Below are 115,343 nucleotides of genomic sequence, written 5' to 3' on the forward strand. Positions count from 1 at the left end.
TAATTGCTTTACCAGAACATAATGGTGCAATTAATGGGTTAACTCACATAAAGGCCAGTCGGCTTGCAACAATGAAGTTGCAGGGATTATCTGCTGCAGATATTCAAACTCAATCTGCTGAGCTTGATGGTTATCTAGCATTTCTTTACGGACAGCAGCTTAATTCTTTATATCAATTAAGTGTCGCGCAATCTATTTCAGAACGCGTAATAACTGTTGAGTTATTACATGCATATTTACAACAAGTTATTGCTGGCCAAGTAGATTCAATTCTGGTTATTGAACTACTACTTGCGAATATCTATGATCAATTTGAAATACTTATTGATACTTTAAATTTAACTCCGCAACAGTTTGTGCAAGCTAACCCACTTGATGCTCGTTTCATCATTAATGATGAGCTGATTCTGCTTGGATTAATTCAGCAACCCATAGACAGCCAAATAGTTTCATTTGAGGAATGGGAAGCTGTTATGGAAAACCTAAAAGACATGACCAATGTCTTTACTTTGAATTCTATAGGTGACTTTCATATTTTTTCTATGTCTAAAAGCCAACCAAAATCAACACTGGTAGGGATTATGGATGCTGGCCAGTTTTTTGGGTTTATTCGAGAAGACTCTCCTAATGAAAACGAAAGACAGCAAGAATGTTGGAACAGCCAAGAGTCAATTTGGGTTAAGCCAAACAGCAATCCGACACTTCCGATTGCACCTGATATCCAAGGTAATACCCTGCACTTAGTCTATGAGGGAACCAATGTACCAATCACAATTACCATAGAAAAATATCAAACGGCTTCCGAAGTTTGGCAATCATTTTTGTCTGCGTCGCCTTCATTTTTAAAGTTAGCCGATATTGAATGGCCTAGCACAATTTACCGCCTATACTTTTCACAGGCGGATGATGTGATGTGTAGAGAAGCAGATTCCTACCAGGTATATGAATATGCGGATACTTTTAATCCCGCCACCTTTAATACGCTAGGCGTTATTGATACTTTCTACTCTTATATATTACCTGGTGATGTATTGATTAATGATCAAGAAAACACCTATACATTTGTTGATTCTGGGGAAACTTATGGATGGAAATTATTGACCAGCCCAAACATGTTGCCTTTAATTGAAGTAAAACAACAATTACCAGAAAACAAACAACTAAATGTGCTTCCAAGTTATTATTTATATACTGATGGAGTATTTATTGAAGTTGAATTAAACGAAAAATTCAATTATGCAAATACACCCTCTTACCTGCAATTAAGCTTTGGTGATAATTATGCGTTTGGTGATAACCTTTTCCAAACTTTACACAGCTTATTAATCAACTAGATCACAAATAGAAATCAAGCCATCTACTGAAGAAGATGGCTTTTAATTACTCCATATAATAAAGACGTCCTGCATTACTTAGGTCTGCGAACAATATAAACCAGTTTAGTTAACCCGTTTAATCATCAGTAGATTATAGATATTTTCCGTATATATTGGGCCTTCGCCGAACTTTCCATCAATATTAAAAATAATAATTGAAAGTAAAATATAAACTACATTTTTCAATAGAAAAAAATACAACATTTGTAACCTACTAATAAATATGATTTAACAAGGTCAAATTAGTAGACAGGCTTAAAGTCCCAAGCTATCTTAGCTAAAGTAAAGCCAAGGTAACAATGTATTTATGCAGCGTTAAAAGGATGGCGCGCACATTATTGCGTGTTAAATGAAGCGCATATCAATCAGGAAGATGAATCGATTCAGAAAATATCTGCAACGCTCCTTCCTTATCAGATTACCTATACAAAACAATCAGTTATAGATATCTATTTTCGATCACAGGTTACTCATGAAAAAATCATTATTATCTTTAGCCATGATTGTTATTTTTTCAGTGGTGGGCATTCAACTTTTCATCATTCCGCTGTTTGAAAGTCATATCAGACATCCAACAGAAAAATGGGCTTTAGAGTTTTTAACTTCAGGTTTTACCAACATACTTGCACAGCAATTACAGCCGTTACCCAAACAAGAAAGAGCGCTCTACTTACAAACCATACAGGCTAATTTTGGCGTTGAACTTTCTTTACAAGAATTCAAAAAAAATGACTTTTCCATCGAACAACAACAATGGCTTGAGCAAGATAAAGTGTTGGGGGATCCTTTAACTGATCTGGTATACCGAAAAATAGACAGTGAACAGATGTTAGTCGTGATTAATCCGAATACTGTACCTAAATATTTAATTAATGATGCACAGCGTTGGAGTATGGGCTCATTCTATCTTATTCATAAAAGGTTAGCAGGACAGCCAGAAAAGAACTGGCCATCACTTATGGGTTCTATTAGCGATAATTTTGAACATCCCGTTTCACTGCAAACCATGAGTGAATTAAATTATAGCAAAGCACAAATGAGTGACTTAAATGAAGGACGTATTATTGCTATATCCACTGCCGACTCTGATTTCATTGGCTATCCAGCGGATATTGTTATTCAGCGTATTGCTAACAGTGACAAGGTCATTGTATTAGGACCATTCAGTCCCGAACTAAAAAGTAAAGTACAGTACATGTTAAGTATCTTTTATTTGATATTTAGCTTATCGCTGCTGGTGCCTATTGTTGTGTGGCTAATACCTGCGTGGCGCTCTATGCTCAGTCTTGATAAAGTTGCGATATTACTCGGCCAAGGTAAATTCGACACTCGTGCCAAACTGATCCGCTTTAGTCATTTGAATCATTTATCAAAAACATTTAATCATATGGCGGAGAAAATACAGCGTTTAATTTCTTCACATAAAAACCTTATTAATGCGGTTTCCCATGAGCTGCGTACGCCTATTGCACGGATTGAATTTAATCTCGAGCTACTCAGAAACAGCACTAAAAATGACTATCAACTGAAGCAATTAGACCGTATTGAGTTTTCATTAAATGAGTTAAATTCATTGGTTTCAGAAATGCTTGCACATGCACGATTTGATAGAGAAATGCCCGTACTGACATTTGAGTCTGTTGAACTTAAGCACTGGTTGAAACAAGAGCTCATCACCTGGCAAGAAGCTAATCCAAACATGACAATTATTTTACTTGAAAAGGGTAACTGTAATGCCATGATTGACCGGTTTTATATGAGCCGCGCTATCTGCAATTTAATTAGGAATGCAATAGCATACGGACAAAATCAAATCCAAATAAGCTACCAAAAGTCGCGTGTTGGGTGGATGCTATTCATCGAAGATGATGGCACTGGTATCCCCTTAGCTTCAAGAGATAAAGTGTTTGAGCCATTTTATCGCGAAGATGAAAGCCGTAATCTACAAAAGGGTGGCACAGGATTAGGTCTGGCAATTGTAAAGCAAATTTTAAATTGGCATGGAGGAACCGCTAGCGTTAGCACTTCCGCTTTAGGAGGTGCACGCTTTGTCCTCGATTGGCCAGAAAAAACATCATGACTCATTGCGAGTTGAATATGGAACAAGTGATGAAGACAAAAATTTTAGTGGTAGAAGATGACTTACCCTTAGCGGAATCTATTCAGGAATACCTCACATATGAAGGTTATCAGGTAGAGATCGTCTCTAGCGGAGTGCAAGCCGTATCACACATACTGGAATGGCAACCTGCACTAGTTATGCTCGATATCATGCTACCAGGAAAAGATGGTTTGACCGTATGCCGTGAGGTTAGGCCAAAATATAACGGCTATATTTTAATGTTTACTGCCAGAGAAGAAGAAATAGATCAAATTGTAGGGCTTGAAATCGGCGCAGATGATTATTTACTAAAACCCGTCAAGCCTCGTTTATTATTGGCTAAAATAAAAGCCTTTCTAAGGCGGGAGTTATCAACTGAAGCACCCAATGAGCATCAGCAGCCCAATGTGTGTATGAATTTCGGGCAACTAACGATTGATACCCAAAAGCGAAGTGTCATCTTAAGTGATGAGCCTATCCCACTCACAGATGGTGAATATGATCTGTTAGTCACTTTAGCTAGACATGCAGACAATATATTGTCCCGCAATGACCTAGTAGAACAAGTAAAAGGTCATTACTACGATGGTATTGAGCGTGGCGTCGATAATCATATCAGCCAACTTAGAAAAAAACTGGGGGATAACGCCCGTAATCCATTTAAAATTAAAACGATTCGCACAAAAGGTTATTTGTTTGTTTCTAGCGGCTGGTGAAATTAAGCCTGCCATCATAGTAAACACCATCATTCAAAAAATCTAAACTATTAATATAAAACAAATACGACTTTATAAATTGAAATTAAAATTGCCCTCCCCTCTGAACCTAAAGACAATTCGTGACAATATCTGACAGCAGCTGACAACTGCTGAGAGTTGTTCTTGTCGGCGTGTGTTAGCATTTTGTTTATAAATTTAGCCCGTCTGCAATGCCGTGCTTAATGACTAAATAGTCAAAAGTATTAAAACGCAAAGCAATGACTAACTGAATTTTAACCACAACAATATTGAGACACTATGGAGATTCTATGAACAGAGGTAATAAAGGGATTATTGTTGCATTAATAGTAAGTGTTTCCGCAGTACTGAGTGGCTGCAGTGGAAACTCTGATGAGTTGGATGAAAAATTAACTCATACTGTAAAGATGTCTTTCATAAATTCACTGGCTTATATGGCTGATTTTCATGTTAGTAAAAGAAATATAAGCACAGGATATACTGGCCTATTTGATAGCAAGAATATCGCTTCAAGCGATGTTAAAGCCAATGATATAAGTAGTGTCTACAACTATAGTTACGATGCCATTAATAATATGGTTAATTTAGGCGTTAAAGACAGTATCAATGCTAATCAAGAAAAACGTATAACGACCAATTTAAGTAATGGTAATCATCTTTGGGTCATCGCATGGGAATCGTCAGGTAGCAGCACATTGTCAGCGATAAACAAAAAGCAACACAATACTCCTGATGTATTCAACGTACGTTTATTTGCAAATGGTAATTACGATGTCTCTGTTGACGACACAGCCATATTGACTACGGAAAAAGGTATTGTGACTGATTATCTAGCAGTTAGTAACTGCGCTAACAGTTTGAAAGTGGCAGGTAATACCATTGATTTATGTACGGGTAACATTAGCAGTTCTTACTTACTCGTAGTAGATGGTAATGGTAAACGAGTTATGACAGAAGAATGATTTTTATATTTAAAAAACAATAACTTACTCATTTGCAGGCGGCTTTAAAAGCTGCCTACAAATGAGGTGGCAATATTTTTAGTACATCATATTATTTCACTTTCCAATTCACTTGTTGGCCGGCAAAAAACGGCACAATAGGGTTACCGTTAGGCAAAATAATTTCTTCTGGCACGGTCCAGGTTTCTTTTACCAAGGTTACGGTGCCAGTATTACGCGGTAAGCCATAAAAATCAGCACCGTGTAAGCTAGCAAAGCCTTCTAACTTATCTAATGCGCCTAAGTTATCAAATACTTGGGCATATAACTCTAATGCGCTCCAGGCGCTGTAACAGCCAGCACAACCACAAGCCGATTCTTTACGGTGCTTTTCATGCGGCGCGGAGTCTGTCCCTAAGAAAAACTTACTTGAGCCCGTTGCCACAGCAGCTTGCAACGCTTGTTGATGAATATTGCGTTTTAAGACCGGTAAGCAAAAGTTATGCGGACGAACACCACCGACTAATAAATCGTTACGGTTTAATAATAAATGCTGTGGGGTAATGGTTGCTGCAACATTAGATGAAGCAGCAACAAACTCAGCGGCTTCTTTGGTGGTGATATGTTCAAACACCACTTTAAGTTGTGGCAAGGTTTCGACAATACGAGCAAGGTAGCGATCGATAAAGACTTTCTCGCGATCAAAAATATCAATGTGTGATTCAGTCACTTCCCCATGAATAAGCAACAACATTCCTTGCTCAGCCATCACTTCAAAAATTGGAAACAATGCATCTAATGCTTTCACTGCGGCATCAGAGTTCGTTGTGGCGCCTGCTGGATATAATTTTGCGGCCACAACACCAACGGCTTTTGCATCAATGATGTCTTGCGCTGTCGTGCTGTTAGTTAAAAATAAAGTCATTAGGGGCTCAAAGCTGCTCCCTTGAGGACGTGCTGCAAGAATACGCTCACGGTAATCAACGGCCATCTGGGCTGTAGTGACTGGTGGCATAAGGTTTGGCATGACAATCGCACGTTGAAATAGGCGTGCTGTAGCTGGCACGGTTTCTTGTAACATGTCGCCATCACGAAAATGTAAATGCCAGTCATCAGGGGTTGTGAGAGTAATTTGCGTCATAATGAGTCCTAGGTTGTGCCACTCCATTTACGTCAAGCCATAAAAGCGGGCTAATTAAATGAGCGTGAAAGATGCGAGCCAAATTTTGCCGCTATTGTGCCTGAAAACCGCTTTGCTTAATAGATGCGGAATTTGAACGCTGACTTTGCAATTACAAATAGTATGACGTTATTTGATGCTAAAAAAAGCCGGACATCGTTAAACGACATCCGGCTTACTCAATATATTATGCAAATAGCCTATTTAAAAGTGACCAATACTTATCGTGCAGTAATGTGGCCACTGCGGACTAAAATGCTAGCTCAACACCCGCAAATACACCGGAAAATTGCATATCCTGGCTACTACCAGAAAAACCATTTACATCAAAACTGAAATCACGGTACCCAACACGCACCAGCGTATCTAAGGCAATGCCATCAAACTGCCACCCCAAACCTGCACTGTAATCGTGTACGCCTGTTTCATTAAGACCTACCATGATGTCAGCAAAAGCAAAAAGCCCTAATCCAGGTACTCCAACGTGTGCATTGCCATATCCCATAACGACACCGCTGTCGATATCGCGCTGTGTGGCTATGCGTGTTAACTCTTCACCAGCGAAACCGTCAACACGAAGTGAACCGTTCATTTTCTTATAAGCCGCGCCTAAGTCTAATGACACAATATCGTTATCTAAAATCTCATAATACAAAACAAAATCAGTGTTACTCAGATCGTTATAAACCTGTGATGCACCTTCAAAGTTCACTCCGTTATAATAAAAACCACTGCTATCTTTTGAAGCGGAGCCTTCTAGACGATTTTCACGAATTTTAAGATTCGGCACGATTGGAATTGGATGCTCAATCGCTAACCACACACTGCCCTGGGTTTCTGAATCATAGTCGTAGGTTTGGGCAGGACCCGTCGCATTGCCAACATTACTGTCGGCATTAAACGTACCTGTTGCGTCAGTTTGCCATAAATCGCCACCGACTTTAAAGCCGACTACGGTTGCTGCTTGTGCAGAAAAAACACTTAACAAACCGAAAATGGCTGTTGCTACAAGAGTCTTATTCATTGTTATCCCTGAGAAAGTAAATTAGTTAAATCAATTACCGCTGCATTGGCACGCGATATATAGTTTGCCATCACTAATGAATGGTTAGCCACCAAACCAAAGCCATTACCATTTAACACCATCGGGCTCCACACCGTTAGCTGAGTGGCTTCCAACTCGCGAATTATTTGACGTAAGCTGACTTCGGCATTTTTCTTTTCTAATACATCGGCAAAATCAACTTCAATAGCGCGCATAAAGTTTAATAATGCCCATGCCGAACCGCGGCTTTCATAAAACACATCATCAATTTTCCACCAGCTGGTTTTAATCTCTGCACTCATTGCTGAAGGAGTCGATTGACGAGCTGCGGTATCACCGGCTAAATCGGTATTCAATCTATCTTGACCAACACTCGCTGATAAGCGCTGAGAAATACTGCCTAAACGCTTTTGTACTTCTTTAAGCCATTCGTTTAAGTTATCTGCTCGGGCATAAAATTGCGCGTTAGTATTGCCTGAATCACTTATTCTGGCTTGGTATAGCTTAAGTAATTTAATCGCATCACGGTATTCACTTTCAGCACTGGGTACCAACCAACTCGTGTGCTCAATATTTAGTTTGGAATGTGCTGATGATAAATCCGTATCGGCGGTAGATTGAGATTGCGAGCGACTAAACTCTTTACGCATAACCAATGCTAAGTCACGTGACTGTTCCAGTGCACCAAACTCAAATGCCGGCATATTATCCATAAATATCGACGGCGGCATCATATCGTTGGCTAACCAGCCACCAGGTTTATCCAGTAAGGTTTCCATTGTGGCAATCAAGGAGTTTGTTGTCGCATATCCTGTAATCAACTTTCCTTGATCTGTTTGCATAGCAACGGGTTCAATAGGGTCTGGCTCTATACTCCACCAAACGCTAACAAAATAGCCTATTAAACCGACTAAAGCGCCGGCGGCAAAAACTTTATTCCTTGTAAATAGCATCAATAGTACTCCTTAATGATGGTGATGATGTTCGCTATTATCTTGATGTTCAGAACCAGCTTGTTTTAATACAGGCAATTCAACCTGCAATTGCTGTTCAGTATCAAATATCAATGTTAATACTACCTTATCATTTTCCGCTAATGGCTTATTCAAGCCTAATATCATAATGTGATCGCCAGACGGTTTTAAACTGAGCGCCCCATGAGAAGCAATAACTAAGCCCTCGACTTGACGCATTTTGACCATGCCATTTTCTTCAATAATAGTGTGCAGTTGTGCTTCTTTGGCAATAGCTGTTTTTACTGCTACTAAATTAACCGCTTTATCACCATGGTTTTCTAATGTTAAATATGCGGCTGTATTTGGCACAGATGCTGGCATTGCGCGCACGTGCCCATCTACTAGAATAACATTTGCTACTGCAGTAAATGATAAAGACGTTAGCGCTAAAAAATTAAACAGATGTTTGAATATTGGTTTCAATGTCTTAAACTCCATGTAATCCCTGCTCGTGTTTACAAAGGAAACAACGAATGAGTCTTATAAAAATGCGTGATGAACAAGGTGTACGTATCATCAGCTTCAATCGCCCAGAAAAACGTAATGCATTTAATCTAGCAATGTATCAACAACTCACAGAATACCTTATCGAGGGCGATAGCAACAATGAGATTCGTGCCTTTCTGTTACATGGTGAAGGAAACTGCTTTACCGCTGGCAATGATATTGCCGATTTTTTGCAAAGTGGCGACCTCAATAGTGATCACCCAACCGTAAAATTTTTAATGTGCTTACTGGAATTAAAAAAACCGCTAGTAGCGGCAGTATCAGGCGCTGCGGTTGGCATTGGCACAACCTTATTACTGCATTGTGATTTAGTGTATGCTGACAATAGCGCAAAATTTCAAATGCCTTTTGTAAGTCTAGCATTAGTGCCAGAAGCTGCATCAAGCCTATTATTACCATTAATCGTCGGTCAACAAAAAGCTGCTGAACTTATTTTAATTGGCGATGCATTTAATGCGGAAACGGCTGCTAAATTAAATATTATCAATCAAGTAATTGAAACTGATGTGATTGATTTTGCATTAACTAAGGCTAAAAAGTTGGCGAGTCAGCCGCCTGAGTCCTTGCAAGCATCACGACAATTGTTGCGATATAACCAGCAACAGGTGAAACAACAAATGCAGCTTGAATTAACTCACTTTGGACAACGATTAAAAAGTGATGAAGCTAAGCAAATGTTTCAAGCATTTCTAAATAGATAATCATAATAAGAGGGATAAAGCTGTAAAATATGGCTTGTTTGAAACCATCATTTTATAGATGCACTCTCTAATTCAGTGGTTATGATGCCTCAATAGCCGGTCGCTCTGTTGCTTGTTCGGCAGAGCTTTTTAAAAGAAGCACTGAACTAGAGAGTCTTTAATAGTGAGTTGATTTTTTATCCACCATTATAGCTAACACAATATAGGCTAATAGACACACTATTGGATTAGCAAACAATACTAATACACTCACGACTCTTGTCCACATAACCGACCAACCAAATTGTTTTGCCAGGTAATAACACACTCCACAAATAATCTTTGATTTATCAGCTAGTTTTGCAATTATTCTATCCATAATACTCCTTAACATCTTAATAATTATAGCCAAATAGCTCTAACTAACAGCCACTTAAACTAAGCTTGATTTTGCAACTTGGTCAGCAAGTGAGCGATAACTGCACAACAAATAAAACTCACAAAGGGCAGTAACACTATGGCTAATAAGGGCATAACCAAGCCTAGTTGCTCAGCAAACATCATTACTTCTTATTCGCAGCAGTAGTGACTGAACGCTCCGTTACTTCACTCGCGATGGCTTTATCTTCTGGATAAAAACTGCTGTTAAATATTTGTTCAGCTATTTGAGTTTTTAATGACAACACAAACTCTTGCTTGGCTGATAAAATTAAATCCTGGCTAGCTTTTGAAATATTTTGCTCTAGCATTGTGAAGGTATCTTGAACCATTAGGTCATCTGCTTGCGCTGTAAAACTGCTAACCGATATAACTAATGCGACTGCTGTGGCGCCAACGATACGACTTAAACGACTTGTTGAATTTGAAATAAACATGATGTCTTCCTTTTCTGTTTAGTTTGCAGTGAAACCTGTTTTTCGCTGCTGACAGACTTAGTATTACAAACACCGTGCCAACTTTTAAAAAACACACTAACCAACTGAAAAATAATATATAAATAAATATAAAAGTTAATATTTCGCCTATTTCAAACTACGTTTGAGAATAAAAAACAAACAATTAGTAAAATTAACCACATGGTTAGTCAATTTTACTAATTCATGTTAAATCACATTAAAAGAACGCGCTTACATGAAAATATATGATTTAAAAATACTTAAAAACTCATGTTCAGCGCGGAATTCAGCGACAAAAAAAGCGCTCTTATGAGCGCTTAATTTAGGGGGGATTAGTTAGGCTATCGGTTCAGGAGCATTTTCATCCATCAAGGCTATCGCCCCTCGCACCACCTCAATTCCAGCGCCCGCTATATGGGCATTTTCACTTAAGTAACGGCGCCAACTTCTTGAGCCAGGCAACCCTTGGAACAAACCAATCATGTGGCGAGTAATGTGATTTAATCGTCCACCTTGCTGAATATGACGTTCAATATAAGGCAGCATTAACTCAACCACTTCTTCACGACTTAATTGCGCCGCATTACTGTTAAAAAGCTGTTGTTCAACTTGGGCTAAGATATACGGGTTTTGATATGCTTCACGGCCAACCATCACGCCATCAACATGCTGAAGATGTATTTTAGCTTGGTCTAAGCTGGTAATCCCGCCATTAATACCGATATTAAGTGCTGGGAAATCACGCTTCAATTGATACACACGATCATAATCCAGTGGTGGGATCTCACGATTTTCTTTTGGGCTTAAACCTTGTAACCAAGCTTTACGAGCATGAATCGTAAAATCGGTACAGCCTTTCGCACTGACAGTTTCAACAAATCGCGTTAAAAACTCATAACTGTCTTGATCATCAATACCAATACGGGTTTTAACGGTAACAGGAATATCCGCTACTTGCTTCATAGCATCAACACATTCAGCGACTAATTCAGGTTCACCCATTAAACAGGCACCAAAACGACCATTTTGGACTCGATCAGACGGGCAGCCTACATTGATGTTAACCTCATCATAACCGCGCTCAGCTGCAAGCTTGGCACAATGAGCCAAGTCTTTTGGGTTTGAGCCACCCAATTGCAACGCCAGAGGATGCTCTTCTTCATTGTAAGCTAAATAGTCACCTTTACCATATATGATGGCACCCGTAGTAACCATCTCTGTGTACAACAAAGTATTAGCAGACATTAAGCGAGCAAAATAACGATAGTGGCGATCTGTCCAATCCAGCATAGGCGCTATGCTAAACGTCCTATCTAGCGTAACCCTTGGTGTATATGGCTTTGCATCAGTATTCTGTAAATTCATACTTCTCACATTTTGAGTTATTTTAATACATTTTTGCACATTTTAAAGTGGTCGGGTATCCTGTGAGGTATCCAAATAAATAGGACTGGGTACCCCAAATGGCTTTTTATGTAATAGACCCGAGAACTCGTGCTGATGGCACTATTCGATACAAGTGCTCTGTCAGAGTGAAAAAAAAGGCAAGATAGTTTACAGTGATCACCGTACTTTTACAAAGCAAGCGCAAGCGGAAGCCTGGGGAAAAAAAGAAACCTTTAATCTCGAGTCGAATGGCATACCTGATCCTTTAAAATCAGTTTTATTGTATGAGCTGATTGGTAAGTATATTGAAGACCCCAACGTACATATTGGGCGCACCAAACTTTATGTGCTGAATATGTTGGCCGATAGCGACATTGGTAAAATGAACGCGTTCGATATTAAGTCGCATCATATTGTTGAACACTGTAAAAATAGAATCAACTCAGGGACTGGGCCGTCTACCGTGTCGCACGATGTTAGCTATTTGAAGTGGTGCTTAAAAATGGCTAAGGCGAGTTATGGTTACGCGCTGTCAGAATTACCCATAATTGAAGCGTATGATTTGCTGCACAGCCAAAACTTAATTGGCAAATCAGCAAGACGTTCTAGGCGTCCAACTGAAAACGAAATAGATAAGCTAAAGGTGGGTTTACAGGAACGGTCAAACCAGAGGATGGCGCACATTCCATATGTAGACCTATTAGACTTCTCTATTTTAAGCTGTATGCGGATTGGCGAGGTTTGCCGAATTACGTGGGATGATGTTGATGAACAGCAAAAAGCGGTAACCGTTAGAAATCGTAAAGACCCGCGAAAAAAAGCAGGTAATCACATGCTAGTGCCGTTATTGGGTGGGGCGTGGGAAATACTACAAAAGCAACCACGCAACGATGCGCGGATATTCCCGTATAATGAAAAGTCTGTTGCTGCAGGTTTTCAGCGGGTTAGAAATGAGTTGGGTATTGAGGATTTACGCTACCATGATTTACGGCGTGAAGGTGCTAGCCGGTTATTTGAAAAAGGTTACACTATTGATGAAGTGGCACAAGTAACAGGCCACCGCAATATTAATACGCTATGGCAGGTATACACTGAGTTATACCCTAAGCGTTTGCATGATAAAGACTCGAAAGAATAATCTAAACTTATTTGCTCTCTTTTTAACCAAAAACGTTAGGTGTATAATGGAAAGTATTACTCAAAAGGAAATCAAATGAACAATCTATCGACTGAAGATCAAAAGGCTGTAAAAATTACGGTTCGTGAATTTAAAAAGGAATTTAAAAAGATTGAAGAAGGGTCATTAGATTTATTTGCACTAATCATATTTATTAATAGTGCTTTCGAAACCAAGCAGTTTCCATCTTTGAAGTTCAGTGCTCTTGTACATTACCAAAAAGCCAGAGCAGCTGGTTGGCCACTCGATCGCCTATTGAGTTCTAATGGTTTATCTGCTTTCAACAATGCAATATTGGAAGTTCGTAACATCTTAATAAATTCTCAAAAGTTTCATGAGGATTTATGTTCAATAAATTAAACAACTAAACCTCTATCTCTACAAACACCAAGTCGGGTGCTGTCCCTAGCACCCTGCCGTCTTGAACATAGATATGATCGCCGATACTGCCAGAGCCGATGACCCGTTGGGTGTGGCCGCTGGCAGTGGTGGCGGTTACCGTTCCATCGGTATTCGCCACGTTAATCGTCATAATTAAACGCGGGGCGCTTAGGCTTTGTGTTAACTGCTTTAACATTACGATTCCTTATGCTGATTTTGATACAACAGCTTATGCAACGTGGCGAACGACGGTGATGGTTTGCTCTACATCAATGTCGCCAGTGTCGCTAACCGATGCGCTAATCGTAACTGAATCACAGGTACCTTTGAACACATTCACACCTTCACGAACGCCGATTAACATACCAGGTGTTGCGGGTGGTAAGTCGGCCAGAATCGGTAAACTCATATTGATATTAAGCTTATTGCCTGTATCGGCCAGTGCGTTAGTGCCGGCTGTTCTAGCGGCCTGATTATCAACAATCAGTTGGGCGCTAATGTCATCAGTTGCAATATTGCCTGCCGTGCCTGCACGTTTTACTTTTGCGCTAATGCCCTGCTGCTCACCCCGCAGCCAAACCACATTACACTCGGTACCGATTTCTTTTGATTCGCTGTAACTGGTGATCACTGCATCGTGCAAGGTTAAATCAGGTGTCGCAGCATCCATTAACCAAGGCACTGTTGGCCAACGTGGTACCACGGTTAATGTTTTGGTTTCATCATTAGATAGCAGCATACAACCTAATTGTGTCACCGCTTCTTGCACTGCATCGATGGGCGATTTATTGCCAACGCTAAACGCGCCTGCAGGTACGTTAAAATCAACGATGCCGTTAAGCTCAATAGTCCAACCGGTAAACTGCAGCATGTCAGAAAGTAAACCGGCAAAACTGCGTGATGTTGAATTGGTATAACTGATCGGCAATACATATGGCGTAGTCAGTTCGGCACTGCGGCTGCGGCCTGTTCCGCGATAAGTCGCGTTACCAAACACTTTGCTTACACTGGTTTGCTCAAGCAAAACATAAAACTCATAGCCGTTTATACCCACTTTAAGCAGTTGATTTTCAGCGCGGCTGGCATCTATACGGCTTGAAAAATCGATACTCACCGAGCTGGCCCACTGGCCACGGCTGCGGCTAATACTGATATTACTGATCACAATCGGCACGTTGTCTGACACGCGCACACACGTAATGGTTGGCTGCATTAAATAATACCTGCGCAATTGGGGTTCAATGGGGGTTTTAAAATCAAGATTGGGTAACACTGGGTTTGAGTCAATTAACCCACCACCGTCGTCAAAGTAACAATACTCTGGTGACGGTGTGAACCGGATAATAATCGGATTGACTGCAGAGCTGGTTAAAGGGGTAAATGGATCATTAAAACGAATACTCGCTACACCCACTGGTGGACGATATTTAGTCGAGCATATCCAGCGTGATGCATGCGGGCCCCATTTTAAAAGGTGTTCAGTACCGCAACGTATTCCTTTATAACGTAATGTATGCTGAATATGTTTTGCTGCGCCATCATGCCATATCACGCTTATAGACAAGCACTCAGCTGCAACATCTAACCAACGCATTTCGGTATCAGTTTGATGACTTATTGTTGTTTTCCACAAAATATCAACTGAGGTTTGATGGCTTTTGGGTAGCGCCCAACTAACAGCAAAGTCATTGCGGGTTTGCGGTAATGCTTTCCAGCTGAAGCCGTAGCTTATACCGACTGACGGTATAGTCATCCACGCTGACATAATCGTTTGTTCGGTTCCATTGTTTAACGTCCAAGGCGCATCAAATTCGATACCTAAATGACTTGCCGCCTCAGCTAATACCGTTTGTTTTTCAATAGCGATAGGTTTGCGCCACACCATACCGCATTCAATACCCAACGATTTGTCAACAATTACTGGTGGTTCACCGTCATCGCCAAACCTAATTACAATGGGTGACAATCTAGACGCGTAAGGTCTGCTGAACCTTATAATTACCATATGTCTAACTCACCGAGTACCGCAGGTTCTAGTTTAATTGCGTCAATTGTTTGAAGCGCATAAACACCATTCATATCAATAATGCCGACAATAATTTTATTAGTTAATGCGTACTCGTAATTAAACACAGTTTGAAAAGTCTTTGACGGTGGTACTTCCATGTATCTCATAACCAAGCCAGTAGTTCGGTCAATTATCATCAAACGACTCGCTGCAACGTCAATATCAACGGTCAGTAACCCAACGTTTAAATGATCAGCACCCTTTGTTAGTTTGAGTATTAAACTATTCATACCAAGTGTCCAAATCGATACATACGTTACATGAACCAACGTGACCTTGCCTGATAATCCAATAACTACGACCCTGTTGAGTATGAATTTGCGGCCACGGTTGGTCACTATATCCACCTTGTGCAAATTCATACAGCCCAGCTATAGCGCCACGAATCACAGGTCTACTCTCGCTGAACCGTATGAGTGTATCAAAAGCGTCCTGGGTGCCTGAGTTAAGCGTTTTTAATTTCACCAATACAGGGGCAAGAAATAGGTTTGTAACGGGTACACCTTGCGAGTTAGAAGCTGACGTTTGAGAATAAAGTTTTGCACCATCCATCGGTAAGTACAATTGGTACTCCGCTGAATATATGTCGTTGTTGGCGTCACCAAGTACGACTTGCCCTGAACCGTTAGCCAAATAATCTAGTGATAAATTCCAACCAGTACCACCTGTATTATTTGTTGATGCATAAAATGCCATCATTGTTGATTGGTCATAAGGTAGCGATGGGTCTAAATCACCAAACCACCAAGTACCAGACCCAGACGTACCTGACGCCATAGGTTTAGAGGTGTTATTAACTATTAAATAAAACGATCTCGACGTACCGATTATCACCCACTGTGTGTTATTTACAGTTTGTGCAAAGATGGAATTATAAACGTGAAGCGGTAGCACTTCATCTACACTATTTGCAATTTTACCATGAGTGTAAATTACCGTACCACCCACCCTATCATCCGTATTGAAATCCGCAAATCGCAATACACCACCACTACCATCAGTGGGTGAGTTTCTAAAAACAATCTTTCTATTCTGAACATCTTCAAATGGTGCAGTCCACCCTAATGGTGATTTAGTTCCATAACCCTCAACCAAGCATTTTTTTAATATCGTTATAAATTCAGATGGTCGTCTTTCAACAAGTTGCGGTGCACCCGCATCATCCCAGCGATAAACCGTTACTGGCAATCCCATTTTAATACCCCTTCTTATAATCTATTAATATCAAGCATTAAGACTCATTACCACGGAATGACAACACCGCACGGTCTTCTGTAATTTGTGTGTGGCCACTTTGTACCGTTCGCAACAACATGGCAGGTTTTGAACTGGCGTAGCTTCTAAAACGAATAGCTTCGCCAGCTTGCCAACCTCCACCAAATGCGGCCTGGCGAATAATAAAATACGGGGCAAGTGTCAGCGGGTTTATTGGAGCGAAATAATTGACGGTATCGCCAGTTGCAATTTGACCTAAACGTTTACCCACACAGCGAAATGATGTTGGGCTAGTCATAATTAACACCCAGTCTTCATTAATCGCGGTGTCGTTACGCACCTCAATCGGGTAATCAACCACATTCAAGCTAGCTGTGGTATTGGTTCCATCTTGGTCCCAATTATTCGACCAAGCGGTCATATCGCGAACAGCACCGACTCGTGCTTGTAAATCACCTAAATCTTGAACGCTAGACACCACAGAACCAATGGGGTACGACTGACTTAATGGCGCGGCTAATACCAACTTATTGGGCTGCACCTCTACAACCAAGGCCAACTCGCCTATGCTATCTGTCAGTAAAAATGGCGCTTCAAAACCACTAAAATTACTGTGCAGTGTCACAACACCCGTTTCTTTAACCACGCTGTAATGCGTGTTATTTAGTGTCCATAAACTGGCACCATTGGCATCAGTAATATCGACAAATCGGGCATTCACTCGTACAGATAAAGTTTGGTCAGCTGCTGGGCTAACAACAACTTGAGTTTGACTATGTTGCACATTGATGTTGGTCCAGGCTGTAAAACACGCCACAACACCGCCGTTTTTAATCCGCAGTGGGTTTAGGCCATAAAGCTCAGGAGGGGGTGAAAGCGTCACCGTTTCGGTTACGTCATAACGTAGGGTGCTTAATATCACTCGTTGCGTAAACTCAAGCGATACCGCGCCATTAACAATACTGCCTGTAACACCCGTACCGCTGATAATGCCGTTGGCATCGGCGCTAGCACTAAGCAAGGTTTCAGCAGTGGTCGAAACCGTGACATAAAAGCTATCCAGTACAGGTTCAGGGCTGGTAAGAACAAATGTCACACTTAAATCACCAGGTGGCACATCACCACCACTTGCAGGTTCTGTTTTAGCTAACAAACAGCCATAGGTTAAGGTGAAATTACCCCGAAAATCCACCTCCTTAGTCACTGCACCTGTGCGGGCATTAATCCGGGCTATTACGGTCTGATTTAATTCAATTATAGGGATTGCGTCGATGTCATCGGCACTAAAGTTACCTAAGCTCACACTACTGTTGCTGTAGCTCGAATTATCAAAATCAACTTCACCAGAGAAAAAATCCTTCGTCAGAATGCTATTAACAGGAAACGTATTGCTGCTGGCATAAATCTGGTACTTGCTTGCTTGATAATACGACACCGCAATGCTGTTATTTCCCGTCATGTTGATGCCCGTAAAAATAACAGTAACCGTGGTACCAGTAATGAGGATGTTGGCATACTGACCAAACGACCCGCTATAAGTTACCGCTTGTTTATTGTTTTCAGCAAACCAAGGGGAATTAACTAAATCAGGTATCTCAAAAATATAGGTGTTTTGATTTTTCACACTGGGTAAGACTAAGGTTTTACGCGCTGGAGCATACACGCCCGCATTATCAACCGTAACGCTGCCGCCTTGCGAATCGACTATGCCCGCTAATGCATTACCTGCGCTCAAAGAATTAGTACGCACCTTGGGTAACATCTCTGTTACCGTTGCGCCAACATCCAGTATTTCACTCGTTGCTGCGGCGGTCAGCTCACTCACACCATGGTATTTAATGCCATCATTTGCGCTAACATAACGCAATTTAGTACAGCCCGTTTCACCGTTAATTGTGACGTCAAAGTTAGGTGTATTAAACGGAATAGCCGGCTTAAAATACACTTGCCCACCTTGGCCACCTGTAACGGTTTCTTGCACTTCACAAAAGTGTTCAAAGCGTGGATACTGCGCATTTTCATTACCCGCATACTCAACAGAAATAACAATCACCTGGCCTTGGCTTAACCGAATAGTTTCGTAATAGTCTCTACCGTTAAATTGATAAATAGACTGCAAATACGAGCGAGGAAACGAGTCTTGCCCCGCCAGCAAACCAATTAAACGGTTACGCACCAGCTGCCCAGCTTTAACGGATGACTCTAAAATCTCCACCATGTCAGTCATGCGATCAGCATCTTCAAACTCATTTGACTCAGCTAACAACATGCTCACCAAAGGGTCTGTTGGTTTTTGACTGAAAAAAACATGTCCATTAAGCAACAGCTCAGTGCCAGTGGTATCCAGCGCGGGGTAACATTTGACAATATCAACCGCAGATTGCGAATGGTCGATATCTGAAATCGCTCTAAATAGCTCATTAAGCTCACCAGACTTCACCACTAACTTAGTGCGCTGGCCGCCTGCGTCATCACTAGAACCCAGTGACTCAGGCTTGAATATTTTTAAATCTGCTCGGGTAATGGTCATGTGCCACCTGTGTTAATCATGCTAAAGCGTTAAAAATCGTAAAACCACGTTGGTTAACAATGGGTACTCGCCAAACTCATCATCCAAATCATCACCGGTGATCACGTTAGCTTGGGTGTTATCCCACACCACATTAATGTTGTTGCCATCGTGATTAATGGTAAATGCAGTTAATGTGCTAGCGGCGTGGGCTTGCAGCGCATTAAAATCTAGGCGGTGCATCCAGCCACTTTTGGTACCCAGCTCTAATGCAATACCTGCAGGAATAGCGGTTTGCTGAATATGCGGCGCACCGTTAAGTGCCCGTTTCATATTTGCTGCCACGCGTTGGGTGTTATTGCGGTTAAGCCAATGCAATGGCTCTTCCAAATCAATACTGTCAATAATGGTGCTAAACATAGGACCTCTTTTTGAAGTGATACAGCAACCTAGCGACTAACCGCCAACCGACTGCAGGCGTTTAATTTCTGCATAGAGTTCATTCACAATGCTGCGCTTGGTTTGCGCATCAAAGGTGCGGTTACCCACTTGCAGTTGCAACACAACCGTGTCACTGCTACTTGGGGCAACAGTGGTTTGGCTAGATGATGTTTGGGGAGCTGGGGTGTGTATCGTTTTTTGGGGTGTGGTTTGTTGTTTAAGGTTTTGCGTATCAGTAATAGCGCGTTGTTTGTCAGATTCTTGCTGAGCTTTAATTTCAGCGGTGCGAAACGCATAAACCTTGCTTAAGGTTTTTTCAGCTTCACGTAACTGGTTAATTAACGCCTGATCACCCGTTCGCTCAGCTTTAGCCAGTTGCGCTTTAATTTCTGTTAGCTCTTGCTGATAACGACGCTTTTCAATTTCATCCTGACGGCCAAGGTAACCGTCTAATTCATCTTGCAGCGTATCAAGGGTTGACTGAGCACTATCACGCAGTGAATCCATGCTAGATTTAGCAGAATCAATGGCCGATTTCAGCACACCCAAGTCTTGATCATTCATCAAGTTCATTGAGTTAGCCGCACGTTCTGCGCTTCTAATTAAGCCAATGTTGCCACCTTCGGCCGCATTAAGTGCATCAACCATTTTAAGCAGTTCGATGCGCTGGCCATAATAGGCCGCTTGCGCTTGCTTACCGGCTATTTCAGCTTTACGGGCAAAAGTGCTAATGCCAGTGAAGTCGATAGCAATGGCTAGCTGGTTTTGTAGCTCATTAATCTCACCCGTTAAGCTTCGGTAAGTTTCAATGGTTTTATCTAACTCACTACTTGAGTCAATTAACAGGGTTTGACCGTAAAGAATCGACTTAAAGTAAGCAACAGCACCTTTACTTAGCTCGGCTACTTCGGCGGTAACACCTCGTAAAAAGTCAGTAAAAAACTCAGCAACACCCGCCAATGAAGCCCCTGCTTGCTCGGCACTTTTAACCACAACCCCCAGGGTGTTTTCCATGGTGGTGCCAATGCCTTTATTAGCATTAGCCACTCTCACTTCATTTTCTTCAGCATCATTGCCGACGTTATTTTGCACCTCTTTTAAACGATAATGCTGCTGAATAAGCTGCTCAATATTATCGCTTAAGCCTAAGTTAGCGGCTTGCTGACGAATACTGGCATCAACTTGTTGGTCACCAGCTGCGGCTGCTTTAATGGCTGCATCGGCGTATTTTATAAACGCCTGGTTAAGCTCGTTTGTCGATGCAACGCCATCAGCTGCACCTTGTTTTACTTGTTCATAAGTCGCTTTAGCCGCTGCCGCCTGCTCGCGTAATATCGATATTGTGGTAATACCGGCTTTAGACATCGCCAGCTCAAATGCTTTTGTTTTGGCGGTTTGTTCATCGGTTGCATCAGCTTGCTCTTTTTGGGCTGTGCTAACCTTATTAGCTGCATCAGCTTGTACTTTAGCGCTTTTAGTTGCAGCATCACCTGCGGCTTTATAAGCACTTGAAGCTGATTGCTCAATCTCACCCGTTATCTGTTTCCATGCAGCGGCAGCATCTTTTCCATCTTGCTCAACTTGATCAAAATAGGCTTTAGATACAGCTTTAATCGCGGCAGCTTGATTTTCAAAAGCTTTAGATAAATCATCACCCCCCAGGAAACCAATAACCTTAGCCCAGCCCTCAAGTAAAAATGCAAATAACCCAGTAAATGCACCTCCAACAGTGGCAACCATTGAAGTAAATGTATTAGCAAGCAAACGAATAGATCCACTAATGACATTTAGCGCCCGAGCAAAAGCGCTAATGTTTTCAAGGGTGGCGGTAATGCTTGAACCACCATCGCGGATCATGGTGGTGAAAAAGTCGCTAATGTCTTGCGCAGCTTGTTTGATTTGACCGCTTTTATTGAGTTCATCAAACTTGGCGTTTAACGACTGAATAAAATCAACAGCTACCTGGTACGCGCCCGAGTCGGCAATAATGGTTTTAAACTCGGTCCACTTGTTAGACATCAAGTTAACTTGACCGCTTAATCTATCCAAAGATTTAGACGCTTGGCCGTTAGCTTGCTTGCCCATTTCATCAAACAACTGCTGCATCACATCGCGGCCAAGCTGACCGGCTTCACTCATTTTTTGCAGTTGGACCGCATTTTTACCTGTCACTTTTTCAAGCAAATCCCAAACAGGCACGCCGCGTTCAACTAGCTGTAATATCTCCTCACCTTGAAATTTTTGCTTAGCCCAGGCTTGGCCAACGCCTAAAATAATCCCTTCCAGCTTTTCTTGGCTACCCCCTAACTTAGCGTTGTAATCCACCATGGCCTGCAAGCTGCCATTCATCGGGTCTATGCCAAATGTTTTTAATGAAGCAAACGCTTGTTTAGCCGAATCTAAACGGGTACCGGTATTATTAGCAAAGTCTTTAATCCATTGGGTTGCTTGCTCACCGCTGGCAATGCTGCCCATCATGGCGGTCATTTGCACACCAAAGGCTTTGGCTTCGTCGCCTGCGGTCAGTATCGACTTTAAACTTTCCCAAAGTCTGTCAACACCAATGTAAGCGCCCGCCATAGCCACCAATGACGCTGTGGCACTTTTAACGCTGCCACCAAAGTCACCCGCTTGCTTTTGTGACTCATTTAATAGCTTGTTGTGGCGTTCAAGCCGAGTGTTAACCCCTTTTAACGCTGCTTCACCGGCTATTTGCTGCTGCTTTAAATCAGCACTGGCATCGGCCAGTTTATCCATGCTTATGCCAGCTTTATTTAAGCTGGCGGTGTTTTGATCTAACTCGGTTTTATTTTTATTAAGGCTACGTTCAAGCTGATTTAGCTCAGTTCTAGCGGTTTTTACTTGTAGCGTGTAATCGGCTTTATTACGGCTAGCCGCATCTGTTGCTGTGCTCACCTCAAGCAGTTCGCGGCGCTGTGTATCTAATGCGGTTGCCAGTTCAGTGGCGGCATTTTTAGCGCTGGTTTGTTCAGTCGTTAATTGCTGTAAATCGGTTTTAGCTTTGGTTAATGCTGCGGCTTGCTCTTTGCTAGCAGTGGCACTTTGTTGTTGTTCGGTGCTGAGTTTTTCAACTTCAACCCGGGCTTGCTGTAACTCGGTTTCATACTTAACTAATGCCGCTTGTGCCTGGTTGTATTCTTGCTCAAGTTGATTAGTTGAATCCTCGGCCGCCTTTTGCGCCGCTTCAAGTTTCTTTAACTCTTTGGCAGCCACTTTTTGCTGAACGACTAACTTATCAAGCGCGACTGAATTATCTTTATAGGCTTTCTCACCTTTGCTAATTGAAGCCGTTAAGCCATCAATAGAATTAGCCGCGGCCTGTAAATCTTCTAACTCTTTTAAACGGGCATTAAGTATTTCGCTTTCTGATGCTAATTCAGCTAAAGCCTTTTCCGACTTTTTAGCTTCGCTGGAAAATAAATCTTTGCCCTGAATAATCAGGTTAATAACTTGGTCTTTAAAGCTCATAACATTTCCTTTGGGCAGCAAAAAGCCGTGTGACCGAAAGTTCTCGATTACACATTCATAGGTTTATAAAATGGGTTAATTGTTATCACTGGCTCAGTTAAGTGATAACGAATTGACAAATGTGCCTAAGTGGGGCGATACTGTTTAGGCATTGGCAAAATCCAATGCCGGGATTCGAACCCCGCTATATACCAAGGCGCAATAGTCGCCAGCCTTTAGAGCTGGTTTTTTATTGCGTGATTCAGCGCACCACTTCTATGGTGGGCTGGGTGAGGCAGCCATTTGGCTGGCCGCTCCTTGGTGCGGTAGTTCGAACCTTGCTCAGCTCATCACCCAATGATTCGAACCGTTTGGTGATGATTACTCTCGAACCAAGGAGTGTCACCCATGAACTTACAACAATCTAAAAACTACCCTGCACAACTCGTTTTTATTAACGGCCAACAAACCATTACCAATTCACTGATCGTCGCTGATTATTTTGGCAAACTTCACAAGAATGTATTACGAAAAATTGATGAAATACTTGCTGATGCCCCAAGTGAATTTACGTCAGCTCATTTTAGAGCTAACGTGCAAAATCAACAGGTTGGCACCAGTCAGCGTGATTTAAAGTGCTACCACCTAACCAAAGACGGCTTTATGTTTTTAGTGATGGGCTTTACCGGTGCCAAAGCTGCCGAACTTAAAATCAACTTTATTAATGCCTTTAATGAAGCCCAAAAGCGACTTAGCCGCACAACACACCCGTTTGAGCGTCAGCGCATGTTGTTTACTTGGGAAGCTGGCAAAATAGTCAGCTCGCAACCCATCGATGATAATCAGTTTGTGACTAGCCGTGAAAAATTAGTGCAGTACATACGTGAACCGCGCTTTTTATCAGTAGATCAGTTGTTAGAAATTAGTGAAGCTGCAAACCAGCAGATTGCCACATTAGCCAGAATGGCAGACAAACAAGCTAGATTGCGTTAATTAGTCTTAGATTAAAAAGCCCACTCACTATTTAGTGGGCTTTTTGTTTATGCCCTTTGGTTAATGCAACTACGCTGCACTACGCACAAAGAACTTAGACTTACCTACGGCAACAATGCTGCTGTCGGCTAGTACCCCGCCCTCGATGTCGAACGAACCGAAGTCATCGCCAATTAAGTCTAACCCTGAGGTTGGGCTTGGCTTCCAGCGATAAAACTTAAGCACGTTCGGCTTACCTGTGGCATCGTTAACACCGTCAATCACCACTTTGACTTCTTCGCCTGATTCAACCAGTGCTTGCAGGGCATTACCCGCTTTACTGGTGTAGCTGACTTTTAAGTCTTGGCCTGCAGTAATCGAACCTGTGCTTAATGCACGAATACCGCCTGCGCTGACCACATAGTCAACATCAACATCATAAGTGGGTGTGCCTGAGTCGTGGGTAACCACTGGGGGCACTGTGGTATCAATCATTTTTGCGGTGTCGGCCAGACCATCTAATACAGCAACAATGGCCTCATCAGTAACGGCTCCAGCGGTTAATACGTCCACTTTACCGCGCAGCGCTAACGCTAAGTTGGCGTTGCTGAAGTCGTTTAAGGTCATCGACAATTTAACCGATTTCACTTTGGTGATTTCAGCCGCGTTACCGCCACCACCACGGTAGTTAGGTTGGGCTTTACTTTCTTGCTCGATGTCGATTTTAACGCCACTGGCGTTGCCCACATCGCGGCCATTGACATACACAATGCCTGAGCCGATGTAACTTTCGGTTACGGTTTCGCTCATAATCTTTCTCCAAATTGAACGGTATGAACTAGGGTTAAAGTAATGACCGCTAGCGCATGTTTTTCATGGCTTTCGGGCATAATGTATTTACAGGGTTCGGCCTCTTTAAACGTAATAGCTTTGGGTAGCCATGACGGTTTTTCGGTATTACGTTCGTCTTTAAAGAATGCGCAGCGAATGTCGCGAACTAAATTGATTAGTTCGGCGGTGGGGTTGGTTGATTTGCTTAAGTTAATACCCGCAACCACTTGTAATGTTAAGTCGTCACGGAATGCGTTTATGCCATTTTTGGCGCCGAACAAGTCGGTGTGCGGTTGTAAAAAGATAAACTGATTTTCTTTTGCTAACCCTTGCGCATAAAAACCTTCGCGCACTTCTGCACCGTCAACCAGCTGTAAGCGGTTTAAAATGGTTTGGATCATAGGTACCTCTTAACAGGGCGGTTGTTACTTAGCGTGATGTCCGTATCGTTCACGAAGATGCTTGATGATTGGTGGCTCTATATCGTCACGCATATACTTAAATGCCCCCCAAACTGACGGGCCATATAATGGCTTTTGGTCTTTCGTACCTGCCTTTTTGGCTTTTTGCTTCCCGATTTTTCTCCAAGAATTATCTTTGCGCTTACGCATAAACATTACTTGGTTACCGTTTTGACCAATAATAGTAAATGCCCCCTTAAACCAAACAGGCTGATTTTTATAAGCACTAACGTCATAACCATTTAATACACTTTGACCTTTTTTCCCTGTTCTGTAACGAGGCTTAGCCATTCTCGTCAAGCTTGTGGCTCTGAATCTTGCAGAAATATGTGCGGTTAAATCATTAGGGTGAATACTGACAAAAAAAGTATCTTCCACATATGATTTTGACTTATAACCAAATTTGTTAAATATTTTATCTACCGCAAGATTTTTTCCAAAAACGGCTGCATCATCTATAGCCTTAGTAATGGCTGGTACTTGTGCATCGCGCATCCGCTTTAGCTCTTTAGAAACCTCCTTAAACCCTTGGGTATCTATCCACATATTTAACCCCCATTAAAAACTTAATCCACTAAGTAAATAAACGTTACGGTAATTTCATCCCGCGTATGAAGTTGTGTTAAACGATGTTGCTTACCATTTAACTCAAACACATCATCAGCCATTACCGCGCCGTCTTGCTGTAAAAACTCAGCGAGGGCTATCGGTTCTTGTATGTATTCATTACTGCGATCTATTTCGGTTGGCGGCAGGTGAACACTTCGGCTATAAGCAGCTTGGCCAGCGCTAGGGATAAACTGGCACGGTTGTGCCAGTTTAGTGAACGCACGGGCAAGCTTGCTTGCTATGCGTTCGTTAACGCTAAGCATTAATTTTTACCCAGACTGTATCGCTGGGGTTACCTGCCGCAGCCCACGCTTTACCGGCTAAGGTATTGCCCGATGCGGTTGAGGTGATCATGCCGTCTGATTTAAGGTAAACCTGCGCACCTTGGCCAATGTCATCAGCGGTCACTTTAGGTAACTCGAACACACCTTCAGTTGCCCCCACACCCACTTCATCAATAGCAACATTGCCAAGTGACACAGCAACCACTTTGCCTAATAACACTGGTGCGCCACTGGCCACTGCCGCCGTGGCTGTAAAGTCGATGGTATTACCATCTGATACACAATTTTTCATAATTCATTCCTGATAAGAATTGTTGAAATTTAAGCGTAAAAAAGCCGCTAACGTTTTCGATAGCGGCCTGTTTAATGTTTACGTTATACGCCTGTTGATTTAACCAGGCCACGGTGATCAAGTGGTGATACCCCGGCATCAATACGCACTTTGGTTGCAACACCGTCAACAGTAAAGCCTTGTTGCTGCTCAATGTATGGCGTGTCGATACCGTCAAGGTATGCCACTTCAATCGTGTCTTCACCTTGTGCCGCTGATAAGTACCACTCTTTATCGCTTTTCGCTTTTAAGCGTGGCTCAGATAACACTTCAACAAAGTCGCGGATCGGGTTAGCAACACCTGAGTTTGCATCAGTGCCTTTAACCGACGTTGACTGAATAATTTGCAATACAGCACGCTTAAGGTTTGGTGGTACTAACGCAAATGCAGGCATGATGTTTAACGGTGACTCGCCAATCATCTGCGATTCCATTAATTCAGCAGCAATACTGAACGCTTCAACGCTTGGCGCACCTGATGTTAAGTTGCCATGGTCAGCATGGAACAAGGCTTTACCGTCGTTCATTTTGCCGTTTTTGGTTAGTACAGCCCAGAACAAGTCACCTATGGTACTCTTGGCCGCTTTACCCATTTTCATCGGGACGCCCATCAACATGCCCATGTCGTCATTAATAACCGTTTGGCGTGTTAATGTGAAAATACCGCCATAAGTCGCCAAGGCAATCTTTTCAGCGTGTTCGCCAATGGTGATGTACTTGTACTCAGCACCGTCTTTGACTTCTGGTAAGCTTTTAAACTCACCCATGCCAACACGATGTGCGACTTTAAAGTCACTTAACTGACCTTTTTTAGCGATACGTTCAAAGGTTTCAGCAGCTTCAGCCCAACCTTTTAATACTGACTTATTGGCCACATCTAACATGATGTTACCGAAATCAGATGAGGTATGAGTAAACGCTAACCCCACCATTTGCATCACGTTCATACCGGCACAACCAATACCGCGATCGGCTAACGATGCACGGGCAAGTTCACGTAAGTTATAGCTACCATAGCCATTGTCTTTTTGTGCCGCTTCATGACCAGCCCGCGCCATTAGTTGCGCACGAATTGAGTCACCCACAATGTTACCGTTGCTAGCATGAATAATGACACTTTTAGGCTGCACGGCGCATGGCGTAATACCTTCACCCAACTTAGCCAAAATCATGTCTTTGGCTTTGTCTGCGTCAATATCATCATTTGCAAGACAGCTGTTTTTAAGCTCAGTGAGTTGAGGGAACGTGGCAAATGCGGTGTTAATACCGTCGGTTCGCGCTTTGTTCATTGCTTTAGCCGCCGCTTGAATATCCGCTGCAGATGGTGCAACAGCTGCGGGTACCGATGGGGCTGGTACAAGAGTATTAGCGACTACTGGCGCAGGCGTATTGGTTGCACCAGGTACATTACCCTGTGGTGCAAACAGGTTTTTTAGAGCTTCAGGCATATTAGTAAAGTCCTTGAGTCTTTTTGAAGTAAGCGAAGCCGCCATTTGCAGCGGTTCAGTGAGGATGTTGGCAAAACCTTTTTCAACCGCTTCGCGGCCAGTTAGCCATGTTTCAGCTGCCAAAAGCGTGTGTAACTCGGCTTCTGGCAAACCTGTTTTTTGTTGATAAGCACCAACTAAGTTACCTTCAACCTTGTCGAGTAAGTCGGCATATTTGCGCATGTCGTCGGCGTCACCTAATGTGCCGCCCCATGGCTTATGCACCATCATCATGGCGTTTTCGGGCATAATGACTTCATCAAAGGCCATGGCAATCACACTGGCCATTGATGCTGCAAGGCCGTCAATATGACAAACCTTGTGCGCGGGGTGACCTTTGATCATGTTGTAAATCGCCATACCTTCAAACACATCACCACCAGGTGAATGAATGCGTGCCGTTAAGGTGCCGATTTTGCCTAATGCTTGTAAGTCGCTGGCGAACTGACGGGCACTAATGCCCCAGCCGCCAATTTCGTCATAAATCATTAATTCGGCATTACCGTTTTGCGCTTTTAAGCTGTACCAGCTTTTATCGGGCTTATTGGTCGGCGTCAGGGTCAGGCTTGCTTGTGGTGCGAACACCATTGCGGCGGCCATTGCTAGACTTAGATGAGTCTTTTTCACTTGGGGTTACTCCGTTTTGTGGCTCTGGGTCGTTAGGGGTCACCATGTCGTTTTCACGATTGTGTTTCACTTCGCGCTCACGCTGGCGTTTAACTTCGCTTGGGTTACGACCTCGGGCACGGGTCCAATCAGCCTCAGAGGCAACATTACCGGCTATCATCATTTCCCAGCCTTGGGCTTCTTTGCGGGGGTCAATCCATGGCATGGTGGGACCGTAATACACCGAATCAAACAAGGTGCGCATGTCTAGATCTGGCGGTAGCACTAATGGGTCTTGCTTGTTCATTAGTTCCATTTGCAACCAATTACGAAACGCAGGCCGCGCCCAACCGGCACAAAACCATTGCTGCATAATGCGGTTCGACTCATCTTGCTCAACCAGCTCCTGGCGCTGGCTTGAATAACTGCCTTTATAGTCACGGGCAATGCTTGAGTAACTGCCACGAGTACCCGCAGCACAAGCTTTTAGCTGACCATTACGAAAATCGACCAAATGCACGTTAGGGCGATTTGACTCAATCATGCCGACATCTTCACCCGGTGCGAGATCGTCGAACGTCATGCCGGGTGCAATGTTAATTTCGCGGTCAGTTTTGGCATCACCATCTGTGCCGAACATACTGGCATCGCCACGTTTAATGTAAAACGCTAACGCAGCAGCAATACGGGCGGCAACTCGTTCAGATTCTTCATAGTCTTTAATGTCGCCAAGGCGGGTTAAAATACCGTGAAAAATACTGATACCGCGCAGCTGGTGCAGGCGTTTAAATAAGCCCAAGTGCAGCATGTTGCTAGCAGGTACTATTTTGGTTTTATAACGAAAACCGATTTGGTCAGACGGGTGATCAAGCAACACATGGTAATTAACCACCTGCCCCCATCCGTTAACCTCAAACCCTTGACGCACCCGTTGCGACACATCGTTTAGTTCAAACGGAATGTAATCAGGTTCTAACGCTTCAATGCTGTATTGGGTGCCTTGCGGGTTTGGGTGACCAAACTTTGGCACTTTGCCACGCACTTGATGGCCGAATGCTTCACCGTCTCGCAATGCGGTACGTAGCACTAAACGCTCAAGCTCTGGCCGTGTGTAGCGCCCTGTTACGTCAGGTTTTAATGACCATGCAGCAAATCGGCGCTGAATATCATTGGCTAAATCATCCAGTATTTCACCGCTAAGGCTGCGGGGCTGTGGCTCAACCACAATACCTTGCGCACCAATTACCCGCTCTTCCATGCGGTCTAAAATACCAATACTCAGGTCGTGGTTTTCGTCTAACCAACGCGCCTGTTCACGAAGGCTTTTACCTGCGGCAAACACCGCTTGGTTTGCGCCGCGCCCCTCTTTATTGGCTTTGTGGGTTCGGCTTGGGCTGGCAGCTTCATAACCTTTAAGGTTGCGATAACTCATAGCAGCCGCCTGTCGCTTTAACGCCCAGCCAGGGGATAAATACGATAGTGCATCGTTAATAATGCTCATATTGTTTCCTAGTTAAATCGGGCGAGTGTGGTACCCCGTGGGCGGGTGTACATGCTTAAGGTGCGCTGCCATTCAATGCGGCCCTTACGAATTTGTTCCAGGTCTTCACTGGTCATCAACTTGCCGTTAACGCTAACGGTTTTACCCGCCAACACGTCTTTTTCAGCTTCGATATACAGCGCGACCATGTCTGTCGCGGTTTGCTTTGACATTACAGCCAGCCTCCTGATTTAGCCGATCCACCATTTAGCCAGTTATTAGCTGGGGCTTTTTTCGGTTTTTTGGGTTGTGGGGATTCATCGGTTAATGATGGGTTGTCGTGTTTATTTGTTATCGCTTTACTGAGCGATTCGAGATTAATGCCAAACCTATCAATGGCGATATACAGTGCAGCCATGGCATACACAAAACAGTCGAGCGCTTCGTTACGCCTGCCGCCTGCTTCCCAGCGATACACAATGCGACCATCACGGCGTGTCGGCAATTTTCGTTCAGAGGTTAACTGTTGCAGTTCGGTGTCATCACAAATGCTGTCGTTCAGTGGCAAATGAATGGCACCAGGTGTGCGGGTATCAACACTGGGTTGAGTGCGCATCATGGCCATGATCAACTCTTTGGCGTTGTCGGTACCCACTTCTGTTAGGTACACGCCTTTGTTGCTCCGCTTGCGGGGGAAATTAGCAATCGGCTTGCCGTACATGTTGGCGCCCCTAATAGGTACCACACGGAACAAACCGAGCTTTTTACTCATTGAGTAAACCGTATCGGAGTAGTGACCGCCAGAATCCCAACACGTTGTGCCAATGCTGAGCACTATGCCGTCGTTACGGGGGTAACTTTGGTTTAAGCGCAGGGCAACTTTATCAAGCAGCACTTGGCTTGCTGGGTCACCGTACAAAATAAACCTATCGATTAGGGCACATTCTTTACCTGCGCCCCAGCCCCAAACACGGCCTTCATAACGGTCGTCTTGGGTATCCACACCCGCCGTTAAGTACACTACCCAATCTGGCATGTTGCCGTTGGGGTACATTTCACGCCTGCGGCCTAGGTCTTCCCACTCGATGCGTTCGCCGTTGTCGTTGTCCCACGGTTGGCCCAGTTTGGTGTTAACAAAGGTTTGCAGCTTTTCTTTGTCGCCTTTGGCTTTGTAAAACTCGGTAACTAACTTGGCCCAGCTGTTAAGCGTGTTATAAGCCGACCAGATATAAATAGAGATATTTTCAGGGGTTAAAAAGTCGTTGCCGTCTTTGTCAAAAAACGAAATAAAGTCGGGGGTAGTCACGCCCGTTTTGTCGCATATCCACACAGCGCGGGGGTGTTCTTCCATATCATGCAGTTGATTATTTTCAATGCAGCAACCGCAGTGTTCACAAACGTAATACGCTGTTTTTGGGTCATTGCCTTGCCACTTAATGCCAAAGGGTTCAGTTTTGCCGCCCCACTTTAAATGCTGCAATTCATCACAATGTGGGCAAGGTAAGTTAAATCTAAATTGGTATTGGCTTTCGCTACAGGCCTTTTCAATTTGGCATGTACCGAGAATTTTGGGGGTGGATCCACGAATCGATTTAGGAAACATCGACAGTTCAACACGGGTATCACCTAACGATGTGGCGTTACCTTCGTGTTCGATTGACTCGTCAAAACCTGCAAGTTCATCGTAAATAACATCATCGGTTGAAATTTCACGGTAGTTAGCGGCTGCAGTACCACCGCGTACCATTAAGGTTTTACCGTTGGTAAATACCTTATCTTCTAAGGTACTGTCTTTATGTTTGCGGCCAATCCACGGCGCTAGGGCTTTCCAAATTGGCATGTCGCGTATTGCGGTTTCAACGTGTTTTTTCATGAACGTTTTGGCGGCACCGTCACGCGGCTGGTATATCAGCACGTTACGTTTTTTGTGTTCTATCTTGTAGCCAGCATTGGCCATCAGCATTTTGGTGTAACCCACACGAGCTGATTTCATAATGTTAAGCGTGGTAATTTGGTCATTACCCATGGCATTTAATATGCCGATTTGAAACGGTAAGCTTTCCCATTTACCTTCGGTGTAAGACGATTCCGACGACATATAAAAATGGCTGTCGGCGTATTCACTACAGGTTAAAACAGGTGGGCGGTAAAACGATTTAAGACCAGCAGATACAGCGGCTTTCAGATTGTTAATCTGTGCTGCTGATATATTCATCCAATAAATCCTCAATGCCGTTGGCCAGTTCAGCTGCGGTGTTTTGGCTTTTAATCACTTCGGCGCGAATAGCATCTATGGTGCGTTCTGGCATGTCGGGGAATTTACGTTTTACGCGTATGTGTATTTGGTCTAGCACGGGCGATATTTGCGCGGCTATGCGGCTAAGCACAAATGAGCAAAACGCCACCTCGACCACTTCTTTGCGGTCTTTTTCGTTTTTCAGCTCTTGGCCGTCGGCTTGCCCTTTGGTTAAGCGCCAACGTTCATAATCAATATTAGGTTTTTCGTCTTCATCATCTTGCGGTTTGCCCGATTTCCCGAGCAGGTGTTTTTTACGCTCATTAGCTACCCGATTACCCACCACGTCACTCATGGTATATAAACACTCACGACCACTTTTGCTGTGTATGGGCACGTCCCACTTGTCGAACGCTTGGGTACTAATGCCCAAACTTTTGCACAGGTCGGTTTTGTTCAGTAGCACTGGCTCGGCTTCGGGTGTTTGAATACGTGCCATAAAATGCCTATTGTTTTTTCGGGTTAGTAACCTTGAATAATTGCGGTGCTAGTGCCTGCGCTGGTTAGCGTAAACTTTTCAACGTTACCCAGTTCAATATTATGGCTACCGGCTTCAAGGTCTGCTTGAGTAAAGTCAGTACCGTTAATGGTGTAAGTGAGTGATATGTTAGCGCCACTGAAAATAAGCTGGTGCTGTTTGCACTGTTTCATAACACCTGGGCGCGTAACAGCCACGGCCAACGTAGTCACCGTTAAATTTTGGGTGTAAATCATGTGAATTCCTTGGGTGGGGTGCGGGTGTTATGGGGTGGTAGATTCTTCAACTGCAAACTGACTAGCAAACTGCATTGCTTCATCCCACGTTAATAGCATTGGAGCTATGGCATTAATGGGTAGTTTACAGCAAAACCTGTGACACCCTTTGGCCTATAATCCTCTGTGATTGAGCGTTATAATGCCACGTATCAAATAACACCAAGTCAGTAGCATCAACATAAGAACCATTAAGTATATTCTCAGAAAACGTCTTTAAGTCTGCATTTATTGTGGGAACAAACGCCATATTGGTCGATCCCTTTATAGACACTACCACCCATTTTGTCGCATCAGATATAAAGCCGCGACTAATCATGTTCAGTCTCATATCTGTTATATTTTGCAGGTAATTAACGTTACCGTCATCAGCATCATTCTCACCCTGGAGCCACACAACGGCATCTAGGCCACTAGAGAATGCAATCTTACCAGCAGAAATACTGGACATAGCAGCTTCATAAACAGCATTACCAGCATTCCAGTCGTTGTCGGAGAACCCTGTGCCACCCTTAGCGGCTGGTATTAGGTTTATGTTATCGCCTATGATTTCTTTGCACATTCTTAGCCACAAACCCATGCTTCCTGCTTGGTAATCTTGACTGTCTAACGGGTTTGTTGCAGCAACAATAGACTGGCTACCGAAACCGAACTGGCTAACTCTGCCGCTTATTCCTGTGTAATTATCATCAATATCTGCAACTAAAGCCGCTCTACCGACCATGTTTGATTGACCAAGAAGCGCAAACGTTAGAGGTGACGACATTGTTTTTGGCAAAGCATTAACCCAAGCACTTTCTGAGTAATTGCTTGCAACTAAGCTTCTTCCACCTAAAACGGATGACAATTGAGTGCCTCCTTGCGTTCGATTATTAGGTGTTACATCTGTATTTAAAACGCCTGTATTTCTATCTCCGCCAGTCCATAATCTAAATCTTTTTACGTAACCCTCGGAGGTGGGTGTAAACCTACTCTTACCTAGCATTGTTATTGAGTATTGAGCGCCCTGACTACCATCTAGCGTGTAGTTTGTCTCGCCTATTGATAGCGTTGTTAAGTTTCCAACCCGCTTCACTATAAATTCAACATCAGAGTTAAATGAATTAAAAGTCCCATTTGGTAAGCTAATCAAATCACCACTTGATGACCTCAACAATACAGCGCCTAATGGCGTTATCTTTAATGATGAGAAAAAGCCGCCACCATTACCGAAAATATACGTATCGCTTATGTTTGTTGTATTTACAATGATACTAATTTCAAAATTCTGAAATGCTGTAATTGTGATGGCCGAGCTTAAGCTGTAGAAAGATGACACACCGTTTAATTGATAAACATAACTTGTAACCCCCAGGACAGCAGCAACAGAAGTAATCGAAGTTCCTGCACTATCCGTAACATTAACCGTAATAGATGCATTCTTATCAGCAGCAGCGGCAGTAAACGACAACGCCGCGCTATTAGTCCCAACATTCACACCGTTCTTTTTCCACTGATACGAATAAGGCGCAACACCGCCTGTCACTTCACAGCTAAAAGTTGCTAGTGCGTACTCGTCAACCGTTTTGCTTTGGGGTTGTGATACGAAAGTGAGTGGCGTAACAACAGGAACCTGAACACCAAACACTGACGTTATAGCTGGCCGTATTGCTGGTCGAAATGCGGGTTTAAATGCGTTCATTTGGGTTCGGCCTCAATATCTTCAATCACATGGCTACAGCGTTCTTCTTCAATGTGTTGCAACTGCTTAAGTAATAACTGCTGATTTAGCCTGGCATTTTCTTCTAGTATTTTTGCTATCTTTTCATCACGTTCACTTTTGCGTGCAGCGCGTTCTTTTTTTCTGGCTTGATAAAACCAGTTAATCAATGCAGTAAAAATGGCACAGGCCACACCCACTAAAACGCCAATATCCATATTGTTCACATAGCTGCCAAGTGCAGTGAAAAGTGAGGCGATATAAGAAACAACCGACGTGGCCTTTGCACTAATGTCAGTCGTTATACTCATGTGATTGCCGCCATTGTTGTAGGCGCTGCATATTTGCATTACACATTGCTAGCGCATTAGTTTGAGTAAGTGAGTGTTTAAGTAAATCAATATTAGTGGTACCAACAAAATCAGGGGTGCTGCACAGCACTAACCAATCCGGCGGCGGTAACACATACACCGTTTTGGTTTGGGTCACCACTTTTACAATCGGTTGGCTTGAGCAGCTGCAAAGCATCAGCTGGCAGCAAAGCATTAGCCCAATCTTTTGTAGGTTCATCGGTTGAGTCCTTAATCAGATTGGCCTTAGCAATACGGCTTTCATGTGTTGCTTGTAAATCGATAACCTGTTTTCGATGCGTGGCATTGAGTTCGGTCATCACACGGTAATCACGTTCAAGCGTTTTGATACGTTCGGCTTGGTTGTCGTTACTGCTTATCAACGCTTCAACACTGACTTGCGATAACAGTAAGTCATAGCTTAACGTTTTATTAGTGGCTTTAAGTGAGTTCATACCCAAGGCACTAATGCCCAGTAAAGCCGATAAAAGCATTACAACAATGAACAGCACTGTGGTTTTAAAGTCGTTAAACATTACAAGTCCCTCAAACAATAACGCCGCTCATTTGAACGGCGTATGATTAAACCAGGTAACTTTTTCTTTTTGGCATAAACCCATCGAGACAACTCATTACATGCGCCAACGCGGTCACCCGCCAACAACTTTTTACGCAGCGTAGACGTCCTGAAAGCGTCTGCTCCTATGTTGTAAATAAAACTCAAATAGGCAATGTGCTCACCCTCACTTAATGGCGGGGTCAACTTTACAAGCTCACGATCAAAGGTTTTTAGGCTTGAAGACAGCATGTCTAAACACTGTTCGTTGGTGAACACCATGCCAAGCTTTATGTTATGGCCTGTTTGACCAAAGCAAGCTGTTTCAATACCAACAGGGTCAACATAGGAATGCAGCATTTCACCCTCACTGGTAGCAACTAACACACCGCCAGTAAGTAAAGCGCCAGATAATCCCAGCGCCATGAGTCGGGATTTAATATTCATCATCCCTCCTTAAAATATTCGTTAATAGCTATTGGTGCATTAACGGTGCGCGAACCCGAACTACGTCATGCCGTTATCACTTACATGAAAGCGCGGCCACTTTTCGCTGACTATGTTGCAAAGCGAACTGCTCAATCTGATTAAACGTGCGAGCATTCACGTTAACGACTAACCAAGTTGTTCAGCCGTTAAACCAATTAATGCTATTTCATGATCAATGCCCTCCTGGTAAACAATGTGTAAGCCAAGCTTTTGCGCTAATGCATGTTCAGCCTTTGCGCCGTGTGATTGCTCCCAGCCATCTAATAAGTAAATCATGTCAGCACACATCAACATGGCTAAACCAATCTGCATGTATTCAGGTTCAGTTAAACCCGCAGGCAAAGTGGCAGGGTTTAGCACAATATGCGTTAACGACTTTTGCACCTGTTCCGCCAAGTTAAAGGCGTGCCGATTACAATCAGGCAAACCAGACATTGGCCCTGCGATATAAACCTTTGTACGGATCATGTGTTCACCAAATAGCGAGCAAAAAAAATGGGCTTCAATAAAGAAGCCCAATGGCGGAGATCTAACGAGAGAGTTTGCAAAGCCTGTTACGTAGCTGTATCAAGCATATCTAAATATACCCCTTTTTTAGGGTCGCAAACAGGCCATATGTGGCCTTTAGGTTTTTATGTATTCGTGATATATGGCGCTAAATCTCTAGACAATTTAATAGAAAGTTATCGCTTAAGTGAGTTGCGTTTATAAAATAAGAATTTATAAAACACAGAAGTCACCATAAAAATAATCACGGTAACTAAAAATTATTCTTCGGATAAAATATAAAAGATCTAGACGATCAAAAGTTGTGGTTTAAGGTGATCAAAATACGTGCTGAAATTTAACAGTAAAAATATAAAGAAAATAAAAGTAAATTCATTAGCTTAGCAATACATATCGTTGCAGTTAAATTGATTAGTTTAAGCAGGGTTCATAAAACAACAACACAACCCCCTAAAAAAGTCATATGTAGTGAAGCATTGCGCCTCTCCGCCCCCGCAGTGCACCGAGCCAGAAGGACCCATTTATTTTTTAACCATAAATGATAATAGCTCGCATTTAGATAGGCTCAGGCCAACGTATTGATACATCACCACTTCACTCAAGGCATTAGACCTTTAATCAATTACTTAGCGAACAAACGACACGCATCACTGAACCGTTCGTAAGCTGTCTGACTATCACTACCCAGCACTTGCTTATACACTCGCAACTCTTCGATTGATTCACGTATATCAGCCAATGCCTCATGAGCGTAAAGCTTAGCCGATACAGCCTTTCGCTCTAACTCTGGATTGAACGCCCGAGCTGCTAAAGCTAATGCTGATACATCTAACTGACGATAGTGCATGTACTCGTGAAGTATTGGCATCTGGCACATGATGTATGAACGATCGAACATAATTGAGTTACCAGCAAACACCACACCCTGCTTAGTCTTGCCGTCATACTTAGACACGCCATGCCCTTTAAGCCATTTAATAACTATCTGTTCAGCATCTGCCAATGACAGCGTTGATGTTCGAACCTCATCAATCAACCCGCTTGCGGTGTGCGTATCCATTGCCCATTCATTGCATGTTGCGATCACCTCATCACTGTGATGAACAACCACACTTAACGGCAAACCTATTTGATTCAGGTCTTTATCTGTCAGGATAAATGCCAGCTCAAGGATTGGGTAATACTCCATACCCAACGCGCCATTATCTAAGCGACCATTAAGGCCACCCGTTTCGATATCACCAAATATAAAATAAGGACTCATATCTCACCTCAACGATTCAATTAAAAGCCGCAGGTCTGCGGCTATGCTTCAGGACCGAACGTTAACAAATAACGATACCGCCAACGTCGTCAACTACTACACCAGTAACCTGTTGATGCCCTTTAGCCCACTGACCATTCAACTCAACATACACTCGACCAAACTCTTCACAGTCTTGAATAGCCTGCCGCAATGACTCAACAGCTTTTTTCTTTAAATCGGCCGGTTCAACTTGGTAAGGTGCTACGCTATTGGCCATCACATTTAATATGGCATCACGCATTTTAATATTATGCTCACGACCATACTCTGGTACTGGTACCGACTTAATACACTCAACAAGAACATTAAGGTGATTAGTAATGATTGAGTGTTTATCTATACGCTCATGCACAATCTGCTCTTGCAGTTTTTTGATTATTGCTTGGTTATTGTCATAAGCACTAACAGCAACATCTATCGCTTGAAACTCACTAACTCCATCACAATTTAGTACTGATGCTTTATTTTGATCTATCTTCATCACTAGCTCGTTAGCTGGCAACTTAAAGAAATCCATCATTTTAACTTCACTCATATCTCACTCCACTATTTCAATTCTAACCAGTTCTTTAGCTCAGGCGTTCCACAAAGCAGGCACCGCTCGTGAACTGCAGCTACAACACTTTAAAAAACCGCATTCAGTTACAATCTCAATGTCGGTACTTCCGCAAGCGAAACACGGTTTGAATTCACTCATATCTTTTGCTTCAGACTGTTTAGATAGCTCTTCGGCTACTGCCTTTGAAAGCGTTGTTTTGCCATTATCTACGTGACCTATAGAGCCTATATTTACGCCAGTTTTTAATACAATACTCATACTCACTCCACTATTTCAATTTCTGCGCGTCTTAACCAATACACATAAGACTTCTGACTATCAAAACCCATCAATGCCCACTGCCCTTTGCAGATGTAGTGCGCTCTAATGGCCCGTATACATTGCGGTGTTAACCGCTCAATCATCTGGTCAAACTGTCTAACCTCACGCGGGGGCGTAACCTCACCAATACCAGCACTACCGTAAACAATCACCTCACCTAACTTATCGCACTGGCTTCGGCTTGCGAACCCTTGGCCTTGTTCTTGATGGGCCCAATAGTTACCCCAACGTTTCAAACCATGACGTAATGCCTTCATGTTTAACGTCACTTGTTGATGCTCCAGCTGCTGCACATTAACCTTCACCATTACTGTTCACCTTCAATCGTCGCCCTAATCTCATCAATCCCTAGTCGAAACACCTGGTCGCATATTGCCGAAACATCATCAAACGGCACTCTCACATCACCCAGTTCCCAACGTCGATAAGTCCGTTCACTTACCCCATAAATCTCGGCAACTTCGGTCTGGGTTAGGCCGCGTATTTCTCTGCCTGTCTTCAAAAAATCAAACCCGCGTAATGCCATTTCGCCCCCAAAAACCTCTAATTGCATATTCTCCTAATAATGATGCGGTGATCATCACAGCCACCCGCTTGCAGTCTTGATTTGACCGTTCTCACTTTCAATGGACGATCTAGGCAATATCTCGGGCGCAACAGAACAAAATCCACGATAAATTAAATACTGATGATATTGATCTAACGCTTGGCTCATGCCCTTATCCAGCGTTGATTTAACATACTTACGCAACAACACAGGCAAAGTATGATTCAGTAAACGCTCACCAATCATGGTATCAACACCCAAGTCAGCAACAATGGTCCTAAACAACCGACGTAAATCATGGCTAGTGAAATGCTTAAACCTAATCTGGGTATGCCAATCATGAGCAGAACGAATTGAAATAGCGCCAACACTGCCAGGGAACAAATATGCCCTTTTGCCCACATGCTTCAACTGCCACTTGCGATAGTGCTGAATTAACGCCTTAGCGGACTCGGTCATAGGCACACGATGCTCCTGATTATTCTTGGCATTACTCGCAGGTATCACCCAATAATCACCCGCAAAATGTTCCCATCGCGCTAATCGAGTTTCGTTAATGCGAGTGCCAAACATCATCATCAACACAAACAACATCTGAACAGGCATAACCACCTCACTTAAGCGAGTAAACAATTTAGCTAAATCAGACTCAAACAACCGAGTATCAACCACATCACCCACCTTAATTGAATATGTCACCCGATAACCGGCTAACGGATTAACGTTAATCAAACGAAGCTTAGACGCCGCAGCAAACACCGACTTAAGCTTATTCACCGCCTCACGAATGTATTTAGGCGAAAACCCTTCAACCAACATCGGCTTAACCAAAAAACCATCAACCGCAATAAAACTCACCTCAACCAACCGAACATCAGCCAACCTCGGCAACAACTGACACTTGATCATCGACTTAACATTGCTGCGCCAACTTTTGCTAAAAGTCGTGTTATTAGCAATATGCTCCTGGTACCACTCAAGCAAACACCCAATAGAATCAAACTGGCCAGTTACCATGCCGCCAATATTTCGCTTAGCCAACATCACAGGTAAATCAGCACACAATGTCTTAATGCACATACTTGGCCAAGTGCCCAGCTTCTGCCAAACCGTCCTACCATTTTCATTCAACACCAAATGAACACTCGCCCGCGTTCGGCCTGCAGCAGCACGTAAACGAATAGCCGGAAACTGAGGATCACGAAAATCACGACTCACACCATCACGTAACCAACGTTTTAACGCCGCATCGTTTAACTTACCCACCTCAACACCTTTCGCAGCCTTCACCATAACTAGGCAACCATCCTGTATTCCCAAGCAGCACACTTATCACGACGGCGCTTTTGCTTAACCGCACCAGGTAACTCGCGCCACCTTGCACTCAATGCCGTTTCGCTATCATGCACACCAAACTGGTCAAAACATTGTTGCTGAATCTCATACAGCGTTAAAAAACGGCCTTGACTCAACACACGACACAAACGCTCTTTTTGGGTTAACGGTTTCTTAATTGGGTTATTCATCGTTAGCACTCCTTAAGCCAAGTTGACGTCTAAACGTTGCAACAAAAGCCTTGCCTTCAGCGGGTTCAATGCGGCGGGTAGCACGAGTTGGCAACGCCTTTGGTAACTCAACATCAACCAACTCACCCTTAGCAAACTTACGGCATAAAATTTCATACTGGCGGGTGAACATAGTTAACACATCTTTTTCAAGCCCTGTCGCAAACAACCACGAGCCACATTCACGCACCGCCAACCTAACAACATCGTGGCTCCACTTGTGTTTCATCGGGCTGTGATAATGCTTTTTAGCCTCACGAAATGCCGAATCCACATCAGGCAAACCAAAGTCACAGGCCGTTGGCTGGCACCACAACGCAAACTGGCGTGGCGTTGGCCAAAACTGGCGGTCACCCTGCTCACGTCTAGCCCTGTTCAACCCCATTTGCACTTGTTCTTTGGTGCGAACCTCTTGCAATGCCAATGTTTTAAGCCATTCACTTTTGTGAGCGGCTTCATCCTCAACCTTTGGCGCGCCAACCGGAAACAACACCCGAAGTTTATTAAACACACTGTCAACAATCGCCATATCCATAGCCGATGGCTGCTTGTTCGCGCGGCCAGCGTTTGGCATTCCCACCTTAGTTGAATTAATCACTGACTGAATAGACTTCATATCAAAGGATCCTCATCGTCAAAAACAGCGTGTGACCAATCAGCCTTAACCGCCTGCCTAGCAACCAAGCCAGCGTTAACCAACCAATCAAACTCAAAACCAATCCAGCAGCGTGATACACACAACTCAAAAACGTCATCAACCGAACAACCCGCCTCAACCGCTTTCACCAAATGCGGTGCCAGGCGATTAATCGCAGTTTGGGTTAACTTGGCTTTTTTCTGCTGACGCACGGCTAACCAATCTTTAAAAACTTGTTTGCCTGGCAAAGCTGGCCATTTTGAAAAATCCAAAGCTGATTTTTTTGATGTGGTGACTAAATCTTTTAAAGATTCATTGACTGGTTCTAAAGTGACTGGTTCTGGGTGCAGGAGATTCACTAGGGGTAGTGCAGGAGATTCACTAGGTAGTGCAGGAGATTCACCACCTAGTGCGACAGATTCACTACCTAAACTTCTTTTTTCATCAAAATTAAGGTGAAAAACATTACTAGAATTGCCCTTAACACCCTTGCGATATTCACGACGCAAAAAGCCCGATGTTTCGAGTTCTTTAACATGGTCCATCACACTACGACGGCTCATTTCACACTGCTCAGCAATGTAACTATAACTAGGCCAACACTCGCCTTGGTCATTAGCATTATCAGCTAATTTCAATAACACCAACTTGCGCAGCGGATTACCCACCTTTGACTTCATGGCCTTAACCATTAATTCCATACTCATGGGCGCAATCCCCATAAAACCAACTCAGCTATTGCTAAATTGACGTAACTCAAATGCTTGCGTAACATGTAATAGCCTCTCTTCGTAGGTATTAACCCCGTGCTCAGGTCGCCAAACTTAAGCGGGGTTTCTTATTTTTGTACTAGCGCCAAATCCACGCGACAGCCAGCAGCAAACATCTTGGCAGCAATACCAGTGCTACTCATCGTCACACTTGTTCTAACAATCGCCGACATAGCATCAATCTGTTGCTGACGTTCTAAACGTTCAAAAGCTTCACGCTCTTCAGGTGTTTCAATCAAACTGTTATCACTTAACTGATTCATTATCCTTCGCCCCTTTAAACATCAAACAAAAACCACTGGCCAAAATCACCGCAAACAACAGCCAGCCAATTAAAAACCACATATCACCCTCGCTTACGCATTAATATTTTGCGTTGTTCACGTTCATAATCATCACGGCAATCAGCATCACAAAAACGCTCTGGTGATGGCTCATGGCAATAAAAGCAACTGCCCGTTAAAGGTGGCAAACTTACTTTAGGCTTAGCCAATTCAGCGGCTAAATGCAGTGCAGCCATATCATTAGCATCATCAACGTTATCCATAACTAACCAACCGACTTAAGTGATTTGTTCGACAAATAAGGGTAGCTACGCTCAAAAACATCCATAGCCGCCTGAGTAGTACCACGCGACTCACGTAATTCACGGTAAGCTTGCTCAACCTCATAGCGTGTAGGCTCCACACCCAAACGAATTACCGCTATTTGCGCCTCACAATTTTCCTTTGTTAACGTAGCAGCCAAATCATTAGTGCTAAGTGACAAACCATCACTCACGTGATCAACCACCACAGTGACCCCAACCATGTTATAAACATCGTTTAAATAACTAATGCGTAAATCAACCGGCATAGCCGCCAATAACGCCTGTTCAACAAAAAATAACCGCTCAGGTACCGCGTTTTGGTCAGCGTACTGCCCAAGCCAGCGGAAAATCTTTTGCGCATTCACCCGGGCATCGTTGTAAATATCATCCGAATGGGTAAACGTAATCCCCTCTTTAGCCAAAACCGTGGCCAGTTTTAAATCATCAACAGCCTGTGCAACAGCCGCTGCCAATACCGAACGGCTGACTTTTGGTAACTCAAGCCAAGCATTAATGGCTTTCATCAATAAATCTAAACGTGATTTCTGTTTCATGATTTTTCTCCCTGATTACGATTAAAATTAACTGGCTTGCTTGATCTGCGGGGTTTCAACTTTTAGTTTCCCGTTTGTGATCACTTGAATTTGATAAGCTCTAAGTAGTGGGACTGTCTCCCCCCACTTTGAAATTGCAGGCTGTGAAACATCAATAGCCTTAGCTAAACGGCCTTGGCCTCCAAAGTACGCAATAACATCAGATGTCTTCATAAGAACTCCAATAAATAACAAAGCCCATATTATAACTATAGTTAATTAATCGCAACAAATAAAATAACTTTAGTTAGTCGTCGTTTTATAACTTAAGTAATATAATTGTCTTATGAAAACACTTGCCCAAAACCTCCAAGAAAAACTAAAAGCTTCTGGCCTAACTCAGAAGGAATTAGCAGAACGCTCCCACATCTCTCAGGTGATGGTGCATAAACTTATTTCTGGCAAAGCAAAAGAGTCATCTAAATTAGTGGCTATAGCGAATGTGTTAGGAACAACTGCTGAAGAGTTAAGTACAGGAAAAATTAGGTCTAGAGTGGAAGCCAACGCCGAATGGGCCGGCCCGATGGAAACATGGGATAGCAATACCCCTTTGAGTGACGATGAAGTAGAGATACCGTTTTATATGGAAGTAGAGCTAGCCGCAGGACACGGTATTGCAGAAGCAATTGAGTTTCACGGACCTAAATTACGTTTTGCAAAGTCAACATTACGCAAATCAAGTGTCGATCCAACTCGGGCAGCATGTGTGCGAGTCAATGGTAACAGTATGGAGCCGGTATTACCCAATGGCTCAACGGTGGGTGTAGACACATCACAAACTAACGTGATCGACGGCAAAATGTACGCTATCAATCACGATGGCATGTTACGCATCAAAACATTATACAAGTTACCAGGTGGCGGCTTGCGCCTTCGCAGCTTCAATACAGACGAATGGCCAGACGAACGCTACGAAGGTGATGCTGCTATTAAGCAAATTAAAATTATCGGCAAAGTATTTTGGTATTCAGTGCTTCTATAAACTGGCAGGTTTATTAAATTTAATCTTGCCAGTTAACAACAACCCCATCTTTAATGTATGCAAACCGCATATAGCCCCCTTCACCGAAAACCCACTGTTCAGGTCCATAAGCAGAGCGGTTTATTCTTCTTGGATAACCCCAACTAAAATGCAAGGCTCTCACCGTCATCCCAACAGCAACTTTCTTATTCTCTATAAGGTTATTTTCCCAATCATTAAACTCGCCAGGGTCATAAGGTTCAGGCTCGTACTTTTGATACTTTTTTGAATTGTCATTTTGTATAATAACATCAACCGTTTCTTGGTTCGCCCCATTTGGACAGGGTATATCCTGCATCATAAGCTTCCCTTCTGTTTCGCACTTATAAATTTCAGCACTCACAGGTACAGATATAGCCAGAATAATCGAACTCAATATCAAATATTTACTCACCATAAACCCTCCTTAGTTCAATCCTTATTTATACCAGTATCAATCATTTGGATCATCTAAAAGAAAACAACAACAAAACAATTAACCAAAGTTATTGACCAGTTAATTAACTAAGGTTATATTTAAGCCGTACCCAATTAACCGAGGACGGCAAAATGATACTGACAAATACCCCAACAACAGACAAAGAACGCGCTGAACACTTCCACCTTGTCAGCATTCGTTTTGCCTGTTTACTCACCACCAAACAAGACCCAATGGAATGTGAACGTGTCATGGCACGAATAGCAAAGCTGGAACGGCAGCTAATGACATGCAACCCAAGCCAACTATTCATCAAGCAGTTTGAAAACCAAGCAGGCGAAATTGGTAGCGAATTGGCTATGCGTTACAACTACAACACCGGTCGCATCACGCTATGGCGCAACACGCCACTTCATCAAAGCGGCACAGTATTCCAGTTAAGGGCAAGTGTATGAGCGCAGCAATCGAATACTGCGACCGTGAAATAGCCAAGTGCAAAGACATGATCCGCACTTATCCACACGAAGCACCATGCCTTAAACGCCTAATCAAAGGCTGGAATCGCACTAAACAGCGCATCAACCAATATGCCAAGGACGCAAAATGAACACAGCATTTTTACTCATGGCCCAGTTCAACAAAGCGGTGATCCCCATCACAGACATCTGTGACGAGTATTTTGGGCTGTCAGCAGCAACCGCCAAAAACTACGCCAAAGCAGGCAAGTTGCCCGTACCCGCGTTTAAAACCGGAAGTAGCAACAAAGCCATTTGGATGGTCAACGTAACAGACCTGGCAGAACACTTAGACAACCTACGTGACCAAGCTAAAAAAGACCATATACACAGCCCGAAAGCGGCTTAACCATATTTTATAAGTTTGGGGGCCCTATGTTTTTTGTATTTGGAGTAAGTGAAACATTAGTTAAAAAAGCCGCTGACAAAAAATGCAGCAAGTTCACTGGTGCTTACCCAAACAGGCGAGAGCTAACTATTGATGAATATCAACAAAAGCTAGCGAAAACCCGTGATGAACTGTTTGCCAAAATGAAAGCACAAAAGCTAAGTCACAGCTTATCAACACCAAGTTTAGCCAGGCAATACGCAGAGCTAACCAAAGCACAAGAACAGTGTCGCGATATTGAAATTAGATACCGAAAACCAACAGGCACCATTAACCCAAAAACGAAGAAAGAAGTTTTGGAATGGTCAACTTACATAGGCTAACAATCGAAGAGAGCAGCGATTATGAATATTTTGTTTAACAACCAATATCTAGAAATGCTTTATGAATTTATGGGAAAAGCTGACATTCGTTATTTTTTAAATGGCTTTCATATTAAACCACACTCAGAACAAGGCGTGGTATTAACGGCAACAGATGGGCACCGCTTAGTCACTATTCATGATAAAGACGGCTTTAGTGATGGGGAATACATATTCCCAATTAGCAAAGGCTTATTGTCGGCATCAAAGAAAAAAGGCCGTGGCATTTTTTCATCAAAAAATATCATCATAATTAAAGGCAAAGCTTTAGTTAACGCTATTGAATACAGCGAATTCCCTTTAGATGAAAGTATCTTAGATGATGGTGAGTTTGTCAGTTACATCGAATTCATTAAGCCAATAGACGGCCAGTTCCCTGTGGCAAGCCGAATATTTAAAGGTTTGGGTGAACCAAAACCAACGAAAAATATCGGCCTTAACACTCATTATCTCACTGGCTTAAACAAGCTTACATCGATGCAAAAATATGGCGCTGTATCTGTTTATCTTTATAGCTCTAATGATGCAATTTTAGTAGTTGCAGGGCTAAGCCGTGAAGTAGTTGCGCTGATAATGCCAGCACGATTAGAAGAGGATTCACTTAGTGTACCTAAGTTTGTTTTAGAGTGCGGCCGTGACGCTGGGCAACTACCACAAGGGGTTGCAGCATGAACCAACTCACCCAAAAGCAAATAGCAGCGCGAGCCTACTACCAGGCGAACCGTGAGCGGATCCTCGAGCAAAAGCGCGGCACCTATCAGCCTAAACACAAAAATCCTGCCGTGTTGAAAGTCACTAACTCAAAACCTGCTGCGCAACAACCAACAGTGACCAAAGCAGACATTGAATGGGATGGCCAGTTAAAAAGTCGCAACGGCTTCAATGGCATCATCAACGACGACACTGAATACCGCGACCGCAAAGCAATCAATAAAGCCATTAGTGATCAAGCTAAAGCAAAAGCTGCAGCAAGACGCCGTTCTGAAGACATCAAACTAGCCCTAGAGTTAGGTATTAGCATCGAGGATTTAGCATGAGCCAACGTTACCGATATGCCGATTATGTTGATGAAGTCGGCGTTAAGTTACAGTTAGAAGTTTTTGATGAAGTAAAGCAAACCCCAAAAGGCGCTTGGGTTATTAGGTCGAAGTATTCAAAAAAACGCTTTGTATTGAACGGTGAAGGCAAGCGTCTTTGTCACCAAACTAAAAAAATGGCTTGGGATGCTTATCAGCAACGTAAGTTATCACAACGCAGACTAGCCGCTGATGCATTAGCAAAAGCCGAATACGCATTAGAACAAATAGCCATGATGGATTCACCACCAGAAGAAAGTAAAGTTTTAGGCAAACCAGAATACTGGTTTAACTACGCGTTCGATTAAGAGGGATTTTAAATGTCGATTCTAGTAAACAAAGTTAATGACAAACAATTCCCAATTGAGATTGTTCTAAATAATAAAAAGCAGATTTTTACACAAAAAGCAGCAATAGAGTTGTTAAGTAAATTGCAATCTGCTCTTGAAGATAAGAAAGGCGGTGCAGCATGAAAGTTAAATTAAGCAAAATAGACCGTTGGGTTATATCGCTTGTTGCAATGGACGTGAAAAAGTTGACTTGGTTATTTTTCGGTATATTCATTTCTGAGCAAATTTTAAGTTATTCACTTGAAGTAGCTATTGCAGGGAATGGCTTCTTTCACTGGTTTGATTTGATTTTTTCTTGGTTATTAATTGTTACTTACTTTCATTACTTATCAGTATTGGGTGACTTGTTATTAGGCATTCTTAGTGGTGATACACCTATTCATGTTTCTAAAATATTGGGTGATAAATAATGAAATACCTAATCCAAGGCGGAGAAAGTACCGAACGCCTGCAGCTGCTACTTCGATTCACCAAAATTAAATCACCCTCCATTATTTCGGCATTAACCGACCATTTTGTAGTAGGCCATCAAGATACTGTTGCAGCAATCAAAAACAAAGTGAAAGAAAGTAACTTATCACGGGCCATAAATACCCTTGAAAAAGTGGCACGCAATGCAGAAATGCTCAAAGAGCATGATTGGGTGAAATTTGGCTATAAATTTGAACCAAGCAAGGTGGCATAAATGAGTCAATATTCAGAAATACTGCAAGCCATGATATCAAAGCCGGTTCATTACCTAAAAGAAGTTGGCGATCAGTGGCAAACACCACCTGCACTATTTTGGGGTGTATTCGCAAAGTTCGGCCCATTTGTTTTAGACCTATTCACAGATGGCGAAAACAATAAATGCGCCAACTATTACACAGTGGAAGATAACGCATTAGTTCAAGACTGGGCAGAAGACTTAAAAGGTGGCAAAGCATTTGCAAACCCACCTTATTCACGTTCAAGTTACGAAGATGACCAAGCCATTACTGGTATGCGCAACATCATCGATAAAACACGCATTGAACGCGATAAAGGCGCCAAAGTAGTTTACTTAATAAAGTCTGCAACCAGTGAAGTATGGTGGCCAGAAGATGCCGATCATGTTTGCTTTATACGTGGACGTATCAGTTTTGACCTACCCGCTTGGTTCAGGCCAGCCAACAAAAAACAGGCTGCATCAAGCGCAGGTTTTGCCTGTGCCATAGCGATATTCGACAAAGAATGGCAAGGCGAGCGGATGGGTTATATCAATCGAGAAGACTTATTACGCGATGGCAAAGTGCTATTAGACATTATCAATGCAGCTGCATACCACACACCAACAGCATTACCCATTAAAGGAACAATTGAAACCCGCCCAGATGATTCAGAACAAGGTGAGCAAATCGACATCGAACACATGATTGCTCAGGATAAGCATAAAGAAGCAGCTAATAGTAAATGGCCAAGCGAAGTGCAGTATGTCGTTGAAGAAGCTTTTAAAGCCAACCCCAACAAGTTCAACGATTATCGACAATCTGTATTAAGTGAAATAGCTAACAAACTGTTACTTGAAAAGCAGCGGCCAAGCAAAGTTATCGCAGAATTGTGCACCATGCTTGAGCGAACTGAACCAATGAGGGCAACTGCATGAATAAGGTAACCAAAACGTTCAGCACCAAACAAGGGGTTGTCACTTTATCAACACCGTTCTTCACGCTAATGCACGAGCAGCAACAAGTTGAAGCAACTTATAAACCCAACAACTACAACGGCTGGGGCATGTGCAAAACATTCAACGCTATTGAAGTTAGCGACTTTACTCAAGCCGATGCAGAGCTGTTCGCCAGCACCGCCGATTCAAAACTTAGATTACAAGGGTACGCAGCATGAATGGATTAATCATTGATAACTTCGCTGGCGGTGGTGGTGCGAGTACTGGTATTGCTTGGGCAGTCGGTCGCAGTGTTGATATCGCTATAAACCATGATCCTGATGCTATTGCTATGCATAAAGCGAATCACCCAGACACATTACATTACTGTGAGTCAGTATTTGATATTGACCCAGTGCAAGCCACTGCAGGTAAGCCAGTTGATTTGGCATGGTTTAGCCCAGACTGTAAGCATTTTTCAAAAGCCAAAGGCAGTAAACCAGTAAACAAAGAAATTCGCGGGCTTGCATGGGTAACTATTCGCTGGGCAATGAAAGTGCGTCCAAAAGTAATCATGCTGGAAAACGTCGAAGAATTTAAAACGTGGGGGCCATTAATTGAATGCCCTAATACTGGTGACATGCGACCAAACCAAGAGCTGAAAGGCGAAACATTCGAAGCCTTTGTAAATATGTTAAGTACTGGCATTGATATAGCCCATCCAGCACTTAATGAGTGCGTTGATACACTTGGCCTTGTTGATACTGCTAAGTTAATAAAAGGGCTTGGTTATAAAGTTGAATGGCGTGAAATGCGGGCCTGTGATTATGGGGCACCAACAATACGTAAGCGTTTCTTTATGATTGCTCGCTGCGACAACCAGCCTATTGTATGGCCACACCCAACTCACGGTGCACCAAATAGTGAATTTGTAAAACTAGGTGAGTTAAAACCTTGGCGAACGGCGGCAGAATGTATCGATTGGTCGATACCCTGTAAATCAATATTTGGCCGCAAACGCCCACTAGCCGAAAACACAATGAAGCGAATAGCCAAAGGCATTCAAAAGTTTGTTATCGACTCAGCCAACCCATTTACTGCACCGGCACAAGCATCAATAACGCCATTCATAACGGAATGTGCTAACGCCAGTGCTCAACGCAACATGCCTGCTGATGAACCATTAAGAACCATTTGCGCCGAAGTTAAAGGTGGCCACTTTGCACTGGTGACTAGCCACATGGTCAAGATGCGTGGTACTAACATCGGTTTTGAAATGACTGAACCTGCTCATACCATCACAGCTGGCGGTTTACACCTTGGCGAAGTGAGAGCCTTCTTCATCAAATACTACGGTAACGAGCAAGACGGCGTTGCATGCAACGAACCATTGCACACCATTACCACCAATGACCGTTTTGGCCTAGTGATCATCAAAGGTGAACCGTATCAAATAGTCGATATTGGCTTGCGTATGCTTGAACCACATGAGCTATTTGCATGCCAAGGCTTTAATTCGGACTACGTCATTAGCGATTACAACGGAAAATCGACAAAGAAGCAGCAAGTCGCACGGGTTGGAAATAGCGTACCACCTCAATTATCAGAAGCGCTGGTAAGAGCAAACTTGCCAGAGCAATCCACACAAATTGCAAAAGCAGCATAAGGGGTTTACATGAAACAGTCAGAAGCAATCAAACAAGCATTACGCCAATGGTACGCCCTGCCTCGCGATCAGGTCGGTTCATGCCAGCAGTTTATGAAAGCGCTAGCAGAAAAACTGGCTAAGGAAGGTAAGTAATGAGCGCAGCAATGGCATTAATACTCAGCGACCTAATTGAAGACTACTACATAAATGAACACATGAGTGGTGATCAGGTTGCTGCAAAACTCGGTTTAAGCCAATACCAAGTAAAAAAATACCTACGTGAAAAAGGCATTGCGAGAAGCAGAGCTGAAGCAACTTCAAAAGCGGCTCACACATTAAGGCAGAAGGCATCCAACAGCGCATTGAGCGCATACGACATGCAAGAGCTACGCGAGTGTAGAGTATCAACCCTTGCATTATCGTTAATGCACAAGCCGATGCAGAGCTATTTGTCAGCACTGCCGATTCAAAACTACGCATACAGGGCAAGCAGCATGAAGAAGCTAGAGAGCGACTAAAAGAGGAGATAAATATTAAAACTTCTAAAATACTAAAATTATGCGGCTTTGGTTTTATCTTTTAGAAAAGGAACTTTAAAGGGGCTAGGATGCTCCAGACACACATCAAAAACAATATGCTCTGTCACCTGAGGATTTGAAAATTCATTCTGTTTTATATGTACAATCCCATCAGAAACTTTACCGCCATATTTAGGATCTTTACCATCTTTGTAGTAACGAAAACCAAAGTGATAGTGAAATAATTTTTCAGCCTTGGCTTGTTGGACAAATGCCTGCTGCATTTGAGTTTTTATGAACTCCATTTCCCAACTAGGCTTATATTTTCCTTCAAGCTCAGAAGGCGTAAGTCCATTCTTAATTGGCTGAACGAAATGCTTAAAAAGCTTTTTTTGAGCCTCTTCAGACAAAGATTGTAATTGTAATTTACATTCTTCTGTAAAATAGACGTTATGCTCCATGCATTGATACCTGCTATCCATTAATCCAATTAACGAAATCTTCTTCTGTATTGACATCGTGAGGCAACTCAAGGAGATTGCTTCTGATACCGGTTTTTTCAGACGAGTCCAAGATTTTTGCTAATTGAAAATCTTGTTCATTTGCTAATTCTAATGTAAAAAAATTAGTCATTTTAGCATCTGTAATATCCACATTCCCCGCATGAGCTGCATTATATGATGATATCCAAGGTGCTTCATTATGTGTTTTATTTCGTAAAGCCCAGGCGCCAAAAGCACCTAAACTATCAAGAATATAATCAATCATATTTTGGGTTTGTTCACTTAAACTTGTAAAAGAAACACCGGGAGTATGAGGAATTTGAAGACTACCAAAACCCTTATATTGATGATAAACCGATTCAACAACGGGACCATGCTGCCAAGCTTTGACATTCTCATCAAACATTCTTTCACCATAAGCTGCTAAAAAATAGCCTTGGCAATAGTACATCAATTTTTGAAGCTTCAATGGGGTTATGGATATAGACTTTTCTTGAGCACGATCTAAAATTGCTTTAGCAATTTCGCTACTAATAGCCATAACATCTCCCTTCTAACTTAGTAAATATCATCCTAAAATTGACGGCAAATTATACAGCAGCCAACTTAAAAGTAAAATTATTCCGACTAGCTTTATCACAAATATATCAAATTACTAATCTACACTACCAAGCAAAATCAATAATGTACATTACCCAAAAATATTAAAAGGAAAATAATATTTATTTTTTGAATAACTTTAATTTTTACGGGGAATTACAGGTATCCAAAACCATTAAAAAAATAATTGGGTGCCCAATAGGAACCCCAGAAAAATAAGCAGCATTAAAAATCAATAAGTTATAGAGTAATTCGTTCTATCCAGCATAGGAGCAATTGAAAAAGTGCGATCTATTTTTACATTAGCAGTCATAAAAACCAATATTTGTATCTGAAGCGGCCACCCTAGTTAATCTATAGTGATAACCACAGCATCATTAAAGAAGATATAACTAAGATAGAGACGGGCCTGCAATAAGCTGGCGATATGGGATAATTATATCATGTATATCTTAGGTTCAGATACCCAAATAATGAAGGGTGTTCTAGACTGTGAGTTAATGCTAGAGTAATTTATAGTCTAATTACCTTTCCCCTTAACTGCATTTACCTATAAGGATCAAATTTAATATGAACGTTGAATTTATTAACCCTTTTCTTGTCTCGTTAGTAAATGTGATATCGACAATGGCTACGATGGACCTTAAGCCAGGCAAACCACAATTGAAGAATCATGATCTTGCTAAAGGAGATGTCTCAGGTTTAATTGGTATGGTGGGGCCTAAAACTAAAGGGTCTCTGTCGATTACTTTCGAAGAGCCACTTATTCTAGAGATTATGAATAAGATGTTAGGTGAAAAGCCGAGCGGTATTAACGCAGATATTACTGATTTAGTGGGTGAAATTACCAATATGGTCACTGGCGGAGCTAAAAATTTACTCAGCAGTAAAGGTTATGATTTTGATATGGCGACCCCTGCGGTAGTATCAGGAAAGAATCACACTATTTCACATCAAGCCAAAGGCAAAAAAATTATGATGCCATTCTCTCATGAATACGGTATGGCTTTTATTGAAATATGCTTTGAAGAAGAATAAGACTCCTAGTGCAAGACTTGAACGCTAGATAGACTTAAGCGAGCATGCCATCACTTAAGGGCTCGCTCGCTAATCTGTAATCTGTAATCGAAAGTTGAAGCGGTCGATTTCCCTTAAGGCAACAATTCGACCACGACTCTTGGAGTCAATTTGGTCACAAGTTCATACGCTATTGTGCCGATATGTTCCGCAACCTCTTCCACCGCAAGCTCTTTTCCCCATAACTGCACGCTATCACCGACACTGTCAGTGGCATCTATGCCTAAATCGACTGTCAGCATGTCCATTGAGACTCGGCCCACTATCGGCACTCTGCGTCCATTAACCAATACCGGCGTTCCTTCAGGTGCATTACGGGGATAACCATCTCCGTATCCTATGGCGACAACACCTAGTAAAGTATCTTCTTTTGCTTGCCAAGTTGCCCCGTAACCGACACAGTCACCGGCTTTATGTTCTCGTACTGCAATTAAATTAGACACTAATTCCATTGCTGGAATGAGTTGATGATTAATGCCTTTATCACCCATTACTGGTGATACACCATAAAGCGCAATTCCGGGGCGTACCCAATCTGCTTGGCTTTGTGGCCAAAAAATAGTGGCGGCAGAGTTCGCTAAAGTTCGTTCACCATCAAGCCCAGCAATCAGGTCTTCAAATGCTTTCATTTGCTTTAATGTCAGTGGGTTGTCGGGTTCATCGGCACAGGCAAAGTGGGTCATTAAGTTAATCGGTTTAGCGACCGAATCGCAAGCGATTAAGCGCTGATAAATAGAAGAAAATTGCTCAAGACTGAATCCTAACCTGTGCATACCAGAATCAATTTTAAGCCACACTTTAACCGGTTTGGACAAACTCGTTTGTTCTAACATCAGCAGCTGTGATTCATGATGAACGGCGGTTTCAATATCATTTCCAACAATTAATGGCAGATCTGAGGCCCTAAAAAAGCCTTCAAGCAATAATAAGCGCCCTTGCACTCCGCCATTACGTAGTTCAAGTGCCTCTTCTAATCTTGCTAATCCAAATCCATCGGCTCCACCGTCATAATTGCTGACGCATTGGGCGACATTTAACAACCCATGGCCATAACCATTGGCTTTTACTACCGCCATAATTTGGCTATGGGGAGCTATCTCACGTAATCTGGCAAGATTATGTTTCAATGCGTGACGACTAATTTCAGCGCGGGGAAAAGGTTTCAAAAAATGGCCTTATAAAACAAATGATGGCCGCAAAGCTAAACCATCGTTAATTATGTTGTTAAATTAAACAGGTAATCGATGATATTAATCTTCTTCGAATTGCGGCCCTGAATAATTATCAAATCGTGAGAAATGCCCTTGGAAAGTTAACCTAACACGCCCAATTGGACCGTTACGTTGCTTACCAATAATAATTTCGGCTGTGCCCCTGTCTTCTGTATCGTCATTATAAACTTCATCACGATAGATAAACATAATAAGATCAGCATCCTGCTCAATTGCCCCTGATTCACGTAAGTCAGAGTTAATCGGGCGTTTATCAGCTCGTTGCTCCAAAGAACGGTTGAGCTGAGACAAGGCAACCACTGGAATTTCAAGCTCTTTAGCTAAGGCTTTTAATGAACGAGAGATTTCAGAAATCTCTAAGGTACGATTATCTTTGAGCGCTGGCACCTGCATTAGCTGCAAGTAATCGATCATGATCATCGATAAACCACCGTACTCACGTGCAATACGTCTTGCACGACTGCGCACATCTGTTGGGGTTAAGCCTGAACTATCATCAATATACATTTTGCCTTGCTCAAGCATAATACCCATAGTTGATGACACTCGAGCCCAATCTTCATCATCTAACTGACCTGTACGAATTTTGGTTTGGTCAACGCGGCCTAAAGAGGCCAGCATACGCATCATAATTTGTTCTGAGGGCATCTCTAGACTAAAAATAAGCACTGGCTTATCTTCGTTCATGGCGGCTTGCTCACACAAATTCATCGCAAACGTCGTTTTACCCATAGATGGACGCGCTGCAACAATGACCAGGTCTCCAGACTGAAAACCTGCGGTCATTTTGTCAAGATCAGCAAAACCACTAGAAACACCGGTTACACCATTATGGGGATTGTTATAAAGCTGCTCAATTTTATCGACGGTTTTTTCCAGAATGGATTTTATTCCTTCTGGGCCTTCACTTGAATTAGCCCGAGACTCTGCAATCTTAAATACTTTGCTTTCAGCCAAGTCTAATAAATCACTTGAATTTCTTCCTTCAGGATTATAACCCGCATCAGCTATTTCATGGGCAACACTAATCATGTCTCTCACCACTGCGCGTTCACGTACAATTTGCGCATAGGATAAGATGTTGCCAGCACTAGGGGTGTTTTTAGCAATTTCACCTAAATAAGAAAATCCGCCGGCATCATCTAATTGATCTTCAATTTCGAGTTGTTCAGATACCGTGATTAGATCTATCGGTTGAGCTCGCTCCATTAAACGTTGCATTGCATTGAAAATCATTCGGTGCGATCGAGAATAAAAGTCTTCCGCTACAACCGCTTCAGCTACGCGATCCCATGCTTCGGCATCGAGCATAAGTCCACCCAGCACAGACTGTTCTGCCTCTATTGAATGAGGAGGTAACTTTAAGGCATTTACTTCGACGTCTTTCTGCCTATTTCTTGCTCTAAATGCGGTTGATTGTTGCGACATTAACACTCCAAAATTCTAACGACTTGCAAAAAATATGGTATAACACCGTTGTCGAATTTAGCTGAGTGATATTAACCCAGCGGCGATTGTAAACATACGGAAAAATAAACTGCATAAGGAAAAAACATGCGTATTACATTGATAGCCGCTTTAGTGTTGTCATCGGCTTTAGCCTATGCAGATGAAGGCCAATGGCAACCCTACCAGATGCCTTCTATCGCCGATAAACTGATTGAACGCGGTATTGAAATTCCCGCAACACAACTTGCTGATCTAGGTCAATATCCAATGAATGCGGTTGTCAGTTTGGGCTATTGTACCGCCAGTTTCGTGTCTCCCCAAGGCCTAGTTGTCACAAATCATCATTGCGCCTATCGCGGCATTCAATATAACAGTAAAAAAGAACACAATTACCTTGCTGATGGCTTCTTAGCTAAAACAATGGCCGATGAGCCTTCTGCAGGTCCTAATGAACGTTTATACATTACTGAAAATGTAACAGATGTTACTCAGCTTGTTACTGCGGATTTAAGTGATGAGCCGTTAATTCGATATGAACAAATTCAAACTAACAGCAAAAGTTTAATTAAAATATGTGAAGCCGATAATAACTACCATTGTTCAGTAAATAGTTATCATAACGGTCTAGAATATTTCCTGATAAAACAGCTTATCATTCGCGATGTCCGCTTAGTCTATGCACCACCTGAAAGTATTGGTGGCTATGGCGGTGATATTGATAATTACGAATATCCTCGCCACTCGGGTGATTTCACCTTTTTGCGCGCTTATGTTGGCAAAAATGGTAAACCTGCAACTTATTCGGCAGACAATGTCCCTTTTCAACCTAAAAGCTATTTAAAAGTGAATACTGACGGTGTTAAGGCTGGCGATGGTGTATTTGCCGCCGGTTACCCGGGATCGACTAGTCGTTACAACCTCACTAGTGAACTTAAATTTGCCAGTGATTGGTTATACCCAACCCTTGCTGCCCGCTACCTGTTACAAATTGACACTATCACCCAAATGGGAAATATAGATAAAAACATCGCGATTAAATATGCCGGCACTATGGCTTCGATGTCAAATAGGATGAAGAAGCTTAATGGTCTATTAGATGGCTTTAAAGCGACCGATATTGTCGGCATAAAACAAAGTAGAGAAGACGGCTTTTTAGCATGGTTAAAAAAGGATGAATCTGCTAACCCACTATTAATTCAAGAGCTTGAAGTCTTACTTGCTGAACAACAGAAATATGATCAAATTAACTATTATTTTGAAAACGCGCAATCAAGTGCCTTACTGCTTGCTGCTAAAAGTTTGTACCGTTTAGCACAAGAAAAGCAAAAACCTGATGCTATGCGTGAATCAGGTTACCAAAAACGTGATATGAAAATGTTCCGTGCAGGCCTGAAGCGTATTGATAGCAGCTTTGATATTGAAGTGGATAAAACCTTATGGTTACAGGATTTAAACGCCTATATTGCACAACCCTTAAAAGTTAAAGTATTCGATGACGCACTAAACAATAGTTCTGACCACCAAGGATTTGTCGCCAAAATTCATGGCATATATGCGTCAACAGAGCTAACAGATCAAGCAACCCGATTAGCTTGGATAGATAAAACGGTTGAAGAATTTCAAACCAGCACAGACCCTTTCATCCGCTTAGCGGTTGAGTTACATGATACTAATATGGCACTGGAACAAGAAAGTAAGGTCATTGAGGGTAAATTATCTAAAGCTCGTCCCGAGTATATGGCTGCGATAATAGCTTACTATAAAGCCAATAACTGGCCTGTTTACCCTGATGCAAACCGTACTTTACGGATAACTTATGGCATGGTTGATGGTTATCAGTCTAAAGATGCTTTATACAAGCAGCCATTCACCCGTTTGCAAGGTATTGCTGCTAAACATACAGGAGCAGAGCCATATAATGCCCCGATTAAGTTATTAGCCGCTATCGCGACTAACGATTATGGTAAACATACTGTTCAGTCGATATATAACGATCCACGCTCTTGGCTGTGTAGACTTATATCGTGCATTGAGCCTAAAGATGATTTTAACTCGGTTCCGGTTAACTTTTTATCGAGTGTCGATACCACGGGCGGCAACTCAGGCTCACCGATATTCAATGGTAGAGGTGAGCTAGTGGGTTTAAACTTTGACTCTACATACGAAGCTATTACCAAAGACTGGTTCTTTAACCCAACTATCACTCGCGCTGTTCATGTCGATATTCGCTATATATTGTGGATGATGGATCAAGTTGATCATGCGGATAATTTGATTAAAGAATTAACCCTAGTACGTAACCCCGAGTTTCAACCTTTCATTCAACTAGAAGAAACTCAACTAGAAGAAACTCAACTAGATGAAATTCAACTAGAAGAAACTCAACTAGATGAAATTCAACTAGATGAAACTCAACTAGATGAAACTCAACTAGATGAAACTCAACTAGATGAAACTCAACTAGATGAAACTCAACTAGATGAAGCTCAACTAGAAGAAGTCAAACTAGATGAAGCCAAACTAGAAGAATCTCAACTCGGTAAATCGCAACTCGATAAAGCTCAACTCGAAGAAGCTCAACGAGAAGAAGCTCAACTAGAAGAAGCTCAACTAGAAGAAGCTCAACTAGAAGAAACTCAACTAGAAGAAACTCAACTAGAAGAAGCCAAACAAGCTAAAGTTAAGCAAGCTGAATTTGAACAAGCTAAAGTTAAGCAAGCTGAAGTTGAACTAACTGAAGTGGAACAAGCTGAAGTGGAACAAGCTGAAGTTGAACAAACTGACGTCAAACCAGCTGAAGTGAAACCAGCTGAAGTTGAACAAGCTGAAGTTAAACAAACTGACGTCAAACCAGCTGAAGTTGAACAAACTGACATCAAACCAGCTGAAGTGAAACCAGCTGAAGTTGAACTAACTGAAGTGAAACCAGCTGAAGTGAAACCAGCTGAAGTGAAACAAGCTGAAGTGAAACAAGCTGAAGTGAAACCAGCTGAAGTTGAACTAACTGAAGTGAAACCAGCTGAAGTGAAACAAGCTGAAGTGAAACAAGCTGAAGTGAAACAAGCTGAACTGAAGCTAAATAAAGCTCAACAAGATAAAATTGAACAATAGAAATTACTAACGGCAATACACGAAAATGGCGCTCACTTGAGCGCCATTTTTTTACACTATATCAACTCAGCTATCATTTAATCAGGGCTAATATTTATAACTTAAATTGTGAGGTTGCATTTTTAAGTTGCACTGCAAAATCATCTAATCCTTGAGAAATATTATGTACTTCACCTAAGATATTTAAGGTGTTCTCAAATGATTCATTCATTTCAATGACATTTCCGCCCACTTGTTCAGCCACAACTGATTGTTGTTCAGTCGCTGATGCAATATGGGTATTCATGCTATTTATGCTGACAATTTTGGATTGAATAGATTTAAGTACATCACCAGTATCTTTGGCATAACGCTCATTGTCTGATGATTTGGTAATTGCCGCATCCATAGTGGAAACAGATGACACTGCAGCAACTTTTAATCTGTCTAATACTTGACGAATTTCTTTGGTTGCGTCGGCCGTTTTAGATGCTAACGCGCGCACTTCATCAGCCACAACCGCAAAGCCTCTACCTTGTTCACCCGCTCGTGCTGCTTCAATTGCGGCATTCAGTGCTAACAAGTTAGTTTGCTCCGCAATCGAGGTGATCACGTTTAAAATAGAACCGACACTTTCAGTATCCTTGGCTAATTCATTAATAGAGTTAGAGGCTAGCTCTATACCTTTATTTAACTCTTGTGAAATATTAATTGTACGTTGAACCACAGCCAACCCGGATGTCGCTTCACGCTCTGCTTCTTGCGCAGCTTCTGCAGCTTGTTGCGCGCTAAGTGAAATATTATTGACAGAATGACGCATCTCTTCCATCGAAACTTGTACATTACGCGCATCTTGGCTTTGCTGCTGAGTTGCTTTGGTCGCTAAGGACATTCTTTCTTTCAAAGATTTAGCGCTGTCCAATAATGGATTGGTTACACTCACAACGCCTTGAATTGAGTCAGCTAACAAGCGTAAGAAACGATTAAAGTTACTGGATACCTGACCAAGCTCATCGGTACCAATCACTTTTAATTGATGACGTAAGTTACCTTTACCATCTGCTAACTCGCCTAACGAGCTTGCCACGTCACTGGCAGAGCTGCTGATTGAACGAGCAATAGATATGGTTGCAATAGCCATGATAATTAATAGGGCAATACCAATACCTAAGGTGAGATATAAGCTTTGTTCGGAACGATTACTGGCTTCAGCAAGGGTTGATGAAAACTCATCGACTTTATCGATTTTATATTGATTAATCCCCCGAGTCAGCGTGTCAAATATTTCTGATTTTTTGTGACTAATTTGACCTACTTGACTCATGTCTATGGTGCCATCGAGCATGCCACGAGCCAGCTTAGAGGTCATTTCATTATATTGTTCAAGTGAGCGAGATAATGATGATAACGCTTGTGACTGATTACCATCTATTGTACTGAGTTTGTTGAGATTTGAATCTAAGGACTTGAACACCTTAGTGGCATTAGCCAATAAATCTTCGTCAGCAAAAGAAACCGATTGTGTATATAACTCATCTAATCTCTGCACAAAGATAACGTTTTGATTGGCAAGTTCAACACGCTCGCTGACCTTACTCTGCATAAAGTTCATGGTGTCTTGGTTTTTATTTATTGCCACTATGCTAATTGCTAAGTTGACAGTAAATATGACCACAGACAATACGAATATTAATCCCACTTTTTTAAAAATGGACATGTTATTAAACCAATTCATACTTCGCCCCCAAGCGATTATCGACATATAGTGAATCTTATTAAAGATTTCACAGAGCTAAAATTTTTAACATATCTCGGTCCGTGAGAGGCTGTGGCACTTATTTTTGTTTTTACTTAACCTAAAAAAGATCGATATCTGTAATCATAGTCAACAGATGCCTTAATTGGTGTAAAAAATTATAACAAATCTATCTTTAGTCCTATTGATTATCATCATCTTTGTTTATCGGCTGTGCAAGCATAAACTAAACTAAATAATTGAAAGCTTTCATTATGTTAAAATGAGCTAATTTAATAGGCAAAATGATTTCGAGACGTGCGTTTTACTTGATAAAGTTTTTCATCAGCTAAATGGCATAATTCATCTGCAGACATACCGGGCAGTAGAACAGCAATACCCTGCGACACAGTGACCTTATCACTCACACTGGAGTCAGGGTGTAAAATAGCTAATTGCTCAAGTTGCTGTTTGACTTTTTCCGCCACGATAATCGCGCCAGCAAGATCTGTTTCAGCAAGCAATAATATAAATTCTTCCCCACCATATCTTGCACAAAGATCACGCGGACGATGAACGATATTTTTAAGCATATTAGCAAAGCTAATTAAACATTTATCACCTTGTTGATGCCCCAAACTATCATTAAGTTTTTTAAAAAAATCGATGTCAATTAAGATTATTGCCAGTGGCTGCTTAGTTCGTTCACTGTTGGCAATTTCTTTGTTAATGACATCATCAAAATGACGTCGATTAGCGATTTGGGTCAGTCCATCCTTAATAGCCAACTCTTCTAGCTCTTTGATTAATCTTTGGTTATCAATATCTTTTTGTATCGCCCGTTTAAACCATGTTTCTGTAACATGATGTCCGGCAAAAACTATCACCACAAAGCACAATAAGCGAATACCTGAAAACCACAGTTCTGAGGTCACATACAACACATTAATACTGAGGTGATAAGCTGATAAAATAGCAATTATGCTAAAGAACATTGCTCGATTAGGAAAAAGTGATATGCCAAATGCCAGCACCAACATATCAGTAATCGTGATAGCCGCGCCAATAAAGCTGGCAGAATAAATTAACAGTGAAGTGGTAAAAATAAGCCAACTGAGAAACAAGAATATAAATGAAAAATATGAAGAGTTAATTTTTTTAGGCAGTAATTTACTCGCTATAGTATCAGTAAGAAACAAGCTTAGCATTAAGGGCAGCATAGATAACAGCATGTTCGTTAGCGGTATTTCACCATAAATATACCAAGGCCGATTTATTAACACTAACAGCAATAAACCAAGCGAAAGTAGCTTTAGGCCAATAAAGCTTTTCTTTAAATAAAGCTGTGTTTCATTGTGCAGTTGCTGCTCAAAGGTCATTTTGATGCATGCTCTTATTATTTGGTTAAGGTAATTGTAATTGCTCAAGTCCAAATAGACAAAGTGAGTCCTCAAAATAAAAAGCCAGCAAAAAAGCTGGCTTGAATAAGATACTAAATTGGAAAACTCAAAAACACTCTGGCCAAGTCTAATCCAATAATCAAGTCGAGTTAATTATGCAGCTTGCTCTGCAGCATTATCAGAGTGACGGATCAAATAATCGAATGCACCTAACGAGGCGGTTGCACCGCTGCCCATAGCAATAATAATTTGCTTATAGGGAATATTAGTCACATCACCTGCGGCAAACACACCAGGTATCGATGTTTGACCACGTGCATCAACGATAATTTCACCGCGTGGCGTTAAATCTACAATGCCTTTTAACCACTCCGTATTAGGCACCAAACCAATCTGTACAAAAATACCCGCTAAAGTCACCTCATGGCTGTCACCTGTTTGACGGTTTGTATAGGTTAGTCCAGTAACACGACTGCCATCACCATTCACCTTGGTCGTTTGTGCTTGGGTAATAATAGTAATATTACCCATAGATTTTGCTTTACGTTGCAACACTTCATCTGCACGTAAAATACTATCAAACTCAAGCACAGTGACATGTTCAACAATGTTCGCTAAGTCAATGGCTGCTTCAATACCTGAGTTACCACCACCAATTACAGCTACACGTTTACCTTTAAATAATGGCCCGTCACAATGTGGACAATAAGCAACACCTTTACCACGGTATTCTTTCTCACCTGGTACATTCATTTCGCGCCATCTTGCGCCAGTTGCCAGTAACACTGTTTTGCTCTGTAATATAGCACCATTAGCCAGTTCAACATCGAATAAACCGTTTGATGCCAACTTAACTACCTTCTGGTTTTCCATCACATCGACATCATAATCCTTAACGTGATTTTCAAGGTTTGCGACCAGTTTTGGTCCTTCTGTTTTAGAAACTGAAATAAAGTTTTCAATACCGACAGTTTCCGCAACTTGGCCGCCAAATTTTTCAGCCACTATTCCAGTAACCAAGCCTTTACGGGCAGAATATATTGCTGCAGAAGCACCTGCTGGACCGCCGCCGACAACTAACATATCAAATGCTGACTTTTGGTTTAATTGCTCCGCTTTGCGGCTACCCGCATTTTTATCTAGCTTATTTAATACTTCTACAACGCTGATAGCGCCTACAGAAAATGACTCACCATTTAAGTAAACTGATGGAACCGACATGATATTACGCTGCTCAACTTCTTGTTGAAATAACGCGCCATCAATCATCACATTGGTAATATTTGGGTTAATTGCCGCCATCATATTCAGTGCTTGAATAACCTCAGGACATGTCTGGCAGCTTAATGACACATAAGTCTCAAAATGGTATTCACCTGGCAAAGAACGAATTTGCTCAATAGTGTCAGCGTCTAGCTTAATTGGGTGACCGCCGCTGTGTAATAAAGCTAATACCAGAGAAGTGAATTCGTGACCCATAGGTAAGCCTGCAAAGGTAATGCTGGTAGTTAATTCAGGGTTAATCACTGTCATGCTTGGACTGCGTATTCCTGTAGCTTCAATACTGCTAACCAGTGCAGAGCTATCGACTATGTCTTGTACTAGGCTTTTAAGCTCAGCTGATTTTTTTGAGTCATCAGTTGATACCACTAACTCAACTGGATGTTTAAGATTCTGAAGATAAGTTTTCAGTTGATTTTTTACGTTGGTATCTAACATAACAACTCCTAAGAATGATATTTGTCTAAGGGAAACAAAGATTGGAAAAAATAAAAGAGTGCAAGGCTGGAGATTGCCAGTTAATGCAGGGGCATTAACTGGCTGGATATACTATCTAACGAGTCATCTATTTCGCGTTAGCAGTTAGCCTTAAATCTTACCGACTAGGTCGATTGATGGCGCCAACGTTTCTTCACCTGGCTGCCATTTAGCTGGACATACTTCACCATCGTGACTAGCAACATACTGAGCAGCTTGAATTTTACGCAGTAATTCAGATGCACTACGGCCAATACCTAGGTCGTGTATTTCAGCTACTTTAACTTGGCCTTCTGGGTTAATAACGAAAGTACCACGCAGTGCTAAACCATCTTCTTCAATCATCACACCAAAGTTGCGAGTAATAGTACCCGTTGGGTCACCAATCATTGGATAGGTGATTTTACCTATAGTGTCTGAACTTGAGTGCCATGCTTTGTGAGTAAAGTGAGTGTCAGTTGATACTGAGTAAACCTCTACGCCCATTGATTGAAGCTTTTCATAATGGTCAGCCATATCACCTAATTCTGTAGGACATACGAAGGTGAAGTCAGCTGGGTAGAAAAACACTACAGACCACTTGCCTAATAAGTCTTGCTCTGTCACTTCAACGAATGCGCCGTTGTGAAATGCTGTGGCTTTGAATGGCTTGATAGTGCTGTTGATAATTGATTGTGTCATGATTAACTCCATTGTATTAATTAACTTAGTAAGGTTTTTTAATGTGGACTTAGTTTTAATTTAATCTTGCTTTAAAACTGCGCCCTGTTTCGATGGAGTTAGAATACGCTGACAGGTTAATTATGTATAACGGATAAAATCTATCATCCTAATCGGTTTTACAACTGAACCATAATCCGTTATCGATTTATTATATTGAATAGTAGAATGTTTAAAAATAGCGATTACTGCCAAGGCTCAAAACGGGTGAGCACCCTAGGTATATTAATATCTAACGATTGGGATAAAGTTTGCTGGTTGGCTTTATTACTCATTGCAGCAAGCCCCTGGCTTTGATTTGTAGCAAAAACAACCCAGTTGCCCCCGCCAGTTAAACACGCATGAATATGACTAAAGTGCATCTGTAAGTGGCTGAGTAATGTCGTGTTGTTACGGTGTTCTTTCCAGCAGTTAAGTACCAATATCCCGTCGGCTTTAAGCCCTAAGTAACATTGCTCGGTAAACTCAGCGGATAGTAGTGTTGGGTCAACTCCCTTTTCACTGTAAATATCGACAAACAACATATCGCATTTCTTAAAATCACCAGCCTTTAGAAAATGATTAGCGTTTTGATGAATAACAGTCAGCTTTTTACCTATGGGTAATTGAAAAAATCGTTTAGCGGCGTGAATAACCTGCTCCCTTAACTCTACGGCAGTGATTTTAATCGCCGCATCGTAATGACGTAAAGCATGCACTAACGCACCACCACCTAATCCTAAAATCACCACACTTTTAGGCTGCTTTGCCATTAATGCGCATAACATAGCTTGCACATAGGTATGCTGAGGGACAAAAGGCTCTGTTTTATCCATTTTACTTTGTTCATCATTATCACCAAATGATAAGACCCTAAAGTGGCCATCATCAAGCACAAATATGTCACCAAACTCATCGGCACTTGTGTGTAACACTTTATAATCAGACATATCATTCCATCTTTAAATTTAAAATAAATTAAATTAACTTTAAATTAATCAACAAGCCAAATTGCTTGAAAAGCCGTATTATAACTGATCACAACTGCATATTGAGATTGTATTATTTAGGACGTGTTATGTTGAATCAAACTATGATGGTGTTGCTGTATTTAGGGATGTTTATCATTGCCCAAAATCAGCTAAAGAAGTGGATTAAAATTCAAGCCATTAAAAAACAGGTTAGTGAAGTGCGTAGCCGATTGGTGACGAGACTGATTTCATATTTTATGTTTTTTGTTACCTTGTCCGTTATTGCCATTTCATTGGGTTTAGGCTACCAAGAAGTGTCATTATTCGTCTCATCAGCATTCGCTGTACTAGGTGTGGCCCTGTTTGCTCAATGGTCTATTTTGAGTAATATTACCGCAGGCGTATTGATCTTTTTCGTATTTCCGTACCGCATTGGCGATCGGATCAAAATTGTTGAAAAAGATGAAGATATGTCTGGGGTAATCGTAGAAATATCCTTATTTCATATTCTGCTTAAACGCGACTCAGGTGATGTAATGACTTACCCAAATAGTTTAATGCTCCAAAAAGGGGTGATTAAGCTAGCGAATGACGCGCCGACCAAACAAAAAGTCACCGCTAAACGGGTTATTCCCAAACGGTTATAATAAACTAACCTCAATTGTAAAACGTAAAAGGCGCCTGAAGCGCCTTTTTGTTGTCTATCATAGTGACAATTTCACGCTTTCGAGGATTTTTGATAATAACACCATTAAAACAGTGAAGTTTAATTCAAGGTTCGCTGAAAAAAAGCCACCGCTTGCAAATACATTTGCATAGCTAATGCGGGGTCGTAACGCTCGCCTTCATCGCGCATAAAGGCGTGTTGAGCATTCACTTCTAACCAACTAAAATTAGCGTTTACTTGCTCTAACTGATGATAAATAGCTTTACGCCCTTCACTTGAAACGTGTGGGTCTTGCTTGCCAAACACCATCACCAACTCACCTTTAATATCACTCGCACGGGTAAGCGAATCATTATCAGGCTTGCACGGTAACGTATTAGAATGAATATCGGTTGCATATAAACAAAATGCGCCCCTAATATCAGGATTCAATGCAGCACGAAACGCTAAGTGACCGCCAATACATACGCCCATTGCGCCAACTTTATCACTGCAATAGGTTTGCGAACGTGCAAAATCAATTAATGCCTGGGTATCACTGTCATGGTGCTCAAGCGGTTTGGCAAACTTATCTTGGTTGCCTTTATCTTTGCCTGCATCATCATAAGCCAATACTGTCCCTATAGGATTAAGTTCATGAAAGACTTCAGGCACCAACACGACAAAACCATGCCCCGCCATGATGGCTGCGGTACGCGCTATTGGCGCAGTTAACTGAAAAATTTCAGAATAAAAAATCACACTAGCAAACTGCCCTGCTTGATCAGGGCGAAATACCGTGGTGCGCATTGTGCCTGTAGGCGTGGTAATATCATGTACTTGGGTTGAAATAATCATAATGCCTCTTGCAAAAAATTGGCGCCATAAGACGCCAATCTATCAATAATGAGTCTCTGTTAACAGAGCTCGTTGCCAGATTTGTCACCTGCTAGCAGCGCTTTAACATTATTCAAAGTGGTTAAGGCTATCGCGTTTAAGGCTTCTTCGGTTAAAAAGGCTTGATGCCCAGTGAAGATAACATTGTGGCATGCTGATAGGCGCCGAAAAACATCATCTTGAATTATTTCACTGGATTTATCTTCAAAAAATAATCCTTTCTCATTTTCATAAACATCTAGCCCTAATGATCCAAGCTGACCTTCTTTTAAGGCTTCCATTGCATCTATCGCATTGAGTAAACCGCCACGGCTAGTATTAATTACCATCACCCCTTTTTTCATTTTATGAAAACTGCTTTGACACAATAAATGATGATTATCCGCAGTTAAAGGGCAATGTAGACTGATGATGTCGCATACCGGATAAATCTCATCCAAACTGACATATTCAACCCCTAACTTAGTAACCGCGGGGTTAGGATAGGGATCATATGCCAAAACTTTACAACCAAAACCTTGGAGTATTTTAATGGTCGCTAGACCAATTTTACCGGTACCAATAACACCAACAGTCTTACCAAACATGTTAAAACCAACTAACCCTGTTAGGGCAAAATTAGCATCACGTGTACGTTGATACGCTTTATGAATTTTACGATTAAGGGTTAGCATTAACGCAACACTGTGCTCAGCGACAGATTCAGGCGAGTAAGCAGGGACGTTAACAACCTGCATTCCCAAACGCTTTGCCGCAACCAAATCAACATTGTTAAAGCCTGCACAGCGCATCGCAATGACTTTTGTGCCCCCTTTGGCTAACTCAACTAATACTTCTTCACACAATGAGTCGTTAACAAAAGCACAAACAACTTGAAAGCCTTCTGCCAGTTTGGCATTTTGCATGCAAAGTCGATAATCAAAATATTCAATTTGTGCACCAAACTCTTTATTTGTGCGATTAAAGTGATGAATATCATATGTTTTAGCACTAAAAAAACCAATTCTCATAATATGTCCTACAGCTAAAGGCTTAACAATACTGCTGTATTTCTAGACTCACTCTTAGTTAAAAGCGCGTTAGGTCTACCAGCCAGTTTGTCAGCAAACTCAATTTTGTATCCAGTGTATGTGAATGACGCATTGATGTCGTTAATAAGTCGCTACAAAAATCGAAAATGTGAGTAGTTTCGCCCTATTTATGGCGGGCCATAACAACAAAAAAGCGAGCCTGATGAAGGGCTCGCTGAGAATGTAAATCGCCAATTGCAAAACAAATAACGGCTTATCTTAATGCTCTTTAGCGTATTTTGCTGCTTGCTCTCCGGCAATACGACCAAAAGTGACAATATCTGAAATCGCATTACCGCCGAGCCTGTTGGTACCATGCACCCCACCAGTAATTTCTCCAGCAGCAAACATCCCAGGAATATTTTTACCACTGACGCCTTTTACTTCGGTTTCAGTATCAATAACCACCCCACCCATGGTGTGGTGTACAGCTGGTGCCACTTCGATAGCATAATAAGGAGCAGATGCTAATTCTCGAGGTAAGTCTTGACGTTCAAATTGAGTATCTTTGCCCGCTTTAACTATTCCATTGTAATCAGCTAATGTTTTGGTTAACTCTGCGTCAGGCATGTTGAGTTTTTTAGCAAGCTCGTTTAAATCTTTGCCTTCATTAACTATATGTAAGTGAATATAACCTTCTATTTTACTCAAACTTTTACGCACTGAGTCATCAAATACTAAGTAAGCACTGGCGCCTTTTTGATTTAAAATAGCAGCCGATGCTTTGTCACGTGTGGTTAGCTCATTAACGAAACGTTTACCATCACGGTTAACTAAAATTGCACCATTACCACGGACTGCTTCAGTCACCATAACGCCACCCACAGGTGAGTAAGTTGGATGCGCTTGTACGTATTGAAGATCTTTGGTTGCAGCGCCTGCTAACTCAGCAACATCTAATCCATCGCCAGTAGCACCAGCATGGTTAGTAGATTTAAAGCCTTTTAAGCTAGGGTCATACTTAGCCACACGTTCATTATTTTTAGCAAAGCCACCTGTTGCAATAACAACCGAGTCTGCATTTATCACGTAATAACCTGTGTATGCACCTTTAACTAAGACACCGGTGACTTTGCCGGATGCATCTTCAATAATGCGCACAACACGACTATTAAGCCTGATATCAGTATCACGGCTTATTGCAGCATCCCAAAGTACTTGTGCCACATGTGCGCCAACGCCTGCACCACCAGTGGGACGATGACTACGATTAACACTCGCGCCTCCCATACGGCCAACATCGGTTAAATCTGCACCTAATGCTGTCAACCAATCAACGGAATCAGATGAATTATTCGCTAACACTTTTACCAATGCAGGATCATTAAGATTACCGCCCCCCTTCATGGTGTCATCGATCATAACTTGTTTTTTATCTTCAATTTTCAGTGTTGCTTGGGCTTTGGTTTCTGCCGCATTCATGCCCCCTGCGGCTAATTTTGTATTACCACCAGCCACTGGTTCTTTTTCTAATAAAATAACTTTAGCACCATGATTACGTGCAGAAACGGCCGCCGCTAAACCCGCACCACCTGAACCAATAATAACCACATCGGTCGTTTCTTTTGCACCTTTAGCAATCGCTTGATCTTGTGCTGTTTTGTCGGCATTAACTGGCACAAACTCACGCTGCCATTTCCCCGAAAATGGCATTTGATATTCAAAGCTATGGCAAGAATCACAGTAAGTGACTGACTTTTCATGCCCAGAGTGACAGCAGGTACAGCTAACATCGCCAATTAAATGTGATTGATGTGGTGAAACAATACCTTCTCGCTCTGTTTCGGCAACTTCCTTTAGAGTGCCGTGACAACTGGTACATTGGGCATTTTCATAGGTTAAGTTGTCGTCAGTTGGCCCTTTTTTATTAACGTGACAAGTATCACAACTACCCATTTCAGCATGAAAATCGGCTAAGTTTTCTGGTGCTGCATATGTAGCTGAACTTAACGCACCCGAAACCAGTAACGCTAATAGTGATTTTGTTGTGTGTGTTAGCATTATATCCCCCTGCCTTGCGGCATTAATCGTACAACTAACATACCACCCTCTAAAGAGGTACACTGGTAGCAAGGTCACACATCAATAAACCACATTAAATTTATGGATATATTTGCGTGTCAGCGCATTGTTTAACATAGTCAGATATTGATTTACCTCCCAAAAACTAAGCTGATTTCTGCTAATTAACTTTGGGGTTGTTAATATGATTAGACTCAACCGATGATAAGAAGCTTTAATGAGCATGCATGCAAAACAGCAACGGCTTTCCGAAACACGCTTTTGGTTTGAACGATTAACCAAAACGGGCCTTAGGGCGTTACATATTATTGGTGTTGTTGGGGCTGGTGGCGGCATATTACTGCACGTTGATAAAAGTTTATGGTTGCCTTACTGGATCATCACCCTGACAACAGGGATTTTGCTGATGACATGGGAAATTATCAGAGACTGGCACTGGCTGATTCAATTAAAAGGGGTGCTGACGCTTACCAAGGTTGGATTATTATTTTTGTTGATGCCACTAACTGATTGGCAGGTGGAAATTATTACTCTTTTAGTATTACTTTCGGTGCTGGTGTCACATGGTCCTGCTGGTCTGCGTCATTATTCAGTAGTGCATCGCAAGGTTATCCATGGTAAAAAAGAGATTAAAGGTTAGTCTCTCATCAAAGGACACAGGATGTTCCCCTATCCAGAACAATATCGCACTGCGACGCCCCCACTGACAACCACTTTTATGGTGTTTTGGGCTTTACTGAGTCACAGTGTTTTTGCCGATGCGAGTCCATTTGCACTTTACCCACTAATAATGTTGTTTCCATTTGTTATTTTATTTCATGGTTATTTAATTTGGCTAGCAAAGGGAATGAGTCGATTAGATCAATGTTTTTATGCGCTAGTACATATCCCATTGGCATTTGTGGTGTGGACATTTACCATTATGCTGGTCAATGGCGAAGCTTTTTCTTAAGTTAGCTTTTTTATGATCCACTTGCATCTTATAAGGTGGATCAGTATCTTTGCCATCCTTTTGTATCTTCTGTTATAGAGATCTATCATGGCTGACTTTATCTACCAACCAGCAACTGAACCTTGGCTGGATATTATTCACCAAGATAAAGATATTATTGTGGTCAATAAACCTTCTGGCTTGCTGTCGGTTCCAGGCAGAGAAGCGCAATACCATGACAGCGTTTATTATCGCGTATTACGTGACTATCCTAATGCACAAATCGTTCACCGCTTAGATATGGCAACATCAGGAATTATCGTCTTAGCCTTACGAAAAAATGCGGAGCGAGAATTAAAGCGTCAGTTTAGAGATAGAGAAACCCACAAAGTGTACTTTGCCCGTGTTGCAGGTCATATGAAACAGTCTGTGAACCGTGTATCGCTGCCATTAATTTGTGACTGGCCGAATCGTCCCAAACAAAAGGTCGACCATGTTGTGGGTAAACCCTCTGAAACCCTGATTGACATTATCAGCTACGCTAAGCGTTCAACCCTGGTAAAATTGACCCCTATTACTGGTCGCTCGCACCAACTCCGTGTGCATATGATGGCATTAGGCCATCCTATTCTTGGTGATGGTTTCTACGCAGACCCATTAGCAAAAAGTTTGGCACCACGCTTACTGCTACATGCCACCGAGTTATCTATAAAGCATCCTTACTCAGCGCAGCTAATGCACTTTAGTTCGTTACCCAATTTTATAGAGCCAATCACTGAACAGTAATTTTGATAGTAATTACATAACAAAAGACGTAAATTAATGCCTATTCAAATAGAAAATAGGCATTTTACTGTGGATAGCTCATTTCAGCGCGACCAACTTGACAACCAAATTTTATCCGCATTAATGGGAGATGCTCGCACACCATTTGCCGAACTGGCTAAACGATTTTCAGTGAGCGCTGGCACCATTCATGTCCGCGTTGAAAAAATGAAACAAGCAGGCATCATAACAGGGGCACAAATTACCGTTAACCCTAAAGCATTGGGTTACGATGTTTGCTGCTTTATTGGCATTAATTTGAAAAGTGCCGGTGATTATCCCGCCGCAATAGCAAAATTAAATGCATTAGATGAAGTGGTTGAGGCATATTATACTACGGGTAATTACTCCATTTTTGTAAAGGTAATGTGCCAATCTATAGATGGATTACAACATGTATTGATTAATCGTATACAGTCAATAGACGAAATTCAGTCCACAGAAACCTTAATTAGCCTACAAAACCCTATAGTAAGGGCGGTTAAGCCTTAGAACAATTAGCTATAAGCTAATATAAGCAACATACTATTCCGTATAATAAAAACAATAGTTTTTTCCTTTGACTCATTACATTTGTTGCCCAGTTGTGATAAAAATGTCTGCGGCGCATTACATGATGCAACATAAACATTATAAAAATATTACAATTACACCCCACGACCTATCTACGGATTGTTATTCAATTCTTAAGACACACATTGAGGGTGACTTGAAACAAGGAAGACGTTGTGAAGACTAAACTATCACTCGCTATTTCAGCGGCATTAATTTCAAGTGTTACTTATGCGAACACTGATTACACTGGTTTACAGTATTCTCCAGAATTACAATCCACTGACAATTATAAAAAATCTACTGTTAAAGCAAATGGTATAACAGCTCCTCAACGCTTTATTGTTGAGCTGTCTTCTCCAGCAGTAGCGCTCTATCAAGGTGGCATTAAAAACTTATCTGCCACAGCAATCAAATCTAAAGATGGTAAGATTGACATTCAATCGGCTCCAGTTAAAGACTACGCTTCACACCTAACTGCAGAGCAAAATAAATTTGCCAGCGCGTTAACTAAAATGGCGGGCAACGCCAAAGTAGAACGTAAGTTCAAAACACTATTTAACGGCGTATCTATTGCCGGCCAAGGTTTAACCATTGAAGCTTTAATGGCAATTCCTGGTGTTAAGGCGGTTTACCCTGAAACAATGTATGAAGCACAAATGGATGCTTCACATGAGATAATCAATAGCCAAGCAATGTGGAATGCAGTTAACGGCATGGAAAATGCTGGTAAAGGCGTTAAGGTTGCTATCATTGATGGTGGTATTCGCCCAGAAAACCCAATGTTTGCAGATGACGGCTTTGAAGCGCCAAAAGGTGCTCTTCCAACAGATGATTACTGTTCAACAGTTGATACCAGCTTTTGTAACAACAAACTCATTGTAGCTCGCTGGTCTGCTCCTACATTCCCAGTTTGTGCTGACGAATATATGAGCCCACTAGGTTATGGTGGTCATGGTACTCACGTTGCTGGTACTGCTGTAGGTAATAAAGTTGATGTAACTTATGAAGGCGTAGATGTCACCCTTTCAGGTGTTGCTCCAGCGGCTTACTTAATGGCCTATAAAGCGCTTTACAACAAAGAGGACTGTTCTGGCGGTAGTGGTTCTAACATTATGCTTATGGAAGCATTAGAACACGCTGTAAACGATGGCGCTGATGTAATTAACAACTCTTGGGGTGGTGGCGCTGGTGGCGACCCTGCTAACAGCCCATATAAAACAATGTTCGAAGCAGCTGAAGCTGCTGGTATCGTTGTTGTTACCGCAGCTGGTAATGATGGTAATGGCGCTAAAACTATTGGTTGTCCTGCTTGTATCGAATCAGGTATCACAGTAGCAAACAGCACTACCGGTCGTTTCTTTGCTAACGCATTTAATGCTGGCGGTGAAGACTTACTCGCTATTCCTGGATCTGATACTGTTTTTGAACTAGATATTACCGCACCAATTATTGCGGCTAAAAATATTGCTGCCGAAAACTTCACCGGTTGTGCGCCTTTTGCTGCAGATTCTTTCAAAGACGGCATAGCACTTATTTCTCGTGGTGCCTGTAATTTCAGCTTAAAAGCGACTAACGCAATGAATGCTGGCGCTAAAGCCGTTGTGGTTTACAACAGTGCACCAGGCGCTCCAATTACCATGTCTATGCCAGGGGTTACTTTCCCATCTGTTATGATTTCAAAAGCAGATGGTGACTCAATTATTGATTCATTAGGTGACACAGCTACAGCTGGTACTATTTCTGCTGAAATCAAGCGTATAGTATCCCAAGGCCTTGCTGATATGATCAACCAATCGAGCTCTCGCGGGCCTAACGGTAATGAAAATATCTTAAAACCAGACTTAGCTGCTCCTGGTACAAGTATTTTATCTGCATTCTCTCCTGATGATGGCGGAAAACCTTTCAATGCCATTACAGGTACAAGTATGGCAAGTCCTCACGTTGCAGGTGCAGCGGCCTTAATGGCGCAATTACACCCAGACTGGTCTGCCATTGATATTAAAACAGCACTGACTTCTACAGCCCAAATGGCTGACATTTTAGATGATGACGCTGTTACACCGGCATCACCATTTGCTATGGGCGCTGGCCGTATGGATTTAGACGCTGCAGCTAAAGCAGTGTTAACTTTCGATAAGCCTTCTATTGCTGCTGATTCATGTGTAGGTGTATGTACTTTCACACGTACAGTTAACAACAAAAGTGCTGAAGCAACATCATGGGCTTTAGCAGCTAAAGCTGACTCTGCTGGCATAATGGTTTCTCCAACAACATTAGAACTGGCTGCTGGAGAATCTGCAACCTTCACGGTTACTGTTGATTCTTCTTACAGTACTTATGGTGAGTGGATATTTGGTAACATCATGCTAACTAGCAATGATGGCAAACAAGGTGCACACCTACCTCTAGCTGTACTTGCTAGAGAAACAAGTGACTCTTCTTTAATCAACACCTTTACTACCGATGCTGATATTACCACTGCTGATGAATTTGAAATCAAGGCTGTTGTCAATAACACTATGTTTGACGGTAATACCACCATCACAGCTACAGCCCCTAAAGGCACAAAACTGACAAGCAAAGATGATGTTATGGTTAACATGGCAGATGCGACTCAGAATGGTATGAGCGTTGATGAAAAAACGGGTGTAATTACTTGGGTTGGTACTATGAAACAGCCTAAGATGGTTTCAGCTAAAGGAACTGGTTCTTATCCAAATATCGTTGACTTAGGGTTCGGATATACACCACCTTGTGCCGATGGTTGTGATGAAGTTAATTTTGTATTTGATGTTCCAGCTTATAAGTACAATGGTCAAACTTACACTAAGATAACTATGTCAGATAATGGTATTGTTATCCCAGGTAGCAGCACTACAGCTGGTACAGCAACCAACAAGCAGCTACCAGATGCGGGTACCCCTAACAATATCGTTGCACCTTTCTGGGCAGACTTTGATTTGACAGATGGTACAGGTGACTCAGGTGGCGGTACTGTATCAATTGACGTACTAACAGCGGGTGCCACCAAGTATATTGTTGTTGAGTGGAATGACGCACAAATCTATGCTGATTCTTCAGGTGATCAATATAGCTTCAGCGTATGGTTCAAGGCAGGTGATACAGAAGAAGTAACATTTAATTACTTCAAAGTACCTACTATTCCTGCTGCATTAACAATTGGTGCGGAAAATATCGGCGGCGCTATTGGTACAACTTACCACTTCAATGGTACTGGTGGAACGGTAGCAGCAAATGATTACGTAGAAATTTCTGCAGCAGCAGCAGGTAGTGTCGAGTTAGCTTATAAAGTAAAAACTACTGAGTTTAACTTTGGCCAAGCTGATGCACTAGAAATTGTTGAAGACAGTTCTGCATCAATGAATGTGCTTCTTAATGATACTAAAGCCGATCAAAAAGTGGCTCGAGTTCAAGTATCAGGTTCTGGTATGACAGCAAAAGCACAAAGTGTAATTGATGTAATGCCATCTGGCGCACTAACAAATGTAATGATTTCTAAGCAACCAGCAAATGGTACTGCTGTGATTTCAGAAACAGGTGAATTAACTTACACTCCAAAAGCAAACTTCTTCGGCAAAGATACTCTTTCTTATACCGCTGAGGATGCAGCAGGAAATGTAATTACACCAACTGCTGTTTCACTAACAGTTAGTAATGTTAATGATGCGCCTACTGTCGCTCCAACATCTACTGATAAGATTGTTGGCTTAACAACTTATGTTTCTTCAAATGCTAAAGATCTTGATGGTGATAAGCTAACTTATACTTGGGTACAAACTTCTGGGCCTACTGTAAGTTTCGATGCTGCAGCGAAAGACATTAGCTTTATAACTACAGAAGTTGCCACATATGCTTTCACTGTTATGGCTAATGATGGCAAGCTAGACAGCAACCTAGGTGAAGTCTCGGTCAAATCAACACCAAAGCCAGATAATGACAATGGTGGTTCTCTAGGCTGGTTAACAACGTTATTACTACCTTTAGCGGCGTTCCGTCGTCGTAAGCACTAATCAACAAAGTTAACGTGTAAAACAAAAAACCAGTTGCTCCGGCAACTGGTTTTTTGTTAGTGTAACGCTCGATTTATTCATCTGAAACATCAGCATGAGATGTCGTATCAAACTGTTCGATTTCAGCAAACCTGCTAAATCAGAAACTTGATCCAACCATTTTAAACTGACGATTAAACCCCTCTGCTGCAGTTTGTTGTAACTGCCTCACAATGCGTTCTGCTTCAGAGAATTAATACCCTGCTATTTGATATGCTTTGGACTTCCCAGACTGTCTAGTGAAAGCTGGGAAGTCCACTTAGCTAAGACTCTAGAGTTAGTCTTGACGGTAAAATGCAGATAATAGAACTCTCGATTAAATGACTTTGACGGCTATCAATTCTTTTCTAAAAATTAGATGTAATAATCTCATAGTACAGTAAGAGCAGAAATAAAATTAAAGGAAGGGGCGTACTTGTATCAAGTATCACTAAATAAGCATAAAAAAAGCCCCATTCAATTAAGAACAGGGCTTTAAATAATGGTACCCGAGGACGGACTTGAACCGTCACTTCTTTCGAAATCGGATTTTGAATCCGACGTGTCTACCGATTTCACCACTCGGGCAGTGCCTTTTAAGCTATATTTAGCTTTGCAAAGAAATCTTAAAAAAATATCTTTGCAAAACTCTAGTATTACTTCACTTAATGAGTATCAATTAAGTGAACAGAATTATACCCATGCTTATGACAATGGCAAGTCCTTTGGGTTGACTTTACTGACAAAAGTGAACAATTGCCTAAATTCTCAACGCTTCCTCAAAATAAGCTGTAAAAAACACCACTAATTTAAAAAGTTCGCTGTAGTGAGCAGAAGCTAATTTCTACCAGCTAGAGCACATAAACGCCATAAAGATCACATTTACACACTGGTATACCTAATAATAGAGTCAATCATTGATCAAGATCAGTTTTGCAATTTTATTTCAGCATTATGATAACTAGGACTTCACAAATAAAAGGATAGATATCATGGCATTTTGGTTAGATTTAATGTTTGGAAACCCAATTGGATTAATGTCTATGATTGTCATTTTTAGTACTTTGGGAATTGTATCTTACTTAATGTGGATGTTTATTGTGAAGTCTGCACCAGGCAATGATGAATAACATCATTGCTATAATATTATATCTGTTCGTTATTCTTAGTCATTTACGATAATTATAAATTCTGATCCATTTTAGGGGCTAATTTAGCCCCCTTTCTTATTGCGCAAATTTCTATAAAACAGAGTTTCTGACACCTTTGTCTCTAAAAATGAAGGCTATTAAGCTGCATGTTTACGGGGTTGAACTAGGCCACTGATAAAGTGAGGTCTGGTCTTCAATAAATAAGTCAACTCTTCTTGTGTAGGCTCTCCTGCAGGTAAACGTAGCACGTCACGGTTTAAATAAATCCTCGCAGGCATGGAGATTTTATACTCTGCTGTAGGACCTTGAATCGCATAATGGCGCTGGTTACCTAGCTCTTCCAGAATATTGGTATGCAATAAACTTTTAACTGCCAACTCATTTTGGGGCAATGCTAATATAGTTGCACCTTGTAAAAAGAACTCTCTCAACAACGCCCTTTCGGCAGGATCAAGTAGTTTTACTTTAGCTTCTATAGTTTCAACTGTTCTTTTTTGACGTAAATGCTGAATAGACTCATCAGCAACAAAGCTCACCAATTGGCTTAAAAAGTATGCAGCCCCCACGATTAAAGCTAAACCAATAAGATAGTTATACTGTGCCACAATTTCAGCAAGGGCTAACTGAGACAACAGCTCTTTCGGGGCAAATAATAACCCCAAGCATAACACTACCAACCATAACATCGCACTCATGAAAGTACGCTTTGCATTACTCAAGCTAATTGCTTTAATCATCGCTTTTTTCATCACAGCCTCAGTGTCAGAAATTTGAACATCTAATGCTTAAAAGCAAGTTTAATGCCACCTTTAGCCAATAAATTAATAAACATCAATATAATTGGGATAGTGTTGCACTTGAAAAATCAATAGAAAAGTACTGAATTAAATATAGCTATAATGTAAATTTTGAACTAACTTGTTATATAAGCACTTAGATTAATTAAATAATTAAATAAATACCATGCTGAAATTTTCCAATCAATTATTCACTAGCCCTATCGGTCGAAAGCTTATGCTATCGATTGTGCTTTTTAGTTCACTTATTACCCTTCTTACGACTATTTATCAGTTATTTAACGATTACAACAGTGATGTAAACCGTATAGATAGAGCATTTTCTAGTATCGAAAAAGTAAACTTAGAAGTATTAGCTGCCAGTATTTGGGTAATAGATGAGCGCTTAATTAGTACTCAGCTAGACGGTTTAAGCCAATTACCTGACATTACCTATATCTCAATAAAAGATGATAGCGGTCAAGAGTGGCAGGCGGGTAAGTATCAGCAGAAATCGACGATTGAGAAACAATTTGATCTTATTTACACCAATTCAAATCAGATAAAGGTAGGCACTTTACTCGTCCAAGCTGACTTGAACATTATTTACGATAGACTTTATGATAAAGCCATTCTTATATTACTATCAAATGCGATAAAAACCTTTTTAGTTGCAGGGTTTATTTTATTTTTAGTTTGGTTAAACATTACCCAACACCTACTAAAACTCAGTCAATATTGCGAGCAAATAAGCCTGGATAAACCTTTTAATCCTTTAGTTTTTGACCATAAAAGTAAACGCGACGAATTTGCTATGGTGGCAAAAGCAATTAATAGTATGCAACAGCAAGTACGGGCATCATTTGCCGATGTACAAGAATCGAAAGCCGCATTGCAAAGTGCACTAGAAGATCGAGAACGATTACTTAAACTTGAGCGAAGCTATAAAGATGAACTGGCTCGTCAAGTAAAAGAACAAACCAAAGAACTAGAGCAGTCATTGCTAATATTAAAACGTGCTCAGCAAGTGCTTGTCGAACAGGAAAAAATGGCGGCATTAGGAGGGCTAGTTTCCGGATTGGCACATGAGATAAATACCCCTATTGGTATATGTTTAACTGCGGCAAGCTCTCAACTCTTTCATGTAGAAGATTTAATTAAGCTCATCCATAGCGAGCATGCCACCTTAGAGGAGATAAACCGTATTCTTGAAGAGTACCAGCAAAGTTGCGAACTAATAGTTAATAATATTACTCGAGCCAGCACATTAATCCAAAAATTCAAAACGGTAGCAGCAGAGCAACGTTATGAGAAAAATACTCAGTTTAATTTGAAAAAACAGCTAGAAGACATTATAGACTCAACTCAAATCATGTTTTCACCACAACATGTTGATATAACTATAAATATAGATGAAAGGTTAGAAATCGTTAGTAACATTAACTTACTCAACCAAATTATTAGTAATATTATTTCTAACGCTTATACACACGCATTTAAAGGCGTCGAACACAGCCAAATTACGATAAATGTGGCAATAGAGTATGACAAAGTGAATATTGAAATTCAAAACAATGGCTTGAGTATTCCTGCGGATGTAGCCGAACGCATGTTTGAGCCATTCTTTACTACTGCCAGAAACAGAGGAGGGATAGGTTTGGGGTTAGCCGCAGCATTTAACGCCGCGACCTTGCTGCATGGCAACGTCAAATATGAGCCAATTTCACCATTAGGCGGTCCAATGTTTATTGTCAGCTTCCCTTATGAAAATGTGCCAAAGTTCGCCGACAATACGTTAATTGTTGAGTAAGTGAGTCACTGTAAAATCACACAAACCAGTAACACCATAGCGAATAACCTATTGATATAAAACTAAAAAATCAGCGGACTGGCAGCTATTATTTCGCACAAGCCTTAGCGGAGATTTTAGCTAACACACGACTGGCAGCCATAAAACCGAACGTACCTGTAACCATAGTCACGGCGCCAAAACCTGAAGCGCAATCCATTCTCATACTCCCATCGGCAGTCGCTTTAGTCACGCATACACTGCCATCAGCTTGGGGATAAACTAGGTGCTGAGTAGAAAATACCGCATCAATAGCAAAGCGTCGCTCAGTATTTTTACTAAACCCATATTCTTTACGTAAAATCCCTCGCACTTTAGCTAATAATGGATCTTGCACTGTTTTTGCTAAATCAGTTACTTGAATTTGACTAGGATCGGTCTGTCCACCCGCACCACCAATAGTTACAATTGGAATTTTATTGCGTTTACAGTGGGCAATTAATCCCGCTTTTTGTTTTACCGCATCAATACAATCGACAACATAATCAATTTGCTGACTATTAGAGGTATTATTTTCACGGGGGAAATATTCGCTCAGGTTGTCTAAGGTAATAAAATCTTCAATTTCATTAACTTGGCATTCTGGATTAATGTCTCGAATACGTTTTGCCATCACTTCTACTTTCGATTGTCCCACAGTTTGAGCTAAAGCATGGATTTGACGATTAGTATTAGTCACGCATATATCATCTAAATCAATTAAGCTAATTTGACCAATACCGCTTCTGGCAAAGGCTTCTGCCACCCAAGTTCCCACACCGCCAATACCAACCACTACCACGTGAGTTTGAGCAAAAGCATTTAATGCTGCTTGACCATATAAACGCCCTATACCTGCAAATCGATTCATATATGCTTCTGACAACATCACATGCCTTTATTCTGACTGACTTAATGAGTTGCCTATTTTAGCCTAGTCGCCGTCAAAGCTAAATGACCTAGGTTTATATAATCACTATTTGAACAAGCTTAAATATCGTCGCTTCATAGATGTTGCAAAAGTCAAAAATTAAATATAAAAAACTTTAAATAACAATAGCCTAAAAAATTAAGATACGAGTCCATATTTACAGCTCAATGCTTTAGTTTTAGCTATGCCATTAATGTCGGTCATGAATCGCTAAATAAGAGTTCAAACTCATTTTTTGCCTTTAAAAAAATACATCACTTAATTTAACAACTGCTAAACTACATTGTTACTCATTGAATTTGCTATCAGTAATAGATCGCGACAAAGGCAACTTAAGCGCTCAGAAGATGTGCTGATAATCCTTTTTAAAGAACAGCGAGACAATGAAAATACTTAATACAATATAAAAACAACAATAAAACACTTTTTCAGTTCAATTTTAGATATAAAAAAATAACTTAAGGTCTAAAAGTTTGATCTCTACCACAAACTAAGCTTAGCAAAACTGTAAAATCTCAAATCAGATTGTTACATGCCACTTTTTGGCATTAATTACTATTAAAACCATTCTTAAAATGGAATCATAGAACGTTAAGTTCTGGGAGTATGAAAGATGAAAAAAACCTTACTATCTGCATCAGTTGCGTCTATTTTAGCTATTACATCATTTAGTGCACTTGCTGATGGCCCTGATTTTTACGGTCGTTTAGATTTATCGCTTACTAACTCAGATGCAGGCTCAACCTTACAAAGTGGTACTAATGGCGTAACTTTAGGTGAAAGCGGCACTTATTTAGAGAATAACTTTTCTAATGTTGGCGTGAAAGGTAACGAGAAAATTTCTGACGGCGTAGAAGTGCTATACCAAATGGAATTTCAAGTTGAAAATACTTCTAATTCAGGAGACACGTTCAAAGCCCGTAATACATTTTTAGGTATCAAAACTTCAGCGGGTTCTGTTTTAGTGGGTCGTAACGACACAGTATTTAAACAATCTGAAGGTGGTGTTGATTTATTTGGCAACTCCAACGCTGATATTGACCGTATCGTCAGCGGCCAAACTCGTAGCGCTGATGGTATATGGTACTACTCTCCAGTTATTGCAGACCTCATCACCCTTAATGCAACCTATTTAATGGAAGATAACCAAGCTTCTGATGACGCTCAGTATGCATTAAGTGCCACCTTAGGTGATAAAGGCTTGTCTAAGCAAAATTACTATGTCGCTGGCGCTTATAACAAAGCTATTGGTGGCGTTGATGCTTACCGTGCTGTAGGTCAAGTTAAGTTTGGCGATTTCAAAGTGGGCGGTTTATTCCAAAACTCTGAAAGCGTAACTGACAGCAACATTGACGGTAACACATATTTTGTCAACGCGGTTTACAACTTAAATGGTGTTAACTTAAAAGTAGAATATGGTCAAGATGAAGCTGGTTTTGGTAAGTACTACAAAGCCTTAGGTCAAGCAGGTGCTGATGATATCAATGTACAAAATATCACAGTGGGTGCTGATTATCGTGTAGCCAAATCGACGTTATTATTCGCACATTATGCTATGTATGAAGGTGACTACACTGAAACTAACGTTAAAACTGATCTAAAAGATGATAACGTATTCACTGTAGGCGTACGTTACGACTTCTAATCTAATTAGGCGTTAACATTAAGGCGACCTTATGGTCGCCTTTTTATTTAAGCTAGTTGTAAACCCTATATCACTTTTTTGCGGGTTAACTTATATGCAGCTTCGTTTAACCAAGGGACCTGTTTATTCACAAATCTTGGGTTATCAGCAAGCACATCTTCACAAGCAAGTAAGGTCACCTCAAAATACGGCGATAAATATTGTTCAATCCAGTCAGGACTCACTGCAAATGGCGGACCTTTAAGCGTGTCTTGAGGATAGTCTAGTGTAATTAATAACCCGGATATATCTACGGGAATCAGCTTAGCAAGTGTTTGTGCATACTGCTGACGCATCTCTTCTGGCCAAGCAATTAGCGCCGCTCGATCATAAAAGCCGCCAATATCTGCCGTAACACTTGGGTCTAAAGCAAAAATATCACCTTGAATTAACTGAATTTGATCGGCTGCATAAAATTGATGTTGGGTATGCTGCTGAACTTGAAATGGGAGTTGGTTGTCATTAAAAAATTGTTCAATAGCCGTTTGGCTTAACTCACTCCCCTGCACTTGATGACCCAATTCAGCTAAATAGCACATGTCTAAAGATTTACCACATAGCGGCACAAAAATTTTACTCATGGGCACTAAATTCAACTCAGACCAAAAACGAATCAATAACGGATTCACTTGTGGTTGGTGAAAACCTATCTGTTGCATCTGCCATTTTTCATGCCAAAATTGAGGTTCCATTTTAAATATCTCCAACGAATTTAACTGCAGCCCACTGTATAAGCTTGAATCAACAGAAGCAACTGCAATCCAGCTACTATTCGTTAGATAAATCCCCCTTAAGAACTAATTGAACTTTGCGCAACCACACGCAATTCTCACATTGACAGTTACGGCGAGATAAATGGTGTGGGGACAAACTTGAATCGACAAAATCAACTGCGACCAGTAATTGTTGTTTTAAATCATCGACAGATTTTTGCTCCATCGCAACCATCTCATCATTATGATTAATCCAGACACACTCTTCCCCTTGATGACAAGTGATACATTGCTCGTCCGCTGCATTGAAAAATACCGCATGGGGACAATGTGTTACTTCCATAGATTGCAGTATTCGCAGTCGAGGAAAGTCAAACAGTTGAATTAAATCCGCTTTTTTTATATTTTGCATAACGTGTTCCCTATAAAAGCGATTGCTAAATCTCTGTTAATCTTACCGACTCAAGGGCAAAAGTAAGTTGATACAGGTCAAGGTTTACTTAACCGATAAAATTAGTTAGGAAGCGCTTGAAGTCAGGCTGAGATAAGGCTTAAATAACCTAAGCAGTTTTAAGGGGATATCATTTGCAAACGCCACAACTACAACACTTTTATATTAATGAAGAGCAATCTATTTATTTGCTTAAGGCGAATGATGCCCGCAAACATAAAGCCTGGGTCAGATTATGTAAGCAGCAGCTGATTAAGCTTGGCTACTCAACAATAGAATTTATTGGTAAAGGTGCTTATGGCTTTGTGTTTGCAGGAATAAACAGTGTGGGTGATTCACACGTGTTTAAATTTTCCCGTCTGACGTTACCGCAAAATATTCAAGACAGGCTCGAAGAAGAAGCCTATATGCTTAGCCTAGTGAAACATCCTAATGTGCCCGCCGCAATCAAGTTTGAACGCGTAGGCAAGCAAGGTATTTTAGTGATGGAGCGCGCTAAAGGAGAAGATTTAGATAAAATTTGCCTACGCATGGGGGCATTGCCAGCATCAATGATAGTCAGCATAGCCCGCCAACTTGCCAATATTTTGTATTATCTACGAAAAGGCAAACCCTTTGTCCACGGTGATATTAAACCATCGAATTTAGTGTATGACATTGAAAGTGATAACCTGTCGCTAATTGATTGGGGCTCGGCTGTATTTGCACAGCGCGATGAATTTAATCGTCCTGTGGATGATAATGTGATGTCGCTAATGTCTAGCGATCAGCACCAGACAAATGCCCGCATGGGTGATGTCTACTTTATCGGCGAAGATCAGCTCAGTGGCGCGCTTTCTTCAGCACGATTTGATGAACAAGGTGTGGCGGGCACCTTATATGCACTTGCTTCAGGGCAAAGCAGTCGCTTTGGCACTAAAGTTATCCCCGCCACAAGTATTGGTCTGCCGATTGAGCTAGCGAAAACCTTAGACGGCATGTTAAGCAACGATCCTGTGATGAGAGCCCGTGCTGGCGATTACTTTTTAAAAAGTATGCGTCACAACCATCGTATGCACTTACCCAATATTCCATATCTGCCAACTAAATCTGAAATTCCGGTTTGGCTTCAACCACGCCCAAGAGTAATTGAAACCGTCAGCTATAGCTCGCGTAAATCATTTTTAAAAGAACATAATAGCCATGAACACATTGCAGATATTGACGATGTGCAGGTCGATAAATACTATCGAAATTTTATGGTTGGCATGGCAGATACTGAAAAAGGATTTATTGCGGCTGTCGGGCGTTTGGCTCAATACTCAATCGTCGGTGGACTGGCAATACACTGGCAGCCAACGGGGGTTTACATTGATTCAAACTTAGCAACCTATGACCCTAGTCATAAAACTGCGTTAACACTTGCGGTGAACAACATGGTCACAATGGCGCGGGGCATTAAACGTATTGGGGTATTTAAAGCCTGCTTTTTTAATGCCAAAGACACACTGCATATCGAACGTAGTAATCCTGAAATGCCCTTTGAAATAACAGGTGAAATGCAATTACCTTTTGAAGTTGGTGATGTGCCCTTACTGGAGGATAAATCTCGCCTGCATTCCTATTTTGAAGATGGTAAAGATCCAGAAGAAAACCTCGAACTTCCCGCAGAAATAATGACAGAATTAGGCTGGCTCAACCAAATTCATCACACTGGCTGTATTATTTTTGAAGCCCTTCCGACTCACTTAAAAATCCATAGCTATTTACGACTACTTAATCCACGCAAACAAGCTGCATTCAGGGCTTCGCTCGATAGAATTATTGCTAATGCAGATAAAATTCAAGGTCATGGGATCAGTGGTTTTATGAAGTTACCTTATAAGAATACCCGTCAGTTTTCACATTTAGATAAGAAACCTGACCTGTTTTACCCTAAAAACCCCAAGGAACTGACCACATAAAAAAGCCCTGAAGATATCTTCAGGGCTTTTACGTTAAGCAACTAAGCTAACAGGAAGGTTAGATAGGTGAGCCAGGCGGCATAATAAGTGGCTTAGCAATTAATTTGTATTCCGGTGTTTGCAGGCTTTTCTCAATACCTTGATATAGCCAATCGAAATGCGCTGCTTGATACTCACTTGCACGGGTACTACGGCGCTTTAATTGCTTCACGGTAAAGCCGAGTTTAGCGAATAACTGGGCTTTAACTTCACTGGCAGTATCTTGGTGATGATATGCAGCTAACATGCCTTCAACCACAACGGCATTGACCCGCATATTAATGCCTAACTGTGTTTCCCGTGACAACTCTTGATATACGGTTGCCCCTATCAGCTTATCTAATATATCTACCACAGAGAGCTGTTCAGTATCTTGCATATAAGCTTGGTTAACACGATTTAGTCGCTCTGGTGATAATAACTGCGCCACAATATGTCGACTCATGACTTCTGCCATCCCTAATGGATCGCTCACAACACCCATATTGCCATTAAAGCTTTCACGGGTTTTACGATAATTTCCAGCTTTGGGTACTAAAGCGTGCAGTACATTATCAGGTATAGCTAAACTTTGGGGCGATAAGCCTGCTACTAATGCATCCAGCGCAGCATGTTGCTTTGCTGGCGCCGCAAAAAACCAGCGCAGCCCTGAGCCTAATTGCTGGTAGTTATAATCAGTGCCGCCAATCCATTTAGCCGCCGCTTCTATCTGATAACGGGTTAATAAATACATAGGCACAAACACATCTGCCAACTCACCTTTAGGCTCATCTTTAAGTAACGCCTCGCCATTAAACTGGGTAATAGCATGGCGACGCACGGCTTCTAAGCGAGACAATTCAGCAATAGCATCATTGCCGTTATCCCATAGACTTGCATAAATATGGCTTGCACCGTTTCCACGAGAGTCTGCTTCGCCAATATACCGATAGCCTTTAGTTAACGCTTGATTAAGCAGTTGCTCTTGATTAGCCGCAGCACCATAACCAAACGCGACGGTATATTTATCCCACTCGCCTATGCCCTCTGAATACGGGTTATCAATCGCGATGGCGTTATTTTCTAAACGCACATATGGGTGGGGATAATCCATCACCGACGCATTATCATTCGTTGATGCGGCAAAGTTATGATCAAAACCTAATGTGTGGCCAATTTCATGGGCCGACAATTGACGAATTCGCGCTAAAGAAAGTGCCATAGCAGCATCTGCAGCAGCTTGTCTATCTGGCCAGTCGGCGGTTAACCCTCTGGCAATAAGGTGATCTTGCTTAACCCTTAAACTACCTAAAGTCACATGACCCTTAATAATTTCACCAGTACGCGGATCGGTGACAGCTGCCCCATATGACCAACCACGCGTGGCGCGATGCACCCATTGGATCATGTTATAACGCACATCTTGTGGATCCGCGCCCTCTGGTAGCATCGCCACTTTAAAACCATTAATAAAACCAGCTTCATTAAAGGCTTCTTCCCACCAGCGCGCACCCTCTAACAATGCAGTTCTAATCGGTTCAGGCACACCGGGGTCGAGATAATAGATAATAGGTTTAATGACTTCACTTGGGGCATCGCCCGGTGTCACTTTCTCAAGGCGGTGACGTAATAAGTAGCGCTGCACCAACGGCTCATCTACCTTAACGGAGTAATCTGCATACTCGTCAGATAAATAACCACTCATAGGATGATATGCGCGGGCTTGGTAACCCGCTTCGGGCAGCTGAATAAATGAGTAACGCATCCGCACCGACATAAACTTACCATCGGGGGTAACCTCGGCAACTTGCTCGCCAGCTTGTTGAGCTTTAAAAGTCAGGTTGACGTCAACATCGGCATTTTGTGCAAAGGATTTTATATTATCAGGCATGATCACCGACAACTGGCTATCAAGGGTATAAGCACCTTGTTCTGTGTCGGCCAATACATCCGATACGCCGTGTAAGTCGTTAATGACTAGATCATTAATCGACACTAACGCTTTTTTGCCTGGCAGTAATTTTCCACGCCACAAAATAGATTCAGCAAAGGCCTGTTTGACAGACTGCTGCTCGGCGACATTATCGCTACTGGCTCGAAAGTAAGTATTCAATTGTTTTAATACAATATAGGGACCATGCTGCTCAAACTGCACCATACGAGTGCGCCCTAGCTGGCCTCTATCCAAACCAATGTCGTTTGAACCAACCCCATGGGGCAAACTAGTTAATAGTAAAAAAGGCTGATTTAACTTGTTGGCTTGTAAATACAACTGACCGTCGGTGCTATCGTAATAAAAATTAACAAAACCTTGAGCTACTTGGCTTTGCTTAATGACTGTTTCGGCCGTCGCAGCCAATGCTGGACTAGATAAAGTTGTTAGCGATAATGTAGGGCTGATGGCAAGCATTATCGCCAATGAAAGATGGCGTCGATTCATGTCAAATTCCTTGTAAAAATCCTTTAAAAAAACATGCAATCCGTTGCTACTCAATACACGCCAGATCACATCTTATTGTTATTATTCTTATATTCAATCCAGTGAGATAAGGTATCGAATAACTCATTCAATACGATTGGTTTGGTAATATGGGCATTCATGCCAGCCGCTAAGCTTTTTTCACGGTCACCCGACATCGCATGTGCCGTCATTGCAATAATCGGTAATTGTTCCGGACTGTAACGTTTACGCAGCTCTTTTGAAGCGGTTAAACCATCCATAACGGGCATTTGAATATCCATTAATACGGCGTCAAATGCTCGGGTATCAATTAAATCTAATGCTATTTGGCCATTGTCAGCCATCACCACTTCATAACCAGCACTTTTTAATAATTCTGATGCCACTTGCTGGTTAATAAAGTTATCCTCAACTAACAACACTAATCCTGATTGTTGTTCTTGAATATCTTCTTTGGGAACAGACTGTACATTGAGTTTTGGTTCTTTGGCAAACGCCCCAATAATTTCATCAAACAAGACTGATGCCTTAAAGGGCTTTTGTAAAATGGCATGTACATTTCTATCGGCAACATCCTTGGTTAGAGGTTCTGCACTGTAGGCTGTCATCAATATGATCACCGGACGTTTTGCTAAGCGACCATCTGCCACCATTTCATCAACTTTAGTTAGTACTTCCAACCCGCCCATTTCAGGCATCATCCAATCCAATAAAATCAGATCCACGGGTTGTCTAGCCAAACAATCTAATGCTTGCTGTCCACTTGAAGCGGTGCGAACACCAAAGCTGAAGTCTTTCATTAATGCTGAGTAAATTTGTAATGCGCTGGGGTTATCATCGACTACTAATGTGGTTAAATTATTCAACTGTTCAGGTACTATTAACGGCTCGACGATGTTTTCTTCAGCAATTTCAAAACTAATTGTAAAGCTAAAAATACTGCCTTGATCCACTTCTGACGATACCTGCATAGTACCGCCCATCATAGAAACAAGGTGTTTGCTGATCGACAAACCTAATCCGGTGCCACCGTATTTTCGGGTAGTTGAACCATCGGCCTGGGCAAATGCATCAAATAGTTTTGATTGCTGTTCTTTACTAATGCCTATACCAGTGTCTCGAACCCAGAACTTCAAGGTAATGCGATGATCACGCTCGCCAACATCTTCACAGCCCAGCTCAATTTCACCATTTTGGGTAAATTTAACCGCATTTGATAATAAGTTAACTAATATCTGCCCCAGACGCAGTGGATCTCCATTTAGAATAAGTCCAGCGGTAACAGGTGCATAGAGTAATAATTCAACGCCTTTTTCTTGTGCTTTAATGGCATTCATATCCAGCACATGATCCAGTACCTTGTCTAACGGAAACGCGACTCGCTCTAGCTCTAACTTACCGGCTTCGATTTTAGAAAAATCGAGAATATCATTGATAATTCGTAACAAAGATTGAGCCGAGAAGCCCGCTTTACTGAGATAATCTTCTTGCTGTATGGTCAGGCTAGTACGTTGTGCTAGCTGTAACATACCAATAATCGCGTTCATTGGGGTGCGAATTTCATGGCTCATATTAGCCAAAAATTCACTTTTATACATGTTAGCTAATTCAGCGTCTTGCTTAGCTTCCAGCAAGGCCACTTCATTACTTTTTTGACGGGTAATATCTTTATGAGTACCAAGCATACGTTTAGTTTGGCCTGACTCCAAAAACTCTACCGCACGACCACGTGATAACAACCAATGGTATTCACCCAGCTTACCTTTCATCCTAAATTCAATTTCATAGGCATCGGTAGGATCAAGTAAGTATTGGCTACGATATTCCTGCACACGGTCACGGTCATCTGGATGAGTCAATCCGTCAATGGATGATAATAAAGCAGGGAACTCATTGGGTTCATAACCCAACATAGAATAAAATGCTGGGTTACAAATAATTTGTTCTGAGTCGATATACCAATCCCACAAACCATCTTCAACCGCATCCATTGCCATGTGATAACGCTCTTCTGATAAGCGTAATTGCTCTGCTGATTCATACTCGCGGGTAATGTCTCGCCAAATAGAAATCAGACCCAGCAATTCATTGCGGCGATTATAAAATGGCAGTTTAAAGGCATTCAATAGTACCGGTTTTCCGGCTATTTCAATTCGCTCTTTATATTGCAGTGGTTTTTTGTCGTCTAAGATTTTTTTATCTTCGGCTAAAATGCGCTTACCTTGTTCAGGGCTAGTAAAATCACAGGTAGTTAAGCCAATAATATCACTTTCATTCACACCTAACATACGCTCGGCTGACTTGTTACAGCCAAGATACTTACCTTCTTTATCTTTAAAGACAATGGCTTCTGGCAATGAATCAATAAGCGACCTTAATAAGGCAAATTCACGTTCACGGCGCTCAGTGGTATCACGTAAACGCTGAGTACGGCTGGCGACTAAGTTATCGAGACGTTTATTTTGCTCAGCAAGATGGCGCGTGTATTGTTTGTTTTCTTCAAAAATACGACTGACCAGTAAAAACCACGGCTCCCACCCTGGACTGATGACTTCTGGAGGCTGTATCGGTGACTGGGAACACGCCTCTAAATGGGTCAGTAACTTTGATGCAGGGCTAACGAACGCACGGCGGGTTTGCCAATGCACAATGGTCACCAGCACCGAAAGCGCTAACACAACCAGGATAAAAGTCAGTTGTAACTTTTCCCATGAATCTTGAAAAAGCGCGCCTTCCTCTTGAATATACAATAATCGCCACGGCGCATTATGCAATGCAACAGAATGAATATAATGATTATTACGTAATATGCCTTCATGGGCGTCAAACAATTCAGATTCAGATAACGAATGTAATTCTGCCGGAATACGTTGGCTGATATGGTACACACGATTCATTTCATTGGAGTCAAAATCGCTATGGGACAAAATATTATTTTGTTGATCTAATAAAATAACCGTACCAGGCATTTTAAAATAAGTACGTATTTGTTTCGCCAATGAAGCTAAGGTCATGTCGAGGTTAATCGTGCCGATAAACTCATCTTCAAGATAAACCGGTAACCCTAAGGTGGTTAGTAAGCCTTCCTGGACACCATCAACATATGCCGGACTCCAAAAAGCATTTCGTTGTGGATTTAATTCTGGTGTGGCTAATTGAAATTGCTGCTTATTAAGCTGCTCTTCCCTGAAGCGTTGATCAGAACTGCTCCAAGGAAAGTACGACATCATTTTTCGCTTAGATACATAATAAATAGACGAAGCTTTTGGTGCCGCTTCTTTAGCGACGGGAAATGATAGCGATAGCTCAAACAGCATTTCTAATTCTTGATAAAACTTTTCACTGCGACCATCAAGCGAGCCCATGCCTGTGATGCGTCCCATATTGGTAAAGGGTTCACCACTTTTAACATAGTTAGGTTCTAAACTAAAAAACTGTCCATCGGCATTGAATTTTTCATATTGAGGTAAGCGATCTTTGCGCACTTGCTCGCCTAGGCGGAGATGATCAACCGCCACATCTCGTAAGCTTTTTACCGCACGAATACTGGACTCTAATAATAAATCGATTTGCAACACATGCCGTGCAACTTGATCTTCACGCTGTTCAATTTGCACCTCTTTCTGGCGTTCATAAAAAATGGCCGCAGAAATAAGTGACATGACAATCACACCAATATAAGTGTAAAAAACCGCGCGATTATAATTACGTTGAATAGGTGATTTTAGCTGTAAATCAGGCTCTGTTGGTTTCATTCCGTACCTTTGGTGACAGCGCACCCTTTGCGGTAGCACAAGTGTCGGCGCATCATAATATTAGGTTAATGCGCGCAATAAATAAGACAAAGGCCATATTATCAGGAACATAATCTCAATCACATGAATAAATCTAAATCGGTTTTTTATGACATCTGTTAGCGGCACTCATTACTGGCTTATCAGGGTATTACCCCACAGTGCCAAGCGAAGTCAAAAAACGAATAAAAAACTATAAGAAATTGATATATAACTACATAATAAAGCTAGCACTATGGGTCGTTTAGCCTTGTTAAGTTAACTCGCTGATAATATTTATATGGTTCGAGTCTCTGAACTGGGTGAATCTATAAAGTATGACATCCGATGATTGTTAATGACGAGCCCGATATTCACCTTTATGAATAGTTATTGAAATTATTAGCAACTTTCACAGGTCTTATTAGTGATTTGCTTAATAACATTAAAGTTAAACTTATCTGTTACACCAAGGACATTGCCAACCTTCATTTATTTTAAGCTGCAATTGTGCAGTTTTTTGACCAGTGTGCGCTCAGAATAAAGACAGACGTTTGCAGCGATGATAATCATGCTGATGAAGGTAAATACATGAGAAAGCTGCATATTGGTTTACACCTAAAAGTGAAGATCTCAAAAAAGAGGGTTGTCAAAGAAATGTCTCTATTTCAAACGATGGCTCAATTTTTTTAACAATAACTCGATGTTATTCAAACATATCTTTATAGTAAATAACTTAAATCAATCCAGTGTTGTAATCCGTTAGCTTAAATACGGACCTAGTTGCGCAAGAGGTACCCGCCAACTACAGCAGCATAAAACACTGCTTGATGCTCAATTAATCTTGTTACAGGGTTTAACCAAAATATGCCGCAGTTGAGTCTTAACAATCTGTTACCGAAAAAGCCTCGTAGTTTTTTTTCAAAATTATTGATAACCCTAGTCGATTACCTTTTAGGCATTAGCCAATTAAATCGTGTTTATCAAGATTCGGGATTGAAAGGACTAGAGAAAAAAGCCTTTGCAACGCACTTTGTTGATGTATTTGAGTTAACAGTAAAAAGCCAAACCAATTTACCTCAGCTTATCCCACAAAAGGGAGCCGCTATTGTGGTGGCGAATCACCCCTATGGCGGAATTGAAGGCGTTATTTTGGCTTTTTTATTATCTTCAGTGCGGGGTGATGTCAAAATACTCGCTAATCAAGCATTGAAAATCATTCCAGAATTAGCCGACTTCTTTATTTTTACCAACCCACTTGTTCCAGGTGCGAAAGGCAATGCTAAATCGCTAAGAGCCTGCAAAGACCACTTGGCCCAGGGCGGCTTATTAGTGCTGTTTCCAGCAGGACGGGTCAGTTATCCCGGTCGTGATGGTCAGGTGACAGATCACCAATGGCATCGAATAGTGGGCGCACTGACCTCTTTCACCCAAGCACCTTTAATACCCTGTTTTATTTCAGGAAAAAACAGCGATTTTTTCTATTTCATGGGCAAGATATACTTTCGTTTTAGAATGTTATTACTGATCAGAGAAATGCTAAACAGCAAAGGAAAAACCGTTGAGGTCACTTTTGGCCAAGCCACATTATTGCCATCTTTACCTGAGAAAACCCAAATGACGACTGATATTGCCCGTTTACTGACATACTTGCATGCCCCTGAGTACCAACACCAATGGCCGGTATGCAAGGCACCTGAAATGTTGCCTCTTGCAGCCTCGCAATTACCGCACAATCTAGACAACGAAATAAGCCAACTTCCGCAAGATCAGTGCTTACTCCAGTATAAGTATTTTAAAGTGTACTACGCATCTCGCACCCAATGCCCAGCTGTCATTGAAGACATTCGTCGCTTACGGGAGGAAAACTTCAGACAGTTTGATGAAGGCAGTGGCTTACCCCAGGACGGTGACGCATTCGATGACACTTATACTCATTTATTTGTCTACGACACTCAAAATCAGGCAATTACGGGTGCATATCGCATGGGGCAAACCGATAATTTACTCGCACAGGGCGGTGTATCTCAACTGTATTTAAACCGTATGTTTGACTTTAGCGCTGAATTTATCAATCAACAACAGCCCTGTCTTGAAATGGGTCGATCATTTGTAGTTGCCAGTCATCAGCGTAGCTTTCATGGTTTACTATTATTGTTTAAGGGCATTGGCGCGTTTGTGTGCAAGTTCCCACAATATCGCACCTTATACGGCACAGTGTCTTTAAGTAAGCAATATACGCCTATCAGTGTGCGGTTAATTGAACAATTTCTGGTGACCTCATCTTCTGATGTTAAGCCCAAAAAACAGTTCGATGTTGATGTGCCAAATGATATTAAGCAGTATTTAGCCAGCTACCCTGCCGATATCGAAATTTTAGAGTTATTGGTCAAGCAAATTGAACCTGACGGTAAAGGGTTGCCGGTATTGGTAAAGCTATATCACCAATTGGGTGCTAAGTTTTACTGTGTGGGCATCGACCCCAACTTTGCCGAAACACCGGGGTTATTGCTTAGTGTAGACTTGCCTCACGCACCAGAACGCTTACTAAAACTGTATCTTGGGCAAGGGGCTGAGGCTTATCTACAACATAATGTTCATACATCTCAGGCATAATGACCTCGAACTTAGTGAAGTAAACACCTAAGCAAACAGCCATCGTCTAGCCAATTCTTAAACTGAGGATTAAAAAAGACTTCATACCCGCTTTTAGTGATAAACCAGCTTAATGTGCGCATTGTTTTCGATTAAAACTCGTAGTTGAAGGAGCCAATCCAAATTCAGCATGGGTTTTACCACCGATTAACTGGAATATCAGTTTTAAGGTTGAATAGTGATGAATGGCATGACTACAGGCAAACATAAGTTCTCTGCCTAAAGTACTCTCTACTTCAATGATATGAGTTTGATTGATACCAACATCAGAATGAACCAGCACCACTTGGCTAATATCCGCTTCAGTCAGCGCTAGCATCCACTGCTTTATATTATTAAATTGATTCAATGCCTCGGGTAATGAGGTTTCAACCAGTGAGCCTCTTCGACGATTTTCATAATCAACTAGACCCGTTTCAAGACAAGTCTGTAACGACATAAAATGATCTAAAATATGTCTAGCATGAACACCTATACTGCTCGACATACCGTCAGCCAACTTACAATAGTCTCTTTGCTGCAATTGCGTTAAAAATGAAACACCTTGATCTAGCGTTGAAATATAGTGGCTTAACATCAAAAACCTAACCCTATCATTGGAATCTAAATGAATAGACCTTTATATGAGGTATTTAATTACAGTGTTTTACACTCTAGCACAATATAACCAAGCCACTTCAAAATGCTCGTTTCAGCGCTAACTTAGGATAATTTAAAAATATCTGTCTAATTAAGTGCTAAAATTTTAAATTTGGATGGGTTTGAGATAATATACGCCCCCTTTTTGTTTCCCGCTTTAAACATGAGAGTTGAAGATGCCGTTTGCTTTAGGTCAACGCTGGATCAGTGATACCGAGTCAGAACTAGGATTAGGCACAGTTGTGCAAGTTGAAGGCCGGATGGTCACATTATTATTTCCTGCCACTGGAGAGAACCGGATGTTCTCCCGTGCTGAAGCACCATTAACAAGGGTCATTTTTAATCCTGGCGATTGCATTGAAAGCGGTGACGGCTGGAAACTAACCGTTGAAGAAATTGAACAAAAAGATCAAATTATTGTTTATCACGGGATCCACAGCGACACCCAAGAAAAGGTCAGTTTAAGAGAAACATTACTGAGCCATAATATTCGTTTTAATAAGCCACAAGACCGCTTGTTTGCCGGTCAAATTGATCGCTTAGAACGTTTTGGCGTGCGATACCAATGTCAATTGTTACGTCACAAATTAGCCACCTCTGATTTATTAGGTTTACAAGGTCCACGTGTAGGCTTAATTGCACATCAACAATGGATTGCCCATGAAGTGGGTCGCCGTTATGCGCCAAGAGTATTGCTTGCTGATGAAGTCGGCTTAGGTAAAACCATTGAAGCAGGGTTAATCATCCACCAACAATTACTAACCGGTCGTGCTGAACGCATTTTGGTGATAGTACCAGATACCTTGCGTCACCAATGGTTAGTGGAAATGTTGCGCCGCTTTAACCTCAGGTTTTCAGTATTTGATGAAGACCGCTGCGTTGAAGCCTATGCCGATAACGATAACCCTTTTTATACCGAGCAATTAGTGATTTGTTCGCTTGAGTTATTGCGTAAAAAGAAACGTCTTGATCAGGCATTAGATGCCGATTGGGATTTATTGGTGGTCGATGAAGCTCACCATTTAGAATGGTCAGAAGATGCACCAAGCCGTGCATATAAAATAGTTGAAGCACTCAGTGAAGTTGTACCTGGGGTTTTATTACTCACAGCAACACCGGATCAACTGGGTCACCAAAGTCACTTTGCTCGTTTACGTCTGCTCGATCCCGATCGTTTTTATGATTACGACGCTTTCTTAAGCGAAGAAAACAGCTATAAAGATGTTGCCGATGCAGCCCAAGCTTTGGCGTCTAATGATAATTTAAGCCAAGATGCAATCAACAGCTTAACTGAGTTATTGTCAGAGAAAGACATCGAGCCTAACATTCGATTAATTCAAGCAACTGGTGTTGATGAAACACAACAACAAGAAGCCCGTGACGAGTTGTTACAAGAATTATTAGACCGTCATGGCACTGGCCGCGTACTGTACCGTAACAGCCGCGCCTCAGTAAAAGGCTTCCCACAGCGTCATTTTAATCCTTATCCGCAAACAATGCCGGAACAATATGTTACTGCTCAGCGCGTGAATGACATGATGGGCGGCGCTAAAACACCTGAAGCCAAGGCATTGCAGGCGTTAAGCCCTGAAAAACTGTATCAAGCCTTTGAAAACGACAGCTCATGGTGGAAGTTTGACCCACGTGTTGACTGGTTAATTGATTTTCTCAAAAGTCATCGCAGTAAAAAAGTACTGATTATTGCCAGCTTAGCTGAAACGGCATTAAGCCTTGAAGAAGCCCTACGTACCCGTGAAGGCATTCAGGCAACAGTATTCCATGAAGGTATGTCAATTATTGAGCGCGATAAAGCCGGTGCTTACTTTGCCCAGGAAGACGGCGGTGCTCAGGCGCTTATTTGTTCTGAAATCGGATCTGAAGGACGCAACTTCCAATTTGCCAGTCATTTAGTGTTATTTGATTTACCGCTTAACCCAGATTTACTCGAGCAACGCATTGGCCGTTTAGATCGTATTGGGCAGAAGAATGACATTCAAATTCATTTGCCTTACTTAGCGGGAACAGCTCAGGAACGCTTGATGCGTTGGTATCACGATGGATTAAATTCATTTGAACTCACCTGCCCAAGTGGACATGTATTATTTAATCAGTTTGCTGAAGAGTTAACTCAAGTGTTGGCCAATGACGACGAAGAGGCACTTACACTGCTACTGAATCACACTAAGCAGCAATATCAGCAACTGAAAAAATCAATGGAACAAGGTCGAGATAAGCTATTAGAAATCAACTCACACGGTGGTGAGCGCGCTAATGCGTTGATTAAACGCCTAGCGGACAATGATAGCAGTACCGACCTTATTGGCAGTGTCATCCGCCTATGGGACATTATTGGCGTTGATCAAGAAGATTGCGGCGAAAACACTATTGTCTTGCGTCCAAGCGAGCACATGTTATATCCAACTTATCCAGGTTTACCTGAAGATGGTGTCACTGTGACGTTCGATCGTGAAACCGCATTGTCACGCGATGATATAGCCTTTATCTCGCAGGAACATCCTATCGTACAAACGGGTTTAGATTTAATTACCGGTTCAGAAACAGGCACAACCAGTGTTGCGGTATTAAAAAACAAAGCTTTGCCTGCTGGAACCTTATTTCTAGAACTGATTTATATGGCCGATGCTTCGGCACCAAAATCGACTCAGTTATACCGTTATATGCCACCTACTCCTATCCGCATTTTACTGGATAAGAGTGGCAACAATATGTCGGACAAAGTCGATTATAAAAGCTTTGATAAACAACTTAGTGCTGTTAATCGTCATATTGCCAGCAAGCTTGTTAATGCTTCCCAGCCAATATTGCACCCTTTGTTTGCCCACGGTGAAGGCCATGCAAAAGCGGTGTTATCTGAATTAGTACTCAACGCTAAAGATAAAATGAGTCATCAGCTTGGTGGCGAGTTAAACCGTCTTGAAGCGCTTAGAGCGGTTAACCCTAATATTCGTGATGCTGAACTGGATTACATCCGTAACCAAATAGCAGAGTTGAATGAATATATTGATGATAGCCAGCTGCAACTTGATGCAATACGCATGGTATTAGTGAGCCACGTGTAAACACACCTAACACCTATTTAAATAAATCTATTTGAATAGGCATAGAAAAGAAGCACATGCCCCGTTAAAAGGCATGTGCTTCTTTTTTAAATCCATTAAGCTATTATTGGTATGACAAGTTTGTACCCTAGCTGGTTTATAACATAAATAAGAAGAGGTTAATTTGAGCTCATTACGTACTTGGTATTATTTATTGTTAAGCGTGTTGTTAATGTCCACAGCTGTTTTAGCGCAACCTTCATTTGCCCCAACTCCCGCCGCTGAAATAAAAAAAATCACCGTAGAAGCAAAAGAAATAGATGTATTAGTCAGACCCTGGAGTGGTAAACAGCAATTTGGCTTAGCTATCATCATAGGGCCGTCAGACAGCCAGGCAGAAAGCATGGGACTGGTGGGTTTTTTACGCCATAAACTCAATGCTAAGGGCTGGGCTACCATCAGTTTAACTCCACCGAGAGGGTTATATAGACCTAATTTCACCACAGAAAGTGAACAAATAAAAAAAGCCGGTGACGCGCAACTCAGCCTACCCGCACAACAAGCCGTACCTAAATATAACTCAGCACAACTCCTCGAATTACGTAATTTTCAGCAAGCTAACCTCACTGAAGCATTAAATCAATTAACCGCGATTGGCCAGCCATACCCAGGCGCAAAAATCATCATCGCTTTTGATGACAGTGCAGGCATGGTTACTCACTTACTTTTTGAAAAAAAAATACCAAGCCCTGAGCTGCTAATTTTAGTAAACCCCTACCGAGAGTATGAAGACTTAATAGAAGAGTCGAGTCAACGTAAACAAATAGCCGAACAATTGGTGATGATGTCTATTCCAGTGTTAGATTTAGTTTCACCTGACTCCCACCCCCTAGCACAAGCGAATGCACCTGCGCGCAAGCAATACAACCAAGTCAAACCCATTAAATACTATCGCCAGTATCAATTAGACTTAACTTTAGCTAACTCGAGTGGTTGGCAAGAAGCACTTGAACGAATTGAAGGATTTTCAAGAAGCGTTATCGGCCGATAACGCTTGTGGCAAATAATGGTGAGTGGAGCCGCTTCTACCACCATGGTTGACGAGGTTGATAAGATTTCTCAGGATTTTTAGTTTGACGAATTGCAGCGATAACACGGTTTTTTCCGATTAAAAGACGTATCTGACTTAACGACTCACGACTTAATAGCTGCCTAACCGATGCGCCCCAGCTACGATTAATACTGTGTTTAATTGCCGCTATGGCATCGGGTGATGTTTGCATAAATTGTGCAGCTAAAGCTTCAGCCCTTGCCATAGCATCCTCAGTCACCTCTGACACTAATCCATATTTTAAAGCATCATCTGCCGTGAGTATCTGTGCACTATAGGTTAACTGTAGCGCTTTATCTTTAGCCATAATGTGCCTTAAACTGGCAAGCCCTGCCATATCAGGCACCAATCCCCACTTAGCTTCCATAATAGAAAACTTTGCCGAAGGCTCTGCAATACGCATATCTGCACCTAATACAATTTGGGTCCCACCGCCAAAACAACAACCTTGAATAACTGCAATCACAGGTACGGGTAGTCTCTGCCAACCAATCGATACGCGTTGAGCTAAATTTGCATTACCAGGCAACCATTTAAACAATAGGGAAACAGCATTCGACGGTTTTTTAGACAAACTTTTAACATCTAAACCTGAGCTGAAATTACCTTGCGCGCCCGATAAGATAACAGCTTTAATGCTACGGTCTTTAGCAATACGCTTAATAGTGTTATCGATAGCGACAAACATATCAAAATTTAATGCATTCATTTTTTCGGGACGATTAAGGCAAACATAAGCAATCTGTTGTCTTATCTCGAAAGTCACTAAATCCTTTTCCATGAAACATTTCCTTACTGGTCAGTCCAGATTTTAGGTTAACATGTTTGTTGTATATAGCGAATAGATATAACATGTCGACTTATTGGCTAAGGTCAATAAGTCGACAGTCTGCACATACAATAAATAAACCATTCACTTTTTTTACAGCATTTTTAAGTAGAATTGGTCAAAAACTGCATGATATACATAATTATCTTGTTAAATGTATGCATGAAAATATTAATAATTTCGCATCTTGTTGACGAGTATCCTAGAATAAAAGATAAAGTAGTAAAACGTCTTATATAATAAATAAACACCCAGATTGTATTGCTGCCCACGTGATAATAAATACTTGCATCATCAAGGCAAAATAAGGACAACAAGTCAACATGACCATTCCTGTACTAATATGCGATGACTCTGCATTAGCAAGAAAACAGATGGCACGTACACTCCCAAAAGACTGGGATGTGGAAGTGACTTTTGCCAATAATGGCGCCGAAGGCATTGAAGCTATTCGCGCAGGAAAAGGCGAAATCGTTTTCCTTGATCTGAATATGCCAGTAATGGACGGCTATGAAGTATTACAAATCGTTCAACAGCAGGACTTACCTGCATTAATCATTGTGGTTTCCGGTGACATTCAAATAAAAGCCCACGAGCGCGTTAAAGCCTTAGGTGCATTAGATTTTATCCAAAAACCCGTTAGCGCTGATGCTATCAGCAATATTTTACAAGAATACGGCATACTCACCCTTACTCAGGGTGCTGAAGCAGATATCCAGCCGATGGTTAAAGTCGACCTACGTGATGCTTGCCAAGAAATTGCTAACGTTGCCATGGGGCGCGCAGCCGATTTATTGTCAAAATTGCTTGATGTTTTCGTAGTGCTACCTATTCCAAACGTTAACGTGCTTGAAGTCAGTGAGTTGACAATGGCATTAAAGGCAACTGAAGACTCTTCATCGATATCAGCTCTTTGCCAGGGATTTATTGGGGCAGGTGTTGCTGGCGAAGCATTATTACTGTTTCATGATTCGAGTTTTGAAGATATGGCAAAACTGATGAAGATTAACGGTGAAGAAGAAACTCACACCGAAGTTGAAGTACTAATGGATACCGGCAATGTGCTCATTGGTGCATTTTTAAGTGGTATATCTGAACAACTTGATATGAAGTTTAGCCAAAGCCACCCTATTGTATTAGGCCGCCACTGTACAGTTAACGACCTTATACATGCTAGTTCTGAAAAGTGGCAGCGTACGCTTGCTATGGAAATTAATTATCGTATTGAAGATTACAATATCCAATGCGACTTGCTGCTACTGTTTACCGAAGATTCAATACCGACGCTGAATTTCAAGCTAGGTTATCTTCTCGATTAAAGGTTGGATATTGTTAATATGTCAAATGATCACGATGCGATGAACGAACTTCACTGGCTTATCGATATGGTACAAACCATTGATGTCGGCTTAATTGTGCTAGATCGTAATTACAATATACAATTGTGGAATGGGTTTATGGAAAACCATAGCGGCATTTCACCGAACTTTATTAAAGGCAAGAACCTGTTTACTGAGTTGCCGGAAGTGCCAGCTGACTGGTTAAAACAGAAAATGGAGTCGGTATTTTTGCTCAAAAACCGCACTTTCATCAGCTGGGAACAGCGACCATACGTGTTTAAATTTAAAAACTATCGCCCCATCACGGGCCGTGCTGAATTCATGTACCAAAACATTACACTGCTGCCGCTCGCTTCACTGACAGGTAACATCACCCACATCAGTATCATTGTTTACGATGTAAGCGATGTCGCAGTAAATAGATTGCAGCTTAAAGCAATGAACCAGCAACTTGAAGAGTTGAGCCAAACAGATGGATTAACGCAATTACATAATCGTCGTCACTGGCAACACTGTATGGAACGTGAGTATGAACGTCATATCCGCTATCAAGATCACGCTACATTGGTGATGATCGATATTGACAACTTCAAAAGTGTAAATGACACATATGGGCACCCAGCGGGGGATAAAGTTATTCAGCATATTGCTCATTTACTAAAGCAGTCTTTACGTGAAACCGATTGTGCGGGCCGATATGGCGGAGAGGAATTTGCGATTGTATTAGCTAAAACAGGCTCAGCGGACGCATTGTATTTTACAGAAAGATTACGTAAAAAAATTGAAGCCTCTGAAATTATAAGTGATAACCGTATCATTAAGGTAACAGTAAGTCTGGGTATTAACGAAATTAAACCTGGTACGGAGAACAGCTCAATTTGGTTATCAGGTGCAGATAAAGCACTTTATACAGCCAAACAAAATGGTCGCAACCAAAGTGTAGTATTTACCGCTAATGAATAGGTTTCTGATAAACCAAGTTAATCAGCCCTTAAACATAAAAACCACTCATTAGAGTGGTTTTTATGTTTAAGACTAACGTCTGTCATTTCAATAGCGATTCATTTAAAAAGACCTTCTAAACTGAATCTAACACTAATTTTGAAATAAAATTCAGCTGAACCTAGTGCTTTTTAACACTGTTATCATCATCTTCAACGTCGTCTTCATAATCATCTTCGAAGTCGTCTTCGTCGTCATAATCATCGTCTTCTTCATCACCCTCTTCAACATCACCGACAAAGTATGTACCCCAGCCGTCATAATCAACCTTTTGTTTAACAGCAATTGTAATCAGCTGTTCACAAGCTTGATCAAGTAAAGAAACCTCTAATTTATGATTTGAGATAGCATCAAAACAGAAGATAATTGATCCATCTTCTAATTCCATTTCCTCTGCGTCATTAACTTCAAACCCCATTTTGAATGCTTCAACAGCTGCTTTTTCTAAACGGTCAAAATTATTTGATGAAAAATGATGTTCAATTGTGTATTCAGCATCAGGTTCAGAACCATCAGCAATAAGGTTCTCAACAATTTCGCGGTTTTCGGCTAACTGTTCTTTTAACTGACGTTCGATGGACATGAAGTACTCCAAATGACTTAAAAATGGATAAGGTAATAATCTGTGTATTATACGTTATCTTAAGCCGTAGGTTTAGCCATTAATTCAGCGGCTTCTAGATTTAACTCAGCCAAACGCTTAGCCATAATAGTATGAACTTGCACAGCAAAAACCTTTGCGTCTGATTTATCTACACCTTGGGTGGTAATTGGCGCCATCATTTCTACAATAACCACACCGTTGTTCCAACGATTTAGCTTAATATGTGCCTGACAAGAGGCTAATACTGGCACGACTGGCACTTGAGCAGCTATTGCAGTGTGAAATGCACCCACTTTAAGGGGAAGTAATCCTCTGCCTCTAGAACGGGTTCCTTCCGGAAAAATCCATACAGACAGGTGCTTTTCTTGCATTTTTTTAACCGTTTTCGCCATAGTATCAAATGCACTAGAACGGTTTTTACGATCAATTAGAATATTACCCGTTAGCCAGTAAATCTGCCCAAACAAGGGAACCCAAGCCAAGCTTTTTTTGCCTAAACTTACCGTTGCTTTAGGCACTGCTGAAGTTTGAGTAAACAGGTCGAAATTGTTTTGATGATTACCTAAATAGATATTCTGTTGATTAACTACGTCGGGTTGCACATGACGGGTGATCACCTTAATGCCGAGCACGGGTGATACTGAGGCAAAAATCCTAGCCAACACATGAACATTGTCACGGTGCATAGGACGAACGATACATAAAATAAGTACCAAAACAAAAGCAAGGCACAATAGTATGGCTAGTATTAACGTACGAGCGATTAGCAGCACAACAGACTCCTGCGGATTAATTGGCGACAGTATAACGATGCCAGCAAGTTGACTCAATCAATTTTGCATACATGTGTACGCTCAAAAAAGGCGAAACCGACGAAAACCGTCGATTTCGCCTAAAGATACAGACAATTTATGAACAACAAGTCTTTATAGATGAATAATAAATAATTTAATTCATCGCTGAAGGCGAGGTTTTATTCATTTGTGCAATGGCTAATCTAAATACCAAGGCGCTGATAGCTAGGGTGGCAACAATGGCCGCACCACTAGGCAGGTCATAGCTGGCCGATAACCATAAACCACTCACATAACCAATAATACCGACCATATAAGCCAATACTAATCTAGCTTTACCTAAGTATTTATTCAGTGCGAGTGCCGGTAAAATTAACGAACTAAAGACTAAATAAACCCCCACAAGCTCAACAGACAAAGTAATTACAATCGCAAAGAGAAAGTAAAAACCAGCGCCGTCAAGTAAGTTAGGTCTAATCGCGATAGCGGCTAAAATAACTGCAGACACTGCTGCTGGTAAGATTAATTGTGACCAACTCACCCACAATATTTGACCTGACATCAACTGTTTTAACAGCTCAGCGCCGTGGGGATCATTGGCTAACAGCAACATAGCCCCAACTGCACTAAGCACATAAAAACACCCAATAAAAGCCTCAAGCTCACCTTCAAATTTACGTGCCATCCAGGCTATCACACCCGCACCAGCTAACGCGAACAGCGCCGGCATCCACACGTGTGAAAAAGGTATATTCTCAATATCGTGATCAATATGAGACACAATAGCACCAAGTGCGGCAACTTGAGCTATGGCTAAATCAATGAAGATTATGCCACGTTTTAACACTTGCCGACCTAATACCACATGAGTGGATAACACGAGTAAACCTGCCACTAAGGCAGGTAATAAAATGGCGGCAAGTTCGAAATCAAACATGGGTTATTTCACTCCGTTTAATAACGACAGCACACTATCGAACAAACTGATCAAGTCAGTACTTTGCTCATTACCGCCAACTGACATAGGTAAAGTAACAACCTTAAGATTAGCTCGTTCCGCTAACCATTCAGCACCACGCTCGTCCTGGTAAGATGCCACGATTATCGCCATTACATCTCCCTTTTCAGCACGGGCAAGTAAAGTTGCTAAGTGACTGCTTGTAGGCGCTAAACCAGGCTTAGGCTCTAAGTCTGCCACCTGCTCAATCCCAGTCCAGTTAAACAAATAACGAAAACTAGAATGGTAGGCGATGACTTTTTTACCCTTCAGACTTTGTGCTTGTTGTTGCCACTGTGGAATTTTCGCTTGCCACTGGCTACTAAATTGACTCAAAGCCTGTGTATAAGCCGCTTTATTGTCCGGGTCTAACTGAATCAATTTAGCGGATAAACCTTGAGCGACTTCAAGCATTCTCACCGGATCAAAATGTAAATGTGGATTGCCTTTAGCATGCACATCCCCCATAGAACGATCGACACTTTCGAGTTTATCTAGGGTGTCGGTATGTTCGGCGGCATAGAATAACCCTGTATCCGTTGAACGAACTCTGTTGTTAGATGCTTTCATCTGCAACATAGGTAGCCAACCAATTTCAAGGTCAGCACCGGCACAAACCACTAAATCCGCTTGACGCATTTTGGCAATTAAGCTTGGACGAGCCTGCACCAAGTGCGGGTCTTGCATAGCTGTGGTAGCGGAATACACTTTTGCATCAGGCGCAAGTGATAGCGTCAATGCAGCATATTCTGGCTCACAAGCAAATACATTTAACTCTGCATTGGCAGATGCCGAGCATATTAACGCAAGCCCTGCAGCCATTTTAATCATTCTAGAATTGATGTGCACCGTGAGCTCCTAATGTCATAACATATTGTAAAGTGATGATATTATCGTCTTCAAAACCTTCGAAATTAGTCCCTTGCTGATGAGTATATTGCATGCGAACCGTAGAGAAGTGGCTGTTGTGCCAAGCTAAACTGATTTCAGTTTCTTTTAGCTTTTGTGGATCTAAATGATCGCCATGAGCTTCAAAAGTATCCACTTGACCATAGCGTAAACCCGCAGACCAATTTGGGCTTAATTGATACACGCTACTGATATACCAACCTTCATGATAGTCGTTAGTAGCACCTTCGCTTAACATACCATGGTCGTGCTCATCTGCGTGGTCCAGATCAAGTTCTTCAACACCGAAAATGTCTGTCACACGAAAGTATTCGCCACTTACAGTTAAGTGCTGATATTTATAATTACCATTAGGTGCCCATTTATAGACAAAATCAGCAATGTAGGTATTTTCACCGGTATATTGCGCACTGTGATCATGCCCACCGTGAGCATCGCCCTCATCAACATGATCGTTTTCTTCTTCGCCAATCACTTTACCGTTGTCATTACTAAGGTAAGCTAGACCAAGCTGCCAGGAGCTATCAACACCAATATCACCACCTAACTTGGTGAAAGCGGTATATACACCTAAATTGCTAAAGTCACGTTCACCATGCTCATCAGCTGCGTGCATTTTATCGCCCTGAAACACTTCAAGGCCTAAGTTCCAGTAAATATCAGTTGGAGCAACAATACTCACTCGTAAACCATCATCGAAATAATGACCACCTAAAAATGCACGGTAAGCAGCTGGGCGATCGGCAAAAGAGTCTGTGTGTAAATGTTGGTTATTCAGATAGCCCACATCAGATAAGAAGCGCCCTGCGCGAACAGATAACCCTTCCGGCAAAGCCATAGTTTGAATAAAGGCTTCTTCTAATTCCAGCTCAGTATCACCACCGTGGCTGGCTAATACTGCGGTCATTTTGCCATAAAACATATCGTCAATATTGGCACTGATAGCCAGTTCGGTCTCACCTAAACCAAATCCTTCAGCACGTTCAGACATTGCACGATCACCCGATTGATAATAACCGTCTAACACGGCACTAATATTGGGGTTAGTCAAACTAGAATCTTCCGCCATTACGGCAACGGAAGTAAACGCACAGCCGATAGCGACTAAAGATAAAGGTGTTTTTAAAACAGACATACATGCTCCCTACGTTTTAGTCCGCAATATCATTTAGCGAGACTAAAACCATAAACCTAACATCGTCAAAGCAATAATTGCTGACGATTCAATTAAAAATTAATAACAATTTGTAATGGGTTTACACGGTATAAGGAGGGCCACGGCTGTGATAATGAAAGATGCTAACTGATGAAAAAACAGGCGATACGTTAATACTAACTTCATATTGCTGTTTTTGGATTGGAATAGAAAAAGAAAATGCATGCAGTACTTTATTCAGCTGATGCTGGTGAAAACACAAAGTACAGTGATGAGAATTTACGCCGTCTTCATGGTGTTCAGTACTGTGATTTGACGCAGCCAAAGCCAATACCATCAAAATGGCACAAAGCCAAATTGCGATATGTTGCTTTAACTGAAGGCTAAATCTCACAAAAATACCAAACTTAAGAGGATGTAATAAGCAGCAATTCTAAAAGACAGCAGTAAAAAAGCAAGCTATAGATTGTTACAAATCACTTTTAGCGCCAATTTGTGCGCGACTAGGCTATTCAACCAAAGACTTAATCAAATTAAGATAAACTTAAGCTGTTGTTCGTAACATTGGCGCATATTCTGTTAAATCTCAAAAATAGGACTGACCATGACTAACTTTATACGTGCAAACATCGGCATTATTCTTGCCATGGTTATCATTGGCGTTGTTGTACTCGGTGGTATCTATTGGGTGGAAGCCTCTTTAGAAAGCCAAGAACAGATAATAAGCTAATCTAGCTTTATATTTGGCACTTGTTTTTCAGGTGCTTCAATGAGAATTAAATGATCCATAATGTGTGTTATCCCGACCAATATCACTGATAAAATGATGGTTGGGGTAACAATATGCATCACATTATCTAGATAATATCCTGCAACACCGGCTATTGCCGCAACATAAAAGCCAATAATTTTGGCTGATGTTAACCACTTATTCCGCCCTAACCAAGCACCACACTTAGGGCATTGAATATGCGACCCAAGACCTCTACCACGGCTTTGAGTGACACTTGCTACCGAAAACCCTTTATGACAAAAAGCACATTGTAATAACATCTTAAATCCTTGCGGGTAAACATACCTTTCAAACGTAACGCATATTAAGTATATGTCTACAACCCTGTTAAATCAGCGACGTATTATGGACTAATATTGGCTTAGTACCAAAAGCTTATTGGTTAAGCGAGATAAACACTTTATGATAAAATATCTCACCGCCTGCATGCCAAAATCAACATAGCTTACCCACAGGATCTTTTAATATGCTCAGCCTGAATATACCAAGAATGCTTATTACTGCCAGTTTCACTCTAGCTTGCCTTCTTGGCACCGTCAGCACACACGCTGAGTCACCTATCAATCCCGAGCAGGTAATCGAACCCGTCTATCAAACCAGTACTGATGTTCGCGATAAAATTGAATCATTATCATCAATCATTCAAGGTGATATTGATTTATTACCAGACTTAAAAGGTGAAATTAAATCAATTACAGAATATCGCATTAAAACCAGAGTGATAGAACTTAGAAACCTGATCGATAACTTGATTAACGCCAGTGAAATTGATGAGGAATTTGTGGTTCCACTAGTACAGTCTCAATTAGTATTTTTAAAGCAAGTACGTCACTACCTTAATACCGATATCATTCAACTTCGCAGTCAGGTAGATGGTGGCAGCGGTGATAATGCTATCTTATTGAGAATTTCAGAACGCGAATTTCAACGCGATCATTATCTTAAAGCTGAATTAGAAACGATTATCTGGGCAGAAAAAGTCAAACTCGATGTAGAAACCTTAAGGAAAACCCTAACCAAACGCTTAATAACCCGTGCAGATAGACTAGACAGTCTAGTGTCTTATACACAAAATGAGCTACAGAAATCAGTCAGCGAAGCGACTGCTGCAGGCGACAACATTAGCTCAGAGCAAAAGCAGCGCGTGAGTTCGCTCAAAGAAAGGCTAGCACAAAATAGCGCCAGCTTATCGACCGCCGCATCCCTGTTAGAACAATTAGGTCAAGACACTGCTAACATCAAACAAACCCTATTTAGTATATCGGGGGATATCACCCAAGATGTGCTGAATTTTAATGTTGCATCCAGCCTACTGGAAGAATGGGCAAATGTTGCTAAACATCAGGCTTTAGACAATGGCCCAAGCGTTACTTTTAAAATTATTATTTTTATATTAATACTATTTATCAGCAGTTTGATAGCCAAAATAGTGACCCGAGTTGCCACTAAAACGGTCACAGCTTCTAAGCTTAAATTTAGTAAATTATTACAAGACTTCTTTATTTCGTTATCGAGTAAAGCCGTGTTCGCTATTGGGTTATTAGTTGCCTTATCTCAACTCGGTTTCGAATTGGGCCCTTTGCTAGCAGGTTTTGGTATCGCCGGTGTGATTATTGGTTTCGCCTTACAAGACACATTATCTAACTTTGCATCGGGAATGATGATTCTGATTTATCGCCCTTTTGACGTGGGTGATTTAATTAACGCCGCAGGCGTAACCGGAAGAGTCAGTCATATGAGTCTTGTATCGACAACCATTAAAACACTTGATAACCAACGTCTTATTATTCCTAACAACAAGATTTGGGGCGACACCATTAATAATATTACCGCTGAACACCAGCGCCGTGTAGACATGACATTTGGCATCAGTTATAGCGATAATATCGAGCACGCAGAAACAATTTTAAAAGACATTGTTACCCAGCATCCAAAAGTGCAAGTAACGCCTGAGCCTATTGTGAAGTTGCACACCCTAGGCGAATCATCGGTTGACTTTATCGTCAGACCTTGGGTAAAACCTGATGATTATTGGGATGTTTATTGGGATATTACCCGCGCGGTTAAAATGCGCTTTGATGCTGAAGGCATTAGCATTCCGTTCCCACAACGCGATGTGCATATCTATCAGAAATAGCTAACTACAAACAAAATGCACCGACTACGCTGTAGGTGCATTGATTATGTTGAATCACTTTAGCATCAATTTATATTAGGACACTTCATGACAACATCTCATTTTGCATTTTCAGATTTTATTGCCGGTTTTTGGCGTATTGATGCATGGAACATGACCCCGCAACAAAGGCTTACGCTTATTGAGCAATATCTTGAGCTTGGGGTAACCAGCATGGATCATGCTGACATTTATGGCGTATACCAATGTGAGACATTATTCGGCGAAGCCCTTGCCCTTGCTCCCCATTTACGCCAGAAAATGCAACTGATAAGTAAGTGCGGTATCAAGCCTGCATTTGATGGGTATGATAATCGTTACGTCAACCATTACGACACCAGTAAACAGCATATTATTCGAAGCGTTGAGCGTTCACTGATCGAGCTAAAAACCGACTATTTAGACGCATTACTGATTCATCGCCCCGATCCTTTAATGCAAGCAGATGAAGTTGCTGAAGCTTTCTTACAATTAAAACAACAAGGTAAAGTGAACCACTTTGGTGTGTCCAACTTTTTACCCCATCATTTCACTTTGCTGCAGTCACGGCTAGACGATCCACTCATCACCAATCAAGTGGAAATATCACCGCAATGCTTAACCCATTTACACGATGGTGTATTAGATCAATGCCAACAATTAAATATACGCCCTATGGCATGGTCATGTCTGGGAGGCGGTACATTATTCAGTGAGCAAACAGAGAAAGTGGTACGATTAAGAAGCTGCTTAACAGAGGTGGCAGACCAGGTAAGCACGGCAGACATAAGTCAGGTTATTTATGCCTGGGTCGCTATGTTACCCAGTAAACCGACACCGATTATTGGCAGTGGTAATATTGAACGAATTCGTAGTGCAGTAAACTCAAGCAGCATTCAGTTAACCAAGCAACAATGGTTCAGTATTTGGCAAGCATCAACGGGACACAGTGTTGCCTAAGCAAAAGTACGTCAGATAACCCTCGTATTGTTATTACGAGGGTTGAGGGTTACAAGGGGAGCAGCCTAATCTAGATAACGCATTTTACCATGTAAATGAGGGCGCTTACCCTTTACATCACGCATTTCAAAACACTTACCATCCTCAAGTGATTCATAGGCAAAAGTCACTTCTGATGGCATAAATACGGGTAATTTAAATTCCACATCAACTGTAAATGGACGCTCGCCAATAAATTGCATTAGCTGTGCCATACAACGTGCTTTTGACCACATACCATGGGCAAGTACCCGCTCAAATCCAAAACGCTTTGACAGTAATGGGTGTAAATGAATTAAATTGTAGTCACCTGATGCTTTGGCGTAATGACGACCTAAATCTTCTGTTAAGCGCCATTGCTGTATATTTTCCCAAGCCATATCAGATGCTCGAGGTGGCCGAGGACGACGTTTGGCGGACTCAATGCGGTACAAGTAGGTTGAATGCGCTTGCCAGACTAACTCTTCAGCAACGTAAACACTCGACTCAAGCACAAACTCCAAGCCGGCATCTGTTTCAGTGCTGCTAGTGAGCTGACACTTTACGGTTAATATCTCATTCGTTTTCACCGGCCGTAATACACTAATACTGTTTTTAAGGTGGATCATGCCAAGCAAAGGGAAGGTGATCGCCTTATGTGCAAATATCACCGCATGTAAACGAAAGGCCAGTACATATAAATAAGTGGGCGGTAACACTTTCTCGTCAAATTGAAAGCCACAAACGTTAGCATATTGACGTACTTTATCATTTGATAAAAAAACATTATCAGTTTGAATCGCAATTTTAGGTAACGGTTTTTTATCCCAACCAGGTTTACGGCTAAAGAATATTTTGCGATAAAGTGTAAAAAGCGATGGCATCGCTTTTAAATCAATTTTGTAATCGAAACTCAATGTGACAACCCTTTTTAAACGGCACGTCTTGCACCATAGTGGTGATATTATAACTCAGTATTTCCCTAAAATTGAAATACTTGAATTAACTCTTAATATTTATCATTAGTTCAATGAGTAGATACAGCTACTTTTAGCTTTACCCATAACCACAGTCATTGCAGAATAAGCACCTATCAAACTAATAAAAAGATGTACTGTGCAAGATACTAACTTCGATAAACTCAGCCAAAAATTTGCTAAAAATATCTATGGCACCACTAAGGGTGATATTAGAGCCGCTGTATTGTGGCGCGATCTTGAGCCTGCCATAGGTTTATTGGCCGCGTTAAATCATTCACCGTTACGGATATTAGATGCTGGCGGCGGTTTTGGTTTATTAAGCCAAAAGTTAGCTGTGCTAGGACACGAAGTGGTGCTTTGTGATATTTCTGCGCAGATGTTGGCCGAGGCGCAACAACAAATTGATGCGAGTGAAACACCGTTAAACATCACTCTGGTTCACAGCCCTATACAAGCTTTAACACCTGAGCTTAATGGCCAGTTTGATATCATTTTATGCCATGCTGTGGCCGAATGGTTAATCGATGCACAATCAACACTGCTGGGATTATTATCCTTATTAAAGCCACAAGGCCTATTCTCTTTAATGTTTTACAACAAAGAGGCAATGCGGTTTCACAGCTTAGTTTCTGGCAACTTTGACTATGTCATGCGTGACATGAAAGTTAAAAAGAAAGTCGGTTTAACCCCTACACATCCTTTATATATCGAAGACGTCCGCAAATGGTTTAACCAATGGCAACTACAAATAGTTTGTCAGTCTGGTGTTCGGGTCATCAATGATTATTTAAAGCATCAATTACCGCCTAATTTCGATATTAAACAGCTGATAGAGATGGAACTGCTTTATTCGCAGCGTGAACCCTATTTATCCCTTGGTCGTTATGTGCACTTTTTGGCTAAACAAGCTTAAATTCGATTCAAAAGATAACTAAGCAGGGCTAAGCACTGCTCGATATCATTTGAGCTTGTTATTTCTCCTTAATCATATAGTGGCTGCTTTAATTACAGCTTTGCTGCCAACAGTTCTGCACTGCTGCACCTTGTTGACGCAGCAATTGAGGTATATTTTGCTGCCCGACTAAATGACCAGCACCGATAATAAAAAACAGCGGTTGCTGAGTTTTTTGGTGCATCAATACTAGCATTTTGTCACTCATGGTGTGATTTCGCTGCCATAGCAATTTACTCAACAACTCGTCTGACTCTCCAGCTTGCTGCTCCATAATATTGGCTAACTGTTTTTCATCGCCGTTACGCCATGCTGCGATTAACTCGAGCATTTCGGCATCAGTGGCATTTACCGCCTCGTCTAACATTTGAATTTGGCTATGCCGACTAAAAGATGAAATCAACTCAAATTGAAAAGCCACACTTTCAAGTTCAAATAGAGGTTTGGATTGGCGTATTGCAGCAAAGGAGACGTCGACACCTTGCTCTGCACTATATCCTAAAGCGGTAAAGCGCATCATGCTGATTTGTGCAGCTTGCAGCCAAGGCGCAAATTGCTGAATCGCTAAACAAAATTGCTCCATTGACTGGCAATACTTCACTGTAACTAGTTTGGCTTGCTCAATTAATGCTGCCTCTGCGTAGCCGTATTGTTGTAATAACCCCATGGTATCAGCCTTGTTAACATCAGCTTCTAGCACCAAGGCAGCACTTTGCTCAAAAGCACGCTCAATTTGAGGCGCCATAGGATAAAAGTCAGCCTTACCCACATGAATAGAGCCCAGTAAATAAGCTTGCTGATTTTTCCAGGTCACTTTATAGAACGGGGGTTTATCATCTTGTGCGGCATATAACTGCGGAGAAATAAAAAAACTTGCTAATACAATCAATAATATATGCTTAAAAAAAAGCATTACTCTCTCCCCGTTAAGACTCAATATAGCTAACATTTGTATATTCATATTCACACTATGATGAGTTTTCCTTGTTGCATCCATGTCAGAACCTTATAATTTGTAAAAATGCATCGTTAGTTTTAGAGACTCTTATGCCGTATACCAAAGTCATTCAACAGTTAAAAGAAAATCTGCAAGTCGCTTACAGGCAAGCCATTGACTGTGATATTCGCTTAGATGAACTTCGTAAGGCGGGTCACGGTAAGTTTGTTGCTATCTTCACAGAAGAACATGGCTTTAGCCAGAGCAGTAATCGCTTTTTACCCTATGTTCAAGAACTTGCCACAGAATTTGAAACCATACAAGAAAGTGTCCACACAGCACCAGAAACGCTTGAGGCATTTGTTAAAAAGTTGGCCATTCTACTGCAGACATTACAGGCATTTAAACAACAAAGTAAATAACCTCAACTAGGGATAATAAGTGCTTAACCAAAGCTATGGTTAAATAATACTTCAATCCTGCAATTTAAACATTGCAGGATTTTTTAATGCTAAAATTCGATAAGCGCAGCTTTGTTAGAGAGGATATATGACATAAATCTGTCATTGATGA

General features: G+C 41.6%; 117 protein-coding genes, 1 tRNA gene and 2 pseudogenes (1 of these 120 only partly in view). 46 read left to right on the forward strand and 74 right to left on the reverse strand.

All coding sequences use genetic code 11. The features are described 5' to 3' along the window. The 4 genes from ACRWP9_RS18105 to ACRWP9_RS18120 all read left to right on the forward strand — a co-directional run. Positions 1–1,334, forward strand: partial view of a hypothetical protein gene (locus ACRWP9_RS18105; RefSeq protein WP_434927141.1) — the 3' portion only. Its footprint begins 427 nt before the window's first position; only the last 1,334 of its 1,761 coding nucleotides appear in the window; its start codon lies beyond the left edge, outside the window; it ends in the stop codon at positions 1,332–1,334. Between the two features lie 514 nt (positions 1,335–1,848). After that, positions 1,849–3,456 (forward strand): ATP-binding protein, encoded by a 1,608-nt coding sequence (locus ACRWP9_RS18110; protein ID WP_434927142.1) that lies wholly within the window; start codon positions 1,849–1,851, stop codon positions 3,454–3,456. Positions 3,457–3,485: 29 nt separating this feature from the next. Next, positions 3,486–4,193, forward strand: a complete 708-nt coding sequence (locus tag ACRWP9_RS18115; RefSeq protein ID WP_434927143.1) for a response regulator — start codon at positions 3,486–3,488, stop codon at positions 4,191–4,193. Positions 4,194–4,504: 311 nt separating this feature from the next. After that, positions 4,505–5,176, forward strand: a complete 672-nt coding sequence (locus ACRWP9_RS18120; RefSeq protein WP_226413344.1) for a hypothetical protein — start codon at positions 4,505–4,507, stop codon at positions 5,174–5,176. Between the two features lie 91 nt (positions 5,177–5,267). Here ACRWP9_RS18120 and pyrC read toward each other — a convergent pair whose 3' ends face one another. From pyrC to ACRWP9_RS18140, 4 genes are all read right to left on the reverse strand, one after another. After that, entirely contained in the window at positions 5,268–6,296 is a 1,029-nt protein-coding gene (gene pyrC / locus ACRWP9_RS18125) for a dihydroorotase (protein WP_434927144.1), read from the reverse strand. A 289-nt stretch (positions 6,297–6,585) separates the two neighbouring features. After that, a complete protein-coding gene (locus tag ACRWP9_RS18130) occupies positions 6,586–7,359 on the reverse strand; it encodes a TIGR04219 family outer membrane beta-barrel protein (RefSeq protein WP_434927145.1) in 774 nt (257 codons plus the stop codon). Positions 7,360–7,361: 2 nt separating this feature from the next. Further along, entirely contained in the window at positions 7,362–8,333 is a 972-nt protein-coding gene (locus ACRWP9_RS18135; protein WP_434929137.1) for a DUF2333 family protein, read from the reverse strand. 12 nt (positions 8,334–8,345) lie between these two features. Continuing rightward, positions 8,346–8,834 (reverse strand): copper chaperone PCu(A)C, encoded by a 489-nt coding sequence (locus tag ACRWP9_RS18140; RefSeq protein ID WP_434927146.1) that lies wholly within the window; start codon positions 8,832–8,834, stop codon positions 8,346–8,348. Positions 8,835–8,869: 35 nt separating this feature from the next. On the opposite strand from ACRWP9_RS18140, the gene ACRWP9_RS18145 reads away from it, so the two are divergent. Further along, positions 8,870–9,604, forward strand: coding sequence for an enoyl-CoA hydratase-related protein (locus tag ACRWP9_RS18145; protein ID WP_434927147.1), 735 nt, complete (start codon positions 8,870–8,872; stop codon positions 9,602–9,604). Positions 9,605–9,761: 157 nt separating this feature from the next. Here the strand turns inward: ACRWP9_RS18145 and ACRWP9_RS18150 are convergent, their stop codons facing one another. From ACRWP9_RS18150 to dusA, 3 genes are all read right to left on the reverse strand, one after another. Further along, positions 9,762–9,962 carry a PspC domain-containing protein gene (locus ACRWP9_RS18150; protein ID WP_434927148.1) on the reverse strand — a complete coding sequence of 67 codons (201 nt, stop codon included), beginning with the start codon at positions 9,960–9,962 and terminating at the stop codon, positions 9,762–9,764. A 184-nt stretch (positions 9,963–10,146) separates the two neighbouring features. Further along, complete coding sequence (locus ACRWP9_RS18155) at positions 10,147–10,458, reverse strand: hypothetical protein (RefSeq protein ID WP_434927149.1); 312 nt, start codon at positions 10,456–10,458, stop codon at positions 10,147–10,149. A gap of 357 nt (positions 10,459–10,815) precedes the next feature. Continuing rightward, a complete protein-coding gene (dusA, locus tag ACRWP9_RS18160; RefSeq protein WP_434927150.1) occupies positions 10,816–11,844 on the reverse strand; it encodes a tRNA dihydrouridine(20/20a) synthase DusA in 1,029 nt (342 codons plus the stop codon). Positions 11,845–11,942: 98 nt separating this feature from the next. On the opposite strand from dusA, the pseudogene ACRWP9_RS18165 reads away from it, so the two are divergent. Together ACRWP9_RS18165 and ACRWP9_RS18170 are read left to right on the forward strand one after the other, a co-directional pair. Further along, positions 11,943–13,003 (forward strand): annotated as a pseudogene (locus tag ACRWP9_RS18165) (site-specific integrase). A gap of 75 nt (positions 13,004–13,078) precedes the next feature. Next, a complete protein-coding gene (locus tag ACRWP9_RS18170) occupies positions 13,079–13,402 on the forward strand; it encodes a hypothetical protein (protein WP_434927151.1) in 324 nt (107 codons plus the stop codon). A 250-nt stretch (positions 13,403–13,652) separates the two neighbouring features. On the opposite strand, the gene ACRWP9_RS18175 is transcribed toward ACRWP9_RS18170, so the two are convergent. The 6 genes from ACRWP9_RS18175 to ACRWP9_RS18200 are packed head-to-tail and all read right to left on the reverse strand — an operon-like array spanning position 13,653 to position 23,145. Then, a complete protein-coding gene (locus ACRWP9_RS18175; RefSeq protein WP_434927152.1) occupies positions 13,653–15,389 on the reverse strand; it encodes a hypothetical protein in 1,737 nt (578 codons plus the stop codon). Between the two features lie 32 nt (positions 15,390–15,421). Continuing rightward, positions 15,422–15,721, reverse strand: a complete 300-nt coding sequence (locus ACRWP9_RS18180) for a hypothetical protein (RefSeq protein WP_226410561.1) — start codon at positions 15,719–15,721, stop codon at positions 15,422–15,424. Next, positions 15,714–16,685 carry a hypothetical protein gene (locus ACRWP9_RS18185; RefSeq protein WP_434927153.1) on the reverse strand — a complete coding sequence of 324 codons (972 nt, stop codon included), beginning with the start codon at positions 16,683–16,685 and terminating at the stop codon, positions 15,714–15,716. Before ACRWP9_RS18185 ends, ACRWP9_RS18180 begins: the two co-directional genes overlap by 8 nt. Positions 16,686–16,722: 37 nt before the next feature. Further along, positions 16,723–19,236 carry a hypothetical protein gene (locus tag ACRWP9_RS18190; protein WP_434927154.1) on the reverse strand — a complete coding sequence of 838 codons (2,514 nt, stop codon included), beginning with the start codon at positions 19,234–19,236 and terminating at the stop codon, positions 16,723–16,725. 21 nt (positions 19,237–19,257) lie between these two features. Further along, positions 19,258–19,635 (reverse strand): hypothetical protein, encoded by a 378-nt coding sequence (locus ACRWP9_RS18195; RefSeq protein ID WP_434927155.1) that lies wholly within the window; start codon positions 19,633–19,635, stop codon positions 19,258–19,260. Positions 19,636–19,671: 36 nt separating this feature from the next. Next, positions 19,672–23,145: a tape measure protein gene (locus tag ACRWP9_RS18200; protein ID WP_434927156.1), complete on the reverse strand. Its 3,474-nt coding sequence runs from the start codon at positions 23,143–23,145 to the stop codon at positions 19,672–19,674. A 387-nt stretch (positions 23,146–23,532) separates the two neighbouring features. Between ACRWP9_RS18200 and ACRWP9_RS18205 the strand changes: the two genes are divergently transcribed. Continuing rightward, positions 23,533–24,117 (forward strand): Rha family transcriptional regulator, encoded by a 585-nt coding sequence (locus ACRWP9_RS18205; protein WP_434927157.1) that lies wholly within the window; start codon positions 23,533–23,535, stop codon positions 24,115–24,117. A 69-nt stretch (positions 24,118–24,186) separates the two neighbouring features. Here the strand turns inward: ACRWP9_RS18205 and ACRWP9_RS18210 are convergent, their stop codons facing one another. The 30 genes from ACRWP9_RS18210 to ACRWP9_RS18355 all read right to left on the reverse strand — a co-directional run bounded on the left by ACRWP9_RS18210 (position 24,187) and on the right by ACRWP9_RS18355 (position 43,896). Then, entirely contained in the window at positions 24,187–24,906 is a 720-nt protein-coding gene (locus tag ACRWP9_RS18210; protein WP_434927158.1) for a hypothetical protein, read from the reverse strand. Further along, entirely contained in the window at positions 24,903–25,328 is a 426-nt protein-coding gene (locus ACRWP9_RS18215) for a hypothetical protein (protein WP_434927159.1), read from the reverse strand. The genes ACRWP9_RS18210 and ACRWP9_RS18215 overlap by 4 nt, the downstream gene beginning before the upstream one ends. Positions 25,329–25,352: 24 nt before the next feature. After that, positions 25,353–25,934: a hypothetical protein gene (locus tag ACRWP9_RS18220; RefSeq protein WP_434927160.1), complete on the reverse strand. Its 582-nt coding sequence runs from the start codon at positions 25,932–25,934 to the stop codon at positions 25,353–25,355. A gap of 20 nt (positions 25,935–25,954) precedes the next feature. Further along, positions 25,955–26,260 carry a hypothetical protein gene (locus ACRWP9_RS18225; RefSeq protein WP_434927161.1) on the reverse strand — a complete coding sequence of 102 codons (306 nt, stop codon included), beginning with the start codon at positions 26,258–26,260 and terminating at the stop codon, positions 25,955–25,957. Further along, positions 26,253–26,573 (reverse strand): DUF2190 family protein, encoded by a 321-nt coding sequence (locus ACRWP9_RS18230; protein WP_434927162.1) that lies wholly within the window; start codon positions 26,571–26,573, stop codon positions 26,253–26,255. The genes ACRWP9_RS18225 and ACRWP9_RS18230 overlap by 8 nt, the downstream gene beginning before the upstream one ends. Before the next feature lie 83 nt (positions 26,574–26,656). Next, positions 26,657–28,726, reverse strand: a complete 2,070-nt coding sequence (locus ACRWP9_RS18235; protein WP_434927163.1) for a ClpP-like prohead protease/major capsid protein fusion protein — start codon at positions 28,724–28,726, stop codon at positions 26,657–26,659. Further along, positions 28,641–30,206, reverse strand: a complete 1,566-nt coding sequence (locus tag ACRWP9_RS18240; RefSeq protein ID WP_434927164.1) for a phage portal protein — start codon at positions 30,204–30,206, stop codon at positions 28,641–28,643. The genes ACRWP9_RS18235 and ACRWP9_RS18240 overlap by 86 nt, the downstream gene beginning before the upstream one ends. An 8-nt stretch (positions 30,207–30,214) precedes the next feature. Continuing rightward, positions 30,215–30,418 (reverse strand): hypothetical protein, encoded by a 204-nt coding sequence (locus ACRWP9_RS18245; protein ID WP_434927165.1) that lies wholly within the window; start codon positions 30,416–30,418, stop codon positions 30,215–30,217. Further along, on the reverse strand, positions 30,418–32,400 hold the full coding sequence (locus ACRWP9_RS18250) for a phage terminase large subunit family protein (protein WP_434927166.1): 1,983 nt from the start codon (positions 32,398–32,400) through the stop codon (positions 30,418–30,420). The genes ACRWP9_RS18245 and ACRWP9_RS18250 overlap by 1 nt, the downstream gene beginning before the upstream one ends. Beyond that, complete coding sequence (locus tag ACRWP9_RS18255) at positions 32,375–32,920, reverse strand: terminase small subunit (RefSeq protein WP_434927167.1); 546 nt, start codon at positions 32,918–32,920, stop codon at positions 32,375–32,377. Before ACRWP9_RS18255 ends, ACRWP9_RS18250 begins: the two co-directional genes overlap by 26 nt. Positions 32,921–32,943: 23 nt before the next feature. Next, a complete protein-coding gene (locus ACRWP9_RS18260; RefSeq protein ID WP_434927168.1) occupies positions 32,944–33,195 on the reverse strand; it encodes a hypothetical protein in 252 nt (83 codons plus the stop codon). 124 nt (positions 33,196–33,319) lie between these two features. After that, a complete protein-coding gene (locus tag ACRWP9_RS18265; protein ID WP_434927169.1) occupies positions 33,320–34,915 on the reverse strand; it encodes a sialate O-acetylesterase in 1,596 nt (531 codons plus the stop codon). Then, positions 34,912–35,244: an HP1 family phage holin gene (locus tag ACRWP9_RS18270; RefSeq protein ID WP_434927170.1), complete on the reverse strand. Its 333-nt coding sequence runs from the start codon at positions 35,242–35,244 to the stop codon at positions 34,912–34,914. The genes ACRWP9_RS18265 and ACRWP9_RS18270 overlap by 4 nt, the downstream gene beginning before the upstream one ends. Beyond that, positions 35,228–35,461, reverse strand: a complete 234-nt coding sequence (gene lysC, locus ACRWP9_RS18275) for an Rz1-like lysis system protein LysC (protein ID WP_434929139.1) — start codon at positions 35,459–35,461, stop codon at positions 35,228–35,230. Before lysC ends, ACRWP9_RS18270 begins: the two co-directional genes overlap by 17 nt. Next, the gene (locus ACRWP9_RS18280; RefSeq protein ID WP_434929156.1) at positions 35,355–35,819 is read right to left on the reverse strand and encodes a hypothetical protein; all 465 of its coding nucleotides are present in this window, start codon (positions 35,817–35,819) and stop codon (positions 35,355–35,357) included. The genes lysC and ACRWP9_RS18280 overlap by 107 nt, the downstream gene beginning before the upstream one ends. After that, positions 35,819–36,286 carry a lysozyme gene (locus ACRWP9_RS18285; RefSeq protein WP_434927171.1) on the reverse strand — a complete coding sequence of 156 codons (468 nt, stop codon included), beginning with the start codon at positions 36,284–36,286 and terminating at the stop codon, positions 35,819–35,821. Before ACRWP9_RS18285 ends, ACRWP9_RS18280 begins: the two co-directional genes overlap by 1 nt. A gap of 168 nt (positions 36,287–36,454) precedes the next feature. Further along, entirely contained in the window at positions 36,455–36,796 is a 342-nt protein-coding gene (locus tag ACRWP9_RS18290; protein ID WP_434927172.1) for a DUF4406 domain-containing protein, read from the reverse strand. Between the two features lie 661 nt (positions 36,797–37,457). Then, positions 37,458–38,099: an oligoribonuclease gene (gene orn, locus ACRWP9_RS18295; protein ID WP_434927173.1), complete on the reverse strand. Its 642-nt coding sequence runs from the start codon at positions 38,097–38,099 to the stop codon at positions 37,458–37,460. Between the two features lie 61 nt (positions 38,100–38,160). After that, positions 38,161–38,676 carry a hypothetical protein gene (locus ACRWP9_RS18300; protein ID WP_434927174.1) on the reverse strand — a complete coding sequence of 172 codons (516 nt, stop codon included), beginning with the start codon at positions 38,674–38,676 and terminating at the stop codon, positions 38,161–38,163. Between the two features lie 39 nt (positions 38,677–38,715). Continuing rightward, positions 38,716–38,958, reverse strand: coding sequence for a hypothetical protein (locus ACRWP9_RS18305; protein ID WP_434927175.1), 243 nt, complete (start codon positions 38,956–38,958; stop codon positions 38,716–38,718). Between the two features lie 2 nt (positions 38,959–38,960). Beyond that, positions 38,961–39,329 (reverse strand): hypothetical protein, encoded by a 369-nt coding sequence (locus ACRWP9_RS18310; protein WP_434927176.1) that lies wholly within the window; start codon positions 39,327–39,329, stop codon positions 38,961–38,963. Then, on the reverse strand, positions 39,329–39,574 hold the full coding sequence (locus tag ACRWP9_RS18315; protein ID WP_434927177.1) for a helix-turn-helix domain-containing protein: 246 nt from the start codon (positions 39,572–39,574) through the stop codon (positions 39,329–39,331). Before ACRWP9_RS18315 ends, ACRWP9_RS18310 begins: the two co-directional genes overlap by 1 nt. A gap of 27 nt (positions 39,575–39,601) precedes the next feature. After that, on the reverse strand, positions 39,602–40,861 hold the full coding sequence (locus tag ACRWP9_RS18320) for a tyrosine-type recombinase/integrase (RefSeq protein WP_434927178.1): 1,260 nt from the start codon (positions 40,859–40,861) through the stop codon (positions 39,602–39,604). Positions 40,862–40,863: 2 nt separating this feature from the next. Further along, complete coding sequence (locus ACRWP9_RS18325) at positions 40,864–41,094, reverse strand: hypothetical protein (RefSeq protein ID WP_434927179.1); 231 nt, start codon at positions 41,092–41,094, stop codon at positions 40,864–40,866. After that, entirely contained in the window at positions 41,087–41,749 is a 663-nt protein-coding gene (locus tag ACRWP9_RS18330) for a replication protein P (protein ID WP_434927180.1), read from the reverse strand. Before ACRWP9_RS18330 ends, ACRWP9_RS18325 begins: the two co-directional genes overlap by 8 nt. Beyond that, on the reverse strand, positions 41,746–42,477 hold the full coding sequence (locus ACRWP9_RS18335; RefSeq protein WP_434927181.1) for a helix-turn-helix domain-containing protein: 732 nt from the start codon (positions 42,475–42,477) through the stop codon (positions 41,746–41,748). The genes ACRWP9_RS18330 and ACRWP9_RS18335 overlap by 4 nt, the downstream gene beginning before the upstream one ends. A gap of 131 nt (positions 42,478–42,608) precedes the next feature. Further along, the gene (locus ACRWP9_RS18340) at positions 42,609–42,803 is read right to left on the reverse strand and encodes a hypothetical protein (RefSeq protein WP_434927182.1); all 195 of its coding nucleotides are present in this window, start codon (positions 42,801–42,803) and stop codon (positions 42,609–42,611) included. An 83-nt stretch (positions 42,804–42,886) separates the two neighbouring features. Continuing rightward, positions 42,887–43,087 carry a hypothetical protein gene (locus ACRWP9_RS18345; protein ID WP_226413260.1) on the reverse strand — a complete coding sequence of 67 codons (201 nt, stop codon included), beginning with the start codon at positions 43,085–43,087 and terminating at the stop codon, positions 42,887–42,889. 2 nt (positions 43,088–43,089) lie between these two features. After that, the gene (locus ACRWP9_RS18350) at positions 43,090–43,683 is read right to left on the reverse strand and encodes a hypothetical protein (RefSeq protein WP_434927183.1); all 594 of its coding nucleotides are present in this window, start codon (positions 43,681–43,683) and stop codon (positions 43,090–43,092) included. Between the two features lie 27 nt (positions 43,684–43,710). Further along, positions 43,711–43,896, reverse strand: a complete 186-nt coding sequence (locus ACRWP9_RS18355) for a Cro/CI family transcriptional regulator (RefSeq protein ID WP_434927184.1) — start codon at positions 43,894–43,896, stop codon at positions 43,711–43,713. 112 nt (positions 43,897–44,008) lie between these two features. On the opposite strand from ACRWP9_RS18355, the gene ACRWP9_RS18360 reads away from it, so the two are divergent. Next, a complete protein-coding gene (locus tag ACRWP9_RS18360) occupies positions 44,009–44,704 on the forward strand; it encodes an XRE family transcriptional regulator (protein WP_434927185.1) in 696 nt (231 codons plus the stop codon). A 19-nt stretch (positions 44,705–44,723) separates the two neighbouring features. Here ACRWP9_RS18360 and ACRWP9_RS18365 read toward each other — a convergent pair whose 3' ends face one another. After that, positions 44,724–45,140, reverse strand: coding sequence for a hypothetical protein (locus tag ACRWP9_RS18365; protein ID WP_434927186.1), 417 nt, complete (start codon positions 45,138–45,140; stop codon positions 44,724–44,726). A gap of 152 nt (positions 45,141–45,292) precedes the next feature. Between ACRWP9_RS18365 and ACRWP9_RS18370 the strand changes: the two genes are divergently transcribed. The 15 genes from ACRWP9_RS18370 to ACRWP9_RS18440 are packed head-to-tail and all read left to right on the forward strand — an operon-like array spanning position 45,293 to position 51,642. After that, positions 45,293–45,616: a hypothetical protein gene (locus ACRWP9_RS18370; RefSeq protein ID WP_432364991.1), complete on the forward strand. Its 324-nt coding sequence runs from the start codon at positions 45,293–45,295 to the stop codon at positions 45,614–45,616. Beyond that, a complete protein-coding gene (locus tag ACRWP9_RS18375) occupies positions 45,613–45,768 on the forward strand; it encodes a hypothetical protein (RefSeq protein ID WP_432364989.1) in 156 nt (51 codons plus the stop codon). The genes ACRWP9_RS18370 and ACRWP9_RS18375 overlap by 4 nt, the downstream gene beginning before the upstream one ends. Further along, positions 45,765–46,025 (forward strand): pyocin activator PrtN family protein, encoded by a 261-nt coding sequence (locus ACRWP9_RS18380; protein WP_226413246.1) that lies wholly within the window; start codon positions 45,765–45,767, stop codon positions 46,023–46,025. The genes ACRWP9_RS18375 and ACRWP9_RS18380 overlap by 4 nt, the downstream gene beginning before the upstream one ends. 26 nt (positions 46,026–46,051) lie before the next feature. Then, the gene (locus tag ACRWP9_RS18385) at positions 46,052–46,387 is read left to right on the forward strand and encodes a hypothetical protein (RefSeq protein WP_434927187.1); all 336 of its coding nucleotides are present in this window, start codon (positions 46,052–46,054) and stop codon (positions 46,385–46,387) included. Positions 46,388–46,408: 21 nt separating this feature from the next. Beyond that, on the forward strand, positions 46,409–47,098 hold the full coding sequence (locus ACRWP9_RS18390; protein ID WP_434927188.1) for a hypothetical protein: 690 nt from the start codon (positions 46,409–46,411) through the stop codon (positions 47,096–47,098). Beyond that, positions 47,095–47,463, forward strand: coding sequence for a hypothetical protein (locus tag ACRWP9_RS18395; protein WP_434927189.1), 369 nt, complete (start codon positions 47,095–47,097; stop codon positions 47,461–47,463). The genes ACRWP9_RS18390 and ACRWP9_RS18395 overlap by 4 nt, the downstream gene beginning before the upstream one ends. Further along, the gene (locus ACRWP9_RS18400) at positions 47,460–47,810 is read left to right on the forward strand and encodes a hypothetical protein (protein WP_434927190.1); all 351 of its coding nucleotides are present in this window, start codon (positions 47,460–47,462) and stop codon (positions 47,808–47,810) included. Before ACRWP9_RS18395 ends, ACRWP9_RS18400 begins: the two co-directional genes overlap by 4 nt. A gap of 12 nt (positions 47,811–47,822) precedes the next feature. After that, on the forward strand, positions 47,823–47,975 hold the full coding sequence (locus tag ACRWP9_RS18405) for a hypothetical protein (RefSeq protein WP_434927191.1): 153 nt from the start codon (positions 47,823–47,825) through the stop codon (positions 47,973–47,975). Continuing rightward, positions 47,972–48,262, forward strand: coding sequence for a hypothetical protein (locus ACRWP9_RS18410; protein WP_434927192.1), 291 nt, complete (start codon positions 47,972–47,974; stop codon positions 48,260–48,262). The genes ACRWP9_RS18405 and ACRWP9_RS18410 overlap by 4 nt, the downstream gene beginning before the upstream one ends. Then, positions 48,262–48,537, forward strand: coding sequence for a PapB/FocB family fimbrial expression transcriptional regulator (locus tag ACRWP9_RS18415; protein WP_434927193.1), 276 nt, complete (start codon positions 48,262–48,264; stop codon positions 48,535–48,537). Before ACRWP9_RS18410 ends, ACRWP9_RS18415 begins: the two co-directional genes overlap by 1 nt. Then, the gene (locus tag ACRWP9_RS18420) at positions 48,538–49,476 is read left to right on the forward strand and encodes a phage N-6-adenine-methyltransferase (protein WP_434927194.1); all 939 of its coding nucleotides are present in this window, start codon (positions 48,538–48,540) and stop codon (positions 49,474–49,476) included. It begins immediately after the preceding gene. Next, a complete protein-coding gene (locus ACRWP9_RS18425) occupies positions 49,473–49,715 on the forward strand; it encodes a hypothetical protein (protein ID WP_432364970.1) in 243 nt (80 codons plus the stop codon). Before ACRWP9_RS18420 ends, ACRWP9_RS18425 begins: the two co-directional genes overlap by 4 nt. Beyond that, positions 49,712–51,142 carry a DNA cytosine methyltransferase gene (locus tag ACRWP9_RS18430; protein WP_434927195.1) on the forward strand — a complete coding sequence of 477 codons (1,431 nt, stop codon included), beginning with the start codon at positions 49,712–49,714 and terminating at the stop codon, positions 51,140–51,142. Before ACRWP9_RS18425 ends, ACRWP9_RS18430 begins: the two co-directional genes overlap by 4 nt. A gap of 9 nt (positions 51,143–51,151) precedes the next feature. Next, positions 51,152–51,277 carry a hypothetical protein gene (locus ACRWP9_RS18435; RefSeq protein WP_434927196.1) on the forward strand — a complete coding sequence of 42 codons (126 nt, stop codon included), beginning with the start codon at positions 51,152–51,154 and terminating at the stop codon, positions 51,275–51,277. Next, positions 51,277–51,642, forward strand: coding sequence for a hypothetical protein (locus tag ACRWP9_RS18440; RefSeq protein ID WP_434927197.1), 366 nt, complete (start codon positions 51,277–51,279; stop codon positions 51,640–51,642). Before ACRWP9_RS18435 ends, ACRWP9_RS18440 begins: the two co-directional genes overlap by 1 nt. A 38-nt stretch (positions 51,643–51,680) precedes the next feature. Here ACRWP9_RS18440 and ACRWP9_RS18445 read toward each other — a convergent pair whose 3' ends face one another. Then, a complete protein-coding gene (locus tag ACRWP9_RS18445) occupies positions 51,681–52,103 on the reverse strand; it encodes a hypothetical protein (RefSeq protein WP_434927198.1) in 423 nt (140 codons plus the stop codon). Positions 52,104–52,116: 13 nt separating this feature from the next. Further along, positions 52,117–52,686 (reverse strand): Panacea domain-containing protein, encoded by a 570-nt coding sequence (locus tag ACRWP9_RS18450; protein ID WP_434927199.1) that lies wholly within the window; start codon positions 52,684–52,686, stop codon positions 52,117–52,119. Positions 52,687–53,315: 629 nt separating this feature from the next. On the opposite strand from ACRWP9_RS18450, the gene ACRWP9_RS18455 reads away from it, so the two are divergent. Next, positions 53,316–53,783 carry a chemotaxis protein CheX gene (locus tag ACRWP9_RS18455; RefSeq protein ID WP_226413222.1) on the forward strand — a complete coding sequence of 156 codons (468 nt, stop codon included), beginning with the start codon at positions 53,316–53,318 and terminating at the stop codon, positions 53,781–53,783. A 113-nt stretch (positions 53,784–53,896) separates the two neighbouring features. On the opposite strand, the gene alr is transcribed toward ACRWP9_RS18455, so the two are convergent. After that, positions 53,897–54,988 (reverse strand): alanine racemase, encoded by a 1,092-nt coding sequence (alr, locus tag ACRWP9_RS18460; protein ID WP_434927200.1) that lies wholly within the window; start codon positions 54,986–54,988, stop codon positions 53,897–53,899. 84 nt (positions 54,989–55,072) lie between these two features. Then, positions 55,073–56,482, reverse strand: a complete 1,410-nt coding sequence (dnaB, locus tag ACRWP9_RS18465; RefSeq protein WP_434927201.1) for a replicative DNA helicase — start codon at positions 56,480–56,482, stop codon at positions 55,073–55,075. 126 nt (positions 56,483–56,608) lie between these two features. On the opposite strand from dnaB, the pseudogene ACRWP9_RS18470 reads away from it, so the two are divergent. Continuing rightward, a pseudogene (locus tag ACRWP9_RS18470) lies at positions 56,609–58,804 on the forward strand (S46 family peptidase); the annotation flags it as partial. A gap of 904 nt (positions 58,805–59,708) precedes the next feature. Here ACRWP9_RS18470 and ACRWP9_RS18475 read toward each other — a convergent pair. The 5 genes from ACRWP9_RS18475 to ACRWP9_RS18495 all read right to left on the reverse strand — a co-directional run bounded on the left by ACRWP9_RS18475 (position 59,709) and on the right by ACRWP9_RS18495 (position 66,135). Beyond that, on the reverse strand, positions 59,709–61,310 hold the full coding sequence (locus ACRWP9_RS18475) for a methyl-accepting chemotaxis protein (protein WP_434927202.1): 1,602 nt from the start codon (positions 61,308–61,310) through the stop codon (positions 59,709–59,711). 311 nt (positions 61,311–61,621) lie between these two features. Further along, a complete protein-coding gene (locus ACRWP9_RS18480) occupies positions 61,622–62,707 on the reverse strand; it encodes a GGDEF domain-containing protein (RefSeq protein ID WP_434927203.1) in 1,086 nt (361 codons plus the stop codon). 174 nt (positions 62,708–62,881) lie between these two features. Then, positions 62,882–64,447 (reverse strand): alkyl hydroperoxide reductase subunit F, encoded by a 1,566-nt coding sequence (gene ahpF / locus ACRWP9_RS18485; protein WP_434927204.1) that lies wholly within the window; start codon positions 64,445–64,447, stop codon positions 62,882–62,884. 150 nt (positions 64,448–64,597) lie between these two features. Continuing rightward, positions 64,598–65,167, reverse strand: coding sequence for an alkyl hydroperoxide reductase subunit C (gene ahpC, locus ACRWP9_RS18490; RefSeq protein ID WP_434927205.1), 570 nt, complete (start codon positions 65,165–65,167; stop codon positions 64,598–64,600). Positions 65,168–65,391: 224 nt separating this feature from the next. Continuing rightward, on the reverse strand, positions 65,392–66,135 hold the full coding sequence (locus tag ACRWP9_RS18495) for a spermidine synthase (RefSeq protein WP_434927206.1): 744 nt from the start codon (positions 66,133–66,135) through the stop codon (positions 65,392–65,394). A gap of 128 nt (positions 66,136–66,263) precedes the next feature. Between ACRWP9_RS18495 and ACRWP9_RS18500 the strand changes: the two genes are divergently transcribed. Next, positions 66,264–66,803 carry a mechanosensitive ion channel domain-containing protein gene (locus tag ACRWP9_RS18500; protein WP_434927207.1) on the forward strand — a complete coding sequence of 180 codons (540 nt, stop codon included), beginning with the start codon at positions 66,264–66,266 and terminating at the stop codon, positions 66,801–66,803. Positions 66,804–66,922: 119 nt separating this feature from the next. Here ACRWP9_RS18500 and ACRWP9_RS18505 read toward each other — a convergent pair whose 3' ends face one another. The 3 genes from ACRWP9_RS18505 to ACRWP9_RS18515 form a co-directional block, all read right to left on the reverse strand. Continuing rightward, entirely contained in the window at positions 66,923–67,660 is a 738-nt protein-coding gene (locus ACRWP9_RS18505) for a dienelactone hydrolase family protein (protein WP_434927208.1), read from the reverse strand. Between the two features lie 59 nt (positions 67,661–67,719). Next, positions 67,720–68,709 carry a 2-hydroxyacid dehydrogenase gene (locus ACRWP9_RS18510; protein ID WP_434927209.1) on the reverse strand — a complete coding sequence of 330 codons (990 nt, stop codon included), beginning with the start codon at positions 68,707–68,709 and terminating at the stop codon, positions 67,720–67,722. A gap of 279 nt (positions 68,710–68,988) precedes the next feature. Continuing rightward, positions 68,989–70,770 carry a flavocytochrome c gene (locus ACRWP9_RS18515; protein WP_434927210.1) on the reverse strand — a complete coding sequence of 594 codons (1,782 nt, stop codon included), beginning with the start codon at positions 70,768–70,770 and terminating at the stop codon, positions 68,989–68,991. A 244-nt stretch (positions 70,771–71,014) separates the two neighbouring features. On the opposite strand from ACRWP9_RS18515, the gene ACRWP9_RS18520 reads away from it, so the two are divergent. From ACRWP9_RS18520 to ACRWP9_RS18540, 5 genes are all read left to right on the forward strand, one after another. Then, complete coding sequence (locus ACRWP9_RS18520; RefSeq protein WP_434929140.1) at positions 71,015–71,431, forward strand: hypothetical protein; 417 nt, start codon at positions 71,015–71,017, stop codon at positions 71,429–71,431. 21 nt (positions 71,432–71,452) lie between these two features. Beyond that, complete coding sequence (locus ACRWP9_RS18525; protein WP_434927211.1) at positions 71,453–71,743, forward strand: hypothetical protein; 291 nt, start codon at positions 71,453–71,455, stop codon at positions 71,741–71,743. An 87-nt stretch (positions 71,744–71,830) separates the two neighbouring features. Continuing rightward, on the forward strand, positions 71,831–72,508 hold the full coding sequence (gene rluA, locus ACRWP9_RS18530) for a bifunctional tRNA pseudouridine(32) synthase/23S rRNA pseudouridine(746) synthase RluA (RefSeq protein ID WP_434927212.1): 678 nt from the start codon (positions 71,831–71,833) through the stop codon (positions 72,506–72,508). 69 nt (positions 72,509–72,577) lie between these two features. Next, on the forward strand, positions 72,578–73,039 hold the full coding sequence (gene asnC, locus ACRWP9_RS18535) for a transcriptional regulator AsnC (protein WP_226415817.1): 462 nt from the start codon (positions 72,578–72,580) through the stop codon (positions 73,037–73,039). Between the two features lie 236 nt (positions 73,040–73,275). After that, positions 73,276–77,133 carry a S8 family serine peptidase gene (locus ACRWP9_RS18540; protein ID WP_434927213.1) on the forward strand — a complete coding sequence of 1,286 codons (3,858 nt, stop codon included), beginning with the start codon at positions 73,276–73,278 and terminating at the stop codon, positions 77,131–77,133. A 521-nt stretch (positions 77,134–77,654) separates the two neighbouring features. Here ACRWP9_RS18540 and ACRWP9_RS18545 read toward each other — a convergent pair. Then, a tRNA-Leu gene (locus ACRWP9_RS18545) sits at positions 77,655–77,739 on the reverse strand. A 404-nt stretch (positions 77,740–78,143) separates the two neighbouring features. Here ACRWP9_RS18545 and ACRWP9_RS18550 point away from each other — a divergent pair. After that, complete coding sequence (locus ACRWP9_RS18550; RefSeq protein WP_226413189.1) at positions 78,144–78,281, forward strand: DUF3149 domain-containing protein; 138 nt, start codon at positions 78,144–78,146, stop codon at positions 78,279–78,281. Between the two features lie 158 nt (positions 78,282–78,439). Here the strand turns inward: ACRWP9_RS18550 and ACRWP9_RS18555 are convergent, their stop codons facing one another. Next, positions 78,440–79,051 (reverse strand): superinfection exclusion B family protein, encoded by a 612-nt coding sequence (locus tag ACRWP9_RS18555; RefSeq protein WP_434927214.1) that lies wholly within the window; start codon positions 79,049–79,051, stop codon positions 78,440–78,442. Positions 79,052–79,265: 214 nt separating this feature from the next. Between ACRWP9_RS18555 and ACRWP9_RS18560 the strand changes: the two genes are divergently transcribed. Then, complete coding sequence (locus ACRWP9_RS18560) at positions 79,266–80,888, forward strand: ATP-binding protein (protein WP_434927215.1); 1,623 nt, start codon at positions 79,266–79,268, stop codon at positions 80,886–80,888. Between the two features lie 88 nt (positions 80,889–80,976). Here the strand turns inward: ACRWP9_RS18560 and tcdA are convergent, their stop codons facing one another. Beyond that, the gene (gene tcdA / locus ACRWP9_RS18565) at positions 80,977–81,792 is read right to left on the reverse strand and encodes a tRNA cyclic N6-threonylcarbamoyladenosine(37) synthase TcdA (RefSeq protein WP_226415813.1); all 816 of its coding nucleotides are present in this window, start codon (positions 81,790–81,792) and stop codon (positions 80,977–80,979) included. 658 nt (positions 81,793–82,450) lie between these two features. Between tcdA and ACRWP9_RS18570 the strand changes: the two genes are divergently transcribed. Beyond that, positions 82,451–83,482, forward strand: coding sequence for a porin (locus tag ACRWP9_RS18570; RefSeq protein WP_434927216.1), 1,032 nt, complete (start codon positions 82,451–82,453; stop codon positions 83,480–83,482). A gap of 65 nt (positions 83,483–83,547) precedes the next feature. Here the strand turns inward: ACRWP9_RS18570 and ACRWP9_RS18575 are convergent, their stop codons facing one another. Together ACRWP9_RS18575 and ACRWP9_RS18580 are read right to left on the reverse strand one after the other, a co-directional pair. Further along, complete coding sequence (locus ACRWP9_RS18575) at positions 83,548–84,213, reverse strand: thiopurine S-methyltransferase (protein WP_434927217.1); 666 nt, start codon at positions 84,211–84,213, stop codon at positions 83,548–83,550. A gap of 76 nt (positions 84,214–84,289) precedes the next feature. Beyond that, positions 84,290–84,646, reverse strand: a complete 357-nt coding sequence (locus ACRWP9_RS18580) for a hypothetical protein (protein WP_434927218.1) — start codon at positions 84,644–84,646, stop codon at positions 84,290–84,292. 173 nt (positions 84,647–84,819) lie between these two features. Here ACRWP9_RS18580 and ACRWP9_RS18585 point away from each other — a divergent pair, with 173 nt between their 5' ends. Further along, positions 84,820–86,628 (forward strand): protein kinase domain-containing protein, encoded by a 1,809-nt coding sequence (locus ACRWP9_RS18585; protein ID WP_434927219.1) that lies wholly within the window; start codon positions 84,820–84,822, stop codon positions 86,626–86,628. Positions 86,629–86,686: 58 nt separating this feature from the next. Here ACRWP9_RS18585 and ACRWP9_RS18590 read toward each other — a convergent pair whose 3' ends face one another. Then, complete coding sequence (locus ACRWP9_RS18590; protein ID WP_434927220.1) at positions 86,687–89,086, reverse strand: zinc-dependent metalloprotease; 2,400 nt, start codon at positions 89,084–89,086, stop codon at positions 86,687–86,689. 65 nt (positions 89,087–89,151) lie between these two features. Then, entirely contained in the window at positions 89,152–92,862 is a 3,711-nt protein-coding gene (locus ACRWP9_RS18595) for a response regulator (protein WP_434927221.1), read from the reverse strand. Between the two features lie 885 nt (positions 92,863–93,747). Here ACRWP9_RS18595 and ACRWP9_RS18600 point away from each other — a divergent pair. Then, a complete protein-coding gene (locus ACRWP9_RS18600; protein ID WP_434927222.1) occupies positions 93,748–95,496 on the forward strand; it encodes a lysophospholipid acyltransferase family protein in 1,749 nt (582 codons plus the stop codon). Between the two features lie 109 nt (positions 95,497–95,605). Here ACRWP9_RS18600 and ACRWP9_RS18605 read toward each other — a convergent pair whose 3' ends face one another. Further along, entirely contained in the window at positions 95,606–96,112 is a 507-nt protein-coding gene (locus ACRWP9_RS18605; RefSeq protein ID WP_434927223.1) for a hypothetical protein, read from the reverse strand. A gap of 238 nt (positions 96,113–96,350) precedes the next feature. On the opposite strand from ACRWP9_RS18605, the gene rapA reads away from it, so the two are divergent. Both rapA and ACRWP9_RS18615 read left to right on the forward strand, forming a co-directional pair. Next, positions 96,351–99,254 carry an RNA polymerase-associated protein RapA gene (rapA, locus tag ACRWP9_RS18610; protein WP_434927224.1) on the forward strand — a complete coding sequence of 968 codons (2,904 nt, stop codon included), beginning with the start codon at positions 96,351–96,353 and terminating at the stop codon, positions 99,252–99,254. A 211-nt stretch (positions 99,255–99,465) separates the two neighbouring features. Further along, positions 99,466–100,284, forward strand: a complete 819-nt coding sequence (locus ACRWP9_RS18615) for a DUF3530 family protein (protein ID WP_434927225.1) — start codon at positions 99,466–99,468, stop codon at positions 100,282–100,284. A 34-nt stretch (positions 100,285–100,318) separates the two neighbouring features. Here ACRWP9_RS18615 and ACRWP9_RS18620 read toward each other — a convergent pair whose 3' ends face one another. Continuing rightward, entirely contained in the window at positions 100,319–101,125 is an 807-nt protein-coding gene (locus ACRWP9_RS18620; RefSeq protein ID WP_434927226.1) for a crotonase/enoyl-CoA hydratase family protein, read from the reverse strand. 371 nt (positions 101,126–101,496) lie between these two features. On the opposite strand from ACRWP9_RS18620, the gene ACRWP9_RS18625 reads away from it, so the two are divergent. Together ACRWP9_RS18625 and ACRWP9_RS18630 are read left to right on the forward strand one after the other, a co-directional pair. Beyond that, positions 101,497–102,492 (forward strand): response regulator, encoded by a 996-nt coding sequence (locus ACRWP9_RS18625; RefSeq protein ID WP_434927227.1) that lies wholly within the window; start codon positions 101,497–101,499, stop codon positions 102,490–102,492. 18 nt (positions 102,493–102,510) lie between these two features. Further along, on the forward strand, positions 102,511–103,476 hold the full coding sequence (locus ACRWP9_RS18630) for a diguanylate cyclase (protein ID WP_434927228.1): 966 nt from the start codon (positions 102,511–102,513) through the stop codon (positions 103,474–103,476). Between the two features lie 160 nt (positions 103,477–103,636). Here ACRWP9_RS18630 and rraB read toward each other — a convergent pair whose 3' ends face one another. From rraB to ACRWP9_RS18660, 6 genes are all read right to left on the reverse strand, one after another. Beyond that, positions 103,637–104,098: a ribonuclease E inhibitor RraB gene (gene rraB / locus ACRWP9_RS18635; RefSeq protein WP_434927229.1), complete on the reverse strand. Its 462-nt coding sequence runs from the start codon at positions 104,096–104,098 to the stop codon at positions 103,637–103,639. 59 nt (positions 104,099–104,157) lie between these two features. After that, positions 104,158–104,892, reverse strand: a complete 735-nt coding sequence (locus ACRWP9_RS18640; protein ID WP_434927230.1) for a 1-acylglycerol-3-phosphate O-acyltransferase — start codon at positions 104,890–104,892, stop codon at positions 104,158–104,160. 175 nt (positions 104,893–105,067) lie between these two features. After that, positions 105,068–105,850, reverse strand: coding sequence for a metal ABC transporter permease (locus ACRWP9_RS18645; protein ID WP_434927231.1), 783 nt, complete (start codon positions 105,848–105,850; stop codon positions 105,068–105,070). A 3-nt stretch (positions 105,851–105,853) separates the two neighbouring features. Next, positions 105,854–106,759 carry a metal ABC transporter solute-binding protein, Zn/Mn family gene (locus tag ACRWP9_RS18650; protein ID WP_434927232.1) on the reverse strand — a complete coding sequence of 302 codons (906 nt, stop codon included), beginning with the start codon at positions 106,757–106,759 and terminating at the stop codon, positions 105,854–105,856. Continuing rightward, positions 106,743–107,954, reverse strand: coding sequence for a hypothetical protein (locus ACRWP9_RS18655; protein WP_434927233.1), 1,212 nt, complete (start codon positions 107,952–107,954; stop codon positions 106,743–106,745). The genes ACRWP9_RS18650 and ACRWP9_RS18655 overlap by 17 nt, the downstream gene beginning before the upstream one ends. A gap of 121 nt (positions 107,955–108,075) precedes the next feature. Further along, positions 108,076–108,369: an ABC-type zinc uptake system zinc chaperone gene (locus tag ACRWP9_RS18660; RefSeq protein WP_226413149.1), complete on the reverse strand. Its 294-nt coding sequence runs from the start codon at positions 108,367–108,369 to the stop codon at positions 108,076–108,078. A 210-nt stretch (positions 108,370–108,579) separates the two neighbouring features. On the opposite strand from ACRWP9_RS18660, the gene ACRWP9_RS18665 reads away from it, so the two are divergent. Further along, complete coding sequence (locus ACRWP9_RS18665; RefSeq protein WP_264177953.1) at positions 108,580–108,705, forward strand: hypothetical protein; 126 nt, start codon at positions 108,580–108,582, stop codon at positions 108,703–108,705. Here the strand turns inward: ACRWP9_RS18665 and ACRWP9_RS18670 are convergent. Then, the gene (locus ACRWP9_RS18670; protein WP_434927234.1) at positions 108,702–109,028 is read right to left on the reverse strand and encodes a hypothetical protein; all 327 of its coding nucleotides are present in this window, start codon (positions 109,026–109,028) and stop codon (positions 108,702–108,704) included. The two genes, ACRWP9_RS18665 and ACRWP9_RS18670, sit on opposite strands and share 4 nt — an antisense overlap. A 206-nt stretch (positions 109,029–109,234) precedes the next feature. Here ACRWP9_RS18670 and ACRWP9_RS18675 point away from each other — a divergent pair, with 206 nt between their 5' ends. Together ACRWP9_RS18675 and ACRWP9_RS18680 are read left to right on the forward strand one after the other, a co-directional pair. Further along, a complete protein-coding gene (locus ACRWP9_RS18675) occupies positions 109,235–110,905 on the forward strand; it encodes a mechanosensitive ion channel family protein (protein ID WP_434927235.1) in 1,671 nt (556 codons plus the stop codon). Positions 110,906–110,992: 87 nt separating this feature from the next. Continuing rightward, positions 110,993–111,883 carry an aldo/keto reductase gene (locus ACRWP9_RS18680; RefSeq protein WP_434927236.1) on the forward strand — a complete coding sequence of 297 codons (891 nt, stop codon included), beginning with the start codon at positions 110,993–110,995 and terminating at the stop codon, positions 111,881–111,883. A 65-nt stretch (positions 111,884–111,948) separates the two neighbouring features. Here ACRWP9_RS18680 and ACRWP9_RS18685 read toward each other — a convergent pair whose 3' ends face one another. Next, complete coding sequence (locus ACRWP9_RS18685) at positions 111,949–112,785, reverse strand: MaoC family dehydratase (protein WP_434929142.1); 837 nt, start codon at positions 112,783–112,785, stop codon at positions 111,949–111,951. Between the two features lie 232 nt (positions 112,786–113,017). Here ACRWP9_RS18685 and ACRWP9_RS18690 point away from each other — a divergent pair, with 232 nt between their 5' ends. Continuing rightward, positions 113,018–113,794, forward strand: coding sequence for a methyltransferase domain-containing protein (locus ACRWP9_RS18690; protein WP_434927237.1), 777 nt, complete (start codon positions 113,018–113,020; stop codon positions 113,792–113,794). Positions 113,795–113,882: 88 nt separating this feature from the next. Here ACRWP9_RS18690 and ACRWP9_RS18695 read toward each other — a convergent pair whose 3' ends face one another. Beyond that, positions 113,883–114,746 carry a TraB/GumN family protein gene (locus tag ACRWP9_RS18695; protein WP_434927238.1) on the reverse strand — a complete coding sequence of 288 codons (864 nt, stop codon included), beginning with the start codon at positions 114,744–114,746 and terminating at the stop codon, positions 113,883–113,885. A gap of 134 nt (positions 114,747–114,880) precedes the next feature. On the opposite strand from ACRWP9_RS18695, the gene ACRWP9_RS18700 reads away from it, so the two are divergent. Then, entirely contained in the window at positions 114,881–115,192 is a 312-nt protein-coding gene (locus tag ACRWP9_RS18700) for a prephenate dehydrogenase (RefSeq protein WP_434927239.1), read from the forward strand. Positions 115,193–115,343: the final 151 nt, after the last annotated feature.

The sequence above is a fragment of the Shewanella sp. HL-SH2 genome (assembly GCF_051164935.1).
Taxonomy (GTDB): Bacteria; Pseudomonadota; Gammaproteobacteria; order Enterobacterales; family Shewanellaceae; genus Shewanella; species Shewanella glacialimarina.

Bases quoted from the DNA above. Each gene is read 5' to 3' on its own strand.
- ACRWP9_RS18110 (WP_434927142.1), top strand. From the start codon at position 1,849: ATGAAAAAATCATTATTATCTTTAGCCATGATTGTTATTTTTTCAGTG.
- ACRWP9_RS18115 (WP_434927143.1), top strand. From the start codon at position 3,486: ATGAAGACAAAAATTTTAGTGGTAGAAGATGACTTACCCTTAGCGGAA.
- ACRWP9_RS18120 (WP_226413344.1), top strand. From the start codon at position 4,505: ATGAACAGAGGTAATAAAGGGATTATTGTTGCATTAATAGTAAGTGTT.
- pyrC (WP_434927144.1), bottom strand. From the start codon at position 6,296: ATGACGCAAATTACTCTCACAACCCCTGATGACTGGCATTTACATTTT.
- ACRWP9_RS18130 (WP_434927145.1), bottom strand. From the start codon at position 7,359: ATGAATAAGACTCTTGTAGCAACAGCCATTTTCGGTTTGTTAAGTGTT.
- ACRWP9_RS18135 (WP_434929137.1), bottom strand. From the start codon at position 8,333: ATGCTATTTACAAGGAATAAAGTTTTTGCCGCCGGCGCTTTAGTCGGT.
- ACRWP9_RS18140 (WP_434927146.1), bottom strand. From the start codon at position 8,834: ATGGAGTTTAAGACATTGAAACCAATATTCAAACATCTGTTTAATTTT.
- ACRWP9_RS18145 (WP_434927147.1), top strand. From the start codon at position 8,870: ATGAGTCTTATAAAAATGCGTGATGAACAAGGTGTACGTATCATCAGC.
- ACRWP9_RS18150 (WP_434927148.1), bottom strand. From the start codon at position 9,962: ATGGATAGAATAATTGCAAAACTAGCTGATAAATCAAAGATTATTTGT.
- ACRWP9_RS18155 (WP_434927149.1), bottom strand. From the start codon at position 10,458: ATGTTTATTTCAAATTCAACAAGTCGTTTAAGTCGTATCGTTGGCGCC.
- dusA (WP_434927150.1), bottom strand. From the start codon at position 11,844: ATGAATTTACAGAATACTGATGCAAAGCCATATACACCAAGGGTTACG.
- ACRWP9_RS18170 (WP_434927151.1), top strand. From the start codon at position 13,079: ATGAACAATCTATCGACTGAAGATCAAAAGGCTGTAAAAATTACGGTT.
- ACRWP9_RS18180 (WP_226410561.1), bottom strand. From the start codon at position 15,721: ATGAATAGTTTAATACTCAAACTAACAAAGGGTGCTGATCATTTAAAC.
- ACRWP9_RS18185 (WP_434927153.1), bottom strand. From the start codon at position 16,685: ATGGGATTGCCAGTAACGGTTTATCGCTGGGATGATGCGGGTGCACCG.
- ACRWP9_RS18190 (WP_434927154.1), bottom strand. From the start codon at position 19,236: ATGACCATTACCCGAGCAGATTTAAAAATATTCAAGCCTGAGTCACTG.
- ACRWP9_RS18195 (WP_434927155.1), bottom strand. From the start codon at position 19,635: ATGTTTAGCACCATTATTGACAGTATTGATTTGGAAGAGCCATTGCAT.
- ACRWP9_RS18200 (WP_434927156.1), bottom strand. From the start codon at position 23,145: ATGAGCTTTAAAGACCAAGTTATTAACCTGATTATTCAGGGCAAAGAT.
- ACRWP9_RS18205 (WP_434927157.1), top strand. From the start codon at position 23,533: ATGAACTTACAACAATCTAAAAACTACCCTGCACAACTCGTTTTTATT.
- ACRWP9_RS18210 (WP_434927158.1), bottom strand. From the start codon at position 24,906: ATGAGCGAAACCGTAACCGAAAGTTACATCGGCTCAGGCATTGTGTAT.
- ACRWP9_RS18215 (WP_434927159.1), bottom strand. From the start codon at position 25,328: ATGATCCAAACCATTTTAAACCGCTTACAGCTGGTTGACGGTGCAGAA.
- ACRWP9_RS18220 (WP_434927160.1), bottom strand. From the start codon at position 25,934: ATGTGGATAGATACCCAAGGGTTTAAGGAGGTTTCTAAAGAGCTAAAG.
- ACRWP9_RS18225 (WP_434927161.1), bottom strand. From the start codon at position 26,260: ATGCTTAGCGTTAACGAACGCATAGCAAGCAAGCTTGCCCGTGCGTTC.
- ACRWP9_RS18230 (WP_434927162.1), bottom strand. From the start codon at position 26,573: ATGAAAAATTGTGTATCAGATGGTAATACCATCGACTTTACAGCCACG.
- ACRWP9_RS18240 (WP_434927164.1), bottom strand. From the start codon at position 30,206: ATGAGCATTATTAACGATGCACTATCGTATTTATCCCCTGGCTGGGCG.
- ACRWP9_RS18245 (WP_434927165.1), bottom strand. From the start codon at position 30,418: ATGTCAAAGCAAACCGCGACAGACATGGTCGCGCTGTATATCGAAGCT.
- ACRWP9_RS18250 (WP_434927166.1), bottom strand. From the start codon at position 32,400: ATGAATATATCAGCAGCACAGATTAACAATCTGAAAGCCGCTGTATCT.
- ACRWP9_RS18255 (WP_434927167.1), bottom strand. From the start codon at position 32,920: ATGGCACGTATTCAAACACCCGAAGCCGAGCCAGTGCTACTGAACAAA.
- ACRWP9_RS18260 (WP_434927168.1), bottom strand. From the start codon at position 33,195: ATGATTTACACCCAAAATTTAACGGTGACTACGTTGGCCGTGGCTGTT.
- ACRWP9_RS18265 (WP_434927169.1), bottom strand. From the start codon at position 34,915: ATGAACGCATTTAAACCCGCATTTCGACCAGCAATACGGCCAGCTATA.
- ACRWP9_RS18270 (WP_434927170.1), bottom strand. From the start codon at position 35,244: ATGAGTATAACGACTGACATTAGTGCAAAGGCCACGTCGGTTGTTTCT.
- lysC (WP_434929139.1), bottom strand. From the start codon at position 35,461: ATGCTTTGCAGCTGCTCAAGCCAACCGATTGTAAAAGTGGTGACCCAA.
- ACRWP9_RS18280 (WP_434929156.1), bottom strand. From the start codon at position 35,819: ATGTTTAACGACTTTAAAACCACAGTGCTGTTCATTGTTGTAATGCTT.
- ACRWP9_RS18285 (WP_434927171.1), bottom strand. From the start codon at position 36,286: ATGAATATTAAATCCCGACTCATGGCGCTGGGATTATCTGGCGCTTTA.
- ACRWP9_RS18290 (WP_434927172.1), bottom strand. From the start codon at position 36,796: ATGATCCGTACAAAGGTTTATATCGCAGGGCCAATGTCTGGTTTGCCT.
- orn (WP_434927173.1), bottom strand. From the start codon at position 38,099: ATGAGTCCTTATTTTATATTTGGTGATATCGAAACGGGTGGCCTTAAT.
- ACRWP9_RS18300 (WP_434927174.1), bottom strand. From the start codon at position 38,676: ATGAGTGAAGTTAAAATGATGGATTTCTTTAAGTTGCCAGCTAACGAG.
- ACRWP9_RS18305 (WP_434927175.1), bottom strand. From the start codon at position 38,958: ATGAGTATTGTATTAAAAACTGGCGTAAATATAGGCTCTATAGGTCAC.
- ACRWP9_RS18310 (WP_434927176.1), bottom strand. From the start codon at position 39,329: ATGGTGAAGGTTAATGTGCAGCAGCTGGAGCATCAACAAGTGACGTTA.
- ACRWP9_RS18315 (WP_434927177.1), bottom strand. From the start codon at position 39,574: ATGCAATTAGAGGTTTTTGGGGGCGAAATGGCATTACGCGGGTTTGAT.
- ACRWP9_RS18320 (WP_434927178.1), bottom strand. From the start codon at position 40,861: ATGGTGAAGGCTGCGAAAGGTGTTGAGGTGGGTAAGTTAAACGATGCG.
- ACRWP9_RS18325 (WP_434927179.1), bottom strand. From the start codon at position 41,094: ATGAATAACCCAATTAAGAAACCGTTAACCCAAAAAGAGCGTTTGTGT.
- ACRWP9_RS18330 (WP_434927180.1), bottom strand. From the start codon at position 41,749: ATGAAGTCTATTCAGTCAGTGATTAATTCAACTAAGGTGGGAATGCCA.
- ACRWP9_RS18335 (WP_434927181.1), bottom strand. From the start codon at position 42,477: ATGAGTATGGAATTAATGGTTAAGGCCATGAAGTCAAAGGTGGGTAAT.
- ACRWP9_RS18340 (WP_434927182.1), bottom strand. From the start codon at position 42,803: ATGAATCAGTTAAGTGATAACAGTTTGATTGAAACACCTGAAGAGCGT.
- ACRWP9_RS18345 (WP_226413260.1), bottom strand. From the start codon at position 43,087: ATGGATAACGTTGATGATGCTAATGATATGGCTGCACTGCATTTAGCC.
- ACRWP9_RS18350 (WP_434927183.1), bottom strand. From the start codon at position 43,683: ATGAAACAGAAATCACGTTTAGATTTATTGATGAAAGCCATTAATGCT.
- ACRWP9_RS18355 (WP_434927184.1), bottom strand. From the start codon at position 43,896: ATGAAGACATCTGATGTTATTGCGTACTTTGGAGGCCAAGGCCGTTTA.
- ACRWP9_RS18360 (WP_434927185.1), top strand. From the start codon at position 44,009: ATGAAAACACTTGCCCAAAACCTCCAAGAAAAACTAAAAGCTTCTGGC.
- ACRWP9_RS18365 (WP_434927186.1), bottom strand. From the start codon at position 45,140: ATGGTGAGTAAATATTTGATATTGAGTTCGATTATTCTGGCTATATCT.
- ACRWP9_RS18370 (WP_432364991.1), top strand. From the start codon at position 45,293: ATGATACTGACAAATACCCCAACAACAGACAAAGAACGCGCTGAACAC.
- ACRWP9_RS18375 (WP_432364989.1), top strand. From the start codon at position 45,613: ATGAGCGCAGCAATCGAATACTGCGACCGTGAAATAGCCAAGTGCAAA.
- ACRWP9_RS18380 (WP_226413246.1), top strand. From the start codon at position 45,765: ATGAACACAGCATTTTTACTCATGGCCCAGTTCAACAAAGCGGTGATC.
- ACRWP9_RS18385 (WP_434927187.1), top strand. From the start codon at position 46,052: ATGTTTTTTGTATTTGGAGTAAGTGAAACATTAGTTAAAAAAGCCGCT.
- ACRWP9_RS18390 (WP_434927188.1), top strand. From the start codon at position 46,409: ATGAATATTTTGTTTAACAACCAATATCTAGAAATGCTTTATGAATTT.
- ACRWP9_RS18395 (WP_434927189.1), top strand. From the start codon at position 47,095: ATGAACCAACTCACCCAAAAGCAAATAGCAGCGCGAGCCTACTACCAG.
- ACRWP9_RS18400 (WP_434927190.1), top strand. From the start codon at position 47,460: ATGAGCCAACGTTACCGATATGCCGATTATGTTGATGAAGTCGGCGTT.
- ACRWP9_RS18405 (WP_434927191.1), top strand. From the start codon at position 47,823: ATGTCGATTCTAGTAAACAAAGTTAATGACAAACAATTCCCAATTGAG.
- ACRWP9_RS18410 (WP_434927192.1), top strand. From the start codon at position 47,972: ATGAAAGTTAAATTAAGCAAAATAGACCGTTGGGTTATATCGCTTGTT.
- ACRWP9_RS18415 (WP_434927193.1), top strand. From the start codon at position 48,262: ATGAAATACCTAATCCAAGGCGGAGAAAGTACCGAACGCCTGCAGCTG.
- ACRWP9_RS18420 (WP_434927194.1), top strand. From the start codon at position 48,538: ATGAGTCAATATTCAGAAATACTGCAAGCCATGATATCAAAGCCGGTT.
- ACRWP9_RS18425 (WP_432364970.1), top strand. From the start codon at position 49,473: ATGAATAAGGTAACCAAAACGTTCAGCACCAAACAAGGGGTTGTCACT.
- ACRWP9_RS18430 (WP_434927195.1), top strand. From the start codon at position 49,712: ATGAATGGATTAATCATTGATAACTTCGCTGGCGGTGGTGGTGCGAGT.
- ACRWP9_RS18435 (WP_434927196.1), top strand. From the start codon at position 51,152: ATGAAACAGTCAGAAGCAATCAAACAAGCATTACGCCAATGGTACGCC.
- ACRWP9_RS18440 (WP_434927197.1), top strand. From the start codon at position 51,277: ATGAGCGCAGCAATGGCATTAATACTCAGCGACCTAATTGAAGACTAC.
- ACRWP9_RS18445 (WP_434927198.1), bottom strand. From the start codon at position 52,103: ATGGAGCATAACGTCTATTTTACAGAAGAATGTAAATTACAATTACAA.
- ACRWP9_RS18450 (WP_434927199.1), bottom strand. From the start codon at position 52,686: ATGGCTATTAGTAGCGAAATTGCTAAAGCAATTTTAGATCGTGCTCAA.
- ACRWP9_RS18455 (WP_226413222.1), top strand. From the start codon at position 53,316: ATGAACGTTGAATTTATTAACCCTTTTCTTGTCTCGTTAGTAAATGTG.
- dnaB (WP_434927201.1), bottom strand. From the start codon at position 56,482: ATGTCGCAACAATCAACCGCATTTAGAGCAAGAAATAGGCAGAAAGAC.
- ACRWP9_RS18475 (WP_434927202.1), bottom strand. From the start codon at position 61,310: ATGTCCATTTTTAAAAAAGTGGGATTAATATTCGTATTGTCTGTGGTC.
- ACRWP9_RS18480 (WP_434927203.1), bottom strand. From the start codon at position 62,707: ATGACCTTTGAGCAGCAACTGCACAATGAAACACAGCTTTATTTAAAG.
- ahpF (WP_434927204.1), bottom strand. From the start codon at position 64,447: ATGTTAGATACCAACGTAAAAAATCAACTGAAAACTTATCTTCAGAAT.
- ahpC (WP_434927205.1), bottom strand. From the start codon at position 65,167: ATGACACAATCAATTATCAACAGCACTATCAAGCCATTCAAAGCCACA.
- ACRWP9_RS18495 (WP_434927206.1), bottom strand. From the start codon at position 66,135: ATGTCTGATTATAAAGTGTTACACACAAGTGCCGATGAGTTTGGTGAC.
- ACRWP9_RS18500 (WP_434927207.1), top strand. From the start codon at position 66,264: ATGTTGAATCAAACTATGATGGTGTTGCTGTATTTAGGGATGTTTATC.
- ACRWP9_RS18505 (WP_434927208.1), bottom strand. From the start codon at position 67,660: ATGATTATTTCAACCCAAGTACATGATATTACCACGCCTACAGGCACA.
- ACRWP9_RS18510 (WP_434927209.1), bottom strand. From the start codon at position 68,709: ATGAGAATTGGTTTTTTTAGTGCTAAAACATATGATATTCATCACTTT.
- ACRWP9_RS18515 (WP_434927210.1), bottom strand. From the start codon at position 70,770: ATGCTAACACACACAACAAAATCACTATTAGCGTTACTGGTTTCGGGT.
- ACRWP9_RS18520 (WP_434929140.1), top strand. From the start codon at position 71,015: ATGCATGCAAAACAGCAACGGCTTTCCGAAACACGCTTTTGGTTTGAA.
- ACRWP9_RS18525 (WP_434927211.1), top strand. From the start codon at position 71,453: ATGTTCCCCTATCCAGAACAATATCGCACTGCGACGCCCCCACTGACA.
- rluA (WP_434927212.1), top strand. From the start codon at position 71,831: ATGGCTGACTTTATCTACCAACCAGCAACTGAACCTTGGCTGGATATT.
- ACRWP9_RS18550 (WP_226413189.1), top strand. From the start codon at position 78,144: ATGGCATTTTGGTTAGATTTAATGTTTGGAAACCCAATTGGATTAATG.
- ACRWP9_RS18555 (WP_434927214.1), bottom strand. From the start codon at position 79,051: ATGAAAAAAGCGATGATTAAAGCAATTAGCTTGAGTAATGCAAAGCGT.
- ACRWP9_RS18560 (WP_434927215.1), top strand. From the start codon at position 79,266: ATGCTGAAATTTTCCAATCAATTATTCACTAGCCCTATCGGTCGAAAG.
- ACRWP9_RS18570 (WP_434927216.1), top strand. From the start codon at position 82,451: ATGAAAAAAACCTTACTATCTGCATCAGTTGCGTCTATTTTAGCTATT.
- ACRWP9_RS18575 (WP_434927217.1), bottom strand. From the start codon at position 84,213: ATGGAACCTCAATTTTGGCATGAAAAATGGCAGATGCAACAGATAGGT.
- ACRWP9_RS18580 (WP_434927218.1), bottom strand. From the start codon at position 84,646: ATGCAAAATATAAAAAAAGCGGATTTAATTCAACTGTTTGACTTTCCT.
- ACRWP9_RS18590 (WP_434927220.1), bottom strand. From the start codon at position 89,086: ATGAATCGACGCCATCTTTCATTGGCGATAATGCTTGCCATCAGCCCT.
- ACRWP9_RS18595 (WP_434927221.1), bottom strand. From the start codon at position 92,862: ATGAAACCAACAGAGCCTGATTTACAGCTAAAATCACCTATTCAACGT.
- ACRWP9_RS18600 (WP_434927222.1), top strand. From the start codon at position 93,748: ATGCCGCAGTTGAGTCTTAACAATCTGTTACCGAAAAAGCCTCGTAGT.
- ACRWP9_RS18605 (WP_434927223.1), bottom strand. From the start codon at position 96,112: ATGTTAAGCCACTATATTTCAACGCTAGATCAAGGTGTTTCATTTTTA.
- rapA (WP_434927224.1), top strand. From the start codon at position 96,351: ATGCCGTTTGCTTTAGGTCAACGCTGGATCAGTGATACCGAGTCAGAA.
- ACRWP9_RS18615 (WP_434927225.1), top strand. From the start codon at position 99,466: ATGTCCACAGCTGTTTTAGCGCAACCTTCATTTGCCCCAACTCCCGCC.
- ACRWP9_RS18620 (WP_434927226.1), bottom strand. From the start codon at position 101,125: ATGGAAAAGGATTTAGTGACTTTCGAGATAAGACAACAGATTGCTTAT.
- ACRWP9_RS18625 (WP_434927227.1), top strand. From the start codon at position 101,497: ATGACCATTCCTGTACTAATATGCGATGACTCTGCATTAGCAAGAAAA.
- ACRWP9_RS18630 (WP_434927228.1), top strand. From the start codon at position 102,511: ATGTCAAATGATCACGATGCGATGAACGAACTTCACTGGCTTATCGAT.
- rraB (WP_434927229.1), bottom strand. From the start codon at position 104,098: ATGTCCATCGAACGTCAGTTAAAAGAACAGTTAGCCGAAAACCGCGAA.
- ACRWP9_RS18645 (WP_434927231.1), bottom strand. From the start codon at position 105,850: ATGTTTGATTTCGAACTTGCCGCCATTTTATTACCTGCCTTAGTGGCA.
- ACRWP9_RS18655 (WP_434927233.1), bottom strand. From the start codon at position 107,954: ATGTCTGTTTTAAAAACACCTTTATCTTTAGTCGCTATCGGCTGTGCG.
- ACRWP9_RS18665 (WP_264177953.1), top strand. From the start codon at position 108,580: ATGACTAACTTTATACGTGCAAACATCGGCATTATTCTTGCCATGGTT.
- ACRWP9_RS18670 (WP_434927234.1), bottom strand. From the start codon at position 109,028: ATGTTATTACAATGTGCTTTTTGTCATAAAGGGTTTTCGGTAGCAAGT.
- ACRWP9_RS18675 (WP_434927235.1), top strand. From the start codon at position 109,235: ATGCTCAGCCTGAATATACCAAGAATGCTTATTACTGCCAGTTTCACT.
- ACRWP9_RS18680 (WP_434927236.1), top strand. From the start codon at position 110,993: ATGACAACATCTCATTTTGCATTTTCAGATTTTATTGCCGGTTTTTGG.
- ACRWP9_RS18685 (WP_434929142.1), bottom strand. From the start codon at position 112,785: ATGCCATCGCTTTTTACACTTTATCGCAAAATATTCTTTAGCCGTAAA.
- ACRWP9_RS18695 (WP_434927238.1), bottom strand. From the start codon at position 114,746: ATGCTTTTTTTTAAGCATATATTATTGATTGTATTAGCAAGTTTTTTT.
- ACRWP9_RS18700 (WP_434927239.1), top strand. From the start codon at position 114,881: ATGCCGTATACCAAAGTCATTCAACAGTTAAAAGAAAATCTGCAAGTC.